This is a genomic window from Streptomyces sp. G7(2002) (assembly GCF_028870195.1).
Taxonomy (GTDB): Bacteria; Actinomycetota; Actinomycetes; order Streptomycetales; family Streptomycetaceae; genus Streptomyces; species Streptomyces nigrescens.
Genome location: NZ_CP102609.1, coordinates 8,587,048 through 8,700,078, shown reverse-complemented (window position 1 = coordinate 8,700,078; position 113,031 = coordinate 8,587,048). Strand labels below are relative to the sequence as shown.

Here is a 113,031-nt window from a genome sequence, read left to right as displayed (position 1 = left end):
CCGACCCGCGGCTGTGGGCCGACGACCGGCTGCATCTGAACGCCGAGGGGCACCGCCGGGTCGCGGAGGCCGTCTGGCAGGCACTCGGGCTGGCCGCCGAGTCGGACTGGGACGCGCCGCTGCCGGCCGCCGCACCGCCGGGCTGGGGTGCACGGCGCGCCGCGGATCTGCGGTTCGCGCGCGAGCATCTGGTGCCGTGGACGGTCCGCCGGCTCACCGGCCGGTCCTCGGGCGACGGCCGCCCGGCCAAGCGCCCCGAACTGCTGCCGTACGAGGACTGACACCCGGCGTCGCCGGGCTCCGGAGCCTCGGGCCTCGGCTTGGAGGAACCTACAGCCGGGACCGGGGCGCTGGCCTGCGCAAACCGCCAGTAGACTCTGACCACGTGACTGCTGTGTCTGCGAAGCCTCGCATCCCCAATGTCCTGGCCGGCCGCTACGCCTCCGCGGAGCTGGCCGTGCTGTGGTCCCCCGAATACAAGGTCAAGCTGGAGCGGAAGCTGTGGCTTGCCGTGCTGCGTGCACAGAAGGACCTGGGGGTGGAGGTCCCCGAGCAGGCGCTGGCCGACTACGAGCGGGTCCTGGACACCGTCGACCTGGCCTCCATCGCCGAGCGCGAGAAGGTCACCCGGCACGACGTCAAGGCCCGTATCGAGGAGTTCAACGCCCTCGCCGGCCATGAGCAGGTCCACAAGGGCATGACCTCCCGTGACCTGACGGAGAACGTCGAGCAGCTGCAGGTGCGGCTGTCGCTGGAGCTGATGCGGGACCGTACGGTCGCCGTGCTGGCGCGCCTGGGCTCGCTGGCCGCCCAGAATGCCGAGCTGGTCCTCGCGGGCCGCTCGCACAATGTCGCGGCGCAGGCCACGACGCTGGGCAAGCGCTTCGCGACCGCGGCGGACGAGCTGCTGGTCGCGTACGGCCGGGTGGAGGACCTGCTCACCCGCTACCCGCTGCGCGGTATCAAGGGCCCCGTCGGCACCGCCCAGGACATGCTCGACCTGCTGGGCGGGGACGCCGCCAAGCTCGCCGAGCTGGAGCAGCGGATCGCCGCGCACCTCGGCTTCGGCCAGGCCTTCACCTCCGTCGGCCAGGTCTACCCGCGCTCGCTCGACTACGACGTGGTGACCTCGCTGGTGCAGCTGGCCGCCGCCCCCTCCTCGCTGGCCAAGACCATCCGGCTGATGGCCGGGCACGAGCTGGTCACCGAGGGCTTCAAGCCCGGCCAGGTCGGCTCCTCGGCGATGCCGCACAAGATGAACACCCGCTCCTGCGAGCGCGTCAACGGCCTCATGGTGATCCTGCGCGGCTATGCCTCGATGGCCGGTGAGCTCTCCGGTGACCAGTGGAACGAGGGCGATGTGTCCTGCTCCGTGGTGCGCCGGGTCGCCCTGCCGGACTCCTTCTTCGCGCTGGACGGCCTGCTGGAGACGTTCCTGACCGTGCTCGACGAGTTCGGCGCCTTCCCCGCCGTCGTCGCCCGCGAGCTGGACCGCTATCTGCCGTTCCTCGCCACGACGAAGGTGCTGATGGGTGCCGTGCGCGCCGGTGTGGGCCGCGAGGAGGCGCACGAGGCGATCAAGGAGAACGCGGTCGCGTCGGCGCTGGCCATGCGGGAGCAGGGCGCGGAGCGCAACGAGCTGCTGGACAAGCTCGCCGCGGATGCGCGGATCCCGCTGGACAAGGCGCAGCTGGACGCCCTGATGGCGGACAAGCTCTCCTTCACCGGCGCGGCGGCCGACCAGGTGGCGGCCGTCGTCGCCCGGATCGAGGAGATCACCAAGCAGCACCCGGAGGCCGCGGCGTACACCCCCGGCTCGATCCTCTGACGCGAGGGCCCATGGGCTTCACCCCCGAAGAGCTGGCAGCCGCTCGCGACCGCGTCGTCCCGGACGTGGCCGCGAGCGGCCTGCGGGTGCTCTTCTGCGGCATCAACCCCGGGCTGATGACGGCGGCCACCGGCCACCACTTCGCCCGGCCCGGCAACCGCTTCTGGCCGGTTCTGCATGCCGCCGGTTTCACGCCGCGCCAGTTCCGGCCCGCCGAGCAGGAGGAGTTGCTCGCCCACGGCCTCGGCATCACCAATGTCGTGGCGCGGGCGACGGCCAAGGCCGACGAGCTGACCGCGCAGGAGTACCGCGAGGGCGGCCGGCTGCTGGCCGAGAAGGTGGCGCGGCTGCGCCCCCGCTGGCTCGCCGTCGCCGGTGTCACGGCGTACCGCGTCGCCTTCGACGACAAGAAGGCGGCGATCGGGCCGCAGCAGCGCATGCTGGGCGACACCCGCCTCTGGGCCCTGCCCAACCCCAGCGGTCTGAACGCCCATTGGACGGTGGCGGCCATGGCGGAGGAGTACGGACGGCTGCGCGCCGCGGCGTTCGCGGAGGACGACGGCGCATAAGGGCGGCGCATAAGGCCGTCCACCGTTCGGCCGGCCGTCATCTTGAAGGCATGTACATGGCTACCGGACGGTTCTACTCTGACGCCGCCCGTGCACTCCCCCACTCCCCACGGAGACTGCCGTGCCTGCCACGTCCGCGTCCCCTTCCGCCGCCGTGTCCCCCTCCTCCCACCGCATCCGCCGCTCACGCCGCCGCAAAGTCACCGCGCTCGCCGCGGCGTTCGGCCTGGCCACCGCCGGTCTCGGCATCTGGGCCGGCAACGGCTTCGGCGCCGAGCCCGCCGCGGCCGCCGTGCCCACCCCCGACCATGTGGTCGTGGTGGTCTTCGAGAACCACGCCTACAACCAGGTGATGGGCAGTTCCAGCGCCCCGTACATCAACTCCCTGGCCTCCGGCGGCGCCAGCCTGAAGGCCTCCTACGCCGAGACCCACCCCAGCCAGCCCAACTACTACGCCCTCTTCTCCGGCGACACCCAGGGGGTCACCGACGACAGCTGCGTCGACCCGGGGTTCAGCGACGCCCCCAACCTCGCCTCCGAGCTGACGGCGGCCGGCAAGTCCTGGGCGAGCTACAACGAGTCGCTGCCGTCCGAGGGCTCGACCACCTGCAAGAGCGGCAAGTACGCGCAGAAGCACAACCCGTGGTTCGGCTTCAGCAACGTCTCCACCGGCTCGGCGCACACCCTCGACGCGTTCCCCTCCGACTTCTCCAAGCTGCCCACCGTCTCGTTCGTCGTGCCGAACCTGTGCAGCGATATGCACGACTGCTCGGTCTCCACGGGTGACACCTGGCTGAAGAACCACCTCAAGAGCTACGCCGACTGGGCCAGGACCCACAACAGTCTGCTGCTGCTCACCTTCGACGAGGACAACCGGCTCAGCGGCAACCGCATCCCGACCGTGCTGTACGGCCAGCCCGTGCAGGCCGGTTCCACCTCGGACACCACCTACAACCACTACGACGTGCTGCGCACGCTTGAGGACATGTACGGCACCTCGCACGCGGGCCATTCCGCCGACGCCAAGGACATCAGCGGTATCTGGGCCGGCTGACCCGTGTATCTCGCAGACGGCCGCCCGGCCCCTCCCCCCTCCGTATCGCCGGGCGGCCGGCGCGACGGTCGCGGCCGGCGCGTCCGGGCCGCCGTTCCCTCCACGGTGCTGGTCCTGGGCGCCGTCAGCCTCATCACCGACATCTCCTCGGAGATGGTCACGGCCGTGCTCCCGCTGTACCTCGTCGCCGAACTCGGCCTGTCCCCCCTGGGGTTCGGGGTCCTGGACGGGGTGTACAACGGCGTGAGTGCGCTGGTCCGGCTGGTGGGCGGGCGGCTGTCGGACGGGGGCGGCGGGCGCGGGCACAAGGCGGTGGCCGCGGTGGGGTACGGGCTCTCCGCCCTCTGCAAGCCGCTGTTGCTGATGGTGCACACGCTGCCGCTGATCGGGGCGGTGCTGGCGGTGGACCGGACCGGCAAGGGGCTGCGGACCGCGCCGCGGGACGCGATGATCTCCCTGGCCGCCGAACCCGCCGCCCGGGGAAGGGCGTTCGGGGTGCACCGGGCGATGGACACCGCGGGCGCCCTGTGCGGCCCGCTGGTGGCGTTCGTGCTGCTGCGGGCGGCGGCGGAAGGCTATGACGCGGTGTTCACGGTCAGCTTCTGTGTCGCCGTACTGGGCGTGGTCGTCCTCCTGCTGTTCGTCCCGGGGCGCGCACTGCCCGCCGCGGAGGACACCACCGGACGGGCCCCGGCCGGGCCCCGGACGCCGGTGCGCGCCCTGCTGCGACGGCCGCAGGTACGCCGGCTGACCGCGTGCGCCGTGCTGCTCGGGCTGACCACCGTCAGCGACTCCTTCCTGTATCTCGCCCTGCAGCGGCGGCTGGACCTCCCGGCGGGGTGGTTTCCGCTGCTCCCGCTGGGCACCGCCGCGGCGTATCTGTCGCTGGCGGTACCGATGGGCGCGCTGGCCGACCGGATCGGCCGGCGGCGGCTGTTCCTGGCCGGGCATCTGGTGCTGCTCGGCGCCTACGGGCTGCTGCTGGCTCCCTTCGGCGGCGGCGCGGGGCTGGTCTGTGGCGTCCTCCTCCTGCACGGCGCGTTCTACGCGGCGACCGACGGAGTGCTGGCGGCCGCGACCGCCGACGCGGTGCCCGAGGACGCCCGCGGCAGCGGGCTGGCGGTGGTGCAGACCGGTCAGACGGCCGCCCGCTTCGTCTGCTCGCTCGCCTTCGGTGCCGCCTGGACCGCCTGGGGCGACCACACCGCCGTCCTCGCCGCGGCCGTCGGACTGGCCCTGGCCGCGGCCCTCAGCGCCCGGCTGCTGCGCCCGGCCGCACCGGCACCGGCCCCCAACTCCCCCTCGGAGCACACACCGTGACCCGCACCCCGATGAACCGCACCGCGCGCCTGCTCCTCCTGCTCGCCGCCGTTCTCGTACTCGGCGGGGTCGCCGTCGGCGCGACCCTGCACGCCGCCGGGCGCGCCGACCGGAAGGACCGCACGCAGGCCGGGGGCCCCGAGGTGGCCTCCGGGCCCGTACGCCTGGACGATCCGCGGCACGGTCTCTTCCGGAACATGGCCTGGGGTCCGCACCGCGACGAGATCACCGCCGTACCGGAAGGGCGGCTCACCGGCCCGCGCACCGCGTCCGGGGTCCACTGCCTGCGGTTCCACGCGGCCTCCGGAACCGGCATCTGCCTCCAGGCGGTCCACGGCGAACTCCGGGACACCTACCGCGCCGTCGTCCTGGACAACCGGCTGCGCGAACGGCGCCACTACGACCTGGCCGGGACCCCCACCCGCGCCCGGGTCTCCCCCAGCGGCCGCACCGTCGCCTGGACCGTCTTCGTCAGCGGTGACTCCTACGCGGGCACCGCCTTCTCCACCCGCACCTCCGTCGTCGACACCGGCGGCCGGCACCTGGACGCCAACCTGGAGACCTATGCGCTGACCGTCGACGGACACCGGGTCCGTGCCGTCGACATCAATGTCTGGGGCGTCACCTTCGCCGACGACACCCACTTCTACGCCACCGCCGCCACGGCCGGAAAGACCTACCTCGTCCGCGGCGACCGCAGCACCAGAACCCTCCGGGCCCTGCACCCCAACGTCGAATGCCCCTCCCTGTCCCCCGACGGCACCCGTATCGCCTACAAGAAGCGGATCGCGGACGCGGACCCCGACGCCCCCTGGCGGCTGTACGTCCTCGACCTGCGCACCCTGCGCGAGACCGCGACCGCCGAACACCGCAACATCGACGACCAGGCCGTCTGGCGCGACGGACACACCCTGGTCTACTCCCTGCCGGGCGACTACGGCTCCGATCTGTGGACCGTCCCCGCCGACGGCACCGGCACCCCGCACCGCCTCCTCTCCGCGGCGCTCGCGCCCGTCTTCTCCCGCTAGAGCGCCGCCCCTTCCCCCACCGCCACCAGCAACTGCATCGGCAGCTCGTACGCGCCCTGCCCCACCCCGACGCCGATCCAGCGGCCCTGCACCCGCCAGCCGTGCATCCGCGGGACGTATCCGCACAGGGTGTCCAGTGGCGGCCGGACCGGCAGGCCCCGCGCGGTCCGTTCCAAGTGATCGGCAAGATCAACTATTTCGGGCTCACCCCACCGTAAGGACAGTGCCCGCACCAGCGCCGTCAGCTCGGCCTCGAACTCCTCCGCGGCCTCCGCCACCTCGGTGAGGTCCGCGTCCCAGAACTCCCGGCTGACCCGCAGGCCGACTATGTGGAAGCCCGGACCGCTTTCGACCAGGGCGGAGCGGCCCGGAGCGGCGGGGAAGTCCCGGAGCCGCCATCGGTCGATGACGGTGAGATACGCGTCAGTGGTCATGCCGTCAGTAAACCGCCCGGGTCTGACAATTGACTCGCGCCCGGTCCCTCACACATCCCTGCGCAGCAGTGACCACAGCCCCGCTGCCGCGGCCAGCGCCGCCCAGCCTGCCATCACCGCGATCCCGGACCACGCCCCGAGCGCCCCCTCCGGCGCAAGGTGCAGAATCTGCTGCCCCGCCCGGTCCGGCAGGAACTGGCCCACCTTTCTGGTCGCGTCCAGTGAACCGAACAGCGGGCCGAGAGAGAGGAAGAGCGGGACGAGCAGGCTCAGGGTCCCGACCGGGCTGCGCAGCAGCGCGGCGACACCGGCGGAGAACACCGCGAGCAGCCCGAAGTAGAGCCCGCAGCCGACGGCGGACCGCACCACGCCCGGCGAGCCGACGCTCACACCCGCCTCTCCGAGCAGCGCCTGCCCGACGGTCACGGACGCGAAGCCGGCCACCAGCCCGACGGCCAGGGCAAGCCCGCCCACGGTGACGAGCTTGCCCGCGTACAGCAGTCCTCGGCGCGGCACGGCGGTCAGCGAGACCCGGACGGAGCCGCTGGACCACTCCCCCGCGACCGCGAGGACGCCGCAGATGATGGCCCCGAACTGGCCGATGTTGAGACCGAAGTAGGCATGGAAGACCGGGTCGAAGTGTGGATCCGATCCGTCATGGCTGCCGCAGACGAAGCAGGCGACCGCGAGGGTCACCACCAGGATGGCGGAGAGGCTGTACGACAGGGAACGCAGCGAGCGGATCTTCGTCCACTCGGAGCGGAGCACGGCGGCGAACGGCATGGCTTCAGACCTCCTGGGTCTTCGCAGTGGCGGAGACGAACTCGGCGGCGTCCGCGGTCAGCCGCAGATAGGCGTCTTCCAACGAGGGCGCCTCGTCGGCGAGTTCGAGGACCGGGATGCCCCGGCGGGCGGCGAGCGCGCCGACATCGGCGGGTTCGGCGCCCTCGACCAGCCAGCCGCCGGATCCGTCCGGTGCCGCAGCCCACCCGGCCCGGACGAGCTCGGCGTGCAGCCGGGACCCTTCCGACGTGCGCACCCGAACCCTGCGGTGGGTGTGCTGGCGCAGGAAGGTGTCCATGGCGGTGTCGGCAAGCAGCCGGCCGCGCCCCAGCACGATCAAGTGGTCGGCGGTCAGGGCGGTCTCGGTCATCAGATGGCTGGAGATCAGCACCGTACGGCCGTCGGCGGCGAGGCGCTTGAGGAGCGTACGGATCCAGATGATGCCCTCCGGGTCGAGCCCGTTGGCGGGCTCGTCCAGCATCAGCACGGCCGGGTCGCCGAGCAGCGCGGCCGCGATGCCGAGCCGCTGCCGCATGCCGAGCGAGAAGGTCCTGACCCGCTTGCCCGCCACCGCCGACAGCCCGGTCTCCTCCAGGACCTCCGCCACGCGCCGTACCGGGATGCGGTTGCTGTGGGCGAGGGCGAGGAGGTGGTCGCGGGCGCGCCGGGCCCCGTGGGCGGCGCCCGCGTCCAGCAGCGCCCCGACGTGCCGCAACGGGTTGTCCAGCGCGCGGAAGGCACGGCCGCCGACGGTGGCGGTTCCCGAGGTGGGGCGGTCCAGACCCACGACCATCCGCATGGTGGTGGACTTACCGGCGCCGTTGGGGCCGAGGAACCCGGTGACCCGCCCCGGTTCCACGCGGAAGGTGAGGTCGTCCACGGCTCGCACGGTTCCGTAGAGCTTCGTCAATCGCTGCACTTCGATGAAGTTCATACCGCAAGGCTGGCTGCCGTACCCGGCCTCTGACCTCCCCCGCCGTCGGGGAACGCCTCCCCCGGGCGGGGGAGGCCGCGGGCCGGTGGCCGCTGTCACGATGACGGGGTGCCCCTCTCGCTCTCCGCCGTTCTCCGCCCGCTCTTCCGAGCCGTCACCTACACCCGCTGGCTGCATCTGCTGATCGCCTCGGTGGCCGGGATGCTGACCGGCTTCCTGTACAACAAACCCTTCTTCGCGGGCGGATGGCTGACGTGGCTGTGGATGGCGGTGCTCCCCCTGCCACTGCTCTTGTTCGCCGCCCTGATACCGGTGGTCCGCCGCGTCGAGGGGCTCCAGGCCCAGCTGCTGCTGACTCCGGGCCCGCACGGCCTCGAAGCGCGTGCCGCGTCCGGTATCGCCACGACCCCGTCGGGCTCCTGGAGCGATCGTGGCCGTACGGCGCTGTGGCTGCTGCTGCGGCTCGAAGTGGGCGTCGCCCTCTCAGCCCTGACCGCTCAACTGCCCCTTGTGGCCGGGGCGTTCGCGATGGCTTCCGCAGGACGCCCCACGCACCTGAAGGGCCTGCCGGCGATCGAAGCGCCCCACTGGTGGTACGGGCTGCTCGCACCGCTTCCCCTCGTCCTGCTGGCGGCCGTCGCCGTCGGGGCGGGCTCACTGACGGCCGCCGCCGCACGGCTGCTGCTGGGCCCCTCGGCCGCCGAGCGGCTGACCGAACTGGAGGCCCGTACGGAGCGCATGCTGGAACACAACCGGCTGGCCCAGGAGCTGCACGATGCGATCGGCCACGCGCTGACCGTCACCGTGCTGCAGGCGGGCGCGGCCCGGACCGCCGGTTCGCCCGAGTTCACCGAGCGGGCGCTGGCCGCCATCGAGGACACCGGCCGCGAGGCGCTGGCCGATCTGGAGCGGGCGCTGCGGCTGCTGCGCCAGGACGCACCGGGCCCCGCCGGCCGGCCGGCGCTCACCGACACCGAGCGCCTGCTGGAGTCGGCACGGGCCGCGGGTGCGGACCTGCGCGCCGAGCTGAGCGGCCCCCTGGAAAGACTGCCGGGCCCCGTCTCCCGGGAGGGGTACCGCATGGTGCAGGAGGCCCTGACGAATGTGCTGCGGCACGCGGGCCCGGTGCCGGTGTCCGTACGGATAGCCGCCGACGCCGACGCACTGGAACTGGAGGTGCGCAATCCGCTGCCCGTCGCCTCCCCGGCCCCCGGCAGTGCCCACCGCGGCCGTGGTCTGCGCGGCATCCGCGAACGGGCCGCGCTGCTCGGCGGCGAGGCCGAGACCGGGCCGGACGGCGGCGAGTGGCGGGTGCGCGCCCGCCTCCCGCTGCGCCAACTACGCTGACCCCGTGCCGATTTCCGTACTCCTGGTCGACGACGAGCCGCTGGTCCGCGCGGGACTGCGTGCCATTCTGGAAGCGCAGACCGATATCGAGGTGGCGGGCGAGGCGGGCGACGGAGCGTCCGTCGTCCCGCTGGCGCGGAAGCTCCGGCCCGATGTGATCGCCATGGACGTACGGATGCCGCTCCTGGACGGCATCGAGGCGACCCGCGCGGTGCTGCGCTCGGTGCCCGGGCCGCCCCGGATCCTCGTCGTCACCACGTTCGAGGAGGACGAGTACGTCTACGAGGCGCTGCGCGCGGGCGCGGACGGCTTTCTGCTCAAGCGCTCCCGGCCTGCCGAGATCGTGCACGCGGTGCGGCTCGTTGCCGAGGGCGGCTCGCTGCTGCTCCCCGCGGCGCTGCGCACCATGGCGGCCGGCCGCCGCAACGACCGCGCCCGGGCCGACTTCGAGCGCGCTGCGCTCACCGCGCGGGAGCAGCAGGTGCTGCGGCTGATGTCCCGTGGGCTGTCGAACGCGGAGATCGCCGACGAGCTGGTCCTGGGGGCCGAGACCGTGAAGACGCATGTCAGCTCGGTGCTGGGGAAGCTCGGGGCCAGGGACCGCACCCAGGCGGTGATCGCCGCGTACGAGTCCGGGTTCGTCTCGCCCGGCTGACCGCGGCGAGCAGTTCCTCCGGGTCTCGCCGCCCCTCAGGTGACCGGCTACGATCCGCCACACACGCGAAGTGAGGGAGACGGACGTTGGGGCGGCTCACCGGCGGGGACCCGTCCCTGCTGCGACGGATCAACTCCGCGGTGGTGCTGCACGCGCTGCGCGCCGCGGACTCCCCCACGCTCACCGACCTCGTCCAGGTGACGGGGCTGTCCCGGCCCACGGTCGAGGGCGTGGTCGAGGGGCTCATCGAGACCGGGCTGGTGGTCGAGGTGCCCGCCGAGGAAGGTGCGGCGCGTCGCCAGGGGCGGCCGGCCCGCCGGTTCCGGTTCCGTACGGAAGCCGGCCATCTGCTGGGCATCGAGATCGGCCCGCACCGCGTCGCGGCCCTGCTGTCCGATCTGGGCGGACGGGTGCTGGACACCGCGCAGCGCCCCGTGGACGAGACCGCACCGGCCGACGAGCGGCTGGAGCGGGTCCGTGCCGTGGTGGCCGATCTGCTGCGCCGTACGGGCGTGCCCCGCAGTTCGCTGCGTGCCGTCGGGGCGGCCGGCCCCGGCATCGTGGAGTCGGACGGCACCGTCCGGCTGAGCACCGCGCTGCCGGGCTGGACGGGGCTGCCGCTGGGTGAGCGGCTGCGCCGGTCGTTCCGCTGCCCGGTGCTGGTCGAGAACGACGCGAACGCCGCCGCGGTGGCCGAGCACTGGCAGGGCGCGGCGACCGGCTCGGATGACATCGTTTTCGTACTGGCGGGGCTCAGTCCCGGTGCCGGCTCGCTGATCGGCGGACGGCTGCACCGCGGATTCGGCGGGGCCGCCGGGGAGATCGGTGCGCTGCATCTGCTCGGCCGCGAGGCGACACCGGAGAAGCTGCTGTCGACGACCGGAGAACCGCTGCATCCCCTGGACGAGGCGCAGGTGGCGGCGGTCTTCGCGGCCGCGCGCGACGGTGACACCCAGGCGCGGGAGGCGGTGGACCGCTTCATCCGGCGGCTGGTGCACGATGTCGCGGCACTGGTGCTGGCGCTGGACCCGGAGCTGGTGGTGATCGGCGGCTGGGCGGCGGGCCTGGCGGGCGTACTGGAGCCGCTGCGCGGGGAGTTGGCGCGCTACTGTCTGCGCCCGCCGCAGGTCGTCCTGTCGCAGCTCGGCGAGGCGGCGGTGGCCACCGGGGCACTGCGGCTGGCGCTCGACCACGTGGAGGGCGAACTCTTCGCGGTGGAGGGCACGGTGACGGGCCGTCGCGGAACCGCGGCGCGCTGACGGCCACTACTGAGCCGGGGCGTGCCCATACCCCTCCCACTGCTCCACGGCGCGACGACGGTCCCGCCAACTGCCCATGCTGCGACGACGGCCTCTCCCGCTGCCCCCTCGCCCGCCACCCCACGGCCCGGCAAACGGAACGGGCCCGCTCCGGAGCATGATCCGGAGCGGGCCCGTACGTTCGGCTGCCGGGCGGGCTCAGCCCGCGAGCAGGGCGACCGCGTCGCTCTCACCGAAGGTCAGACGGCAGGTGTCCGCACGGTAGGTGGAGACCGCGACGGCGGTGGTGCGGCCCCCCGAGACATAGCGCGTGGTGACGACCAAGACGGGCGCGCCGGGCAGCCGGTCCAGCTGCTTGGCGTCCTCCGCACGGGCCGAGCCGAGCTCGACGGTACGGTCCTGGCCCTCCAGCTCCAGCGACTGCAGCTCCTGCAGCACCGCATGGGCGCGCGCCGGGCCGTTCAGTACACCGGTCTCCTGGCAGCCCGGGACCACGGCCGCCGGGACGTACAGCAACTCGGCGGCGAGGGGCCGGCCCTGGGTGACCCGGCTGCGGCGGACGATGTGCACCCGGTCGCCGTCGGCCGTCTCCAGCAGGCGGGCCACCGCGGCGGGCACCGTATCGCTCTCGACGGAGTCGACCGGCTGCCAGTCGTCACCGGCGGCGCCGGGCCAGGTGTGCCGGGCGGGGGCGACGGCGACCCCGACGCGGGGCGGTGCGACCGTGGTCCCCACCCCGCGGCGGCGCTGGAGTCTGCCTTCCAGCTCCAGCTGTTCGAGCGCCTGCCGCAGCGTGGCCCGTGCGACGCCGAACCGCGCCGCCAGATCACGCTCGTTGGGCAGAATCTCGCCGACCGTGAACTCCGAGTCCAGCGCCTCGCTGAGCACGGTCTTGAGGTGCCAGTACTTCGGCTCCGGCACCGTTTCGAGCTGCGTGGTCCCCACCCTGTCCTCCGCACTGACCGTAACCGGGGCTGCTCCCCCATGGGACTCGGGCCGCGCGCGGCCGGCAGATCTGGGCCCGCTGCGCGCCCGATTATGAGCGCTTCTTTATTAAAGGTTGTTGCAGTATCCCGACGATATGGCCGCCCCCACCCTTGGTCAAGACCAATCCGGTATCCGTTTCGGACCGCCCGCACGCCCGGACGGGCCGCCCCGCCCGCGCCCTCCGCGGCGCCGCTCGGTACCGTTCCCGCCATGCTCGCGCTGCTGCACACCTCGCCCGTCCACGTCCCGGTCTTCGACGCGCTGCGGGACGCGGAGGCCCCCGGTCTGGCGGTGCATCACCTCGTCCGGCCCGAACTCCTCGACCGGGCAAGGGCGCAGGGCCCCGACGCCGTCTCTGCGGACGTCTCCGCCGTCCTCTCAGAGGCGGCCGGCCACGGTGCGCGGGCAGTGCTCTGTACCTGCTCGACGATCGGTTCGGTGGCGGAGGCGGCCGGCGCCGCGCTCGGCCTCCCCGTCCTCCGGGTGGACCGTCCGATGGCCGCGGCCGCCGTCGCCGCCGGCCCGCGGATCGCCGTGCTCGCCGCCCTGGAGAGCACCCTCGCCCCCACGGAAGACCTGATCGTCCAGGAGGCCCAACGGGCCGGCCGCGAGGTCAGGGTGCGTACGGTGCTGGTGCCGGACGCGTGGGAGCGCTTCGAGAGCGGCGACACCGAGGGCTATCTGTCGGCCATCGCCGCCGCGGCACGGGAGGTCCGGGACGCCGATGCGATCGTCCTGGCACAGGCCTCCATGGCGCCGGCCGCCGAGGGGCTCGACGGGGGCGTCCCGGTGCTGTCGAGTCCGCGGCTCGGGCTGCGGGCCGCCGCTCAGCCGGCGGCCAGCGACTCCAGCTTCTCGGGGTTGCGGACGATATAGACGGTCTGGATCTTGCCGTCCGCGATCCCGAGCTGGACGACGGAGTCCGGCACACCGTGGTCGTGCGCCAACAGCGCGATCCCGCCGTTGAGTTCGAGGACGGTGAACTCCAGGCCGGGCGGCACGGACCTGGTGACGCCGAAGAGGAAACGGGCGACCTTGTCCGCGGACTCGATGATCCGCAGCGGGGCCTTGGCCTTCCCCCCGCTGTCCCCGACCAGCCGGGCGTCCGCCGCCAGCAGGCTCAGCAGCCCGTCCAGATCGTCGCCGGCCGCCGCGGCCAGGAACCGCTCGGTCAGGTCCCGCTGCCGGTCCGGATCGACCTCGAAGCGCGGTTTGCCCTCCTCCACATGCCGCCGGGCCCGTCCCGCCAGTTGCCGGACCGCCGCCTCACTGCGGTCGAGGGTGGTGGCGATCTCCGCATATGGGTAGCCGAAGGCCTCACGCAGCACGAACACCGCGCGCTCCAGAGGGGAGAGCGACTCCAGGACGACGAGCACGGCGAGGGTGACCGATTCGGTGAACACCGCCCGCTCGGCGGTGTCCGGGGCGGTGCCGCCGACGTCGGTCCGCAGCGGCTCCGGCAGCCAGGGCCCCACATAGGACTCGCGCCGGGCCTGGACCTGGCGCAGCCGGTCGATGGCCAGCCGAGTGGTGATCCGTACAAGAAAGGCGCGCGGCTCACGGACCGCCGTGTGGTCCGCGCCCGCCCAGCGCAGCCAGGCGTCCTGCACCACGTCCTCGGCATCGGCCACCCGGCCGAGCATCCGGTAGGCCACCCCGAACAGCACGGAACGGTGGTCCTCGAAGACGTCGGTGACCTCGGTCGCGGAATCCTTCAGCACCCCTCCATCCCACCCGGCCGCCCCGGCCTTGTCCAGCGGAAACCACCCAGAGCGGCCGCGTGGGCGCGTGGTGTGCGGCACACTCGCCCTCATCCCGGCCGCCCCATACCACTCAGTAGCCCCAGCTGGCATCGTGTCAGCGCACGCTCCGCACCACCGAAAGCCCCGCACCCCCAGAGGAGTTCACCCATGGCCGCCCCGGTCTCCTTCGCCCGCATCACCCCCGCGGACCGGCCGCCGTTCACGGTCGCCTACGAGCGCAAGGGCGTGGGCGAACCCATCGTCCTGCTGCACGGCATCGGCCACCATCTCCAGGCCTGGCGCCCGGTGTGCGACATCCTTGCCGCCTCCCACGAGGTCATCGCGCTCGATCTGCCGGGGTTCGGTGCCTCCCCCGCGCTGCCCGGCGGCTCGTCCTACGACCTGGCGTCGGTCGTCCCGCTCCTCGCCGCGGCGTTCACCGGGCTCGGCGTCGACCGCCCGCATGTGGTGGGCAACTCGCTGGGCGGGCTGCTCGCACTGGAGCTGGGCCGCGCCCGCGCCGTGCGGTCGGTCACCGCGCTCTCGCCCGCGGGCTTCTGGACCCCGGCCGAGCGGCGTTACGCCTTCGGTCTGCTGCGCGGCATGTACGCCGGCGCGCAGGCGCTGCCCGAGCCGGTGGTGGAGTCGCTGGCCCGGACCGCCCTCGGCCGCGCCTCGCTGACCGGCACCATCTACGCCCACCCCGGCCGCCGTTCGGCCGAGGCCGTCGTGGCGGAGACCCGGGCGCTGCGCGAGGCACCCGGCTTCGCCCCGACACTGGCGGCCGGCCGCGCGGTGCGGTTCACCTCCGATGTGCCCGACGTCCCGGTGACGATCGCCTGGGGCAGCCGCGACCGGCTGCTCCTCCCCCGCCAGGGCGTACGCGCCAAGCACACCATTCCGGCCGCCCGGCTCGTGCGGCTGCCGGGCTGCGGACATGTGCCGATGAACGACGATCCGGCGCTGGTGGCGCGGGTCATCCTCGACACCGTGGGGTAGGGCGTATCGGCCCGCGGTGTCCTACGAGCCCGCGGTGTCCTACGAGTTGGACCGCTCCCGCCGCGACAGAACCAGCAGCGAGACAGGCGGGCGATGCGGAGATGAGCGGAACCGTTGGCCGGTATGCGGAGTCACCTTCCTGGGGGCCACCGTGCCGGCGCGGCGTATCAGGACCGTATGGGCCACGGCAGCGTCCTGGCGATCGGGCGGTGGTCTTGCGACCATGGCCCGGGTCCGCCGGTCGCAGGTCCCCGGACCCGTTCGGGCGAACGGTGCACCGTGGTCCGTGAACGGGCCGCTGTTCACCGTCCGTTCGGCTGCGGGGCACCGGACAGCGATACGAACGGGTCGGCAGTGAGGTCGGTCGAGGCATGGAGGTTGGAGATGGCGCAGGGATCCGGCGGGGGCTTCGGACGGCGGTCGCTGCTGCAGGGCGCGGCGGCGGGTTCGGTGGCGCTGGCACTGCCCACGCTCTCCTGTGCCGCGCCGGCACAGGCCCGCAGCGGGCGGCCGAGCGCCGACTGGGGTGTCCAGGTCGGCGATGTCACCACCTCGTCGGGCCTGGTGTGGGTGCGGTCCGACCGGCCGGCCCGGATGGTGGTGCAGACCGCGGCGACCGAGTCGTTCCGCGGCGCCCGGTCCTGGCGCGGCCCGGTGATCGGACCGGACACGGACTTCACCGGCCTGACTTCGCTGCACGGCCTGCCGTCCGGTGAGCAGATCCACTACCGGGTGCTGCTCGCCGACCCGGACGACCCGCGGCGCACCGGCGAGCCGGTCTCCGGAACGTTCCGTACGGCACCCACGGGGCGTCGTGCCGACCTCCGCTTCCACTGGTCCGGGGATCTGGCCGGGCAGGGCTGGGGCATCAATCCGGACCGCGGCGGCTACCGCATCTACGAGGACATGCGGCGCCGGAACCCGGACTTCTTCCTGTGCAGCGGCGACAACATCTACGCCGACAGCCCGATCCCCGAGCGGGTGACGCTGCCGGACGGCCGGGTCTGGCGGAATGTGACGACCGAGGAGAAGTCCAAGGTCGCCGAGACGCTCGCGGAGTTCCGGGGCGCGTTCCGCTACAACCTGCTCGACGACCATCTGCGCCGCTTCAACGCGCAGGTGCCGACGATCACGCAGTGGGACGACCACGAGGTGCACAACAACTGGTACCCGGGGCAGCTGCTCGACGACGACCGGTACACGGAGAAGGACACGGACGTGCTGTCCGCGCGGTCGCTGCGCGCCTTCAGCGAGTATTTCCCGATCCGTACGCTGCGGCCCGACCGGGGAGGCCGGGTCTATCGCGTGGTGCGTCACGGCCCGTTGCTCGATGTGTTCGTCCTGGACATGCGCCGTTACCGCAACGCCAATTCGCCGGGCCGGCAGACCGACGACCCGCAGGGCATCCTCGGGGCGGAGCAGCTGCGCTGGCTCAAGCGGGAGCTTTCCCGCTCGCAGGCGGTGTGGAAGGTGATCGCCTCCGATATGCCGCTGGGTCTGGTCGTCCCGGACGGCAAGACCGACTTCGAGGCGGTGGCACAGGGCGATCCGGGCGCTCCCCTGGGACGTGAACTGCAGATGGCCGAGCTGCTGCGGCACATCAAGCACGACCGGATCACCGGCACCGTCTGGCTCACGACGGACGTCCACTACACCTCGGCGCAGCACTACGCGCCGGAGCGGGCCGCGTTCAAGGACTTCGAGCCGTTCTGGGAGTTCGTGTCGGGGCCGCTCAACGCGGGCGGGTTCCAGGCTTTGAAGCTGGACGGAACCTTTGGGCCCGCGCAGCCGTTCATCAAGGCGCCGGACCGTGCCAACACCTCCCCAGCGGAGAGTCCGCAGTACTTCGGCGAGGTCGATATCGACGGGGGCAGCGGGGAGCTGACGGTGCGGCTTCGTCAGGAGGGCGGCCAGGTGTTGTTCAGCAAGGTGCTGCAACCGGGACGGGTAGGACAGTAGTGGCCAATGCGTCGATTGCGTCTTTTACCCGTCGGACACAATGTGTTGGCGATCAGGCAACACCTGTCCGCCAGGCTTGTGTGCATGACTGAAGCATCCTCTGCCCATTCCTCCCGCCGCCCCCACTGGCGGCGGGACATCGTCGAGCTGGCCGCCCTCTTCACGGCCGTGGCGGTGGCCGACGCCGTCGCCAACACCGTCGTGCACGGCCCGCGGGGCCCGGTGCTGCTGTGCTCCGCCGCGGTGGCACTCCTCGCCACGGCGGGCTTCCACGTCTGGTGGTCACGACGCCACGAAAACGCCCCGCCGCCGACCGATACCGGCGCCACGGCACCGTCCTCCGCCGGCCGGGCCCCTGGGGCCGACGGCCAGGAGACGGCGCTGTGGCGCATGCGGACCACGGTCCAGGACGAGCCCGGCAGCCTGGCCGCGCTGTGCACCGCGCTGGGTGCGCACCGGGTGGACATCCTCAGCCTGCAGACCCATCCGCTCTCCGACGGCACGGTCGACGAGTTCCTGCTGCGCGCGCCCGGCGCGCTGACGCCCGCCGAGCTGACCCGTACGGTGGCCGGCGCGGGCGGCACGCACAGCTGGCTGGAGCGCGCCGACGCACACGATCTCGTCGATGCGCCCACCCGGATGCTGGGGCTGGCCACCCGCACGGCCCTGGACTCCGCCGAACTCCCCCTGGCGCTACGGCAGTTGCTGGGGCGCTGCACCATCCATTCGGTGCCCGCGCGCTCGCTGCGCGGTCAGCCGCTCGCCGAGCAGGTCCCCACGGAGGGCGTGCTGGAGGAGCACCTCATGAAGTTCCGCGACCCCTCCGGGGGCTCCCTCACCATCGAAAGGCCGCAATTGCCGTTCACCCCCACCGAGTTCGCCCGGGTGCGCGCGCTGGTCGATCTGGACGCCCGGCTCGGCCAGCGGGTGCCGCCGCGCCGTGATGTGCTGACGCTGCCCGAGGGCAACGAGATCACCGTCCGCCGCGCCGACACCTCCGACCTGGCCGCGGCGCGGGAGATGCACGACCGCTGCTCCTCGAAGACCCTGGGGCTGCGCTACCACGGCCCGGTCGGCGACGCGGACCGCTATCTCGGCCATCTGCTCAGCCCGCGGTTCGGCCGCACCCTGGCCGTGGAGACCGCCTCCGGCCGGCTGGTGGCGCTGGGCCATCTGCTGTGGGACGGCGACGAGACCGAGGTCGCGCTGCTGGTCGAGGACGCCTGGCAGCAGCGCGGTATCGGCGCCGAGCTGCTGCGCCGGCTGGTGACGATGGCGGCCGAGGCGGGCTGCGAGAGCGTGTACGCGGTCACCCAGGCCTCGAACACCGGCATGGTGGCAGCGATGCGCGGCCTCCGGCTGCCGCTCGACTACCAGATCGAGGAAGGCACGCTGGTGATCACCGCCCGCCCGTCGGGCAGGCCCGCCGCACGGGAGCCGCAGGAGAGCATCCGCCTCCATGACGGCAGCGCGCGCCGCTGAGCGCCCCGGAGCCCCACCGGGCACCGAACCCTCCGGCCGGCCGGGCGTGCTGACGCCCGGCCGGCCACGGCACAACGCAAGGGCACCGTAAAGCGACAGGAACGTACGGCTCTTTGATGGTGACGCGACGGGGCGATCCGTACGAGGATGGCCGTATGTCCCACACCACTACTTCCGGGGGCGGCCCGCTGCCCCGTGAGGTCGCCGACGCCTATGTCGACGCCCTCGTCGACCTGGACCCGATCACCGGCACCTTCCTCGGCATCGCCGAGAGCTCCGGCAAGCTCCCCGACTTCTCTCCGACGGGCCAGGAAGCGGTGGCCCAGCTCGCCCGTACGACGCTGGAGAAGCTCAGCGAGGCCGAGGCCCGGCCGGGCGCGGACAGCGCCGCCGAGCAGATCTGTGCCCGGCTGCTGCGCGAGCGGCTGACCGCCGAGCTGGCGGTCCACGAGGCGGGCGAGGGCCTGCGCACGGTCAGCAACCTCAGCTCGCCGCTGCACCACGTCCGTGAGGTCTTCACGGTCACCCCCGCCGAGACCGACGAGGACTGGGCGGCGATCGGCCGTCGGCTGCGGGCCGTACCCGCCGCGCTGGAGGGCTACCGCGCCGCACTCGACGCCGGCCGCAAGCAGGGCCTGCCCGCTGGACCGCTCCAGGTCCGCACCGTCATCGGCCAGTTGGACGAGTGGATCGGCACGGACCGCAGCTGGTTCGCCGAGTTCACCGACCCGGGCCCGGACGCCCTGCGCGCCGAGCTGGCCGAGGCCGCCGGGGTGGCCACCGGCGCCCTGGTGGAGCTGCGCGACTGGTTCCGTGACACCTACGCCCCCGCCATCGAGGGCGCACCGGACGTGGTGGGCCGGGAGCGCTACACCCGCCTCGCCCGCTACTTCAACGGCGCCGACCTCGACGCGGACGAGGCGTACGCGTACGGCTGGTCCGAGTTCCACCGGCTGCTGGCCGAGATGGAGACCGAGGCCGAGAAGGTGCTGCCCGGGGCGAAGACGCCATGGGAGGCGCTGGCCTGGTGCGATGAGCACGGCGAGGCGGTCGAGGGCGTCGAGGAGACCCGCCAGTGGCTCCAGTCGCTCATGGACGAGGCCATTGAGGCACTGGACGGCACCCACTTCGAGCTGGCGGAGCGGGTGCGCCGGGTCGAGTCACGGATCGCCCCGCCCGGTGGCGCCGCCGCCCCGTACTACACCCAGCCGTCGCTGGACTTCTCCCGCCCCGGCCGGACCTGGCTGCCGACGATGGGCGAGACCCGCTTCCCGGCGTACGACCTGGTCTCCACCTGGTACCACGAGGGGGTGCCCGGCCATCACCTCCAGCTGGCGCAGTGGGCCCATGTCGCCGACTCGCTCTCCCGGTACCAGACGACGGTGGGCATCGTCAGCGCCAACGCCGAGGGCTGGGCGCTGTACGCCGAGCGGCTCATGGACGAACTGGGCTTCCTGACCAACGCCGAACGGCGCCTGGGCTACCTGGACGCGCAGATGATGCGGGCCGTCCGCGTCATCATCGACATCGGGATGCATCTGGAGCTGGAGATCCCCGCGGACTCGCCCTTCCACCCGGGTGAGCGCTGGACGCCGCAGCTGGCGCACGAGTTCTTCGCGCGGCACAGCAGCCGCCCGGCCGACTTCGTCGAGAGCGAGATCATCCGCTACCAGGGCATGGCCGGCCAGGCGATCGGCTACAAGCTCGGTGAGCGGGTGTGGCTGCAGGGCCGGGAGGCGGCCCGCGCCCGGCACGGCGCGGACTTCGACCTCAAGAGCTGGCACATGGCGGCGCTGTCGCAGGGGTCGCTGGGCCTGGACGATTTGCTGAGCGAGCTGTCGGCGCTCTGACCAGGTCTTGTGGGGGCGGCGGCCGGCCACGGCGCAATGCTGTTGTGGCCGGCCGCCGCCGTCCGTAGGGTCCGCTGACATGACGGTGGCTCTCGCGGCGGACCGGCCGCTCCTTCTGTTCCCCGCTGCCCCGCTGCGCCCCCGGCTGGGGGCACCTCCCGGCCGAAGGCTGCGGGCCGATCCGCACTTCGCGTCCGAGGCCGCCACCGCGCGGTCGGCCGGCGCGGCGACCGCGGTGCTGGACCACGAGGCGCTGCTCGCCGGGGACGCCGAAGGGGCGGTGTCAGGGGTCCCGCGCGAGGCCGGGCCGGTCTGGTACCGCGGCTGGATGCTGCCCGCCGACCGCTGTGCCGCGCTGGCCGCGGCGCTCACCGCGCGCGGCTGCCGGCTGCTGACCTCCCCCGAGGCGTATCGCACCGCCCATGAACTCCCCGGCTGGTACGACACCTTCCGCGCGCTCACCCCGCGCAGCGCCTGGCTGCCCTGCGCCCCGGGCAGGCCCCCGGAGCGGGCGGCACTGGCCCGGCTGGCCGCGGGGCTCGGCGAGCCGGGCAGGCGCCGGCCGCTGGTCGTCAAGGACTGGGTCAAGTCCCGTAAGCACGAGTGGGACGAGGCGGCCTACGTGCCGGACGCCCAGGACACCGAGCGGCTGTCTGCGGTCGTCGCCCGTTTCCTCGCCCTCCAGGAGGAGTTCCTGACCGGCGGTGTGGTGCTGCGGGCCTTCGAGGACTTCGCGGCGGTGGGTGAGGCGCGGGTCTGGTGGGTGGACGGTGAGCCGGTGCTGATCGGCCCGCATCCCGACACACCGGAGCTGCGACCCACTCCCGTCCTTGACCATGTGGCGCCTGCCGTACGGGAGTTGGGGCTGCGTTTCGTCACCACGGATCTTGCGCTGCGCACCGACGGCGTCTGGCGGGTGGTGGAGGTCGGCGACGGCCAGGTCAGCGGCCTGCCCGCCGGAACCGACCACCGGCCGCTGTTCGAGGCGCTGGTCACCGCGGGCGCCGGCTACCCGCTGACGCTCACGGCCGGCCGGGTGGCGCTGCGCGCCCTGCTGCCGGCCACCGCCGCCCGGGTCGCGGACGGAGATCCCGCGGGGTTCGACTGGATCGACGGCACACCGCCCGAGACCACGTCCGGCGGCGCCGGTATCGCCGTACGGGCCGCGGCGGCCGGCCACTACCGGCCCGGCTGGGGCGTCTTCGTGCTGACCGACACCACGACCGGTACGGCGCTGGGCAGCATCGGCTTCCACGGCCCGCCGGACGCCGACGGTTCCGTGGAGATCGGTTACGACCTCTCCCCCTCCGCGCGCGGCGCCGGCTGGGCGACCGACGCGGCGCGGCTGCTGACCGGCTGGGCCACGGCTCAGCCCGAGGTACGGACGGTGTGCGCCCTGACCGAGCCGGAGAACGTGCCGTCACAGCGGGTTCTGGAGCGGACCGGCTTCCGGTTCGTCGGAGAGCGCGAGGGTCTGCGCGCCTATGAGACCAGTGGGATGGATGGGGCCTGGGAGACTTCCCGGACGGGTGAGGCCGGGGAGACTTCCCGGACGGGTGAGGCCGGGGAGACTACCTGGACGGGTGAGGCCGGGGAGACTACCCGGACAGGTCAGACCGGTGAGTCCTCGGCCGTGGCCGGAGTCAACGCCGGAAGCCTCCCTCTGAGTTGATGACTTGACCGGTGATCCAGGCCGCCTCGTCGGTTGCCAGCCAGGCGATCAGGCGGGCCGGGTCGTCGGGCGCGCCCCACTGCCCGCCGGGGAAGCACCCGGCCACCCGCTCACGGAGCTCGCCGACCGCGTAACCGGTGTCCACGGGGCCCGGGTTGACGGTGTTCACGGTGACCCCGAGATCGGCGAACGTGGTGGCGAGACTGCGCGTCGCCGAGGCCAGCGCTCCCTTGGCCAGACCGTAGGCGATCTCCTCCGGCATCCCGCCGCCGAGGTCCTGGCCGGAAGTCATCATCACGATCCGCCCGCCCGGCAGCCCCGCGGGGCGGCGGCGGGCGTAGGCCTGAGCGAGGAGGATCACCGAGCGGGCGTCGACCGCCCAATGGGCATCGAGCATCGCCGCGTCGATGGCGTCCAGACTGCCGTCGCTGCCGCTGAGGGCATGGTTGGCGACGAGGATGTCCAGCCGGCCGCCGAGCGCCTCGGCGGCGGTGTCGAGGAGGCGGGCGGGGGCGTCGGGACGGGCCAGATCGGCCGGGCCGTGGGCCACCACCGCGCCGGGAACGGCGACTTCCCGTACCCCGTCGGCGACCGCGTCCGGACCGCCCGGGTCCGCGCCCCACGGCTGCCCGGCGTCGTGCGGCACATGATGGTGCAGGTAGACACCGGCCCCGTAGGCGGCCAGCCGCCGGGCGACGGCGTAACCGATGCCACGGCGTCGGCTCGCTCCGGTGACCAGGGCGGTACGGCCGAGAAGCGGCAGCGGGTCGCGGCCCGGTACGTCGGCCCCCGGGGCGGGCCGGGGACCTTCGGCGGAGCGGCTGTTGTCGTAGGTCATGACACCCCAGCATCGCGGCCGCCGGACCACGCGTCACATGCTTTTCATGGGGCCGAAGACTTACGGCGCTTCGACGATCCGGTGCCGGAGATGGTCGTAGGCCCAGGCGGCGAGGGTGGTCGGGGTGGTGGTCCGGACGGTGCGGCGCTGTTCGGGCACGAAGTTCTCGCGCAGGCCGGTCGACATTCCGAGCAGGCCCTCGACCATGCTGTCGGTCATGCCCACCTGGTGGAGCTGGGTGCGCATGGCGTCGTCGGTGATCTGTTCCACGCTGATCTGCCGCCCGGTGGCAGCGGTCAGGATGGTGCCGACCTGTCGCCAGGTGAGGTCGGCGGGCCCATGAACTGCTTGCACACAGCGTCCGGACCAGGTGGGCGACAGCAGACGGGTGGCGGCGACCTCAGCGATGTCGCGGGGCGCCACCCAGGCCATGGGGTGGTCGAGCGGAAGGATCACCTGGAGGGTGCCGGCGCGCAGGGCATCAACTTGAAGTTCGAGATTGGTGAAGAAGTAGCCGCAGCGGAGGTGGGTGACGTCGACGCCCAGGTCATCCAGAGCGGTCTCGGTGTGTGCCAGGCCGTCGATCTCACCGGCACCGTGACGTTTCTCGGCGCCGACGCTGCTCTGGAAAACGACCCGGCCGATCCGGTTCTCGGTGACGGCGCGGACCACGCTGCCGGTGGCACGGGCGTAATCGGCGAGGGGATCCGCACTGCCGGTGACCGGGTCCACCCAGAACAGTGCGTCAACATCTTCGGTGGCCGCCACCACGGCGTCGGCATCATATTGGTCGACCGGCACGGCATCCACCTCATCCCGGACGTCGGGGGCCAGCCGGCCGGGGTCGCGCAGCAGGACGCGCGGCCGGACCCCGGCGCGGACCAGTGTGGCGACGACATGCCGGCCGACATTGCCGGTCGGGGTGGTGACAGCGATCTGCACGGTTTCTTCCTCTCATCGGTGCCTCGTCCGCAGGCTAGGAGCCAAGGCGGCCTGAACCTGTCCTCCTCTCCTGGAAGGCTGACGGCATGGATCTCGACCCGACGATCAGGACCTTGACCTTGCTGACCCTGCTGCAGTCGGGGGGCGAGTGGACGGCCGCCGACCTGGCCGAACGGCTCGGCACCAGCGTCCGCACCGTACGACGCGACGCCCAGCGGCTACGCCGGCTCGGTTACACGGTCGAGGCCCGTCCGGGACCGGGCAGCGCCTATCGGCTGAGGCCCGGGGTCAAGGTCCCACCGTTGCTGTTCACCGCCGACGAGATCACCGCACTGGTGGCCGGGCTGCATCTGATCCGCGCCTGGCTCCCCGAGGACGCGGTCGCATCGAGCGCCTTGCTCAAGCTCGACCAGGTCCTGCCCCGCCCGCTGCGCCGCCGCGCAGCCGCGACCGACCTCGCGACGGAGGTGCTGCAGCAGCCCGGCGCCGTGGTCGCGGCAGCAACCGTCGGCGTGATCGCCGACGCGGTGGCCGAGGACGGCAGGCTCCGGTTCCGCTACACCGACCAGCACGGCCGGCCGTCAACCCGCCTGGTCGAGCCGTACCGCCACTTCCTGCGCGCCGGCCACTGGTACCTCGTGGCGTTCGATGTCGACCGGGACGACTGGCGCACCTTCCGTCTCGACCGGATCACCGACATCTCCCCGGTGGCGGGAGCCTTCCAGCCCCACGCGTTCCCTGATGTGTCCATCGAACGCTGGTTGACCACCGACTTCGGCCGCGCCCCTGCACGCTCACCCGGCTCATCCGCCGCGAAGCCCGATGTCGGCGAGGACGGCGAGCCGGGCGGCGAAGTACGTGGCGGCATGGGCCCCAGCAGGGAAGATCACCGGCATCCGCCTTGATCTGCCGGTGATTCCACTGCTGAACAGCGCAGATGACCTGCTCTTCCCCCCCCCGACGCCACCGACTGGCGCATCCTCGACGTCCTGCGGCGCCACGGCCGCATGGGCCATGCCGAGCCGGCGCGCGCCGTGCCGGAGATCCTGGAGGCCCACCACGTCACGGGCGACGACTGCCTTGTCCCCTTTGTCCTCAAGGACGCCGCCCGGTCCATGAAGCACCTGGAAGAGGTGTGCGGGCGGATCGGTGCGCTAGGCGCGGTGACCACCGGCGTCGTCTACTCCTCGCCGCTCGCCCGCCGCCCGGTGAGCCGGTGACCGGTCAGCCGGTGACCGGCGGCGCATGACCGGCGGCCCGTGACGGCCCCGTCCGGCGGGTTCAGCTCCGTACGCGGTGCCAGACGGTCGAGCCCGAGCGGTCCTTGACGACCTCCAGCTGGGCGGGGATCCGCGCCTTGAGGTCGGCGACATGGCTGACGATGCCGACGCTGCGGTCCCGTTCGCGCAGCGAGTCCAGGACGTCCAGTACCTCGTCCAGGGTCTGTTCGTCCAGGCTGCCGAAGCCCTCGTCGATGAAGAGGGTGTCCAGTCGCGTGCCGCCCGCCTCGTCGGTGACGACATCGGCGAGGCCGAGCGCCAGCGCGAGCGAGGCGAAGAAGGTCTCGCCGCCGGAGAGGCTGGAGGTGTCCCGCTCATGGCCGGTCCAGGCGTCGATGACATGCAGCCCCAGGCCGGAACGCCGGGCGCCGCCGGCCCGTTCGTCGGAGTGCACGAGGGTGTAGCGGCCGGCGGACATCCGGTGCAGCCGGGCACTGGCGGCGGCCGCGACCTGTTCGAGCCGGGCGGCGAGCACGTATGACTCCAGGCGCATCCGCCGCTCGTTCTCGCTGGACGTACCGGAGGCGAGTGCGGCGAGGCGGGCGATGCGGTCGTGGGCGGCGCGCAGCGGTGCCAGCGCACGGGCGTCGGCCTCGGCGCGGGCGGAGAGCCGGTCGAGCTCGGCGCAGCGTTCCCGGGCCGCGGCATGGGTGGCCGAGGCGGTGCGCAGCCGCGCTGCCGCGGCCTGGTGCGCGGCCTGTGCGGCGGCCGGGTCGGCGGGCGGCAGCGCCGCCGCGGCCGCAGTTTCGGGATCGGCCAACTCGGCCTCCACCGCGGCGGATTCGGCCTGCCATTCATCGAGCCGCCGCTGCAGGGCCCGCCATTCCTCGTCCCGTAGCAGCGCCTCCGCGGCGGCCTGCGGGGTGGCGAATCCGGCGCGGTAGGCGGCGTCGGACAGCCCGGCGTCGGCCTCCTTGAGCCGCTGGGCACAGGAGTTGGCCGTACGGGACGCCTCCGCCGCCGCTGCGAGCAGGGCCACCTGCCGCTCCAGCCGCGCGGCCCGGTCGGCGACGCTGGCGCAGTCGGCGCGCGCCCGGGTCAGCTCCTCTTCCAGGGCGGCCCGTTCGCGGTCCAGTGCCTCCCGGTGGGAGGTACGGGCAGCGGCCCGGCGCTCGGCCTGCTGCTGCTCGGCGCGGCGCCGCTCGTATTCGCGCTCGGCGCGCCCGAGCGCCTCACGGGCGGCATGGAGGTCGGCCCCCCGCGCATGGGCGCGGGCGTACTCGGCGCGCAACTCCTCCACCTGCGCGGCGAGTTCACCGGCCGGGGTGTCCCCCGCCGTGGCGGCCGCGGCGGCCAGCGCCTCCTTGGCCGACTGGCAGTGGGCCTCCGCCTGCCCGCGGGCCTCCTCGGCCTGCCGGTGTGCCGCCAGTGCGGCCTCCTCGGTCGCCCGGTCGACATGGCCCGCACCGGCCCGGGCCGGATGCGGGTGCTCCGTCGCGCCGCACACCGCGCAGGCCCGGCCGTCACGGAGTCCGTCCGCGAGCTCGGCGGCGATCCCGCGCAGCCGCCTGTCCTTGAGGTCGAGCCAGTGCTCGTGGGCTGCCGCTGACCGCTCCCTGGCGGCGAGCAACTCCGTTTCCGCCGACTGCACCTCACCGCTGAGCCGGTCGCGGCGACGGGCCGCTTCCCAGCGTTCGGCGGCCGGTTCGATCCGGGCGCCGAGCTGTTCGGCCCGGGTGGCGGCCTCCTGCGCCGTCTCGATGCGCTGCTGGTGGGCGCGCTGGGCGCCGTCCCATTCGGCGAGCCACTCGGCGGCGTCCAGCAGCGTCTGCTCGTCGGCACGCGCCTCGCGGTCGAGGACGGTTCGCTCCCGGCCGATGTCGGCGGCCCGCCGCTCGGCCCGCCGGGCCGCACCGAGCGATCCCAGGTCTTCCCGCAACTCCCTTTCCAGCGAGGCGAGTTGCTCGCTCTCCGTGTCGACGAGGTCCGGCGGCAGCGGGCTTCTGTGCTGCCGCTCGGCGCGCTGCGCGGCGTCCAGCTCACGCCAGGCGGCGTCGCGCAGGGCGAGCGCGGGCGCGACCTCCGCGGCCGCCCGGGCCCGCTCCAGCCTGTCGCGGGTGCGCTCGCGCTCCTCGGCGTGGGTCTCTAGCAGGGTGGCCCGGCGCCGGGCGTCGGTGTACCGCTGCTGGAGCCGGGCACGCTCACGGGCCGCTTCCCCTCGCCCGGCCGCCGTGTGCTCCGCGGCCTCGGCGGCGTGCAGCGCGGAGCGGGCGACCTCCAGTCGCTCCCGTGCGCTCACCCGGGCGACCGCGGCCCTGACCAGCACCGCATCCGCGAATCCCGGCTCGCCGGGGCCCGGTGCGGCCGGGTCCTCCGCGACGCCGCCACGGGCCGATACGGCCGGTCCGCCGGACTCCACGGCCCCGGCCTGGCCCGGCACGGTCGCCCGTTTCGTGACCGTCGCCGTCGCCCGGCCGCGCCCGCCGGCCGCGGCGGCACGTCCGCGGGCCGGTGCGCCCTGCGGCGTCGTCCCGGCCCGGTCCGGCGCCGGGACCGACGGATCGCTGAGATCGGCGCTCTCACCGGCCGCCTGCGCCATCCGGTGCGCCAGCGCCAGCAGCCGTTCGTCGCCGGCGGTGACGGTGTCCGCGGCGGCCTTGCGGCGTGCGGTCAACTGCTCTTCGAGCGCGGCGAACCGCCGGGTGTCGAAGAGCCGCCCCAGCAGCCGGGAGCGCGCCTCGGCATCGGCCCGCAGAAAGCGGGCGAAGTCGCCCTGCGGCAGCAGGACGACCTGGCAGAACTGCTCCTTGCTCATCCCGAGCAGTTGGCCGATCTCCTCACCGATCTCCTGATGCGAGCGGCTCAGCGCCTTCCAGCGACCGTCGCTGTCCGGCCCGTCGCCGTCCGCCGGTCCCCCGGCCCCGGCCCCGGCCGGTACGAACTCCCGCAGCCTGCTCTGCGCCTTCTCCTTCGTGGTGCCGCTGCCCCGCTTCTTGGGGCGCGGCTGCTCGGGCAGCCGGGTGATCTCCAACCGCCGTTCGCCCACGGTCAGTTCGAGGACCACCTCGGTGAGGGTCAGCGGGTCCGCCAGATCGCTGCGCAGCGCCTGGCCGCTCTGCCGCGCCCCGGGGACCGACCCGTACAGCGCAAAGCACACCGCGTCCAGCACCGAGGTCTTGCCCGCGCCCGTCGGACCGTGCAGCAGAAAGAGACCGTCCCGCGTCAGCCGGTCGAAGTCGATGGTCTGGGTGCCGCCGAACGGCCCGAAGGCGGTCAGGGAGAGCCGGTGCAGTCTCAACGCGCCACCTCGGCCGCCATGTCGTCGACGCGGACCTCGTCGATCGCCGAGCGCAGTTCGGCCCGCTCCTGCTCGTCGGCCGCGCGACCGGACCGTACGTGTTCCACGAAGTCCTCGGCGATCTCCTGGTCGCTGCGCCCGCGCAGCCGCTGCGCGTACGACGCCAGCGAGCGGGTGGGCCCCTCATCGGGGTCGAAGACCAGGCTGACGAGGTGCGGGAAGCGCTTGACCAGCCGGGCCATGGGCTCGTGCGGGCGGGCGGTGTCGGTGAGGGTCGCCTCGACCCAGGAGTCCTCGTGCCGGGCCTGTTCGGGGTCTTCCAGCAGCTGTTCCAGCCGTCCGCGGATACGGGCCAGCGGCCGCGGCACCGGGCAGTCCACCCGCTCCGCGTGCACGGCGCCGTCCGCGTCGAGATCGATGATCCAGGACGACTTGCGGTGATCGGCCTCGGAGAAGGAGTAGGCGAGCGGAGATCCGGAGTAGCGGACCCGCTCGGTGAGGGTCTGGCAGCCGTGCAGATGCCCGAGAGCGGCATAGTCCACCCCGTCGAACACGGCCACGGGCACCGAGGCGACCCCGCCGACGGTGATATCGCGCTCGCTGTCGCTGATCGCGCCGCCGGTGACAAAGGCATGCGCCAGCACCACGGAGCGCGTCCCCGCGGGCCGTCCGGCGAGGTCGGCCCGTACCCGGTCCATGGCCGCGCCGAGCACCTCCGCATGGTCGGCGCGCCGGGCCCCTAGGGTCTCGCGGACCATGGCGGGTTCGAGATACGGCAGCCCGTAGAGCGCCACCGGGCCATGGGCGTCGGCGAGCAGCACGGGGGTACCGCAGTCGGCGGGGTCGGTCCGGAGGTGGATGCCGGCCCGCTCCATCAGGCCGGAGCCGACGCCCAGCCGGCGGGCCGAGTCATGGTTGCCGGAGATCATCACGGTCGGGACACCGAGACCGGCGAGTCGGTGGAGGGCGTCGTCGAACAGCTCGACGGCGGCGAGCGGCGGCACGGCACGGTCATAGACATCGCCCGCGACCAGCACCGCGTCGATCTCCCGGGCACGCACCGTCTCGACGAGATGATCGAGGAACGCGCGCTGGGCGGAGAGCAGATTCACCCGGTGAAAGGACCGTCCCAGATGCCAGTCGGAGGTGTGCAGAAGTCTCACCCAGCCGCTCCGACCTGCATATTTCCCCTCCGAGAACCCACGAACCAGCACCGACCCGACGCGGTCCGGCGGCCGGCCCCCACCACGGTGGGCGCTGTCCGCACCCCGTCCCTTGCGGGCCTCATTCTTGCATCCGTGGCCGGGGCGGATGTCCGTGGACGACAGCTCCGGTCCGTGTCGCGGAGAGGGCGTGCCCTCACTCCTCCGACGCTTCCGCGACCCCGGCACCACGGCTACGCCATGCCCGCGTCACGGACCAGCAGCGCCATCTGGACCCGGTTGGAAAGGCCCAGTTTGGCGAGCGCGCGGCTGACATGGGCCTTCACCGTGCCTTCGCCCATGGCCAGTTCGCGTGCGATCTCGGCGTTGGACAGTCCTCGGGCCACGGCCCGGACCACCTCGCCCTCCCGGTCGGTCAGCACCGAGAGCCGCTGACGCGCCTCGGTGGCGCCCTCCGACGCCAGTCCCGCGAAGGTGTCGATCAGCCGTTTGGTGACCTTCGGCGTCAGCATGGCGCTGCCCTCGGCGACCGTACGGACGGCACCGGCCAGGTCCCTCGGGGAGGTGTCCTTGAGGAGGAAACCGGACGCGCCGTTGCGCAGGGCGGTGTGCACATAGTCATCGAGGTCGAAGGTCGTCAGCATGATCACCTTGGGGGCGTCGCCCGCACGCCGCAGCTCCTTGAGGGCGGTCAGCCCGTCCATGCCCGCCATCCTGACGTCCATCAGTACGACGTCGGGGCGGTGTTGGGCGGCCGCGGTGATCGCCGCGCTGCCGTCGCTCGCCTCGGCCACCACCTCGATGCCCTCGGCCGGTTCCAGGATCATGCGCAGGCCGGCCCGGACCAATGCCTCGTCGTCGACCAACAGGACTCGGATCACGCGCGTTCCTCCAGGGCGGGCAGGGACAGGGGAAAGCGGGCCGATACGGTGAATCCGCCGCCGTGGCGCGGCTGGGCCTCGAATTCCCCGTCGAGCAGTTCGACCCGTTCACGCAGGCCTACGAGTCCCGTGCCGCTGCCCGGCAGTGACTCCGCGGGAGCGCTCGGGGCCGTGTTGGACACGACGACTTCCAGATCCGCTGCGAGGTAGCGCACGACGACGTCGGCGTGGGCCGCACCGGCATGCTTGTGGACATTGGTGAGGGCCTCCTGCACGACGCGGTACGCGGCATGTTCCAGCAGGGTCGGCAGCCGTTGCGGGGTGCCCTCGTCGTGCCGCTCCACGGAGACTCCCGCGGCGCGCGACTGGTCGAGCAACCGATCGAGATCCACCAGGGTCGGCTGCGGTCCGAGACTGGGCCCGTCGCCGTCATTCGCGCTCTTGAGCACCCCGATGACTTCTCTGAGCTGCGTGAGCGCTTCTCTGCCCGTGGTGCGGATGAGCTCCGCCGCGGCGGCGGTCTCCTCGTCCTTGGCGTTGACCTCCAGCGCCCCCGCGTGCAGCACCATGAGCGACACCCGGTGCGCGACGACGTCGTGCATGTCCCGGGCGATACGGGCCCGTTCCTGTGCGCGCGCCTGCTCGGCGCGGGCGGTTTGCTCCCTCTCACGTTGTGCGGCGCGCTCCTCGATGCCGTCGATCACTTCGCGGCGGGCCCTGCTCCACAGGCCCAGGGCCGCGGGGAGCCAGACGAACAGCACCGCACCGCCGAGCGACGGAAGCAGTTCTTCCCGGGTCGGGCCCGGCACCCCGATGGCCACGCCCGTGGCCGTCGGCAGCAGGGCGACGGCGCCGGCACCGACGAGGTACCCGACGAGATTCCGCTGTCTGCGCGCGGTGAGGGCCGCCACGTACGACCCGACGCCCAGCGGTGCCCAGGCCGACAGCAGTATCCAGGCCACCACTCCGACGGTGATCACCGGCCACCGCCGGCGCGGGAGCATCAGGACGGCGGTCGCGGACACCACCGCGATCACCGCTGACAGCACATGGCCGGCCAGAGGCATCATGCCCAACTCGGCGAGCACATAGGGGACCGGGCGGGCATCGTGCGGCAGGAAGGCACTCGCCCCGACCGCGGCGGACAGCAAGGCGAGTCCCCAGCGGTCCATTGAGCGTCGCAGGCGCTGATGAAGCGCTCTTTCCCTACGTTGTGTCACGATTCGAGCCTAGTCGGTCACGGTCGGCCCGGCTTCTGCCGTTCGTCTGCCGTGGCTCCGACGAAAGTTGAGAGCGGTCTCCACTTAAGTCAGGGATATTTCTTGCCTTTTGGGAGACGTCCGGGGGTGGTTCGCGCTCACACACTTCCCTCCATGACACAGACAACAGCTGCCGTCCGGGCCACCGGGCTCGTCAAACGCTACGGATCGGGCGACTCCCGAGTGGTCGCGCTCGCGGGCGTCGATGTGGAGTTCCGGCGCGGTGAGTTCACCGCGATCATGGGGCCGTCCGGCTCCGGCAAATCGACGCTGATGCACTGCGTCGCGGGGCTCGACCAGGCCGACGAGGGCACGGTATGGATCGGGGACACCGAGTTGACCGGTCTGCGCGACACCGCGCTCACCCATCTGCGCCGTGACCGTGTGGGTTTCGTCTTCCAGGCTTTCAACCTTCTCCCTACGCTCACCGCCCTCGAAAACATCACGCTCCCCTTCGATCTGGCCGGTCGCAGGCACGACCAGGACACGGTGCGGAAGGTCATCGCAGCGCTGAATCTGCAGAGCCGGCTGCACCACCGTCCCAGCCAGCTGTCCGGCGGCCAGCAGCAGCGCGTGGCCTGCGCCCGGGCGCTGGTCACCCGGCCGGAGGTGGTGTTCGCCGACGAGCCGACCGGCGCACTGGATTCCTCCGCCTCCGCGGAACTGCTCGGTTTTCTGCGCCGCAGCGTCGACGCTCTCGGCCGGACGGTGGTGATGGTGACCCATGAGCCGACTGCCGCCGCCTACGCGGACCGGGTGCTTTTCCTCAAGGACGGCCATCTCGTGGGCGAACTGCGGGCGCCGGACGCCGGCAGCGTGCTGGAGTGCATGAAGTCCTTCGAGAAGGCAGCCGCCTGATGCTGAAGGCAATGCTGCGCGACCTGCTCGCGCACAAGGGCCGGGTGGTGATGACGCTCATCGCCATCGCGCTCGGTGTGACGGCGACGGTCGGAAGCTGGGTGGTGAGCGACTCCATCGCCACCACCCTCGCGGGCCAGGAAACCCGTCACGACGTAGGTGTCTCGGTGCAGAGCCCCGGGAAGGAATCGCTGCTCACGTCCGCGGACCGGGACCGGCTGGCCCGGACGCCCGGGGTCGGGCGCGCCGAGGGTGTGATCGTCGGCCGCGCCGGGCTGATCGGCCGTGGCCACAAGTTCGTCAGGACGACCACGGTCCTGGACCGGGCCGGCACGAACTGGAGCAGCGACAAGCGCTTCACCGTGGAGGCGGGCACGGCACCCACCGGTCCGGGCCAGGTCGCGCTCCACAAGGCCGATGCCGACTCCGCCGGCATCGCGGTGGGCGATACCGCACAGGTGCTGCTGTCCGACGGGCGCTCCGACACGGCCAGGGTGACGGCGCTGTTCACCTACCACCGTCTGGGTCCCAGGGCCACGACGGACACGAACGAGGCGTCCGACGCGGTGCCGGTGGTGGCCTACGACACGGCGACCGCCACGAAGTTGCTCGGCCCGCGCTTCCACCGCATCGAGCTGATCCCCGCCTCCGGTGCGAGCCCGGGCGCCCTCAAGGCCGCCGCGCAGAAGGGCGTATCCGACGAGTACCACGTCGAGACGGGCAGTGCACTGGCCCAGGCTGCCGTTCAGCAGTCGGACTCCGAGGCACAGGACCTCCGGATGACGATGCTGCCCTTCGCGGCGGTCGCGCTCCTGGTAGGCATGTTCGTCATCGCCAACACCTTCACCCTGCTGGTGAGCCGGCGGACCCGGCAGTTCGCGCTGCTGAGGGCCGTCGGTGCACGCAAGGGACAGGTCCGGGCCGGGATCGTCGTCGAGGCCGGTGTGCTCGGACTGGCCGGCGGCACCCTCGGCACACTCGCCGGTGTGGCGCTGGGCCCCTCGATGATCGCGGTGATGCGCCCGGAGGACGACGTCGACCTCACCGTCAGCCCGTTCGCCGTCCTGCTCGGATACGGGGTCGCTCTGCTGGTGACCGTCGTGGCCGCGTACCGCTCCGCGCGGCGGGCCGCGGCCGTCCCGCCGGTCGCCGCGCTCCGCACCGCCGAGACCGTCCCCCGCGAGACAAAGCGGACACGCCACTTCACCGGTCTCGGCTGCATCGTCACCGGCGTCGTGATGGTCGCCATGACGGCGGACCCCGGTACCTCCAACCTCGGGCGGATCGTCGGGCTCATGGGAGCGGTCCTCGGCGTCATCGGCATGATCGTGCTCGCGCCCTTCTTCGCCGAGGCGCTGCTCCGGCCGCTGATGCGCCTTCTCGGGGCGCGGTCGGGACCAGCGGTCCGTCTCGGTCTGCGCAACGCCGCGAGCGACCCACGACGGACCTCCGGAACGGCGACCGCCCTCACCGTCGGGCTGGCTCTGGTCTGCGCGTTCGCCACCCTCAGCGCTTCCTTCTCCGCGCTGATCGCCTCGACGACCCGGGCGAATGTGCCGCCCACGACCACGGTCCTGCAGTCCGCGGCCGGTGGCGAGTCCTCGCTCACCCCCGCTGAGGCGGACAAGGTCAGGAGGCTGCCCGGGGTCACCCAGGTGGCCGGAAGCCGCGATGTGCTGGTCGGCCTGGCCTACAAGGGCGGCAGGACCGAGCGCCGGATCTCCGCGATCGAGCCGTCGGGCCTGAAGGGCGTGCTCACCCCTCACCTCACCGCCGGGAGCCCCGACTTGCGACGCGGCGTGGTCATCTCACAGAACCAGGCGGACATGCTGGACCTGGGCATGAACGACAGGATCACACTGCATCTGGATGCCAGGACCTCCGTCACCCAGTCCGTGGTGGGGATCTACGACGCCACCGAACTGCAGGCCAGCATCTTCCTGGACGTCAGCAAGGCACCCGGCTCGCTGCGGAAGCAGATCACCACGCTGTACGCCTCCGGCCCCGACCCGGAAACGGCGCGCGACAGCATACGGGCGGCCTTCCGTGACCGCCCGGACGTCTCCGTCGGCAGTCGTGAGACCTTGGCCGAACAGGGCGTTGACCAGCAGTCACTGGCCTTCACCCTGATGTACGCGATGTTCGGCGTCGCGATCCTGATCGCTGTGTCCGGTGTCGTCAACACCTTGGTGCTCTCGGTCATGGAGCGCACCCGTGAGATCGGAGTGATCCGCGCGGTGGGCGCGACCCGGCTCCTGGTCCGCCGGACCATCAGGGTGGAGAGCATCGTGATCTCTCTCTTCGGTGCGCTGCTCGGGGTGATCGTCGGTGTCCCCGCGGGCGCCGTCATGCAACACGCCATGTTCGGGCAGCGGTTGGGGGACTTCTCGCTCCCCGCCGGAATCATCGGTCTGTCGCTGGCCGGTATCACCCTCGCGGCAGTGCTGGCCGCGATATGGCCGGCCCGCCGGGCCGCCCGTACGGACATGCTGGCGGCGATCGCCGGCGAGTAGCACCCGAGCGGGCCGACGGCGGACGGGTCGGCAAGCAATCGAGCGGCCGTAGGGGTGAAGCAGTGGGGGGAGGCGGGTGCGTGCCCCGAAGCTGGTGGTGGGGACATCAACAGCTCAGGTACGACGCAAGGATGCGCCACACCGGCGACATGCGGGCATCAGCCGGGGTCGGTGACCCCGACCGCCGTCCCCCCGGCTCCCTTCTCCCGCCCCTCTCCCCCGGCCCGCCCTCCGGTGTCCGGATCGGAGCCGTGCAGATACTCCTCCGTGATCCGCTTCGGCCCGAACGGCCACTCCTTCTCGTAACGGGCCCACACCAGAAAGGCCACGACGCCCGACCCGACCCACGCCAGCGACCATTCGATGGGATGTCTGCCGGGCGCGTTCCGGTCCGCATAGCCGTAGATCACCAGCCAGCCGATGAGCGCGACGACGCTCGGCAGCGGATAGAGCCACATCCGGTACGGCCGGTGCAGTCCCGGCTGCCGGCGGCGCAGCACGGTCACCGCCGCGACCTGGGCCAGTGCCTGCACGATCACCATGACGGTGGTCAGCAGCTGGATGATGGTGGCCAGGTCGGTGTGCCGTCCGAAGAGGAAGCCCGCGGCCATCACGGTCCCCATGGTGAGCAGGCCCAGTACGGGGAACCGGTGACGCGGGTGGAGCGTGCCGTACGGGCGGAAGAAGACCCGCTCACGGGCGGCGTCGTAGGGGACCCGGGATCCGCCGAGGAGGCCGGTGAAGACGGAGGCGACGGCGGTGATGAGAATGAGCACCGTGACGGTGCCGGCGGCGCCCTTGCCCCAGGCCCTCTCCAGCACGGCGGAGGCGACGGACGAGGAGGCCGTCGAATGCGGGTCGAGCATCTCCTGCCAGTTGACGATGCCCAGGGTGCCGATCTGCAGCAGCAGATAGATCGTCATGATGCCGAGGATCGCGAAGAGGATGGCACGCGGAATGGTGCGGCCGGGCTGTCTGATCTCGGCGCCCATGTAGGCGATGGTGTTGTAGCCCAGGTAGTCGTAGATGCCGATCGTCAGTCCGGCCGCGAAGCCGGTCCAGAAGTGACTGGACGTCAGCTCGAAGGCGTGCGCGGGGTAGGTGAAGGCGCGCTCCGGGCTGAAATGGGTGAAAGCGGCGACGATGACCAGCAGGACCGAGGTGATCATCACCGTCCAGAGGACGACGGTGAGCTTGGCGATGTTCTCCACCCGCCGCCACAGCAGCACGACGATGCCCACGGTGACGCCGATGCCTACCAGATCCCCCTGCCCCGAGGTCATGTCCGGCCACAGATAACCGAGGTACTGCACAAAGCCGATCACGCCCGTGGACATACCGAGCGGGATGAAGAGCATGGCCGTCCAGACGAACAGAAACGGCATCAGCTTGCCGGTGCGGTACTGGAACGCCTGCCGCAGATAGACATAACTGCCGCCGGCACCGGGCAGCGACGCACCCAACTCGGCCCAGATCAGCCCGTCGGCGAGCGCCAGGACCGCGCCCGCGAGGAAGCCGGTCACGGCCTGCGGCCCGCCGAACGCGGCGACCATCAGCGGAATGGTCACGAAGGGACCGATGCCACACATCTGGCTCATGTTGATGGCGGTGGCCTGGAACAAGCCGATGCGCCGGACGAATCCCACCCGCTCATCGAGGAGTTCAGGCATACGGCAGCCCTTCCCTTGCCGGCACACACACCGGTCAGCGGCCCGTTGTCACCGCGTCACAGGCTGACATGACCGGGGCATCGCCGCACCGGTCCGGACCGGACATTCCAGTGCGGTCGGCGCGCCCTCCACAGCCCGTCGCGGACGCCCCGATGGGGCCCACGTCAGCCCACCCGGCACCTAGCGGGCGTAGGCGGGGGCCGCGCCAGGGCCGGCCGGTCAGAGTTCCCCGTACGCCTCGCCGCCGAGCTCCAGCCGCGCCGTGCCGGCGGTGGTGTCCGCGAGCCAGGCGCGAAAGGCGTCCAGATCGGCCTCCGGCAGCCCGATCTCGATGCGTACGTCCGCCCCGTACGTCACCTCACGCACCGCCCGCCCCGTGGTGCGCAGATCGTTCTCCACCCGGCCCGCCCGCTGGTGGTCGACGGTGACCGTCACCAGCCGGAAGCGCTGCCGGGTGACCGTGCCCAGCACGTCCAGCGCCTCACCGACGACGCCTCCATACGCGCGGATGAGGCCGCCGGCACCAAGCTTGACCCCGCCGAAGTAGCGGGTGACGACGGCGACGACGTAGCGGACCTCGCGGCGCACCAGCATCTGCAGCATCGGGACGCCCGCGGTGCCGCCCGGCTCACCGTCGTCGCTCGCCTTCTGGATACCGCCGTCGGCGCCCAGGACGTAGGCGAAGCAGTGGTGGCGGGCAGTGGGGTGCTCCTTGCGGATGCGCGCGATGAAGTCCTGGGCCTCGGCCTCGGTCGCGACGGGCGCCAGCGCACAGAGGAAGCGGGACTTGTTGATCTCGATCTCGTGGACACCCTCGCGCGCGAGCGTGCGGTACTGCTCCTGCATCGGACCAGCCTATGCGGCCCGGTGACCCGCGGACACCGCCGGTGCCGCTGGCCCGCGCCGCGCTGAGGTGTCCGCCGTAAGGGCGCGGGGGTCCGCCGTACGGGCGCAGTGCGCACGGCCACGCGGCGTACCCACCCCGTCCGCACGGTGCGTCGGGGAGACGTCCGCGCTGCCCGTGGGCACTGTGAGGCCAGTGCGAGAGCCTCGTGTTTCCGGGGCCCCGCTCGTACATGTAGGAACGGCGGGTTTGCGGAGGGCTGCATGGAAGAGAGCACACAGTCGGCGATGACGGCGGGCGTTCCCGTGACGGGCGAGGAGATGCCCGAGCCCCCGCCGGAGGTCATCGAGGCGGCACGCACGGCGCCCGACCACTGGCTGGCCATGGTGGATCTGACCTGGCAGGGAGAGGGGCCGCCACCGCTCTGGGCGCTGATCGGCCAGTGGCGCTCGGGTCCGACGGGCGAGATCGAGGAGTGGCGGGACAACCCGGAGTACCGGCCCTCGCCCCAGATGCTGGACTGGTCCGAGCCGACGGATGCGGTGGACTGCGCACTGCAGCTCGCCGCGACCGGCTACGGGCCGGGGCAGGACGTCTCCGAGGCGCTGGCGCGCGCGGAGGTCTCCGTCCTGGTCACCGCGACCGGTACGCCGCTGGCGGCCGCCTCGCCCGAGGGCACCCCGGTGATCCCGGTCTACACCTCGCAGAGCTACCTCGAATCGGTGGGCCGGCTGCTGTACGACCGTCGGCCGGTCGCCGAACTCGTCGAGCAGCTGCCGCCGGGGCATGCCCTGTACCTCAACCCGACCGGACCCGTGAGCATGCTCGTGGACACCGAGGAGTTGCGCGCGGCGCTGGCCGGGGTGTCCGGGTCGGAGGCGCGGGAACCGGCCGCGCCCGTGGCGCCGCGTCCGGGGACCGGAGCCGGCGGGGCCGAGCCCGTCGGCAGCGGACGGGCGATCGGCAAGCCGGCCCGCGCCGCGAAGGGCAGCACCGTGGTCGGGGCCGGAATGGCCGGCAGCGGAATGGCCCGCGGCGCGAACTGAGCCGCCGCGCAGAGACCCGCCCCGCCCGTCTTCCCCTTCGGGCGGGGCGTCTGCCGTGCGACGCGGAACAGCTGCCGCACGCCCCGGACCGGCTGCCACGCGCCCCGCGGCAATGTCGTCTCCCGCGACGGGAATCTCCCGGTCACGCCATCCGTTGAGCGGCACAGGACCCTTCCATCCGCAGGAGGCAGTGCGTGTACGGCGACCCCAGCACGATCCGCAGGATCCTGACCGAGCTCGGCGACACCTGGGCCGTCGTGGGCCTGTCCAACAACGAGCAGCGCGCGGCACACGGCGTCGCGGAGGTGCTGCAGCGCTACGGCAAGCGGATCGTGCCGGTGCACCCGAAGGCCGAGAGCGTCCATGGCGAGCAGGGGTACCCCTCGCTCTCCGCGATCCCCTTCCCCGTCGATGTGGTCGACGTCTTCGTCAACAGCGACCTGGCGGGCCCGGTAGCCGACGAGGCCGTGTCGGTCGGCGCAAAGGCCGTCTGGTTCCAGCTGGGCGTCGTCAACGAGGCGGCCTGGAACCGGGTGCACGACTCCGGTCTCGACATGGTGATGGATCGCTGCCCGGCGATCGAAATACCTCGGTTGGGCTGAGCAGCGGGCTGAGTGCATCACCTGGCCTTCTTCCTTACTGTCACTCCATGGAATTCAACATCACGGCCGAGGAAGAGGCCCTCGTCCACGACATCGCTGACCGGCTCCGGGCCGGCGATTCCCCCACGGATGACGACCTGGCCGAGGAACTGGGCGACGAAGTCCGACCGCATCTCTCCTCCCTCGTGACCAAGGGGTGGCTGGTCGTCGACGCTCAACGGTCCCTGACGCTCTCCAGGATCGCTCGGGCGGCAATCTCCAGCGGCCGGGACCTTGGGGGTGCGCAGGCATGAGAAGGCCCCGTCCACGGGGCTCGCGAACGGGGCTTCGGGGGTGTTGCGTTACTCGGCCTTGCGGGACTCAGCGTCGGGAAAGACGAAGCCCCGCACAGGGGCCGTCTCCTCCGGATCCTCTTTCTGAGCCTCGCGGTAGGCAGCCACCAGGGCGGCGTACCGGCTATTGATCAACTCAGCCATGGGACCTCCAATCGACGCACCGAGTGTGGCAGACGTCCGTTACGGCTTGTCCCTGAACGGCGGCCGGGGCGCCGGCATGGGCTTGATGGGGCCGGTGTCCGACGCCGAGTGCTGACACTTCACTGAGACCGCGATGAGCTGATCACCCGTCGGGGCACCCCACAGCTCCTCATCGACGTCGTACCCGGCAATACGGATGGCGTCCTGCGTACGCACCAAGATCAGCGGGTCGTAGTTGTCCGGGTCGTAGCCGGGGTAGTGATGGACGAAGTCGCCCAGCGACGCGCACAGCTCCTCGTACACCTTCGTGTGGAGGATGAGCGCATGCCACCCTTCGTCAACGACGCGGGAGGGAGCCAGGGCGACGTCAGGCATCTTGGCGCAGGCAACGACGAACTTGAGTCCCTCGCTTGCGATGCGCTGTGCCATGCCCCCGTCCATGCCGGGATTGGCGTCCTGCACGGTCCCGACGACGCTCAGGAACGCTGCCGGGCTGATCAGATCGCTTACCGTTAACACGTGCGGCCTCTCTTCGAGTTGTGTCGTACGCCTGCCGTCTCCGACCGTGATCGCTGTCCAGGCATTCGGCCGGAGACGGCTCTTCTCTTCATTACGGCCCGCCCAGGGGGATGCCGACCAAAGCGAACCTGGGACGGACGTTCATGGGCGGTCGCCCGGCGACGTCGCTTGCTCCCGCCGGGACGCCTCTTTCCGGTTGTGGAGTAGCAGCTCCGTTGATGCGATCGCAGCCGCCGCGTAGTCCTGGCGTTCGCGCGCCTCGTCCCGCACCTTCACCCACGCTGTGCAGTCGGGGCAGTTCGGATCCGGCGTGGGCAGGTCTCCGTACGGCTCCGTCAGCTGCACCGGGGGCGTCTGAATCCCTCTCGGTTCGTTCATGTCTCCAATAAACGCCGCCACAGGGGACGTTGGTACGCCCATAGCCGGGACGGAGCGGCCTCTTCGGCCCTATCGTCCTGAGTGGCCCAAACGTCCCGGGGAGGAATCTTGAATACTGCGCTGCGAGACGCTATGGCGAGTGCCGGTGTGAGGCCCCGGCAGCTAGCACGTATGGTCGGGGTTGAACACAAGACCGTAGAACGATGGCTGAGCAACCCTGACCGGGCTCCCCGTGAATCCACTCAGGAGGACGCCGGCCGCGCGCTAGGAGTGGACCCCATGACTCTGTGGCCCAAGTCGGTGCGTTCTCACGTCAAAACGGGGCACGACCGCGAGATCATCGCGGCCTACCCTTTCCGCAGCGCCGCCCCCACGTCGCTGTGGGCGTCGCTCATCGATGGTGCATCCCAGAATCTGGCGTTCGCCGGCTATACGAACTACTTCCTGTGGCAGCAGCACCCCCGCCTGGGCGCGCGACTGAAGGCCAAGGCCGATGCCGGTGCCCGGATCCGCTTCCTCGTCGGCGACCCGGAGTCGGACGTCACACGCAAGCGGGAAGAAGTGGAGGGCGTTCCCCTCACGGTCAGCACGCGCATCAAGATCACGCTGGATGCACTGGAGAAGATGGGCGAGTGCCGTGGGGTCGAAGCGCGATTCAGCGATCAGCACATCGCGCTGTCCGTCTTTCAGTTCGATGATCAGATGCTTGTGACTCCGCACATCGCCTCGTTGCTCGGCGACGAGTCCCCCATGCTCCACCTCCGCCGACTCGAGGACGACGGGCTGTACGACCGGTTCGCCGGCCATGTGACGGCACTGTGGGAGAGCAGCCGACCAATAGAGCTGTAGTCCGCGAACGCCAGAACCCCCGCCGGATGATTCCCCCCCCGATGCACTGGATGATTCCGATGTCCCGGATGATTCCGATGCGCCGGACGGTTCCGATGAGGGCCCGGCCGTCACGGGTGACGTATTCAGCTAGGCGATGCCCAGCCCGTCCAGCACCGTCGCGCCCGGCAGTTCGGCCAGGGCCTTGCCGGGGACGATGAGTTTGCCGCGGCGGCTGCCGCTGCCGATCAGGGCGTACGGGGTGTCGACGACTGCGGCGTCCACCAGTAGCGGCCAGTCGGCGGGCAGGCCGATCGGGGTGATCCCGCCGTACTCCATCCCGCTGTCGCCGACCGCCTTGTCCATCGGTGCGAACGACGCCTTGCGAGCGCCCAGTTGGCGACGTACCACCCCGTTGACATCGACGCGGGTGTGCGAGAGGACGACACAGGCGGCCAGGGTGGTCTCGCCGCCGCGCTTGCCGGCCACCACCACGCAGTTCGCCGACTGCTCCAGGAGCCAGGGGCCGTAGCGCTCGACGAGCAGTGCGGTGTCCGCGATCGCCGGGTCCGTGTCGACATGGCGCAGCTCCTCGACGGGCACCGATCCGCGCCAGTCACGGATCGCGGCGACCACGGGCTCGGGCAGCAGGTCCAGGCACTCGACGGCGGGCCGGACATCGTCAAAAGCATCCATCGGCACGGGCATACCCGCCAAGCTAACAGTCGCGACCGCCCGGGCGGCGGGCCGTCTCAGCGGACGGGCGGGATGATCACCGACATGGTCATCTCGACCGGTTCCGCACCGTCGTTGCGGTAGCCGTGCGCGACCTTGGCCTCGAAGGTCGCCGAGGCGCCGGCGGGTACCTCGTGCTCCTCGCCGTCGACGACCAGCGTCAGCGTGCCGGCCCGGACATGCAGGAGTTCGACGGTCCCGGGCGGGTGCGGATCGGAGCTGCTGTTGTCGCCGGGCATCAGCCGCCAGTCCCACAGTTCGTACGGTCCGGGCGCCTCGGCGCCCACGAGGAGTGTGGTGAAGCTGCCGGCGTCGGTGGACCAGAGCCGGACCGCCTCCTCCGGGGCCACGATGCGTACCTGCGGGCCCTGCTCGTAGTCGAGGAGCGTGGTGATGCTGACGCCCAGCGCGTCGGCGATCTTGACAGTGGTCCCCACGCTCGGGTTCGTACGGGCCTGCTCGATCTGGATGATCATGCCGCGGCTGACGCCGGCGCGGGCCGCCAGGGCATCGAGGGTGAAGCCGCGCTCGGCGCGCCAGTGCTTGAGGTTGCGGGCGAGCGACTGCGTGAGCTGGTCGAGGTCCGTCACGGTCCGTCCAAGTCGAGGCCAATATATTCGATTCCCCAGTGCACTCTGCTGCACTACGGTGTGGTGTACTTCAGCGTCCGGTTCACTGTACTGCGAGGTTTCACCATGACAGCGGTCTTCGCCCTGGCCACCAGCCTTCTGTGGGGGCTCGCCGACTTCGGCGGGGGACTGCTCACCCGACGGCTGCAGGCGCTGACCGTGGTGGTCGTCTCGCAGACCCTGGCCGCCGTGGTGCTGGGCGCCATCGTGCTGGCCACCGGTGGCTGGCGGGAGGCCGGACCGCAGCTGTGGTTCGCGGTCGGAGCGGGCGTCGTGGGACCCACCGCCATGCTCTGCTTCTACCGCGCCCTGGCGCTCGGCCCGATGGGCGTGGTCTCCCCGCTCGCCTCGTTCGGCACCGTGCTCGTACCGCTCGGCGTCGGGATCGTGGCGGGCGAACGGCCGGGGCTGATGCAGGTCACCGGCATGCTGGTGGCCGTGATCGGCGTCGTGCTGGCCGGCGGCCCGCGGATCAGCGGCGCCTCCGTGGCCCGCCGGACGATCGTGCTGACACTGATCTCGGCGCTGGGCTTCGGCGCGGTGATGGCGCTGATCTCGGAAGCGTCGACGACCGTGACCGGGCTCTTTCTCGCCCTGTTCGTCCAGCGGCTGTGCAATGTCGCCGTCGGCGGCGCCGCGCTGTACGCATCGGTGCGGCGCGGCACTCCGGCACTGCCCGAGGGCGGACTCCCGGCCCTCCGGGACGCGCTGCCCGCACTCGGCTTCGTCGGTATCGCCGATGTCGCCGCGAACGGCACCTACGCCCTCGCCGCCCAGAGCGGGCCGGTCACCATGGCGGCGGTGCTCGCGTCCCTCTACCCCGTCGTCACCTCGCTCGCCGCACTCGGCATCCTCAAGGAGCGGCTGCGGGCGATCCAGACGGCCGGGGCCTCCCTTGCACTGGTCGGCTCGGCCCTGCTCGCCTCCGGCGGCTGACCGCGGCGGGCCGGCAGCAGGTACGACGCACCTGACACCGGCTCAGGACGTCTCGTACGCCTCCCCGGCCTCCTCCGCCTGCCATGCCTCCAGCGCGACCAGCTGCTCCGGGGTGACGCCCTCGGGGATCGGCACCGGCGCCGGTGTGCGCAGCGGCGGCTGCCAGCCCTGCCGGGGGTCCCAGCGGCGGACGATCCTGGCGGGCGCGCCGGCGACCACCGCGTGGTCGGGGACCTCACCGCGGACCACGGCACCGGCCGCGACCACCACGTTCCGGCCCAGCCGCGCCCCGGGCAGGATCACCGCGCCGGTCCCGATCCAGCCGCCGGGGCCGATGGCGACCGGGTCGCTGCGCGGCCACTGCTTGCCGACCGGCACCTCGGGGTCGTCATAGCTGTGGTTGGTGGTGGTGACATAGACGCCGGGGCCGAAGAAGCAGTCATCGCCGATCGTCAGCCGGACATCCGCGATCACATGGCTTCCGCGGCCCAGCACCACACCGTTTCCCAGCGTCAGGATCGGCTCCGGGCCGAGATCGAGGTCCGGCATCATGCCCGCCGTCATCGTCACGTCCTGGGCGATGATGCAGTGCTCCCCGAGCTCGATCCACGGGTCGCCGAAGACCGTGCCCTGCGGGAAGGCGAGCCGGGTGCCGGTGCCGATCCGGCGGAAGCGGTACGGTCCCGGCCGCTCGGCCGTCACGGCCGCGGCCTCGCGCACCCAGCGCGCGCCGCGGTGGACGACGCGCGATACGGCCCGGCGCCGCCAGGCCGCGACAGACGAGAACACGTTCTGGTTTATCGGCACTCGGACACCGTACTCAGCCTGCCCGGCGGCGGCTTGCGCGCCGGGCTGTGATCTTCGCCCCACCGGCGGCCGGCCCCGCCCGGTGCCGTGCCCGTCGTCTACGGTGCTGTTGGCGCGGCAGCAGAACGGTGAGGAGATCCAGGATGACGGAACGGGCATTGATTTCACCGGTGGGCGGTAAGGAACCGAGGGTCGATCAGAAGGCGTTCACCGCCCCGACGTCCGTCGTGCTCGGCGAGGTCACGATGGGTCCGGGAGCCAGCGTCTGGTACCACACGGTGCTGCGCGCGGACTGCGGCCCGATCGTGCTCGGCGCCGACAGCAACATCCAGGACAACTGCACGGTGCATGTGGATCCCGGCTTCCCGGTGACCGTCGGCGAGCGGGTCTCGGTCGGGCACAACGCGGTGCTGCACGGCTGCACCGTCGAGGACGATGTCCTGATCGGTATGGGTGCCACGGTGCTGAACGGGGCGCACATCGGCGAGGGCTCGCTGGTCGCCGCGCAGGCGCTGGTCCCCCAGGGCATGCAGGTTCCGCCCGGCTCGCTGGTCGCCGGGGTGCCGGCGAAGGTCAAGCGGCAGCTGACCGACGAGGAGCGCGAGACCATCAAGCTCAATGCCGTGATGTATCTGGAGCTGGCGGCACGGCACCGGGAGGACGTACCGGACGCCAAGGGCTGAGTCCGGACGCCGGCTGCGCGGCACAGGGTGCGATCGGACGGAGTCCGGCGGGTGCGGTGTGGTCCGGCACCGCACCCATTCCTGCGTCGCCTCCCCCTGGCGCCACGTCAGCCGAGCGGTTTCGGCCCGGCGGCCGCCAGCACCGTGGTCAGCAGCTCCGCGTCGAAAAGGGTGGCGTCCGCCAGGCGGTTGGCGCTCGCGTAGGCATTCATCATGACCTTGGCGGTCCGCAGGGCCGCCGGAGATCTGCGGACCAGCGGTCTGGTCCACCGCGCGATCACCTCGTCCAGTTCGTCCTCCGGAACGGCCTTGTGGAGCAGGTCGAGCTCGGCCGCCTTCGCCGCGTCGAAGCTCTCCCCGGTCAGGATCAGCTCGCGGATCCTGGCGGCTCCGCACTCGTTCAGCAGGCGTGGCAGCACGCCTCCCCAGGCGGGTGGCATGCCCAGGGCGAGCTCCGGCAGCCGGAAGCGGCAGCTGTGCGCACCGGCTCGCAGATCGCAGAACACCGCGAGCGCGATGCCCGCGCCGATCACTCCGCCGTGCAGCCGGGCGATGGTGACCGCGCTGGTGGCCGCGAGCGCTTCACACACCCGCCGCGCCTTGTTCCCCATGGCACGAAGGGCCGCTCCGGTGCCATCCGCGGCGAGGGACTCGGCGAACTCCCGGCGGTCTCCGCCCAGGCAGAAATCCGCTCCCGCACCGGAGAGGATCACCACCCGTATCTCGGGCCGGTCGTGCAACGCCCCCAGTACAGTCAGGAGTTCGTCGAGCATCGGCTCACAGAGCGCGTTACCGGTGTCCGGGCTGTTCAACTGGATGTTGAGCAAGGGGCCCTGGTGGGCGACAGCAAGGGTCTTGAAGTTATCGATCACGACGCTCTTCCTACCTCAACGCTGTCAGGACTCGGCCACGGGCAGCGTCATGAGCCGCCGGAAGGCCACCCGCGGCGCCCAGTCGGGGGTCCGGCACCGCAGGGCGGGGAACCGCCGCAGCACGCCGGTCAGCAGCGTCGTCGCTTCCAGTCGGGCCAGCGCGGCACCGAGGCAGTAGTGGATGCCGCCGCTGAAGCTGAGATGGGTGGCCTTGCGGCGGACGTCGAAGAGCCCGGGATCGGCGTGGTGCGCGGGATCGTGGTTGGCGGCGCCGACCATGAGGTGCACCATCTGGTCCTTCTCCACGGGGACGCCCGCGAGAGTGGTGTCCTCTCCGGCGATCCGGCTCACCACATGCGTCGGGGAGTCGTAGCGCAGGACCTCTTCGACGGCCCCCGGTATGTATTCCGGATACGCACGCAACCACCCTCTCTGACGGGGGTGTTCAGCGATCAGCCACACCATGGTGGACAGCAGGTTCGAGGTGGTCTCCAACGCCGCCAGAACCACGAACAGGGCGAGTCGGTAGACGGCCTCGTCCGCGGCATCCTGATGTGGTTCGAGTTCGTCCCAGGTCCTTATCCACGCCGAGATCGGGTCATCACCGGGAGCACGGCGGCGTTCCCGCACCAAGGCAATGAAATACTCACGCAGATTCCGGGTTGCGGCGTCCGACTTCGCAAGTTGACTCGCCGACGGCAGCAATTCCTGGGCGAATACCTGATCATGGGTGAGCGACCGCAGCAGCGCATAATCTGCGGTCGGCAAACCGAGCCACTCCCCTATCGTCAGCACCGGCAATTCTTCGCTGACAAGGGCACCGAAATCCGCCTCGCCGTCCTTCAGTCTTTCCGCGAGGCGGTCGAGCAACTCCTCGGTATTGCGCTCGACCGAATTCTTGATGTCCTCCATGGCATTGCGGCCGAACATACTGCCCATCGACCGCCTGGCCCGCGTGTGGTGCGGCGGATTGAGCCCGGGAAGCGTGCTGGCCATTTCCTGCGAAGACGACGCCATCCAGCGGGTCGCCTCGCCCTGCCTGGCCCGCCAGCCACTGTCCGGCACCAGCCATGACCTGTTGCGCAACACATGGTCACACAGGCCGAAAGAGGTCACCAGATGGCCGCCCCAAGGTGCCGGAACAATATCTCCCATCCTTCGGAGTTCCGTGTAGTAAGGCAGTGGATTCGCTTGGCCGTCCGGTGTGCGCAGGCGGGAGAAGAGCCTTATCACGGAGCGTCGGTCGACGGACGGAACCATTGGCGGGGCAACCGTGGCGGATTCCACTGCGAGGACTCCTTCATTCAATGCATCAAGCCAGGATGACCAACCCTGACTACCCCATGGATTGAAGGTTTATGCCCCGTGGAAAGCGAATTCCTGTCGCGAAAATCACACCTTCCACCAGGAGAGGAACGAGCTCCACCACTTACCCCGTTGTGCCCCATTCCCGTCACGTCCAGGGGTATTTTCCGCCATTTGACGGCCCGTTGCCGAAACGGGGGATGCGCGCCGCTCGGGGCGTACCGGGGTGAAGCGGGCGGGCAGGACTTCCAGCGCCCGGTGGAACGGGCCCGGCCGCCACGTCAGGCTTTCCGCGGGCAGGGCCAGTTCGATGTCCGGCAGGGTGTTGAGCAGTTTCTCGATGGCCAGGACGGATACCAGCAGGGCGGGATCCTTGGCGGGGCAGGCGTGCGGGCCCGCTCCCCAGGCGAGATGTGCCCGCTTGCTCAGCAGCTGACGGCCCGTCGAAAGATGCGGGTCGGTGTTGGCGGCCGCGAAACTGATGACCACGGGGTCACCGGCCGGCAGCTTGGCTCCCCCGAGCTCCACGTCGTGCACGGGGTAGTGCACACCGTAATTGGCTATCGGAGCGCTGTTCCACAGCACATCGTTGATGGCATCGTCGACCAGCAGTCCGGCCGCGTTCTGATCGCTCGCGTACTTCTCGTCGGTCAGCAGCAGCCGCAGCGCGCTGGCGATGATGTTCTGCGTGGGCTCCGTTCCCGCCGCGATGAGGGTGACGAGCTGATGGACCATCTCCTCGTCGGAGAGTCCGGAGGGGTGCTCCATCAGCCAGGAGGTGATGTCCTCGCCCGGCGACCGCCGTTTGAGTGCCACCAGCTCCAGCAGCGCTTCGGTGAGGACCTCGTTCGCCTTCTCCGCGTCGACCCCGTCAAAAATGCCGGATATGCCGAAGACCAGGCGGTCACCGATCTCGGCGGGGCAGCCGAAGAGGTCGTTGAAGACCAGCAGCGGCAGCAACTGGGCGTAATCGGCAACCAGATCCACGCGGCCGCGGCTGCTGAACTGGCTGATGAGGTAGGCGGCGACGCGGTCGACATGACGACTCAGCCGGTGAGTGTCCACGCGGCCGAGGCTGGCCGTGACCGACTGACGCAGCCTCATGTGTTCGGCACCGTCGGAGAACAGGCAATTCGGCCGGTACATCATCATCGGCAGCACGGGGCTGTCCAACGGCACGCGCCCCTCGTTCAGCGCACGCCAACGGCGGGAATCCCGCGCAAAGGTATCCGGATTCTGCAGCACATGGAGCGCCGCGGCGTAGTCCGTGACGAGTTCGGCCTCCACTCCGGGAGCGAGCTCGACCGGCGCGCTGGGTCCGTGCTGCCGCAGGGTCTCGTAGAAGGCCTCCGGAGCGGCGGCGAATTCAGCCCCGTGCAGGGGAGTCCGTTGGCCACCGGCGTGCGCGGGGCAGCCGGGCGGTGGGCTCTGGAATTCCGAGTGAGATTGCATGCCTGAACTCCTAGTTGAGGCGGGACTGGAGATATCGGACGAGCGCGATCAGTGAATCCGCCGAGGAACGTTGGTCCCGTGCGTCACAGCTCACCACTGGTGTCTCAGGAAGCAGGTCCAGTGCCTCCCGGATCTCGTCGAGCGAGTGCGCGGGCGTCCCGTCGAAGCGGTTCACGGCGATGGCGTAGGGGATTCCATAGTGTTCCACCAGGTCCATGACAGGGAAGGACTCGTCGAGCCGCTCGGGGTCGACCAGGACCAGCGCCCCGAGCGCACCCCGCGTCATGTCTTCCCACACCTGAACGAAGCGCTGCTGGCCGGGCGTTCCGAACAGATAGAGGACCAGCTTCTCGCTGAGTGTGAGCCGGCCGAAGTCCATGGCGACCGTGGTCGTGGTCTTGTTCGGCGCACCTTTCGGGTCGTCAATTCCGGCACCCGCCTGGGTCATTACCTCTTCGGTCCGCAGCGGCGGAATCTCGGACATGGTCCCGATGAATGTCGTCTTTCCCACGGCGAAGTGTCCGACCACGAGGATCTTTGCCGCGGTCTGCACTGAATTGCGCAGGTAAACGCCGTCATCCAAAGCGAGCCTGGAGCCCATTCAGCACCTCCTCTAGGATTTGCCGGTCGACAAGCTGAGCGCTAGGTATGGGCGCACGAGAGTAGAGAAACCCCTCCTGCGCGAGATCGGACACCAGAATCTTGACGACACCCACCGGCAGCTGGGTGTGCCCGGCTATCTCGGCGATCGAGAGAAATCCCCCCGAACACAGCTCCAGCAGGCTGAGCTTCTCCGGATCGAGGGGTTTCGTGCGAGGCGGATCCGCCTGCACGGTGACCAGGGTGATGAGTGAGAATTCATCGCCGTCAAGAAGATCGCGGCCGTTGGTGATGACGTACGGCCGTACTAATTCCGCTGCTTCGTGTTCCAGCTCCGGCTCGTCGTCGGTTGTCATGGCTGGATATCAGCCCTCTCTCGCGGCGGACTGGTCAGTGCCTTACCCAGCTGGCCCACCAGCTGTTGCATACGGAACGTAATCTCTGCCATGTCGACATCGGGCGACGCCGATACCGCGAGATAGGCGCCTTCACCGGCCGAGATAAGAAAGACCCAGCCATGGTCGAACTCGACCAGCGTCTGCCGCCATTGCGGCCGGTTGGCGGCCGCACCACCGTGGCAGAAATCGGCGACCGTACGGCTCAGCGACTGCATTCCGCTCATGGCGGCGGCGACGGTATCGGCGTGGTCCCGGCCGACTTCCTTCGAACGGGCCATGAGCAGACCGTCGGCGGAGACGAGGATGGCATGCTGCGCTTCGGGCAATTCCAGAGCACTGTCAAGCATCCACGACAGATCGTAGTTCACTGAACCTCAGGCCCTTCATTGCTTGCATTGGTGGAACGGCGGCCGGATTGCGTGCCGCGCTGGAATGCGCCCATGACGGACGCCGCCCTTGCGCTGTCGCGGGCCGGGGTTTCCGTGCTCTCGGATTCGGTCGGCGCATCGGTCGGCACAATGGAAATCGCACCGCGGCGGCGCCGCTTCGGCAGACCGCCGGCCGTCGTCTCGGGAACCGGGCGGGGGTCGGCCGGCTGCCCCAGGGGCGCCGGGCCGGGAGCCGGGTAGCCGGCCGCCGGGTATCCGGGAACGGGCGGATCCGGGGTTCCATAAGCCGGTTGACCAGGAGGGTTCTCAGGCGGCAACGGAGCGGACGCGGCCACGGCAGGACTCTCCTCGGGCTCGTGCAGAGACGTCAGTAGATCGTCGGGGAGCAGGACGACCGCGCGCACGCCACCGTAGGGAGAGGTGGAATCCACCGACACGCTGAATCCGTAGCGGGCGGCGAGCACACCCATGACGGTGAATCCGAACTGCGGCGGGTTACCGAGGCTGGAGACACTGGCCGAATTCTCGCTCGACAGCAGCTGGGCGGCTCGCGCCTTCTCCTCCTCGTTCATACCGACACCGGCGTCGTCGACGACGATGCAGACGCCCTTGGGCACCGGCCGGATATTGATCTCGATCATCGTTTCCGGTGCCGAATAGCTGGTGGCGTTGTCCAGCAGTTCGGCAAGCACCAGCGCCACCGGTTCCACGGCGCGGCTCACGATGGCGAAATTACTCTGCGACCGGATCTCGACGCGCGTGAAATGGCGAATACGGCCCTTCGCGCTGCGGACCACATCGTAGAGCGAGGCGTTGTTCCGCCGCCGGCCGAGCCAGCCGTCACAGAGCACGGCGATGGACTGGGCCCGCCGCGCGAACTGCGAATTCATGTGGTCGATGTCGAGCAGATCCTGAAGGATCTTGTGCTCGCCGTATGTCTCCTGCAGCTTGGAAATCGCCAGCTGCTGTTCACTCGCCAGACCCTGAAGGGTCCGCATGGCGGCCTTCAGCGTGGTCTTGGTGGCCTCTTCGGCCCGGTCCTTGGCCTCCTCGACGGCCTCCGTGTAGTGATCTTCAAGATTAGCGTAGTGCTGCTTGAGCTCGACCTTCTCTTTTCGAAGCTCCGTGATCTTCATTCTGCCGCGAATAATCGCGGTTGCGGCAACAGGGGTACCAGCGATCAATCCCCAGAACGCTGGATCCTGGAAGTATTGCGTCATAAGACTCTCTTCGGACGACGGAGCCACCAGGTGTCGTATGTCTGGCTGCGGCGTAGAGAATCATTCGCGGTCCCAGACATACGTATACGGCCGCGCACAGTCGCCTGCCAGAAAGCCATCGAAGGGCCGGCTAATGGCATAGTTCTCCCCGGGGTGGCGGTTTTCTTAGGCCAATGCGCGGAATTTCTTTCTTGCCTTAGCAGGTGACTACCCGGTTGGCAAGTGCGATGATCTTAGCATCACAGCAACACCCGTCGTCCAACGGCGATCTGAACAGTTGCTGCAACTGAAGCAGATTCAACAAAGGCCCCCTTTGGGGCCATTGGGCGTTGATGCCGGTCCTGGCGGCGCAACCGGACGGACCGCATCCTGACGGACCGTTGATGCACGGCCCCGCGACATAGCGAACGCAACGCGCAGGAGCGTCAGCAAAGATCAGCGATGTGGCGCGTCATGGACATAGGTGATCTCGCCGCCGCGGACCCGGACGACCCGCACGGTCATGTCCCGGTCGGTCCCCCGCAGGTAGTGGGCCGTACAGCGGGTCCGGGCCCCCTTGACGGCACGCAGGTCCTTCGCGCAGTCGACCGAGCGCGGTCCCCTGGGGATCACCGGCAGCGACAGATGGCCCGAGATCGAGCGGGCGACCTCGTCGCGCGGAACGGTGTCGGACACCCCGTCCACCTCGCTGGTCGTGTCCCGGTCCGTCAGCCACCGGCTGCCCGCCGTGAGGCTCCCTGCCAGCAGAGCCGTACCGGCCAGCACCAGGCCGACAGCTCGCAGATTCCGCACAGTTCTCCTTCCCATGGGCACACATCGGACACCGGCCGTGCCCACCGTGCCGGGTCACGGACAATTCTTGCCGGTGGCCCGGTTTCGGCAACAGGAGCCCCCCTGCGGTGCGTCCGGCCAGGCGACGGTGTGTCACACGGACGGTACGGGGCCCTGCATCTGCGCGCTGATCCAGTGCAGCGAGTCGGCCATCCGCTGGATGTAGGTGTGCCCGCTGTGCACGCCGTCCGGTATCTCGAAGAGCGTGGCGTGGACCGGCCCGCCGGTGTAGTCCCTGATGAAGCGCTTCACATCGGGCACCGCCGCCTCCCTGCTGCCGAGCTCGAAGGCGAGATGGACCGGCAGGCCGTTGCGGGCGGCCAGCTGCCGCGCCAGGTGGCGTGGGTCATTGGCGCGCATCTCGGCCGGATGGCCCTGCCACAGCGGTGAATCCGGCGCGGTATCAGGGCCGTTGACGACGGCCGCCTTGAACTTCTGCGGCTCCTTCAGGACGGCCTTCAGCGCGGCGAAGCCTCCCGACGAGGACCCCATGAAGGCCCAGCCGTCACGGCTGTCGTACGTACGGAAGTTGGCCCGCGCGAAGTCCGGTACGTCCTCGGTCAGCCAGGTGCCCATTTTGGGCTGCCCCGGGATGTCGCTGCCGTCGTAGTACGTCCTCCCCGGATTGAGCACCGGCATCACGACGATGAATGGCAGCGTCTTGCCCTGCCGCGACCACTCCGCGATCCGCTCCTCCAGCGCAAAGGCCTCCCCGGCCCAGTAGTTGAACGGATACCCGTAGGCGCCGGGCAGCGCGATCAGCACCGGGAAGCCGCTCTCCGCGTACCGCGCCTGGTGGTACTGGGGCGGCACCCAGGCCCATATGTCGCCGGTGAAACCGGACTTGCGGCCGTGCCACTTCGTCGTCACGACCCGGGTGCCGTCCTCCCCGGTCGTACGGAACGTGGTGAAGGACGAGCGCGGTCCGCGGGGCGGCACCACCCGGGGCTGTCCGTTGAGGGCGTCCGCGGCATGGGCCGGCAGCCGCGGCACGCTCGACGCGTCCACGAAGTCCCTGCCGTCGCCGCAACCGGCCAGCAGCCCCAGAGCCACCACACTCACCGCAGCGCGGACGCGCAGGCACTTCATCGGGACGTTCTCCTCGGTTACTTGGACCGGCCGCGGGCAGCCACGCTGCCACCGCGTCACCGGTCGAAAGACACCACTTTAAGATCGTCCGCAGCGCCCCCTACCCCGACCCCGGCCACGCTGACCTGGTGGTCCGTGCTCCCGGCTCCGCACGGAGACGTCCCTGCACGTCAAGTACACCGGCCGTGTTTCCCTCGTTCGATGAGGCCACGGGTTGTTTACCGGACGGTCGGTTCTGGCAAGGTTGGTTCCCAATTCCGAAGGGCGCGGCGCTGTGCCGTGGTTGGGGATGACCGATGACCGCGAGGGTCGACCGCCGGCCACTGCCCGGCGTAGTGGGACGGGCCGTTGAGCATGAGCTGGTGTCCGGGCTGCTGGGCAGCGCGCCACTCGTGACACTGACCGGACCCGCGGGAGTGGGCAAGAGCATGCTGGCCCACGCCGTTTTGGAGGAGCACACCGCCCGGCACGACGGCACGATCCTCCGGGTCGGCTGCTGGGACGGTCCGGCCGAGGGCGGGCTGCCGGCGACGCTGCTGCGGGCGGCACAGGCGGCGGACAGCGCCCGCCGGGACACCGCGACGGCCCTCGTCCGGCGGACCGCCCCGTCCTGCGTCGGCGAACCGGTGTGCGGCCGGACGGGGCGGACGGATACCCCAACAGGGCCTTCTCCGGCGGACGATACGGCGATTGCCGCGCTCGCCGCACACTGCCGGCAGTCTCGCGCGACCGTGCTGCTGGACGACTGCGACCCGCTGCGCGACGAGTGCGCACAGCTCGTGCGGCAACTGCTGCGGGCCGATCCGACGCTGCGCATCGTGGCGACCGCACGCGGTGCGCTCGGGCTGCCCGAGGAGCGGATCGTCGAGATCGCACCGCTTCCGGTGACGCTGGGCGAGGGGATCGCCGGGCCGGCCGTCGAGCTGCTGGCCGCACGAACTGGAGCCGCCACACCGGAGCTCCTGGTCGCCGTGTGCCAGGCGCTGGAGGGCTCGCCGCTGGCGATCGCGCTGGCCGCGCAGCAGCTGGACCGGATGTCGTTGCCGCAGCTCGCGGCGCAGGTGGGGTCGGACGGTCCGCTGTTCTGGTCCGGGCCGGCGGCGACCGTACGGCACACCTCGCTCTACGCCGCGCAGGCCGCGGGCTACGCCCTCTGCTCGCCCACCGACCGGCGGGTCTGGGCCAGGCTCTCGGTGCTGCCCGGCGATTTCGATCCCTGGCTCGCCGGTTGTGTCTGCACCAGCTGTGACGTTCCTGCGGCAGCGGTCGAGGGCGCGCTGGAACGGCTCCTCACCGCCTCGGTCATCGAGCGCGTACGGGACGCCGGCGGCGCGCAGGACGACACCGGGGCGGCGCTGCCACCGCGCTACCGACTCCCCCGCGCGGCCCGCGACTTCGGACGGACACAGCTGCGCGAGGCGGGCGAGGAGTCCGCGGCGCTGCGACGGTTCCGGCAGGCCTGTGCGGCGCTCGCGGCCGAGGCCCAGATCGCCTGGCAGGGACCGAATCAGCAGGTCGCCGTGCGCCTGGTGGAGGACGAACAGGCCAACCTCGACGCGGCGCTGACCCGGCCCCCGCAAGACGCGGAGGATGCGCTCGGCGCACTGGAGATCGCGGTGTCGCTGTGGTTCCACTGGGCGGCCTGTGGCTTCCGCCGCGAGGGGCGGGCGCATCTGGACCGGCTGCTGCTGCTCTCCCGGGACGACACCGCGCTGCGGGCCCGGGCGCTGTGGCTGGCCGGCTATCTCGCCGCGCAGGAGCATGCGCCCGGCGCCGCGGAGGCGCTGCTCGACCAGGCCTGGACGGCGGCCGTGATGCATGCGGACTCCGACGGGCTGGCCCGTATCGCGCATGCGCACGGCGTACTGGCGCTGTACCGCGGGGACACCGCGGCGGCGGTGGCCTGTCTGGAGGAGGCGGCCCGGCACCGCTCCAGGGATCCGTGGTTCGGGCCGGGGCCCGCCCACAGCTGGGCACTGCTCGCCGTCGCCCTGTCGTCGCTCGACGCGGAGCGGGCCCGGGCGGCGGCCCGTCGTGCCTGGGAGGCCCGGCACTCGGACGGCGATTTCTGGCTGTACTCGACGGTCCTCTATGCCTGTGCGGCGACCGAGCGCGTCCATGGGGAGCCGGCGGCGGCACTGCGGGCCTGCCGTACGGCACTGGCGGCCAAAGAGCTCATCGGTGACCCGCTGTTCATCGCCGGCGCCCACCACATGCTGGCCGGTCTGCGACATGAGGTGCGCGGCGGTGAGCCGCTGCCGGACCGTGACGAGGAGGACCCGTGGTGGCGGCCCGGCGGGCCGGACGTCCCGCCGCAGCCGTTCTTCTCACGCCTGCGGGCGGGGCCTTGAGGGCCGGGGCGGCCGGTGGCCGCCCCAATGGATAGCCACGCTGTGTGATGGACCGCTCGCGCTCGGGATGCGGGGGCGGCGGGCCGGTCGCATGCTGGGGATATGAAGCGTGCCCCCGTGATCGTGCATCCGCCCTGTACAGGCGGTCGCCGTGTGACGCTCTACGGACAGGATCTGGGACGAGCGCTGCGCCCTGGTGACGTGGCCGCGATCCTGCGCCGGGCCGGTTTCTGCACCACGACCTTCGTGTGGGACGACACCGGCCTCTTCGAATGGCGGGACGGCGGACCCGACGTCTGGCTGATGACCTGAGGCGGACATCGCGCCGCGACCGGCCCGAACGACCCTGACCTGTGGTCGAGTTACATAGCCCGTGAGCCCCAACCGCCCGCGTTCAGGGGCAGTTGGGGCTCACGGGTACACGCCGTATGAAGTGGCGCGCGGTCAGTCGACCGTCGCGACGACCGGGCTCTCCTCCACCTCGCGCGCGGCGGCGGCCTTCTTCGCCCGGTGCTTCATGAGGATGAAGGAGCCGACGCCGAACAGCAGGGCGGCGACCAGTCCGAGCCAGGAGAAGCGCTTGAGCCAGGACTCGGCGACGATGCCGACGCTGTAGATCAGCGCGGTCGTACCGCCGGCCCAGACGATGCCGCCGAGGACGTTGGCGATCAGGAACTTCCAGTACGGCATCTTCAGGACACCGGCGAGCGGTCCGGCGAAGATGCGCAGCAGTGCGACGAAACGGCCGAAGAAGACCGCCCACATACCCCACTTGTCGAACTTCGCCTCGGCCATCGCGACATGGTCGGGGCCGAAGTGCTTGGGGAACTTGCGGCCGGCCCACTGCAACAGGGGCTGGCCCCCCTTGCGTCCGATCAGATACCCGATGGAGTCACCGATGATCGCGCCGGCGGTGGCACAGGCACCCAGCACGTACGGATTGATGTGGTCCTGGGTCGCCGCGAGAATCGCCGCACTGACGAGGACGATCTCGCCGGGCAGCGGAATACCCAGGCTCTCCAGTCCGATGACCACCCCCACCAGGAGGTACACGCTCACGGCCGGTACCGACTCGAGCCACTCCTGGATGTGCAACGCCGATTCCTCCGCTGGTGTAGGGCCCCCGTGGGCGGCCGTGGCCGGCGTCCGTGACGTCGCGCCGGTCGATCCCCTGGCGCACCGCAGCGCGCCCGGGAAGCCTACTCGATCGGGCCGCCCGGAGACCGAATCCACGTGCGGTGTGCAACATCTGGCGCCCGGACGCGACGACGGCCCGCCGCGCGGTGCACGGCGGGCCATGAGAGCCCCACAGGGGAGCGGCTCACTTATTGGGGCGCAGGGTCCACACGATGCTCATCTCGCCGGTCACCGCACCGTCCTCGCGGGTGATGGCGATGTTCACGGGGAATTCCGGACGCTCTCCGGCGTCGAGCTCGGCGACGACCTCGGCCACCGGGCGGCCCAGCTCCGCGGTGGCGGTGACGGGCCCCATGGCGAGCTTCTTGTAGCCGATCTCGGCGCGCACCGCCAGGGGCACCGCGCGGCCGAGCTGGTCACCGAAGGCCGCCATCACGATGGCGCCGCTCGCCGACTCGGCGAGGGTGAACATCGCACCGGCGTGCGGACCGCCGACGTGGTTGTGGAAGTCCGGCTGGTCGGGCATGCGGACCACGGCGCGCTCGGCGGTGGTCTCGGCGAAGTCGAGGTTCAGGGTGCGGGCCATCGGCACGGATGCCGCCATCATTTCGCCGATCGACGGCAGGGTCTCGGAGGACATGAGGTCATGTTACCTAGCGGTAGCTTAGGTGGGAAGAGCCGGCCGCTTCATGGGCCGGCTCTTCGGCGGACGCCGGGCGATATCCCGGTGCCGCCCGTGCCCCGCCCGCCTTATCGTTGACGCCCATGTGGCCAGGACAGCAACACAGCGGAGACGGGCGGGTGATGTGCCCGGCACACCCCGTGCACCGGCCGGACGACCCGAGCCGGAAGCGGTCCGCCACGGCACCTTCCCGGCCGGTACGGTCGTGGTGAGGACCGTCCCCCCATGGGCGGGGCGCAACTATCTGCTGCTCACCGGCGCCACGGTGATCGCGAACCTCGGCAGCTCCGGCGCGCTGATCGCGACCGCCTTCGCGGTGCTCGCCGCCGGCGGCTCCGCCACCGATGTCGGCCTGGTCGCCGCCGCGCGGACGATCCCGCTGATCTTCTTCCTGCTGATCGGCGGCGCGGTCGCCGACCGGCTCCCCCGGCATCGCGTCATGGTCGCGGCGAACGCCCTCAGCTGTGTCTCCCAAGGCCTGTTCGCGCTGCTCGTACTGGCCGGGGAGCCACAGCTGTGGCAGATGGCGCTGCTGGCCGCGCTCGGCGGCACCGGGCAGGCGTTCTTCGCTCCGGCCTCCGAGGGCATGGTGCTCGCCAGCGTCTCCGGCGACCAGGCGGGACGCGCCTTCGCCGTGTACCGCATGGGCATGAACGGCGCGAACATCGGCGGCGCGGCGCTGGGCGGCGCGCTGGTCGCCGCGGTCGGGCCCGGCTGGGTGCTGGCCGTCGACTCCGCCGCCTTCGCCCTCGCGGCGGCGCTGCGCGCCTTCCTCGACGTCAGCGGGGTCCCCGAGCGGGCCCCCGGCGGCGGGATACTGCACGATCTGCGGGACGGCTGGCGGGAGGTCGCCTCCCGGCCCTGGCTGTGGGCGGTGGTGGTGCAGTTCTCCCTCGTCAACGCGGTGGTGTCGGCCGCCGAGGCCGTGTACGGGCCCCTGGTCGCCGAGCAGCATCTGGGCGGCCCCGGCCCCTGGGGGCTGGCGCTGGCCGCCTTCGGTGTGGGCACCGTGGGCGGCGCCCTGCTGATGGCCCGGGTCAGACCACGCCGGATGCTGCTGACCGGTGCGCTGTGTATCTTCCCGCTCGCCCTCCCGTCCGCCGCGCTCGCCGTTCCCCTGCCCGTGGCCGGACTCACGGCGATCATGTTCGGCACCGGCATCGCGGTCGAGGTCTTCGCGGTGATGTGGATGACGGCGCTGCACCAGGAGATCCCCGAGGAGAAGTTCTCCCGGGTCTCGTCCTACGACTGGCTCGGGTCGCTGGCCATGGTCCCGCCGGCCACCGCGCTGGCCGGCCCCGTACAGGACCTCATCGGGCGGACGGCCGCGCTGTGGGGCTGTTCGGCGGTGATCGTGCTGCTGACGGCGGCGGTGCTGTGCGTGCCCGATGTGCGGCGTCTGACGCGTCGTCCGAAGACGGAGCCGGCCGCCGGGGCACCGGCCTCCCCCGCCGCCGAGACGGCCGCACCGGACACCGCGGGAGCGGAGTGACCAGTCGCGGCGCCGCCACGCCGGAGCGGGCCGGGGTCAGCCCACGCTGAACGCGCCGTCCGGCGGCACCGGGGACGCCACCGCCTCGGCGTCGCGTACGGGTACCGCGTCCGCGATCAGCCGCCGCAGCGCCGTGCCGTGCTCGACCCGGGCCGGAAAGGCGTCGCCGGCCGTCCGCCGGGCCAGGGCGGCGACGGGGAGCGGCGCGCGCGAGGCGAGCAGCACGGCGTTGCCGAAGCGGCGGCCGCGCAGCACCGAGGGCTCGGCGATCAGTGCGAGATGCTCGAAGACCGTGGCGAAATTGGCGAGTTGGCCGCGCAGAAAGCCGAACGGCGCGCTGTCCGCGAGGTTCGCCGCATAGCAGCCGTCCGGCCGCAGCACCCGCGCGGCGGCCCGTGCGTACTCGACCGAGGTGAGCTGGGCCGGCACCCGCGACCCGCCGAAGACATCCGCCACGATGACATCGGCGCTGTCCTCCGGCGCCGCCTCCAGCGCCGTACGGGCGTCCTCGGCATGCACGGTGATCCCGCAGTCCTCGGGCAGCGGCAGCTGCTCCGTCACCAGGGCGAGCAGCCCGCGGTCGGCCTCGACGACGTCCTGCCGGGAGCGCGGACGGGTGGCGGCGAGGTAGCGCGGCAGGGTCAGCGCTCCGCCGCCCAGATGCAGCACGTCCAGCGGCTGCCCCGGTTCGGCCGCCTCGTCCAGGACGTGTGCCAGCCGGCGCACGTACTCGAACTCCAGATGCGCGGGCGCGTCGAGATCCACGTACGACTGCGGTGCGCCGTCCACGGTCAGCAGCCAGGCGCGGGGCCGGTCGACGTCGGGCAGCAGCTTGGCGGTGCCGCAGTCCACGGTCCGGGTGACGGGTATCGGCTCGGGTGCTTCGTCCACCGTCCCATTGTGCCGGTGCGGCCGCGGCGCCCCGGCCCCGGTCACCGCGGGTACCGGCCGGCCGGTCAGTCCGACCAGACCCGCCGGATCTCCGCCGCGTGCACGGCTGCCTGCCGGCGCCCCGCACGGGCCGCGTCCGCGCGCTTGGCGGGATCTAGGACATTACGGCCGAACGCCGACCTGGCCGCGCGGTCGGGGGTGATCACACACACCCGGGCGCCTCCGCGCACCAGCCGTTCGCCCTGCGCCCGCGGTCCGGCGATCGGCCCGCCGGAGGCCGCCATCGGCGCGACCACCACCACCCGGCCGTATCCGGAAGCCAGATCGGCGTTGGCGGTGGAGTGCACCCCGCCGTCGATCCAGCGGGTGCCGTCGATGGTGACCGGCGGATAGATGCCGGGGACCGCGCAGCTCGCGCCCACCGCGTCGAGCAGCCCCACCCCGCTCGTGTCGTCGAAGGCGGTCCGCTCGCCCGTCGCCGCGTCCACCGCCGTGACCACCAGCCGACGCGCCGGCCAGTCGGTCAGCCCCAGGGTCCGGGCGATCACCGTGCGCTGTTCCGCCTCGGTGACGGTACGGGCCGCGAGCGCCAGCTTCCCCATCCGTACGCCGAAGGAGACCGTGTCCCGCGAGCGCAGCGCGATGGCCGCGAACCGGGCCAGGGCGGCCGTGCCCATACGGGCGGCCGAGCGGGCCTCCGGTACGGCGAGCTGGCGTTCGTACATCTCCTCCAGGGGCAGCTGCCGGGAGGTGAGATGGGCGCCGACGATCGATCCGGCGGAGGTGCCGATGACGACATCGGCGTCGGTGAGGTCGATGCCCGCCTCGGCGAGACCGGCGAGCATGCCGATCTCCCAGCCGATTCCGGTGAGCCCGCCGCCGCCCAGGACCAGTGCCGTACCCGCCATGGGCTCTCCCTCTCGCCTCCCGGCCGACCGGCCGCCCCGTACGGCGGCCGGATCGCCCTCGTCATCCGTGGCGAGCAGTCTCGCACCCCGTTCGTCGCCGGGACAGCGGCCAGCTGCGCCCGGCACCTGGAAGAGGCGCCGGGCGCAGCCTGATGACCTGCGGTGTTTCAGTCCTCGACGGTGCGCACCGTGCCCGCGCCGACGGTCCGGCCGCCTTCCCGGATGGCGAAGCCCAGACCCCGCTCCAGCGGCACCTCCCGGCCCAGTTCGACCGACACCGTCACCGTCTCGCCGGGACGGGCGATGCCCCGCTCGCCGAGGTCGAGGTCGCCGACCACGTCCGCGGTGCGGAGGTAGAACTGCGGCCGGTAGCCGGTGGACAGCGGCGTCCGGCGGCCGCCCTCCTCGGTGGAGAGCACATACACCTCGGCGGTGAAGCGGCGCCGCGGTGTGACGCTGCCCGGCGCGGCGACGACATGCCCGCGGCGCACCTGGTCACGGTGCAGACCGCGCAGCAGCAGCGCGACATTGTCGCCCGCCTCGGCGGACTCCATGGGCTTGCCGAACGTCTCCAGCCCGGTGACCGTCGTCTCGGTCTCCGCGCCGATCACCGCGACCCGGTCGCCGACCCGCACCGTGCCGCGCTCGACGGCTCCGGTGACGACCGTGCCGCGCCCGGTGATGGTCAGCACGTTCTCCACCGGCAGCAGGAACGGCGCGTCGACATAGCGCTCGGGCGTCGGGACATAGGTGTCCACAGCGTCCAGCAGCGCCTCAATCGCCTGTGTCCAGCGCGGGTCGCCCTGCAGGGCACGCAGCCCCGAGACCCGGATGACGGGGACGTGATCCCCGTCATAGCCGTGCGCGCTGAGCAGTTCACGCACCTCCAGCTCCACCAGGTCGGTGAGCTCCGGGTCGCCGGCGTCGGCCTTGTTGAGGGCCACGACGATGTGCCGGACGCCCACCTGCTTGGCGAGCAGCACATGCTCGGCGGTCTGCGGCATGATCCCGTCGAGCGCGGAGACGACCAGGATCGCGCCGTCGAGCTGCGCGGCGCCGGTCACCATGTTCTTGATGAAGTCGGCGTGGCCGGGCATGTCGACATGGGCGTAGTGCCGGGTGCCGGTCTCGTACTCGACATGCGAGATGTTGATGGTGATGCCGCGGGCGGCCTCCTCCGGGGCCCGGTCGATCCGGTCGAACGGCACGAACGTCCCGCTCCCCCGGTCGCTGAGGACCTTGGTGATGGCCGCGGTCAGGGTGGTCTTGCCGTGGTCGACGTGGCCCATGGTGCCGATGTTCAGGTGCGGCTTGGTGCGCACATATGCCGTCTTGGGCATGGTGTTCTTCCTCGCAACAATGCGGTGAGAACGGCGACTTGGCGCCGTGGGGACCCCTGAACCCGGCCGACCCTCCCCCTGCGGGGTCCGCCGGAACGATCCGGAGAGGGTCAGCTTCGTGCGCCGTCGGTGGCCGCGGCGGTCGGGACGCCGGCTGCGGCGACAGCGGTGGCCGCTGCGGCCGAGGCGGCATCTGCGGGTGCGAAGACCGCTGCGGCGAGGGCCGCGAGGAGGTCGACGGCAGCCTTCGGCGCGTCCGCGACTGCGGACGGGAGCGCGAGGAAGGCGTGCCGGGACATGCGTCATATGCTGCCGGTCGGCCGCCCCGGCGTCGAACGATTTATCCGGCCTCCGGCGCGGCCCGGCGGCGGCACGGCGGCCCGCCTCATCCGGGACGTGGCATCGCCCGGCACACACGTCATCGGATGCACCGATCACCCCGTCCGGGGACTGGGCGATACGGCGACGCGCTCGGCCCGGGGGCGTGCGGGCCGGATGACGGCTTCTTGGCGCCGCTGTCGGTTACGCTCCCCGGATGTTCCCGCCCGCCGCAACGCCCGACGGCCTCGCCGCGCGCTGCACGCGTGTGCTGTTCTCCCCCTGGGCCCGGTTCGGGCTGCTGCTGACCCTGCTGGCCTGTGCCGCGGCCGCGACGCTGCTGTGGCAGCCGCAACACCTCCTCACCGGGGGCCGGCCCGGCCGGCTGTCCGGCCCGGCCGCCCTCCTGGTCTTCGCGCTGGCATACGGCGGGTGCACGACCGCGTTCGTGCCGCGCCCGGTCCTCAACCTCGCGGCGGGCGCCCTCTTCGGCAGCCAGGCCGGACTGGCCGCCGCCCTCGCCGGGACGGTTCTCGGCGCCGGGCTGGCGTTCGGGCTCGGCCGGCTCCTCGGGCAGGACGCCCTGCGACCGTTGCTGCGCGCCCGCTGGCTGACGGCCGCCGACCGGCAGTTGAGCGAGCACGGCTTCCGCTCGATGCTGGCCCTCCGGCTCTTCCCCGGCCTGCCGTTCTGCGCCACGAACTACTGCGCCGCGGTCTCCCGGATGGGCTGGTTCCCCTTCCTCCTCGCGACGGCGCTCGGCAGCATCCCGAACACCGCGGCGTATGCCGTCGCCGGCGCGCGTGCCTCGACGCCCACCTCCCCGGTCTTCCTCCTCGCCCTAGGCTTCATCGCCATCAGTGCTCTGGGCGCACTGGTGGTGGCCTGGCGCAAACGGAAGACGCTGCGCGGCCGCTGAACGCGGGTGGGGCGGGCGACGGATTCCGCAGCGGCCACAGCGGGCGGGCACGGTACGTCCAGGCCCCTTTGGCCGCCCGGACATCTTCGGACGTTACGCTGCCCGGGTCGGCGGTGATCCGCATCCGCCGCCACTGTCCGCTTTCTCCCGTCTCGCGCAGGTCAGCGCTTGATCACCCTTGGATAGCGTATTTTCCATGTCTTGGTTTGAATCTTTCGTCCTCGGACTTGTCCAAGGGCTGACCGAGTTCCTGCCCATCTCCTCCAGCGCGCATCTCCGTTTGACCGCGGCGTTCGCCGGCTGGCAGGACCCCGGTGCGGCCTTCACCGCCATCACGCAGATAGGCACCGAAGCGGCCGTCATCATCTACTTCCGCAAGGACATCGGGCGGATCATCTCGACGTGGTCCTGCTCCCTCTTCAACCGGGAGCTGCGGCACGATCATGACGCCCAGATGGGCTGGCTGGTGATCGTCGGCTCGATCCCGATCGGTGTGCTGGGCATCACACTCAAGGACGCCATCGAGGGCCCGTTCCGCGATCTGCGGCTGATCGCCACCACCCTCATCGTCATGGGTGTGGTCCTCGGCATCGCCGACCGGCTGGCCGCCCGCGACGAGACCGGCGGCCGGCACCGCGCCGCCAAGCAGCGCAAGACCCTCACCGACCTCAGCGTCAAGGACGGTCTCCTGTACGGCGTCTGCCAGGCCATGGCGCTCATCCCCGGCGTCTCCCGCTCCGGCGCCACGATCAGCGGCGGTCTGCTGATGGGCTACACCCGCGAATCCGCCGCCCGTTACTCCTTCCTCCTCGCCATCCCGGCAGTACTGGCCTCCGGCGTCTACGAGCTCAAGGACGCCGGCGAGGGACATGTCTCCTGGGGCCCCACCGTCTTCGCCACGGTCATCGCCTTCGTCGTCGGCTATGCAGTGATCGCATGGTTCATGAAGTTCATCTCCAACAAGTCCTTCATGCCCTTCGTCATCTACCGCATCCTCCTGGGCATAGCCCTGTTCGCCCTGGTCGCGGCGGGCACACTGACGCCGCACGCGGGCGAGACGGCGGGTTAGAACGGGCACGGACCTCCTCCGCCGCTGCCCCGCAGGAACCGTCAGCGATAACCGGTGTCGTCGGCGGGGAGGTCCCGGTCCTGGACCTCGACGAGGTAGCGCCAGCAGTCCGGCCGGGTGCCGTCGGTGTCGGTGAAGCCGTAGAGGGGGGCGAGTTGCCCGCTGGAGACGACCTTGCCCGTCCAGCGCGCGACGTCCGGGTCGGCGGCGAGCGCGACAACCGCCCGGGCGACATAGACCGGGGACTCGGCGATGCAGAAATGCGGCACGTTGACGGTCGCATCGCGCCAGTTGTCCTCGGTGACGCCGAAGGCCTCCAGCATCTTCTCCGAGCGCAGCCATCCGGGGGTCACGGCGACGGCGGAGGCACCGTGCGGCGCGAGTTCATGGCTCTGGGCCAGCGTCATCCGCTGCACCGCCGCCTTGACCAGGTCGTAGTAGAAGCCCTCGTGGTGGCGGTAGGCGGCGTTGTACTCCGCGGTCCCGTCGGTCATCTCGATCACCAGTCCGCCGGGGCGCCGGATGAGCAGCGGCAGCGCGTGATGGCTGGTGATCGCATGGGTGTCGATGCCCATGCGCAGCATCCGTAGCCCGCCGCTGAGGTCGTGCTCCCACAGGGTCGTGCCGAACTGGGCGTAAGTGTCGCCGCCGAAGATGTCGTTGACGAGGACATCCAGGCGGCCGTGGTCCCGGTCGATGCGCCGGACGAGGTCGCGGACCTGGTCGCTGTCGAGGTGGTCCACCCGCAGGGCCGTCCCGGTGCCCCCGGCCGCGGTGATCAGCTCACCGGTCTCCTCGATCGTCTCCGGCCGGTTGATCTCCGACCGTCCGGCGGTCCGGCTGCTGCGCCCGGTCGCGTACACGACGGCGCCCGCGCGGGCGAGTTCCACCGCGATCGCCCGCCCGGCCCCTCGTGTGGCGCCGGCCACCAGCGCCACCTTCCCCTCCAGCACTCCCCCTGGACCGTGCGGCGCGCCCGCCCCCGCTTCGTTCGTCGCCATGGCTGCGGCCTGCTCCCTTCTCCTCGTCCCCGCGCCGGGGAATCCGGGCGGGGACGCGCCGTCCCGGGCCGGGCCGATGACGGCCTGCGAGGCAGGGTACGTACGTATCGCAATCGAATCGGGCTCCGTCAGGAACCGAGGTGGTATCAGGAACTCAGGTGATATTGGGCCCAGGGCTGATGGGCGGGCGCGGGCTCCTCGTGCGAGGGCGCGAGGGTACCCCACGGGGCGAGAGCGCTGTCCCATTCGGAAGCCAGGGCGGCCATGTCCGGGACGGACTCCGTGGACGGCATCGAGCCGGTGTGCCAGGCGGACGCCATGGGGTGTCCCGAGGGCGCGGCGTTCCAGGAGGCCGTCTGCTGTGCGGGGATGGTGTATTCGGATTCATGCACATCGCCGGCGCCGCGCCGGTGGCGTCCCGCATGGGTTTCCGCCGGTCCCGGATAGAACCGCCCCTGGGCGGAGAGCTGTTGGGCCCGGGTGACCAGGCGGGTGAGGTCGAGCCCGAATTCAGCGGCAAGTTCCCGCAGATCCACCCCGGTCTGCCAACTGCCGATGAGCACCGCGTCCATCGCCGGGGACCAGGTCTGCTCGGACGCCCCCACGCCGCCGGTGGCCTCGCGGGTGGCGCCGGCGGGGCGCGTGCCGGCGGACGGGTTCTGGTGGGAATAATCGGCCGCGGGCTCCGGTGCCGGGATGGCCTCCTCGGACTCCCGGGACGCGGCGGGTGTGGCGGCCGCCAGCAATTCATCGGCGACGGCGCGGGCGTCCTCCTTGCCCACCGTCCGCCGGGCGATCCGCACTTCCCGCTCGTTCAAACCGAACAGACCGGCCACCGCGCCGGTACTGCCCACCGTCACCGCGAATGCCGCCAGAACCCGCGACCGGTCGGCCTGGGCCTCGTCAAGCCTGGCCTGCGCCTCGCGCACACGCTCGTCACCCAGGCAAAACGCTTCTGCCAGCACGGCGTTGCGGTCCCACAACTCTCTAGGATCCATACTCATTCAACGCCTCTTGCGCGCAGGTGTCCCGATCTGGCTCAGCAAAGCACCCCAAAGCACCCATCGAACCACCAGATGAAAATCGTCTTGGGTGCTTGGCTTCCGATGCGTCCGGACCCGATGCGACGTCATATGCCCTGGCCACAGGCCCGCGTGCCTCCGCAGCGCGGATTGTCAGTGCTGTGAGCTACTGTCCCGATCAGTCCATCTTCCGATTTCCAGGTGTTCATGGGGGGACCGTGGCTCACCGCTCCCGTATCTCGTCCCGCGTCGTCGGGGCGCTGCTGACCGGCGCCGTGCTGTGCGGCACGGCGGCCTGCACCGCGGACGGCTCGCCCGATGGCCGCTCCGGCGCGCCGGTTCGCCCCGACAAAACAACGGTGGCCGCGGTGCAGAAGGCCGTCAAGAAGGGCGCTGAGCTCAACTCACTGTCATATCGCGTCTCGGGCAAGGTCCCCGGGCAGGGGACCGTCAAGGGCACGGCGTCGTTCCGCCTCCGCCCGCGTGCCGCCGATATGCGGATGACGGCGTCCGGGGGCGCGCAGGAGGGCGAGTTCTCGGTGCGGCTCGTGGGGGACGCGGGGCATCTCGGCGGGGGCGGGCGGGCGGCTGCCCTGCTGGGCGGCAGGCACTGGCTCAAGTTCGCCTTGGAGGACACGGACGCCGGCGGTTTCGGGGGCATGCTGCGACAGGCCGACCAGGACCCGGCGGCGCAAGTGTCTTTGCTTTCCGAGTCCGATGACGTCAAGAAGGTCGGTGAGGAGACCGTCGACGGGGTGCGGACGACGCATTACGCCGGCGCGGTCGACGTGGCGGAGCCGGCGAAAGAGCGGGCCGAAAAGAGCCCGCTGGACGCCGGGCGCCGCACGAAGGTCGTCGAGCAGTACCAGCAGCTCGGGGTGAGCGAGCTGCACCTCGACCTCTGGGTCGGCCCCGGCGACCGCACGGTGAAGGTCCGGGAGCGTGCGCGGGCGGCCCAGGGGCCGTTGGACGTGACGATACGGTTCTTCGACGCCGACAAGCCGGTCACGGTCCAGGTGCCGCCCGCTTCCGACACGATGGATCTGGCCCAGAAGCTCAGGGAGGCGAGCAAGCGGCTCGGCTAGGAGCCGGTGTCGCGTCGTACGGGCTCGTCGAGGTGGGGCAGGCCGATCGGGTTGGGGAAGGGGAGGACATCGGCGGCCAGGATGCGCCGGACCACGGGCTCCAGGCCCTGCAGCAGCGCCTCGGTCTCCGCCTCGGGCAGCGCGCGCAGCAGCCGGCCGGCCAGCCGGTCGGTCGCCTTCTCGATGCGCTCCCGTTCCTGCCGGCCATGGCCGGTCGCGTCGCCGTGAGCGTCCACGAGGCCACGGGAGCGCAGCCGGTCCGTCGCGGCGGCCCACTCCTCCTCGCTCCAGCCGCGGTCCTCCCGCATGGTGTCCTTGGGTACGCGACCGGACGCGACGGCCAGGACCAATGCCTCGCATCCGTCCAAGCCCTCGTCGGCGAGCACGGCGTGGTGCGCATCGCCTCTGAACTCCCGGATGCTGGTGGTCAGTTGCCACAAGCGCTCGACGGGGTCGGCGTGATCGCACAGCGCGCGGTTGGCGGCGAACAGGGGCCGTGCGGTGGCCGGCGCATCGTCGACGATCGTCTGGAGCGGGGGCAGCAGCTCGGCCGCTGTGTGCTCCAGCTCGGGGTCGACCCGGCGCAGTGCGTGGGCCGCTCGGCTGCCGCGCTCGTCGAGCACATGCGCCGGGCCGACGATGCTCCAGGCCGCCGGCAGCGCACGGGCGACCATCCCCGGCGCGAAGACGCCGAGGATGGCCGTGGCCGGCGCGGGTTCCACGGCCCCCCAAGGGAGCGGTGCGCGAGGCGAAATACCCCATCCAGAAACCCTTGAGACCGAGATCCTTGCCCAGGTCGCGGCACCGCTCGTCGAAGTAGCAGACGGCATGCAGCGGCTCGGTCAACAGCCAAAGCGATCGTGCTTGCAGCTCCATGCACCGCACGCTACCGCCGCCCGACGTCCGGCGCAGCGCACCGGAACCGCGCACGGGAAAAGCGCACGGGAACGGCGCACCGGAACGCGAAGACCGCCCGTACCGACCCCGGCAGCGGGCAACGACCCGAATCGAGAGGCCCCACCGTGACCGACAACGCACAGATCATTGACCGCGCCCTCGGCCGTATCGTCGCGGGCTATGTCTTTCCGCAGCGCGCCGTGGAGATCGACCGGGCGATCCGCGCCCGGCTGGCAGCCGGCGAGTACGACGCACTGGACGGGACCGCGCTCTGTGCGGCGGTGACGGCGCATCTGCAGGAGGTCTGCCCGGACAAGCACCTCAGACTGCTGTGGCAGGAGGAGGCCCGGTCCACCGAGACGGAGGACGATGACGCGGGCCGGGCGGCCTTTCTCGCGCTGCTGCGGGAGCAGAACCAGGGCATCCGGCGCGTCGAACAGCTCGACGGCAATATCGGCTGTCTCGACATCCGGCGGATAGCCGACGCGGGGGAAGGCGCCCGTGCGATCGGCGCGGCCATGGAGCTGGTCGCGCAGACCCGCGCCCTGATTCTCGATCTGCGGGAGTGCCGGGGCGGCTCCCCCGAGGGTGCCGCGATGTGGTGCAGCTATTTCTTCCCCGACGACCAGGTGCACCTCAATGACATCTACGAGCGCTCCACCGACTCCACCCGGCAGTTCTGGACCCTGTCGCACCTGCCCGCGCCGCGCTATCTCGACCGTCCGGTGTATGTCCTCACCAGCGCGACCACGTTCTCGGGCGGCGAGGACGTGGCGTACACCCTGCAGGCGCTCGGGCGCGCCGAGCTGGTCGGTGAGACGACCCGGGGCGGGGCCCACCCCACTGGCCGGCATCCGGTGACGGAGCACATCACCGTCACCGTGCCGACGGCCCGGACCACCAATGCGGTCACGGGTACCAACTGGGAGGGCGTCGGGGTGCGGCCGGATCGTGCCGTGGCGGCCGGCAAGGCTCTCGAGATGGCGCATCAGGAGGCGATACGACGTCTGTCGTGACAGGGGCGGGAGTGGCACGGAGGGGTGGGGCCGGGCCCTGGCCGTCCGGCCGGGCCGTGGCGGTCCGCCGGTGGTTGCGCCGTCAGCCGTCGGTGCGGCCGCCGGCCCCGAAGCCCGACTGCCAGGCCCACAGGTGGGTGCAGTTGGGGCACTGGAGATGCAGCACACTGCCCTTGTTCGACAGCAGGTAGCGCCAGTGGTCGGCGCAGGTGCGGCCGGCGAGGCAGGTTCCGCAGCCCTGATGGTCCTGGCAGCTGGGGCAGGGGACCCAGGCCCGGCGGCCGATATCGGCGGTGGGGTCGAGCGGCAGCATGCTCAGGCCTGCCCGGAGGCCGGCAGCACCCCGGCGGCGACCAGCGCGTCGTACGTGGCCTGCTGCTCCGCGTCCAGGCCGGAGTAGAGGAGCCGGTACGCGTCCGCCTCACCCTCCATCACCGCGATGGGGTCCCAGGTGTCGCCCAGCGCCGCGAGCACTTCGGTCCGCCGCTGGGTTTCGTGCGCGGTGAGGTCGAATTCGAAGATCCGGTGTTCCGGTATCCGGGGTTCCGAGGTGTTGCGGTCGTTCATGGTGCGCGTCCCATGCCACTTGCGGATGATTCGGACGTGTCTATCAAGTGGGACGGCACTGAGGAAGCGTCAGGGGGTGAGGGCCGGAGCTACGGGCCGGCAGGCGCAAGGGGTGGTGGCGCAGCGTGAGGCAGTGAAACGCAAGAGAAGCGGGCAATTCGGAAATCACGCGGGGAATATTCTTTGCGTTATGCCCGATATGTTCAGTAATTCTGGGCGTGATGCAATTCATCCTTGCCGCGTCGGTCATCGGCCGGGCTGCCGGGGCCACCGGCCCTGTTGACGCGCCTCGCCGGCCGGGCCACGCTCGGGGCCCTCACCCCTCTCCCAGGAGGTATCCATGCTCCGACGTACGACGGCGACCGGGCTCGGCATTGTCATGCTCGCGGCGGGGGCCTTGGTGGGGGCGGCCGCCACCTCGTACGCCGCCGCTCCCGGCACCGCCGGAGCGGCTCCGCGGCCCGGGCCCGGGCTGTTCGCCAAGCTCACCCATGCCCAGGCCACCGCGAAGTTCCGGGCGGCCGGCATCAGCTGGTCTTCCAGTGGCGGCTGCTCGGACCGGAACAACCCCCGCTGCACCTCGTTCGACCAGATCAACTCGGCCACCGTGGACGGCGTGATCACGCTGAAGGGCGCCACCGGCTGTGCGATCAACCTGACCGGCGGCACCGAGACCGGCCATGCGAGCGGCACCTACAGCCACTGGAACGGCTACAAGGTCGACTTCAGCCTCTCCTCGTGCCTGACCAGCTACATCACCGGCACCTTCACCTCGATCGGCGGCTCCAAGTGGAAGTCCGGCAGTGGGAACGTCTACTACAAGGAGGGCGACCACTGGGATGTGACGTACTACAACTGCGGCGGCTGCCTGGCCGGCTAGGGGGTGCCGGGAACTCCGCCGCCCGGCCCGCCGCCCAGGCGCCGCACCGCGACCGCGGCGGCGTCATCGCCCAGCCGGCCGTTGGTGTGCGCCAGCAGGTCCGTGCGCAGCTGCCGTAGTACCTGCCGCGGACTGCAGTCGCTCCAGGCGGCGGCGCGCTCGACCAGCGGGTAGAAGGTGCCCTTGTCGTCCCGGGCCTCGCTCACCCCGTCCGTATAGAGCAGCAGCAGATCACCGGGCTCGAAGGGGAACCCCTCGACCTCGTAATCGGGGGCGCCGGGCAGCCCGCCGAGCCCGACCGGCAGCGCGGGCCACTCCGCCGACAGGGTGCGCACCCGCCCGTCACGCAGCAGAAGCGGGGGCGGGTGGCCACAGGTGATGGTCTGCACGACGGGCCAGCGGTCGGGGAGGTCCAGCAGAATCACGGTCGCGAAGGTCTCGTCGGTGTCGATGACGGGATCGGGGCCGGGGAGCGGAGTGGCGGGGACGGGGACGGAGACGGAGCCGACCTCCGAGGCGGAGCCGACCTCCGAGGCGGAGCCGTCCACCGCGTCCGTCCCGGTCCCGGTCTCGGTCGCGGCCACCGCGTCCGTCCCGGTCTCGGTCTCGGTCGCGGCCACCGCGTCCGCCCCGGTCCCGGTCTCGGTCGCGGCCACCGCGTCCGTCCCGGTCTCGGCCACCGCGTCCGCCCCAGCCCCGCCCGCCGCGTCCGTCCCGGCCCCAGGCCCCGGCGCGTTGTTCCACTGGCGGCTGTCCCAGCGGACGGCGCCGTCGAGGTGGATGGCCAGCCTGGGGAGGGTGGCCTCGCGGTGGGCGGCCGCGCGGAAGGCGCCGAGGATCAGGGCGGCATGGCTGTAGGCGGGCAGCCCCTTGCCCCGGACATCGCCGATGATCAGCCGGGTGCTGCTGGTGGTGCGTGCCACTGCGAACAGATCACCGCCCATCTCCGCCTCCTCCTCGGCCGCCAAGTACAGGGAGGCGATCTCCAGCGGGCCGCTGTGCACGGGCAGCGGCCGGAGCAGGACCTGCTGGGCCACCGCGGCCACCGAGCGGCTCTGCCTGAGCCGGCGCTCGTTGCGGTCCCGCACGACGGTGAAGAGCACGACCAGCGCGGAGACCACCACCAGCGCGGCGATCTGGGCCTCCAGGTTCTCGGTGAACAGCACATGGCGCGCGATGCCGATGAACACCTGGGCGGCCACCGCCAGCGCTCCGATCGCCGCCGTCAGACGGGGTCCGGCGAAGGCCGCGGTGAGCGCGGGAGCCGCAACGAGAAGGGGGCCCAGATGGATGTCGGGCGGTGCGAGGACATCGATCGTGCAGACCGCCACGATGATCCCGATCGGGATCAGCACCAGGACATGACTGAGTTCCCGTCGTTCCCGGAGATGCCTCAGCCGTGGAAGGGGCATGCCTCATGGTGACACCGGGATGAACGGAATGCCCGGATCACCCCCTTCACTCCGTCCGCTCCGCCGCCTCCTGCCGGATGGCCGCGATGAGCAGATCGAGCGCCGGCTCGACGGCCGAACCCCCCATGAGCGGCAGATGCTCCCGTACGCGGTGCAGGCTCGGGTAGTCCTCCGCGGGCAGGTTGCCGTACTCGTCCTGCCAGGCCTGTTCGTCCGCCGCGCGCTGGGCGGGAGCCAGCCTCAGGACGCCCGCGTCCACGGCCGCATGACCGAGGGCGGTGTCGACGAGGGTGTGGTAGTGCCGGACGGCGGTGGCGTCGTCGAAGCCGGCCCGGAGCAGCAGGCCGATCCCCGTGTCGACGGCGTGCTGCTCATGGGGCCGGCCGGTGACCCGGACGGTGCTGAACACGGCGATCTGCGGGTGACGCAGCGCGGAGCGGTACGCCCGCAGTGCGAGGTCGCGCAGATCGGCGGCCCAGTCGTCGCTGGGCGTGAAGCCGGCCATGGACTCGCCGATGAGCCGGTCGGCCAGCGCCAGCAGCAGATCCTCGGTGTTGCGGAAGTAGCGGTAGACGGCGGAGGGATCGGCGCCCAGCGCCGCGCCGAGTTTGCGCACGGTGAAGGCCTGCGCCCCCTGGGCGTCGATGAGTTCACATGCGGCGTCGACGATGAGATCGGCCGACAGGACCACGCCTGAGCTGGTCGGCCGGCGCCGCTTGCGCTCGACCGGGACGCGCTCGCTCTCCGCCACGCCGAACCCCTCCGCTTCGCTCCGCCCCGGCCCCCGGGCCTTATCGGAGCCAGTTAACCACCAGGTTACGTCAACACCGTTGACACAAGAATGAACGGCCTGTTTCATCGGCGGACATAGACGGACCGCCGCGGTGCCGCATCCCGCACCAACCCCCTCCGTACGACGCGGCCGTGCCCCGATCCCGGGCCCGGCCCGCGCCGCCCTGCCCCGCCCCGCCCGCACCTCCCGTTCCCCCAGGGCCGAGACCGGTCCGGCCCGCCGTCCAAGGAGTGAGTGCCATGCCTTCCGCAGTGCAGCAGGACCCCGGCCCGGCGAGAATGCGCCGCTCGCTGGGGGTGAAGGACGGGGTGGCGATCGCCGCGTCGAGCACCGCCGCGACCACCAGCATCGGCATCGGCATGGGCACCCTGGCCGCGTACGCCGGCCGGCAGACGCCCGCCCTGTTGCTGCTGGCCTTTGTGCCCATTCTCGGCATCGCGCTGTCGTACGCCCGGCTCAACCGCAGCGAACCGAACTGCGGCAGCGGCTACACCTGGGTGGGGCGGTCCATCGGCCCCTGGCCCGGATTCCTGACCGGCTGGGTGGTGCTGGTCGGTAACGTGATCTTCATGGCGTACACGGGGGCGGTGACCGGCTCCGTCGTGCTCCAGTTCCTCAACAAGCTGGGTCTGTACAGCGTGTGGGGGCTCCGGCTGGATCCGGCCTCGACCGGTATCAGCACCGCCGTGGGCCTGGTCGCGCTGGTCGTCGTCACCGTCACCGCCATCACGGGGGTGCGGGCCGCGACCCGGCTGCAGATGGGGCTGCTGATCTTCGAGTACGTGGTCCTGCTGGTCTTCTGCGGCTACGCGCTGTTCGTCGGTGACCAGCCGTTCTCGCTGTCCTGGCTCAACCCCTTGGAGATCGGCTCACCGCAGGCCGTGGCCCAGGGGATGGTGCTGGCGGTGTTCTTCTACTGGGGCTGGGACGCCGCGTTCAGTGTCAACGAGGAGACCCGCAGCTCCACCGACGCGGCCCGCGGCGGACTGATCGCGCTGGTGGTGATGATGGGTCTGTTCCTCGTCGGCTCGCTCGCCTTCCAGCGGGTGATGAGCACCGGGGAACTGATGCACAACGGACCGCAGGCGCTCACCTTCCTCGGCGCCCAACTGGCCCCGGAGCCCTGGGCCTCGCTGCCCCTGGCCGCCCTGATGTGCTCCGCCTTCGCCTCCCTCCAGTCGAGCGTCATCCCCACCGCCCGCGGTGCGCTGGCGATGGCCCGCGACCGGACGCTGGGCCCGGTGTGGCAGCGCGTGCACCCGCGCTACGGCTCCCCCGCCGTGGGCACCCTGCTGATCATGGCCCTCGCCGCGCTGCTCGCCGTGCTCGCGGTCGGCATCCCCAAGCTCAACGACATGATCCTCACGGCCGTCAACTCGATCGGCCTGACCGTGGCCCTCTACTACGGACTCACCGCGCTCGCCTGTGCGGTGCGCTTCCGCCACAGCCTGCGCGCCGGAGTGGTGCGCGCGCTCCGGGACGTGGTCGTTCCGGCGGCGAGCGCGCTGGCGCTGTTCGGGCTCGGCAGCTACCTCGTCTGGGACTACGCGACGATGAGCGACCACTTCGAGGCGAGCCCGGACAACGGCTGGTTCATGCTGCTGCTCCCCGCCCTCTTCATCCTTGCCGGCCTGGCGACCGCCGCCTGGGCCAAGTGGGTACGCCGCGCACCGTACTTCCGCACCGGCCGGGGGACGGACGCCGATGCGATCACGTTGCCGATGGACGGGGACGGCGGCCCGCTCCCGAGCCCCGTGGAGGGCTGACCCGCGCCCGATCCGACCCCCTCGCCTCACTCGCCCGAGCCCTTGCGGCCACCACACCCCACTCCCCACACCACTGGAGCAATCACCACATGGATCTCAGCACCACCCCGGACGCCCGCACCCCCGGCACCGCCGAGGGCGGCCCCGCGGACCTCGTCTTCCTCGCCGGTCCCGTGCACACCGTCGACTCCGCGCGCACCCGGGCGAGCGCGGTGGCGGTACGCGGCGACCGCATCCTCGCCGTCGGGCACGAGGAGGAGGTCCGCGCGCTGATCGGGCCCGCCACGGAGGTCGTCGATCTGCACGGCAAGCTGCTCATCCCCGGGTTCCAGGACGCACATGTCCATCCGGTCGGCGGCGGGCGGGAGTTGGCGCTGTGCGATCTGAGCGCTGCGGTCACCGCCGAGGCGTACCGCGAACTGATCAGCGCATACGCGGCCGCGCATCCGCAGACTCTCTGGATCACGGGCGGCGGCTGGTCCATGGAGGCGTTCCCCGGCGGGATGCCGACCCGCGAGTTCCTGGACGCGCTCGTCCCCGACCGCCCGGTGTTCCTCGTCAACCGCGATCACCACGGCGGCTGGGCCAACTCCTGCGCCCTGGAACGGGCCGGGCTCACCGAAAGTACGCCGGACCCGTCCGACGGGCGGATCGAGCGGGACGCCGACGGCCGGCCGACCGGCATGCTCCAGGAAGGCGCCATGCAGCTGGTGGCCGGCCTGATCCCGGACCCGACCGTCGCCGAGCAGACCGAGGGGCTGCTCCGGGCACAGCGCCTCCTCCACGGCTACGGAGTGACCGCCTGGCAGGACGCGATGCTGGGCTACGCCCCCGGAATGCCCGACGTCACCCCCGCGTATGTGGCCGCCCGGCGCGACGGGAAGCTCACCGCACGGGTGACCGGGGCGCTGTGGTGGGACCGGGCGCGCGGGGAGGAACAGATCCCCGAACTCATCGCCCGGCGCGCCGAGTTGACCGAGGGACGGCTGCGGGCGACCAGCGTCAAGATCATGCAGGACGGGATCGCCGAGAACCACACGGCCGCGATGCTCACCCCCTACCTCACCGCCTGCGGCTGTGCCTCCGACAACAGCGGCATCTCGTTCATCGACCCCGAGGCGCTGCGGAGCTACGTCACCCAGCTGGACGCGGAGGGCTTCCAGGTGCACTTCCACGCCCTGGGCGACCGGGCCGTGCGCGAGGCGCTGGACGCGGTCGAGGCGGCGCGGCGGACGAACGGCATGCGCGACACCCGGCCGCACCTGGCCCACCTCCAGGTCGTGCACCCCGAGGACGTACCGCGCTTCCGCCGGCTCGGCGCGACCGCGAACATCCAGGCGCTGTGGGCGGCCCACGAGCCGCAGATGGACGAGCTGACCATCCCCTTCCTGGGGCCCCGGCGCGCCGCCTGGCAGTACCCGTTCGGCGATCTGCTGCGCTCGGGCGCCACCCTGGCGGCGGGCAGCGACTGGCCGGTCAGCTCCCCCGACCCGATCGCCGCGCTGCATGTCGCGGTCAACCGCCGTGCGCCGGAGGACCCGCCGTCGGCGCCGGTCTTCCTGCCCGAGCAGCGCATCGACCTGGGTGCGGCGCTCGCCGCGTACACGGCCGGCAGCGCCTACGCCAACCACCTCGACGAGACCGGCACCATCCAGCCCGGCAAGCTGGCCGACCTGGTCGTGCTCGACCGCGATCCGTTCGACGGCCCCGACGAGGAGATCGCCGCGACCCGTGTGCTGCAGACGTTCGTCGGGGGACAGCGGGTGTACGCGGCCGATGACGCCTGAGAACGCGGCATAGCGTCTCACCCGTCGGCGCGGCCGGCCGGCATGTCCGGGCGGCCGCGCCTCCCGTTCCGGAGGCTCGCCGCGCCTCCCCTTCCGGAGGCTCAGGGGCGGGCCGGGCGCCGCACCACCGACCCGTCAGCCGCGCCCCGCCCGTGCCCGCTCCTCCAGGGCCGTCCGCCATCCCGGTGCCGTCACCCGCTCCCCCGGTTCGTCGGCCGGTGCGGCGCACCGCCGCCCCCCGTTGGCGAAGAAGTCCGCCAGCGGCAGCGTCGCCGCGCCGACCGTGACGGCGTCGGGGCCGAGCCTGCCGAGGTCGATGGTGACCCGGCCGGCGGGGTGTGCCAGGGAGTAGGCGGTGGCATGGGCGCGGACGGCGGGGAGGAGGTGCGGGCCGAGTTGGAGACCGGCCCAGCCGCCGATGAGGACACGTTCGGGGCTGAAGAGGTTGATCAGGTCGGAGATGCCCGCGCCGAGGTACTCCGCGGTCTCGTCGAGGACGGAGCGCGCGACCGGGTCGGCGTCCGGACCGCCGGCCGGTGGGTGGGCGGCGGCGACCAGCGCCGCGAGCGCCGTTTCCTCGTCGGCGTCCGGGGGCGGTTGGCCGCCCGCCTCCTGCCAGCGCTGCAGCAGCGCCTCGGATCCGGTGTAGGCCTCCAGGCAGCCCCGGGCACCGCAGCGGCAGCGGCGGCCGCCGACGCTGACCGTCAGATGGCCCCATTCACCGGCGCTGTCGCGTGCCCCGCCGTCGATGACGCCGTCGGTGACGAGGCAGGCGCCGACGCCCGACCCGAAGAGCACGATGGCCGCGTTCTCGGCGCCCCGGCCGCCGCCGAACCACATCTCGGCCTGGCCGAGGGCCTTGGCGCCGTTGCTGAGGAAGAAGCCCACACCGGGCGGGAGGGCGACGGTGTGGTGCAGCAGCTCCTCCAGCGGGACCGCGTCCCAGCCGATGGTCTGGCCGTGGACGACCGCGCCGCCGGGCCGGCTGCGGTCGAGGATGCCGGGGACGCCGACACCGACGCCGAGCAGCCGGCCGGGAGACGCCTCGCTCTCCCGCAGCACGGTCGCGATGCCGTCGGCGATATGGCGGACGATCAGGTCCACGTCGTAGCCGTGGTGCCGCAACGGGAGCTCCGCGCGGGCGAGTTCGCCCATGGCGAGGTCGAAGAGCTCCACTCTGACGCGGGTTTCCCCCACGTCCACACCGATCAGGCAGCCACTCCCCGGGGCCACCCGTAGCAGGGTGCGCGGCCGGCCGCCGTCGGACCCGACCACACCGGCCTCCTCCAGCAGTCCCTCCTCGACGAGTTCGGCGACCACATTGCTGACGGAGCCTGAACTGAGGCCCGTTGCGGGTCCGAGTTCCTGCCGGCTCATGGGACCGTCGGAATACAGCCGTTGCAGAACCGCGGTGCGATTGGCCCTGCGCAGGTCACGCACGGTCCGTTGGGTGCGTTCGGCCATCCGGTTCCCCTCCCTCCCGGCCGGCTGCCGGTGTTCGCTCTCTTGACGCGCCCTTCCCTCGGGCTTTAACTCACACCCTAAGTTAAGCCATGAGGCTGTTCAGGAAGTGAACATGGCCGGCCTTCGGACTCCTCAGAGAGAGGCGTATCCGTCATGCGCATACTCCGAGCCGCGACCGTCACCGCCACCGTTACCGCACTCGCCGTCGTGGCGGCCGGATGCGGCGGTGGGACGAGCTTCGACGACGGTGGCAGCGACGACTCCCCCAGGACGCTGACGTATTGGGCGTCCAACCAGGGGCCGAACGTCGAGGCGGACAAGAAGATCCTCGGCCCCGAGCTGAGGAAGTTCGAGCGGCAGACCGGGATCAAGGTCAAGCTGGAGGTCATCCCCTGGCCCGAGTTGCTCAACCGGATCCTGGCCGCCACCACGTCCGGCCAGGGCCCCGATGTGCTCAACATCGGCAACACCTGGTCCGCTTCGCTCCAGGCCACCGGGGCGCTGCTCCCCTGGGACCGGAAGAACCTCGACGCGATCGGCGGACGCGACCGGTTCCTGGCGCCGGCCCTGGAGGCGACGGGTGCGGCGGGCAAGGACCCGGCGGCGGTACCGCTGTACTCACTGGCCTACGCGCTCTACTACAACAAGCGGATGTTCCAGGAGGCCGGGATCAGCAAACCCCCGGCCACCTGGGACGAGTTGGTCGCGGACGGCAAGAGGATCTCCAAGGACGGCAAATGGGGCCTGGGCGCCGAGGGCGGCCAGCTGACCAACAACATCCACCAGGCCTTCGCCCTCGGCAAACAGCACGGCGCCGACTTCTTCGACAGGACCGGAAAGCCCACCTTCACCTCGGACGGCGCGGTCGCGGCGGTCAAGCAGTACATCGACTTCATGGCCAAGGACAAGATCATCGCCCCGGGCAACGCCGAGTACGGACAGAACCAGTCGCTCAGGGACTTCGCCACGGGCAGGACCGCGATGGTGCTGTGGCAGGCCGCGGCCACCACCTTCGCCGCCGACGGGATGAAGCCCGGCGACTGGGGCGTGGCCCCGGTCCCCGTCCCGTCCGGCACCCCCGGCACCGGCAGGCAGATCAACTCCATGCTCGCCGGCATCAACATCGCCGTCTTCAAGAACACCCACAATCTCCAGGGCGCGCGGAAGTTCGTGAAGTTCATGACGAGCGACACCGAACAGCGACTGCTCAACAAGACCTACGGCTCCATCCCGCCCGTCAAGGCCGCCCAGCAGGACCCGGCGTTCAACCGCCAGGACACCAGGGTGCTGCGCGAAACGCTCATCAGGAGCGCCGCGCCGCTCCCCCAGATCGCCGAGGAGTCACAGTTCGAGACGTCCGTCGGCACCGCCGTCAAGGACCTGTTCGCCGACGCGGCCGCCGGCCATCCGGTGACCACGGCATCGGTCAAGGCGCGGCTGGCCAAGGCCCAGCAGCAGATGGCGCAATGAGGGGCTTCACCAGGCTGCGCCGTGCCGGCCTGCCCTATCTGCTGCTGCTCCCCGCCCTGCTTCTGGAGCTGCTGGTCCACCTCGCCCCGATGGTCATCGGCATCGTGATGAGCTTCAAGGAACTGACCCAGCTCCACATCGCCCACTGGGGCACGGCCCCCTGGAAGGCACTGGGCAACTACCGCGTCACCGTGGACTTCGACGCCCCGGTCGGCGCCACACTGCTGCACTCGTTCGTCGTCACCTGTGCGTTCAGCCTGCTGACGGTGGGCCTGTGCTGGCTCCTCGGCACCGCGGCCGCGATCTTCCTGCAGGAGAACTTCCGGGGCCGCGGCCTGCTGCGGGCGGTCTTCCTCACCCCGTACGCGCTGCCGGTCTACGCCGCGGTCATCACCTGGGCCTTCCTCTTCCAGAGGGACAACGGCCTGGTCAATCATGTGCTGCACGACCAGCTGCAGCTCACCGGTGACCGGCCCTTCTGGCTGCTCGGCGACAACAGCTTCCTCGCACTGCTCGTGGTCTCCGTCTGGAAGACCTGGCCGTTCGCGTTCCTCGTCGTGATGGCCGCGCTGCAGAGCATCCCCAAGGACCTCTACGAGGCGGCGGCGCTCGACGGCGCGGGCATCGTGCGGCAGATCCGGCGGATCACCCTGCCGTCCTTACGGCCCATCAACCAGGTGCTGCTCCTGGTGCTCTTCCTGTGGAGCTTCAACGACTTCAACACGCCGTATGTGCTGTTCGGGAAGGCCGCCCCGGAGGCCGCGGATCTGCTCTCCATCCACATCTACCAGTCCTCCTTCGTCACCTGGAACTTCGGTACCGGCTCGGCCATGTCCGTCCTGCTGCTGCTCTTCCTGCTGGTGGTGACGGCCGGCTATCTGCTGGCCACCTCGCGCGGAAGGAAATCCGATGGCTAGCCCCGCTGCCCGCGCGCCCCGCACCGCCGGCCGCAGGCGCTCCCCCACCGCTCCGCCCCGCGCCTTCCTCTGGACCCGGCGGATCTTCCTCACCGCACTGACCGGCTTCGTACTGCTCCCGGTGTACGTGATGCTCAGCAGCTCGCTCAAACCCCTGGAGGACGTCTCCGGCGCCTTCCGCTGGCTGCCGAGCGAGCTGACCATCCGCCCGTACCTCGACATCTGGCACACGGTTCCGCTCGCCCGGTACTTCCTCAACTCGCTGATCGTGGCGGGCTCGGCCACCGTCTGCTCGGTGGTCGTGGCGGTCTTCGCCGCATACGCGGTGAGCCGCTACCGCTTCCGCGGCAAGCGGATCTTCACCGTCACGGTCCTGTCCACGCAGATGTTCCCGGGCATCCTCTTCCTGCTCCCGCTCTTCCTGATCTACGTCAACATCGGGAACACCACCGGTGTCGCCCTCTACGGCTCCCGCGGCGGGCTGGTGCTGACCTATCTGACGTTCTCCCTCCCCTTCTCCATCTGGATGCTGACCGGTTACTTCGCCTCGGTGCCGCGCGAGCTGGACGAGGCCGCGTACGTGGACGGCTGCGGTCCGCTCGGCGCGCTCTTCCGGGTCGTGGTTCCGGCCGCGCTCCCCGGAATCATCGCGGTCGCCGTGTACGCCTTCATGACGGCCTGGGGCGAGGTGCTGTTCGCCTCCGTCATGACCAACGACACCACCCGCACCCTCTCGGTCGGCCTGCAGGGCTACGCCACCCAGAACGACGTCTACTGGAACCAGGTGATGGCCGCTTCCCTGGTCGTCAGCGTCCCGGTGGTCGCCGGGTTTCTGCTGCTCCAGCGCTATCTGGTCGCCGGTCTCACCGCCGGAGCCGTCAAATGACCCCCGCCGAAAGGAACTCCGTGAGCGACCGGATCGACTTCGCCGCCCTGCCGGACGACTTCGCCTGGGGCGTGGCCACCTCGGCCTATCAGATCGAGGGAGCGGTCGCCGAGGACGGCCGCGCCCCCTCCATCTGGGACACCTACGCACACACCCCGGGCAGGATCGACAACGGCGACACCGGCGACCGGGCCTGCGACCACTACCACCGCTGGCGCGAGGACATCGGTCTGATGCGTCAACTGGGCGTCGGCGCCTACCGGTTCTCGATCGCCTGGCCGCGGATCCGGCCGGACGGTGACGGCCCGGTCAACGCCGCGGGACTGGCCTTCTACGACCGGCTCGTCGACGGGCTCCTCGAAGCGGGCATCGCCCCCTTCGCCACCCTCTACCACTGGGATCTGCCGCAGGCCCTCCAGGACCGCGGCGGCTGGCCCGCACGGGAGACGGCCGAGCACTTCGCGGCGTACGCCGGGGTCGTCGCCGGGAAGCTCGGCGACCGCGTCGCCCACTGGGCCACGCTCAACGAGCCGCTGTGCTCGGCCTGGATCGGCCATCTCGAAGGGCTGATGGCCCCCGGCCACACGGATCTCACGGCGGCGGTCCGCGCCTCGTACCATCTGCTGCTCGGGCACGGTCTGGCCGTCCAGGCGATCCGGGCCGCGGCGCCGGCCGCCCGGATCGGCATCGTCAACAATCTCAGCACCGTCGAGCCCGCCACCGGGTCCGAGGCCGATGCCGCAGCGGCCCGGCGGATGGACGGGCACACCAACCGCTGGTGGCTCGATCCGGTGCACGGCCGCGGCTTTCCGGCGGACATGCGCGAGGTGTACGGGGTAGAGCTGCCGGAGCGCGCCGGTGATCCGGAGACCATGGCGCAGCCGCTGGACTGGCTGGGGCTGAACTACTACTTCCCGGTCGTGGTCGCCGCCGAGCCTGCCGGCCCGCCGCCGTTCGCCCGCCCGGTGCGCCGGCCGCGGGTCCCCCGCACGGGCATGGACTGGGAAGTCGACGCGGACGGCATCGAGACCCTGCTGCTACGGCTGACCCGGGAGTACGGAGCGCGCACGCTCCATGTCACCGAGAACGGCTCCGCCTACCCGGACGTGCTCCGCCCCGACGGCACCGTCGCCGATCCCGAGCGCACCGAGTATCTGCACCGGCATATCGCCGCCTGCGCCCGCGCGGCCCGTAAGGGCGCCCCGCTCGCCGGATATTTCGCCTGGTCGCTGATGGACAACTTCGAGTGGGCCTACGGCTACGACAAGCGCTTCGGCCTGTTCCACGTCGACCGTGCGACACAGGCCCGCACCCTCAAGGACAGCGGCAGGCACTACGCCGAGCTGATCCGCAGCCATCCGCGCCGCGGCACCCCGCGTACGTCCTGAGCCGCACCCGTCCGGCGGACCGGCCCCCACAGACGCGGTCCGCCGGGCGCCGCGCCCCTACTCGATGACGAGCTCGACCTCGATGTTGCCGCGGGTGGCCTTGGAGTACGGGCAGTACTGGTGCGTGGCCTCGACCAGCTGCCGTCCGGTCTCGCCCGCGAGGGTCTCCGGCAGCTCCACCCGCATGACGACGGCCAGCCCGAAGCCGGTGTCGTCCTTGCCGATGGAGACCTCGGCGGTGACCGAGACGTCCTTGGTGTCGATCTTCATCTGCCGGCCGACATTGCCCATCGCGCTGGCGAAGCAGGCCGCATATCCGGCGGCGAAGAGCTGCTCCGGATTGGTGCCGGCGCCGTTGCCGCCGAGCTCGGGGGGCATGGCCAGGGCCAGGTCGATCTTGCCGTCGGAGCTGACGGCCCGGCCCTCGCGGCCATTGGCGGTGGCGACAGCGGTGTACAGCGCGTCCATCACGGTTCCCCTTCGATAGCGCGGCGGCCGTTCCCCGGCCGCCCGACGCCCATCACAGTCGCACACATCCAAATTGTGCGCAACCCAGTTGTGCACAACTAAATGACTCGGCGAGCTAACCTGGGTCCATGACCCCTGCGACCAGGCCTCCGGTACCCGACGCCGAACTGCTCCGCCTCGACCACCAGGTCTGCTTCTCCCTGCACGCCGCCTCACGCGCCTTCGGCGGCGTCTACCGCGACGCCCTCAAGGGCCTGGGCCTGACCTACCCCCAATACCTGGTCATGCTGGTCCTGTGGGAGCACGGCTCCCAGCCGGTCAAAACCATCGGCGAACAGCTCCGGCTGGACTCCGGCACCCTCTCCCCGCTGCTCAAACGCCTGGAGTCGGCCGGCCTGGTCCGCCGCGAACGGAGCACCGAGGACGAGCGGTCGGTCACCATCCACCTCACCCCCGCCGGCGACGAGCTGCGCGAGGCGGCCCTGCCGGTCCCCCGCAGGATGCTGGCCGCGACCGGCCTCACGCTCGAGGAACTGCGCACGCTCCAGGGCCTGTTGGGCCGGGTCACGAGCGCCCTCGACGAGGCCTGACCCCGGGCGGTTCCCGAGTCCGCCGACGTCCGCCCCGTACCTCTCGGCGGTCCGCGGCGTTACGTACGTAGGTGCTTTCCGCGGTGTCCGCAAGGCGAGGTGCGGACGCATTCTCCACCCTGGTCGCTCATCACCCCATTGAGCTACCAAGGTTGGGGAGTCATCGGTACAAAGGCGTATAAAGGGTGGTCAAACCAGCCGGAGCCGCCGGTGATATCCCGCCCACGACGCGGTTGGCAGCATCGCCTACGACAAGCGGAGGAGCGCCACGTGAATGCGGCAGAAGTTGTCAACACCTTGCTGGTCCAGCGATTCGGGGTTCCCCCGGCCGACATCACCGACGAGACGGCGCTGCGCAGCCTGCGCCTGGACTCCCTGGCACTGGAGGAGCTCCGCGTCCTCATCGAGGAGCGGCTGGACATCGACCTCGACGAGGTGTCGCTGACCCCGCGGAACACCGTGGGCCAGCTGGTGGCGGCCGTCGACGGCAACGTTCCGGCATGACGGCCCGCCAGGAGCCGTTCTCCGCGGCCGTAACAGGACTGGGGCTGGTGACCGCGGCGGGCGTGGGGGCGAAGGCCACCTGGCACTCCGTCACCCAGGAAACGGTGCCCGGCGGAGTGAGCCACCAGGAAGAACTCGCCGATCTGCCCTGCGACTTCATGTACACCATCCCGGATCTGGACACCACCGAGCTGCTCGGCGTGGCCACCCAGCGGCTGATGGACCGCTTCTCGCAGCTGGCGGTGATCGCCGCCCGCGAGGCCCTCGCCGATGCCGGGCTCGACCCGGAGTCCTGGGACAGCAGCCGGGTCGCGGTGGTCATCGGCTCCGCGCACGGCGGGCTGCCGTTCTACGACCAGCAGCATGTCGCGATGGCCGGGCGTGGCGCCCGCCGTGTCTCCCCCAAGCTCGCCCCGCTGACCGTCGTCAACAGTGCCGCCAGCAGCGTCTGCATGGACATCGGCGCGCAGGGCCCCAGCATGGGCGTGGCGACGGCCTGCTCCTCCGGCACGGTCGCCCTGGGCACCGCACACCAGCTGCTGCGCGCCGGGGTCTGCGATATCGCCCTCGCCGGCGGGGCGGAGTCGGTGCTGTCCCGGCTGCTGATCGCCAGCGCCTGCCAGATGAAGGCGGTCTCCACCCGCCGGGACGATCCGGCCGCGGCCTGCCGACCCTTCGACGCGGGCCGCGACGGCTTCGTGGTCGGCGAGGGCGCCGGGCTCCTGGTGCTGGAGCGGCCCGAGCACGCGAGCGCCCGCCGGGCACCCGTCCGCGCCCATATCCGCGGCTACGGCGCGTCGAGCGATGCCTACGCGGCGGTGGCCCCGGACCCCGAGGGCAACGGCATCGAGCGGGCGCTGCGGATCGCGCTGGCGGACGCGCAGGTGCAGGGCCGGGACGTCGGCCATGTCAACGCGCACGGCACCTCGACGGTCGTCAACGACCGCGTCGAGGCCACGGTGCTGCGGCGGGTCCTCGGCGATCACCCGCTGGTCACCTCGACCAAGGCGATGACCGGGCACGCGCTGGGCGCCGCCGGCGGGATCGAGACCGCGCTCACCGTGCTCGCCCTGGAACAGCAGCTGGTGCCGCCGACCGCCAACTTCGAGGTACCGGATCCGCGGATCCCGATCGACATCGTGCGCACGGAGGCCCGGCAGGCCGCGTTCGACTGCGCGGTCAAGACGTCGCTCGGCTTCGGCGGGCACAATGCCGCGCTCGTACTGACTCGCTAGACCCACCGCGCGCCCCTGCCGGCGCGCCCCGCCCGCCGGTGCCCCGAGAAGGAATCTGCCATGTCCGAGGAAATGATCCGCTCTTTGTCGGTGCACGGGGTGTCCTATTCCTACCGGCGGCTGCGGCAGCCGGAGCGGATCACCGAGCCCGTTCTGGTGCTGGGCGGCGCACTGCAGGGGATGTACGGCTGGCCGCAGATGGAAGATCACGTGGGGCCGGTGGCGGACGTGGTCACCGCCGATCTGCCGGGCATGGGCAGCGCCGACCCGCTCCCTCCGGGGCCGAGCATCGATGTCGTGTGCGCGGCGATCGAGCGCATCGTCGACGATCTGGAGGTCCCGCGGATCAACCTCTTCGGCTTCTCGTACGGGGCGGGTCTGGCCTACGGGTGCGCCCGGCGGTTCCCCGGCCGCATCGCGCGGCTCGCCCTCGGCGGGGTTCCGGCGCACATCAGCGACGCCCAGGTCGAGCTGTGGCGCCGGGCCTCCGATCATCTCGCGCAGGGCGACACCGAGGCCTTCGCCACCCTGGTCGCCCAGGGCCTGATGTGCCTCGACGACCGTCGGCACGTCGCCCGACGGAAGCTGGCGTACCGCTATGTCCGGCGCTCGATGCTGCATGCGGCCCGGAACTCCCGACACGCGGTCGACTCGCTGCGCCGCGGGATCTCGGACCGGCCGGACTTCTCCGGCGGCCTGACCGATGTCCCCACGCTCGTCTTCAGCGGTGAGCACGACACGGTGACCTCCCCGGCCCGGCAGCGGGACTTCGCGGCCACCATCCCGGGCAGCCGCTTTCTGACGATTCCCGATGCCGATCACTGGGTGGTGCTCGAACGCCCGCAGGAGGTGGCGGACTTGGCGGCGCGGTTCTTCACCGATGAACCGCTGAGCTCGGCGCCCTGCCTCGCGCCGGTGGTGCGCGAGGAGCCGTCGCCGGCCGATCCGGCATGTGTGTGAGCCCTGGACCTCGGCAACATTCCCTTGCAGCTATATAACCCAAGTGGCATTCTGAGGCCATGACCCTACCGTTCGACGTTCTCGCGGAGCCGAGCCGGCGCAAGATCCTCGACCTGCTGCTGGAGCGCCCGCGGCTGGTCGGCGAGCTCACGGAGCAGCTCGGGCTGAGCCAGCCCGGCACCTCCAAGCATCTCCGGGTGCTGCGCGAGGCCGGTCTCGTCCAGGTCCGGCAGGACGCCCAGCGCCGCTGGTACGAGCTGCGGCCCGAGCCCCTGGCCGAGCTGGACGCCTGGCTCGCGCATTACCGGCATCTGTGGACCGGTCGCCTGGACGCGTTGGAACGGCACCTCGACGCCATGGAGGACGACCCCCGATGAACCCGCACTCCGACACCCTCACCACCGCCGACGGCCGCACCGCGCTGCGCATGGAGCGCAGGCTCGCCCATCCGCCGGCGAAGGTCTGGTCGGCGATCACCGACCCGGCACACCTCGGGCAGTGGTTCCCCTCCGAGGTCACCGTGGAGCTCCACCCGGGCGGAGCGATGACCTTCGCCATGCCCGGGGTGAGCGGCATCGCCATGGCCGGTACGGTCACCGACGCCGAGGAGCCCCGGCTGTTCGCCTTCACCTGGGGCGAGGATCATCTGCGCTGGGAGATCACCCCGGACGGCGACGGCTCGCTGCTGGTTTTGGTGCACACCTTCGGCGACCGGTTCGGCGGCGCCAGCTTCGCCTCCGGCTGGCATCTGTGCCTCACCGCGCTGTCGCAGCTGCTCGACGGCGACTCGACCCACGTCGAGCGCGACGCGGGCGAGCTGCACGAGGCGTATCTGGAGCAGTTCGATCTCGGGCGCGGGGTGGTCGAGGACACCGCGGCGGGCCCTCGGGTCCGCTTCGAGCGCCAGCTCGTACGGCCTGCCGAGGCCGTCTGGGCGGCGCTGACCTCGGGAGACGAGCCTGCCGCGGGGGCGCCGGCGCCGGAGGGCTTCACCAGCCGGCAGGCGCCGGCCGGGCCCGTCACCGAGGTCACGGCCCCGTCGGTGCTCGCGTATCGCTGGCATCCGCAGGGCACGGTCCGCTGGGAGCTGGGCCAGGGCACCGGCCATGGCCCCCGTCTCGCCCTCACCCAGACCGGGCCGGAGGGCTTTGACACGGACGCCGCGCTGGATGCGTGGCACGACCGTATCGAGCAGCTCGCCGCGCGGCTGCTGGCGGACTGAATTACCGCTTCCCCCTTTACCGCCGCATTCTCGCGCCCCCTATGGAGCCCATGGGGGGCGCGCGCGATGGGAGCTCCCCGGCATTGCCGACCGGCCGGCGGCCCGTTGCGGAATTACCTCTTCACCGTGTGAGCCAGGCAACTCCGCGGCGCCGCGGAACGGAATGCGGCGTCCGTGCCGCGTGATGCCGGGCACGAGACGTACGTCACGTACGAGCATTCCTAGTCGATGCCCTTCCCGGCGCACACCGCGATTCACGGTATTTACAACGGACATCTCGCCCTATCTCACGAAGATAGGTAGTACAAGGCATCTTTGCCACCATCCTGGGCCCGCGCTAACCATGTTCCGGGTAGCACCGAGAACGAGTCCGCGATCTCAGCCGGAGCGGCGAAACGCGGCAATGACCCTCGGTCCTCACGCGCCAACCGAAGGCCGTTTCCCCCGCCACAAAGCTCTGGAAGAGGTCACATCCGCATGCCCAACTTCACCCTGCCCCGCCCCGCCCGCCTCACCCGCACGCACAAGGTCTCCGCAGCCCTGGTGGCCACCGCGGGCTGCGCCGCCGCCCTGGTGGCCACCGCGGCGCCGAGCGGCGCCGAGACCACCGCCGCCCACGCGCCGGCCGCGGTCAAGCCGGTCAGCGCCAACGGCCTGCCGATGACCGCGAAGGACCGGGCCGACGACGGCAAGCAGGCCCGTGCGGTCGCCTCGTCCGTCGCCGCCGGCCTCAAGGGGACCGCTGCCGAGAAGCAGAACCACGCGGCCGAGCAGACCGCCAACCGCTCCGTCGAGCGCAAGGCCCTCGTCGCGCCGAAGGCCGCCCCCAAGGCCCCCAAGGCCACCCCCAAGCGCTACGCGAACAACCTTGACGGCTGGATCCGTGAGTCGCTCGACATCATGAAGGCCAAGGGCATACCGGGCTCCTACGAGGGCCTGCACCGCAACATCATGCGGGAGTCCAGCGGCAACCCCAACGCCGTCAACAACTGGGACATCAACGCCATCAACGGCGTGCCCTCCAAGGGCCTGCTCCAGGTGATCCAGCCGACCTTCGACGCCTACCACGTCGCCGGCACCCCCCATAAGCTGACCGACCCGATCGCCAACATCACCGCCGCGGCCAACTACGCGGCCGACCGTTACGGCTCGATCGACAACGTCGACTCGGCCTACTGAGCCGGAGCGACACGACCGTCAGCACGGTCGGAGCAGACTGATACGGGTGCCGCCGTGCGGCCCCGAGCACAGCAACGGCAGTGGCCCTGCCCGCATTCCGCGGGCGGGGCCACTGCCGTTTTGCCGTGTGGCACCGGCGCCGGGCATCAAGCGCCCGGCGCCGCCGGTCAGTAGCGGTCGCGCCGGGGCAGGCCCTCGCCGAAGAGCACGTCGAGGACGTCGCCGGCGATGCGGAGTCCCTGCCGCTCCTTGGCCGTGAGCCGGTCCTGGTGACGGCCATCGACCGGTGCCGCGGCGGCAGCGCCGGTCGCGAGGAAGCCGGTGACCAGAAGACCGGTGAGAACAACGGAAATACGACGGAGCATCAGCATGTCCCTACGGTGAGTGGTGACGGTGTGCGGTGCCACCTTCCGCGGGCGGAGGTCCCGGAGTCATGCGACAGCTCCGGGCGCTGCTGCGAACGGACCAGCGGCACCGCCGTATTGCCGTAGTGGAGCTCTCACCAACGGCCGAGCCGGTCCGCTCTTCTCCTGCACCGCGCCGCCGTAATTGCCGGCCATGGCCGATAGTGAATCAGGGCACAATTGGCGCACTTTTGGCCCCGGCCACAGTACCCCTCACCACATTTGACGATTCCCCCACCGTCACATCGGGACGGCACCCGGATAAATCGGCTGCCGCCGGCGCCCGGACCGGTGCCGGAGAGCGCTAATTCGGCTGTGAGCCAGGCAACTTATAGAGGGGGGCCAAGCGGCCTTCGATGCCGTTATCGGGTGACCCGAGGCACGCGATGTACGTCACTTACGAAGCTGCTTAGTCGATAGCCATGCGCCCATTCCGGGCCAACACCGCCGGGGACGCTTATCCATTCGAAGATCAGGGTTTATCTCACGAAGATGAGTAGTACAGAGCACCATTGCCTCGATTCGGGACCGGCGTTAACCATGGATTCCGACGCACCGAGAGCGAGTTTGCGAATCACGCCCCAAGGCGATCGCAGCAAAGACCTCCGGTACGTAACGCGCCGCCAAAAAAGGCCGCCTCCCCGTCCCCAGTACCTGGAAGAGGTCACTCTGCATGCCTAGCTTCACCCTGCCCCGCGCTGCCCGTATCACCCGCATCACCCGTACCCACAAGGTCGCCGTGGCCGTTCTGGCCGCCGCGGGTGCCACCTCGGGCCTGGCCCTCACCTCGGCTCCGGACACCGCTCAGGCCGCTTCTGAGCACTCCCCCGCCGCGGTCAAGCCCGTCAGCGCGAAGGGCCAGCCGGCCAAGGCCGACGACGCCAAGACCGGCCGCCCGGTGACCGCCTCGGTCGCCGACCACGTGAAGGTCACCGCCGTGGAGAAGCAGCACAGCGCCCAGCAGGCCGCCAACCGCTCCGCCGAGCGCGAGGCCGTCAAGGACTACCCGAACAACCTGGACGGCTGGATCCGCGAGTCGCTGGACATCATGAAGGCCAAGGGCATCCCCGGCTCCTACGAGGGCCTGCACCGCAACATCATGCGGGAGTCCGCCGGTGACCCGAACGCCGTCAACGGCTGGGACGTCAACGCCGTCAACGGCACGCCCTCCAAGGGCCTGCTCCAGGTGATCCAGCCCACGTTCGACGCCTACCACGTGGCCGGTACCCCCGATAAGCTCACCGACCCGATCGCCAACATCACCGCCGCGGCCAACTACGCGGCCGACCGTTACGGCTCGATCGACAACGTCGACTCGGCCTACTGAGCCGATGCGGCCTAAGAGCCGTCATGGGCACCCGAGGCCGGCCCTGCCAGATGAGGCCAGGGACATGACGCATCACACGAGCGAGCCGGCAGGCTCGGCATAGAGCAGCTTGCGAAGCGGCGGAATGGCGCGTTCGCCGCTGCGCGGTGGAGCGGGTCCCGGCAGTGCCGGGGCCCGCTTCGCTCTGTCGTACGACCCGGAGGCCGGGCCGGGGGCGTGAGTGGCCGTTTCCGCCCGCCGGACGGGTGAGATGCAGGGCCGGTCGGCGGACTGACGGTCTGTTGGGCCATAGAGTCAGGCGGTTCTGCGTATATGTCTCTTATCGGCAGGATTCTGCTCAAAAGCTGCCGAACCTGACTCAACCGAAGGCCTTCGGAGGCATGCGATGCCCTTGCGCAGATCCGGTCCGGCCCGCCGTACAGTCCCCCTTGCGGCCGGAACTCTCGTTTCTCTTTTCTCCGTGCTCGCGCTGCCCCTCGCGCTGACCGGCTCCGCCACGGCGTCGGATGCCGAGAAGAGACCCGCCCACCCCGAACAGGACTGGATGGGTTCCACCATCATCGCCCACGAGGGCGGCGACCGGGCCGGCGGTGCCGAGCCGCGGGCGTCGGGTCACCGGGCCGTGGCCGGCGTCGATGTCTCCAGCCACAACGGCAAGGTCGGCTGGTCGTCACTGCGTAAGTCCGGGGTGCGGTTCGCGTACGTCAAGGCCTCCGAGGGGACCAGCTACACGAACCCGTACTTCGCGCAGCAGTACAGGGGCTCGTACGAATCCGGCATGATCCACGGCGCCTACCACTTCGCGCTGCCCGACCACTCCAGCGGCGGTTCCCAGGCGCGGTACTTCGCCGATCACGGCGGCGACTGGTCCAGGGACGGCAGGACACTGCCCGGCGCGCTCGACATGGAGTACAACCCCTACGGCGCGACCTGCTACGGGAAGAGCCACAAGGCGATGGTCAGGTGGATCCAGGACTTCGTGCGCACCTACCGGGAGGAGACCGGCCGTCACGCGGTCATCTACACCTCCACCAACTGGTGGAAGCGGTGCACCGGCAACTCCGGCAAGTTCGGCAGGACGAACCCGCTGTGGATCCCGCGCTACGGCTCGTCCGTGGGCTCGCTGCCGGCCGGCTGGCAGTACCACAGCATCTGGCAGCACACCTCCTCGGGCCACCGGGTCGGCGACCGTAACCGCTTCAACGGCTCGTACACCCGCCTCAAGGTTCTCGCGAACGGCCACTGACCCCACACGCAACGGCCGGTCCCCGGCGCGCCTGCTCCGGCGCCGGGGACCGGCCGTTTTTCCGTTCGCCCCCGCGGCCGCGGGCGTCGGCGGGAGGCCTTTTTGGACAACTCCTCCGGCACGGCGACGAATTCACGCCGCGGTACAACCATCCACGGCCGGCCGCTGTCCAACACTGCGAAATGTCCACGCGACGCACTTCACCCAACGGGGGGTATTCCATGAAGCGTTCTCGTGCCATCGCAGGATCCGCAGTGCTGGCCATGGCCGGTATCGCCACGATGGCGACGGCCACCACCGCGTCCGCCGCGCCCAAGGCCGCCGCGTACAACGGAGCCTGCGGAAGCGGCTACAGCGTAGTGAATTCCGTACCGGTCACCGGAAAGGGGACCGTGTACCTGACGTACAGCGCAAAGACCGGAAAGAACTGTGTCGTGACGGTGCGGAACAGCCCCGGTAAGCGGGTGTACATGTACACCTATCTCACGGCCACCGACGGCAGTTCGGACTGGGTTTACGACAGCGGTCAGTACACCTCCTACGCCGGCCCCGTCTACCTGCCCGGAAAGGGCATCTGTGTGGACTGGGGCGGCGCGATCGAGTCGGTCAGCGTCAGTGTTTCCGGCTCCAACTGCGGCCGGATGGCGGCCGGTGTGGTGACCCACCACTGATCGTCCTCGACGGCGGGTTCCCGGGCAGCGCCCGCCCGGGAGCCCGCCGTCGGCATATCGCGTGACACATCGCGCGCGTCAACCGGCGTGCCCGGCGGGCCACTTGACGACCGTCAGGGTCCGGCGCGGGCCGCTCGCTCCGGACGACTCCGGTGCTCGGCCGCCGCCGCGGCCGCGATGTTGCGTGCCATTCCGCCGAACACCGCGGCGTGGAAAGGGGAGATGGACCACCAGTAGGCATGGCCGGTCAGTCCGTGCGGGTGGAACAGGGCCCGCTGGCCGTAGAGCGTACGGCCGTGGGCATCACGGCCGACCGTCAGTTCCAGCCAGGCCAGGCCGGGGAGCCGCATCTCGGCGCGCAGCCGCAGCAGCCGGCCCGGCTCGACCTCCTCGACACGCCAGAAGTCGAGCGAGTCACCGACCCGCAGCCGGCCGGCGTCCCGACGGCCGCGGCGCAGCCCCACCCCGCCGATCAGCCGGTCCAGCCAGCCGCGCACCGCCCAGGCGAGCGGAAGGGAGTACCAGCCGTTGTCGCCGCCGATGCCCTCGACCACCCGCCACAACACCTCGGGCGGGGCGTCCACGGTCCGCTCCCGCCGGTCGGTGTAGAGGCTGCCACCGGCCCAGTCGGGGTCGGTCGGCAGCGGATCGCTCGGCGCTCCGGGCACCGCGGCATTGGACCAGTGGGTGGCGACCTCAGCGTCCCGTACCCGGCGCAGCGCCAGTTCCAGGGCCTCGTCGAAGGCGATGGGGTGGCCCGGCGGGTCCGGGTCGGGGACGTAGCGGGCGATGTCGTGCTCGTGGCAGACGACCTCGTGGCGCAGAGACTCGGCGAGCGGGCGGGCCAGGCCGGGCGGCACGGGGGTGACCAGCCCGATCCAGAGGCTGGACAGGCGCGGGGTGAGCATCGGCACGGGGAGGATCAGCCGTTCGGGCAGCCCGGCGACCCGTGCGTAGCGCTGCATCATGTCGCGGTAGGTGAGGATGTCGGGCCCGCCGATGTCGAAGGCCCGGCTGACGTCGTCGGGGAGGCGGGCGCAGCCCACCAGATAGCGCAGCACATCACGGACGGCGACCGGCTGGATGCGGGTGCCCACCCAGCTGGGGGTGACCATGACCGGCAGCCGCTCGGTGAGATAGCGCAGCATCTCGAACGAGGCCGAGCCGGAGCCGATGATGACGGCGGCGCGCAGTACGGCGGTGGGGACACCGGACTCCAGCAGGATCTCCGCGACCTCGGCCCGGGAGCGCAGGTGGGGCGAGAGCTCCTGCTCGGGGATGCCTTCGGGGGTGAGGCCGCCGAGGTAGACGATCCGGCGGACTCCGGCGACGCGGGCCTGCCGGGCGAAGATCTGCGCGGCCCGGCGGTCGGTGTCCTCGAACCGGCGGCCGCTGCCCAGGGCGTGCACCAGGTAGTAGGCGACCTCGACACCGGCCATCGCGGTACGGACCGAGTCCTCGTCGGTGACGTCGCCGCGCAGCACCTCCGTCCGCCCGGCCCAGGGGTGATCGCGCAGCTTCTCCGGTGCCCTGGCCAGTGCCCGTACGGCATATCCGGCCGCGAGCAGCTCGGGGACCAGACGGCCGCCGATGTAGCCGGTGGCGCCGGTGACCAGGGCACGCGGGCGTGCCGTGGGCTGCGAGGCATCGTCCGTGCCGGCCATGTGCGCGGCCTCCTCCGGCGGGTAGCAGCACGACCAGGCTGCCCGCCAAGTCTGTCACCGCTCCCCGCACCGGGCATCACGACGCGGGTCAGGTGACGCAGGTCAGGTCGTGTCCTGCCGGGCCTTCCGGATCAGGTCGACCTGTCGGAGCGGGCGGAGCTTCTTGTCCGGGTCGAGCTGCCAGCCGTGCTCCGCGGCGACGTCCAGCAGTCCGCGTGCGCCGATGCCCCGGTAGGTGCGGAAGCGGAAGAAGGCCTTGCTGTCCGTGGGCTTCTTCCGGCCGAGGTGCTCGCCGATCCGGGCGCGGTAGAACTCGGGGTCACCGGCACGCTCGTGCCGCAGCTCGCTGCAGGTGACCCACCACCGGGGGCGGAAGGGGAACGGGTCGAGGGCCCGGTCCAGCGCGCGTTCCATATGGCCCCACGGTCAGCCGGGCGGGGGCATTGCGGTGCTCTCCCGTGCCTCCAGGTGCGGCAGTTCGCCCTGGACGGTCCGCAGCGGGCCGCCGTCGAGGACCGCGAGGAGTTCCTGGGCGGCGAGCCTGCCGAAGCCGGGGGTGTCGCGGACGAGTGCGGTGAGCCGGGGGTGGGTGACCCGGCACAGCGCCGAGTCGTCCCAGGCCACGATCGACAGCGCGCCCGGCACGGGGATACCGCGCTCGGCGGCGACCGAAGCGCCCGCTACGGCCATCACATCGTTGTCGTAGACGATCGCCGTCGGGGGCCGCGCGGCGTCCAGGAGACGGCGGGTGGCCTCGGCCCCCTCGGCGTCGGAGTAGTCGGTGGTCACCGAGTGGACCTGGCGCCGGTCGAGGCCCCGCCGGTCCGCTTCGGTGCGCAGCGACTGGATCCGGCGTGCGGTGTGGGCGAGGCCGGGCAGCCCGGCGATATGCACGATCCGGCGGTGTCCGAGGCCGTAGAGGTGGTCCAGGATCCGTGCCATGGCCTTGGCGTCGTCGGCCCAGACGGTGGAGAGCAGCGGGTGGGGCGGGGTGGCGGCCGGTTCGGTGGCGGACGGTTCGGCGGTGGCCGGTTCGGTGGCGGACGGCTCCCCGGCGGACGGCTCCGCGGGGTCCGGCCCGGGGGCGGCCGGGCCGCCGACGACGACGGCAGGCAGGCCGAGTGCGGCGAGCAGCTCCGGGCGCGGGTCGTCGGTGCGCGGGTCGACCACGAGGACGCCGTCCACCCGGCGTTCGGCCCACCAGCGGCGGTAGAGCGCGCACTCGGTGTCGAGGTCCTCGACGACCTGGAAGAGGAGCGCGATCTGCCGCGCGGAGAGCACTTCCTGGATGCCGGAGACCAGTTGCAGGAAGAAGGACTCCACGCCCAGGGTCTGTGCGGGCCGGGCGAGCACCAGCCCCATGGCGCCGGCGCGTTCACCGGACAGGGCGCGGGCGGCGCTGTTGGCCTGCCAGCCGAGTTCCTCCGCGACGCGGCGTACCCGGGCGCGGGTGTCCTGGGAGACGCCCGGCCGGTCGTTGAGCGCGAACGAGACGGCGCTCTCCGACACCCCGGCACGGCGGGCGATGTCCTTGATCGTCGGCCGGCGGGCCGGCTTACGCCGGGCCGCCTCACCGGGCGCTGTCATGGCGGGCTCTCCCTCGTACTGAACCGCATTAGTGCGCCTCAGTCTGATCAGCGTGAAGTGGCCTGTCAAACGCTGTCCGGCTGCCCTTGACCAGGACAATTCACCGCTCGGCCGGGGAAGTTGACCGACAGGGTGTTGACACCTACTAAAACGCATTAGTAGCGTCTGCCGCATCGTCGCCCGAGGACTCGCGCAATCACCGGCACAATGGCCAGCACAATGACCGGAAAGGCCGCCGCTTCATCTCCTGCTGCCGTAAAGCAATCGGAATTCCGGCCGGTCGCGATGATTTTCCTGGTGTCCGGTCCGAGCAAAGGAGCCGCCAGCCATGCGTATATCCCGCCGCCGAGCAGCCGCCACCACCGCCGCCCTGGTCACCTCGGCGCTCGCCCTGACCGCATGCGGTTCCTCGGAGGAAGCCGGCGGATCGGACAGCGCCTCGGGGAAGGTCGAGGGCCGGGTCACCTTTCAGACCTGGAACCTCAAGGCCAATTTCAAGAAATACTTCGAGGGGGTGATCGCGGACTTCGAGAATAAATACCCGGACGCCGAGGTCAGATGGGTGGATCAGCCGGCCGAGGGGTATCCGGAAAAGCTGAGCGCGGACGCCGCCGGCGGCACGCTGCCCGATGTCGTCAATGTCTCGCCGGATCTCGCGTATCCGCTGGCCAAGGCCGGGCTGGCGCTCGATCTGGAAAAGACCGCCGGAAAATACCGTGGCGAGTATCTCGACGGGGCCTGGGAGAGTCATCGGATGCCGGGAATGACGGGCGTCTATGCCTTCCCCTGGTATCTGAACACCGGGCCGATGTTCTACAACAAGGAGCTCTTCACCAAGGCCGGGCTCGATCCGGAGCGGCCGCCGACGTCGTACGACCAGCTCTTCAAGGACGCCGTGACCATGGCGCGCAAGAGCGACCGGAAGATCGCGATGCTCGCCGGCACCCCGTCGATCGAGGACTTCGGACGCTATGGTGTGCGGCTGATGAACGCCCGGGGCACGGAGTTCACCTTCAACGAGCCCAAGGGCGTCGAGCTGCTGAAGCACTACAAGGAGCTGTATGCGGCCGGGGCGCTGGACTCACAGGCGCTCACCGCACAGGCCGAGTCCGCGGGGCGCAAGTTCCAGCAGCAGTCGGTGGCCATGAATCCGGGCAGCGCGCTCGACCTGGAGAACTTCAAGAAGGAGGCACCGGGCCTCTACCGGCACATCGGCATCACGGACGCGGTCAACAACACCGGGAAGGCCAATATGTACGTCCAGGGCCTGATGGTGAATGCGCAGAGCAAGGTCAAGCCGGCGGCGGTGGCGTTCGCGCACTTCGTCACCGGCAAGAAGAACCAGATGGCCTTCGCCAAGAAGGTCACGATCTTCCCCAGCACCAAGGGCTCGCTGGACGATCCGTACTTCACCAAGGAGGACGGCACCGATGCGACCCGGGTGCGGGTGGCCTCGGCCAAGTCGCTGAAGACGGCGGTGAATTACACCCCGGTACTGCTCAGTGACCAGATGAAGACCGTGCTGCGCAATGCGGTCGCCAAGGCCGTACAGGGAAAGCAGTCTCCCCGGGCGGCACTGGACGGCGCGGTCGCCGAGTGCAATCGCCTGCTCAAGACCGCCTGAGACCGGGGTATTTCGTGAAGACCGGAATGACACCGGGCGAGCGGTTCACAGTGGCCGAGGCACCGGCCGTCGCTCCCCCGCCGGCCCCGGCGCGGCGGCCCGCCCGAGGCACGCGTACACAGCTGCCGTCCAGTCCCTGGCTCTTTCTGGCTCCCGGCCTGCTGATCGTCGCCGCATTCAGCCTGTATCCGTTCCTGAGCACGGTGGCGCATTCGTTCACCGATGCGCGCACCCTCACCGCGGGGCAGTTCGTCGGCGGCGCCAATTACCGGGAGCTGATCCATGACGCCATGTTCTGGACGGGGCTGCGCAACAGCCTGCTGTACGTCCTCGGGGTCGTACCGCTCCTGGTGATGCTGCCGCTGCTGCTGGCGATGCTGGTGCAGCGGCACCTTCCCGGGATCACCTTCTTCCGGGCCGCGTTCTACACGCCGGTGGTCGCCTCCGTCGTGGTGGTCGGGCTGATCTGGGTGTGGCTGCTGGACGACCGGGGACTGATCAATGCGCTGCTGGAGGGCCTGGGCTTCGGCAAGGTCGGCTTTCTCAGCGATCCATGGCTGCTGCTGCTCAGCGCGATGGCGGTCACGGTCTGGAAGGGCCTCGGCTACTACATGATCATTTATCTGGCGGCGCTGGCCAACGTCCCCCGGGAACTGCACGAGGCCTGCGCGGTGGACGGAGCGGGGGCGGTGCGCCGCTTCCTGACCGTCACCGTCCCCGCGGTGCGCTCCACGATGGTGCTGGTGGCCGCGCTGTCCTCGGTCGCGGCCTTCAAGGTGTTCTCCGAGGTCTATCTGATGGCCGGTCCGACCGGCGGCCCCGGCGGGGAGGACACCACCTTGGTGATGCTCGTCCAGCAGGTCGGCACCGGACTCAGCGGCCGGGTCGGCTATGCCTCGGCGCTGTCCGTCGTGGTCTTCGTCCTCACGCTCGGGCTGATGCTGCTGGTGCTGCGGGCCAACCGGAAGGAGGACGCATGAGCGCCGCCGTGCAGGGGGAGCCGGACCGCCGGGCCGGGTGGGAGCGCGCCGGGCGCCGGATACGGCGGTGGCAGCTGCTGCTCCGCTATCTGCTGCTGCTCGCCGTGCTGGCACTGACCATCGGGCCGTTCCTGTGGCAGCTGTCCACCTCCCTCAAGGGCCCCGGCGAGGACATCTACCGCTATCCCCCGAGCCTGCTGCCGCACCGGTTCACGCTGGACAACTACGCCGGCGTCGCCGAGACCATCCCCGTCTGGGACTTCGCGCTGAACTCCCTCAAGGTGGCCGTCACCAATGTGCTCACCAACTGCGCGGGGGCAGCGCTCGCGGGCTATGCGCTGGCCCGGATGCGCTTCACCGGCCGGAAGAGCGCGCTGGTCGTGTTCATCATGGCGATGCTGGTGCCGGTCGAGAGCATCATGATCGCCCAGTTCGTCACGATGCGGGAGCTGCAGCTGAACAACACCCTGCTCGGGGTGGTGCTGCCCGGCTGTATCGGCGCCATGAACGTGCTGCTGATGCGCAATGCCTTCGCGGCCCTGCCCTACGAGGTCGAGGAGGCCGCGTTCGTCGACGGCGCCAACGCCTGGCAGCGGTTCGTACGGATCGCGCTGCCGTCGGTCCGGGGCACCCTCGCGGTGGTCGCGATCTTCGCGTTCATGGGGGCCTGGGACGACTTTCTGTGGCCGCTGATCGTGCTGAGCGACCAGTCGAAGTTCACCCTGACCATCGGGCTGAACTTTCTGCACGGCACCTTCGCGGACAACCAGCGGCTGGTCGCGGCGGGCACCGTCATCGCCGTGCTCCCGCTGATCGTGCTGTTCGCGTGTCTGCAGCGCTCCTTCTTCCGCGGCGTCGGCGAGGGCGCCGTCAAGGGCTGACCGCCCTCCCCGTATCCCCGCCCCCATACCCACAGGAGCCCCATGCGCTTCGGTGTCAACTACACGCCCACCCACGGCTGGTTCCACCACTGGCTGGACTTCGACCTGGATTCCGTACGCGCCGACCTCGACTCCATCGCCGGTCTGGGCCTGGACCACATCCGGGTCTTCCCTCTCTGGCCGCTGTTCCAGCCCAACCGCACCCTGATCCGGCCGCGCGCCGTGGAACAGCTGGTGCAGCTCGCGGACGCCGCGGCCGAACGCGGCCTCGATGTGAATGTCGACGGACTGCAGGGCCATCTGTCGAGCTTCGACTTCCTGCCCGCCTGGACGCAGACCTGGCACCGCCGCAACCTCTTCACCGACCCCGAGGTGCGCTCCGGCCAGGAGGAGTATCTGCGGACGCTGGCCGCCGCGCTCGCCGACCGGCCCAACTTCCTCGGAATGACGCTCGGCAACGAGATCAACCAGTTCTCGGACCGGCCGCACCCGGACCCCGACCGCATCACGGACGAGCAGGCCGCGGCCTGGCTGGAGCGGATGCTGGCGGCGTGCGAGCGGGGCGCGCCGGGCCGGATGCATCTGCACGCCGCCTACGACGCGGCCTGGTACCAGGACGGGCACCCCTTCACCCCGGCGCACGCCGCCCGGCTGGGCGCCGTCACGGCCGTGCACTCCTGGGTCTTCAACGGCACCGCACAGCGGCACGGTCCGACGGGCACCGCCACCGAGCACCACGCCGCCTACCTCATCGAGCTGTCCAAGGCCTGGGCCACGGACCCGCACCGCCCGGTCTGGCTCCAGGAGGTCGGCGCGCCCGCCCCGCACATCCCCGAGGACCGCGCGGCGCGGTTCACCGAGGCCACCGTCACCGCCGCACTGGACTGCCCGGACCTCTGGGGCGTCACCTGGTGGTGTTCGCACGATGTGCCGCGGTCGCTCGCGGACTTCCCCGAGCTGGAGTACGGGCTGGGGCTGCTCGGCAACGACCGTACGGTCAAGCCGGCGGGGCGGGCCCTCGCGGCGCTGGTCGCGGAGTGGCGGGGCCGCACGCACCGGCCGCCGGTCCGCAGCACCGCGCTGACCGTCGACGCCGGCGGGGCCGAGGCCGCGCCCCGCCGCTCGGTGTGCGCCCCCGGCGGCCCGGTCTTCGAGGCCTGGGCCGAGCTCACCGCCCAGGGGGTCCGGCCCACCCTCGTACTGTCCGAACTCGCCGCCGACAGTGCACATTTGACGTCGCGTGGCATCACCGAGGTCTGCACACCCGATGACGTCGGCCGCGCCCCGCGCCGGCCGTCACCGGCCGTCCCCCACCGGAGGAGCAGCTCATGAACCGGCAACCGTTCCCCGTCTCCCGCCGCCGGGTGCTGCTGGCCGGGGCAGGCACCGCGGCCGCGCTGCTCGGTGCGTCCCCCGGGGGCGGCACCGCTGCGGCCGCCGGCCGGCCCCGGGCAGCCGCGGACTCCTTGCAGCCGTACGCCTCGTACTGGTTCCCCGACTCGCTGCCGTCGGGCACCCCCGGGGACGGCATCACCTGGCGGAGTCTGGCCGCCTGGACGCCCGGCGCCGACCGGGATCTGGCGTTCAACACCGCGACCGTGCCGCTCGCCGAGCGGTTCACACCGGTCCCGGCGAACAGCACGGCCCGCGCCGGGCAGGCCCGGATCAGTGCGCTCGCGGCCTTCGACCACACCGCGGGCAACCCGTCGCAGGGCTCGGCGACCGCGGACCACTATGCGCCGACCCACTGGGCGTACCTCGATGAGCTGGTCTTCTGGGGCGGCTCGTCCGGCGAGGGCCTGATCCTGGCGCCGAACGCCCCGGTCGTCGACGCCGCCCACCGCAATGGTGTCCCCGTGCTCGGCACGGTCTTCCTCCCGCCGGTCGCCTACGGCGGGCAGCTGCGCTGGACCCGCGATCTGGTGCGGCGGGACGCGGCGGGGCGCTTCCCGCTCGCCGCGAAGCTGGTGCAGGTCGCGCGGGTGTACGGCTTCGACGGCTGGTTCCTCAACGCGGAGACCGGCGGTGGCGATGCCGCGCTGGCCGGCGAGATGCAGGCGTTCCTGCGGGCCCTTCGCGCCGCGGGCGCCGGGCACGGTCTGCGGATCACCTGGTACGACGCGATGAATCGGACCGGGCAGGTCGGCTGGCAGGGCGCACTCGACGAGCTCAATCAGCCGTTCTTCCAGGACGACGCCGGGCCGGTCGCCGACTCGATGTTCGTGGACTTCCGGTGGAGCGCCGGGCGGCTGGCGGACTCCGGGCGGCTGGCGGAGGAACTGGGCCGCAGCCGCTATGAGTTGTGGGCCGGGGTCGATGTCGAATCGGCGGGCTGGGACAGCGGCACGGACTGGGAGGCGATCCTCCCCACCGGGCGCGACCACGTCGTCTCGTACGGCTTCTACCGCCCCGAGTGGACCCTCAGCCATCTGCCCGCGGGGCGTACGCCCGGCCAGTTCCATGCCGCGGACGACCGCTTCTGGTCCGGCGAGGGCCTGGATCCGACCCGGCCGGGCGGCACGGGCGGCGGCTGGCGGGCGCCGGCCTCCGCCGTCGCCGACCGCTCGACGCTCACCTCACTGCCCTTCGCCACCACCTTCAACACGGGGCACGGACTGCGCTGGTACGAGAACGGTGCGGCCACCTCCGGCACCCCCTGGAACCACCTCGGGCTCCAGGACCGGCTGCCGCCGAGACGCTGGGCGGTGCGCACGGCGGGCCCACGCCCGGATGTGTCCTTCGACTTCGCCGACGCCTGGCGCGGCGGCAGCAGTCTGCTGGTGCGGGGCGCCCTCGACCGGCCGGCCACCCTGGAGCTGTTCCCCGCCCGGCTGCCGGCCGGCGCCGCCACGGTCCTCGACCTCACCCATCGCACCGACCCGTCGTCGGGGCCGGTGACCGTCGAGGTGGCGGTCGCCCTGCGCGATGCCCCCGCGCCGGGCGAGCCCGCTCCGTACGTCCATCTGCCGGCCGGGACCCTCCAGCCGGGCGAGGGCTGGCGCACCGTCTCCCTGCGGCTCGGCGCCCTCGGCACCGGGACCCTGCATGCCCTGGGGGTGCGGCTGACCGGCCGTGGTGGCGCCGCGGTGGCCTGGCGGCTGGGGGCGCTCGCGGTCCGCGACGGCACCGCGTCCCCGGCCGCGCCCAGCGGGCTGACGGTCACCGGGACCGCCTCCTCGGACGGGGCGACCGCGGTGCGGCTGAGCTGGCGGCGCGCCCCGGGCCCGGTGCGCCACTACGAGTTGTATCGCCAACTGCCGGACGGACGCTGGGAGTTCCTCGGGGGCACCTGCGGCACGGCGTACTACGTGGCGGGCCTGCGGCGCGCGGGGGACGAGCCGGCCGCCCGGCTCGAAGTACGCGCGGTGCACGAACTGTTCACCGTCTCGAAGCCGTCGAAGGTCCAGCTGCCCTGGTGAGTCCCGGCGGTGACCGCCGCCCTCCCCCCCCTCTCAACGCTACGGAGCCCTCTCCCATGCATGACGACCGTGCACTGACCGAAGCCCGCCTCAAGCGCGTCCTGGAGGAGCGCATCCGGCCCGCCCTGTATCCGGAAGCGGTTCCCCTGGAGGTCGCGGCGTGGGTCGCGCCGGGCGAGCCGGGGCCGGTGGCAGAAGGTCTGGCCGCCACGCATACGCCGGTGGCGGTGGGTGACGCCTGGGGCGCGCCCTGGGGAACGACATGGTTCAAGGTCTGCGGTGAGGTGCCCCGCGAATGGGCCGGCCGCACCGTGGAGGCGGTGCTCGACCTGGGCTTCGACGAGCGGATGCCGGGCTTCCAGTGCGAGGCGCTGGTCCATCTGCCCGACGGCACCCCGGTCAAGGCGGTCAATCCGAGGAACCAGTGGGTGCGGGTGGGTGCCCCGGTGCGCGGCGGTGAACGCGTCGAGTGGCATCTGGAGGCCGCGTCCAACCCCGTCATCCTCGATGTCCACCCGTTCCGGCCGACGCCGTTGGGCGACCGGAAGACGGCGGGCAGCGCAGCGCAGTACCGGCTGGCGCGGATGGATCTGGCGGTGTTCGACACCGAGGTGTGGGAGCTGATCCAGGATCTGGAGGTGCTGGGTGAGCTGATGGCGGAGCTCGCGGTGGACAGCCCCCGGCGCTGGGAGCTGCTGCGGGCGGCGGGCCGGGCGCTGGACGCGGTCGATCTGCAGGACGTCAACGGGACGGCGACGGCGGCCCGTTCGGCACTGCGGGAGGTGCTCTCGGCACCCGCCGGTGCCTCCGCGCACCGGATCAGCGCGGTGGGGCATGCGCATATCGATTCGGCGTGGCTGTGGCCGCTGCGCGAGACGGTGCGGAAGGTGGCCCGTACGACGTCGAACATGACGGCGCTGCTGGAGGACGAGCCGGAGTTCGTCTTCGCGATGTCGCAGGCGCAGCAGTACGCCTGGATCAAGGAGCACCGGCCCGAGGTCTACGCCAAGGTCAAGAAGGCGGTCGCGGAGGGGCGGTTCGTTCCGGCGGGCGGTATGTGGGTGGAGTCGGACACCAATATGCCCGGATCGGAGGCGATGGCCCGGCAGTTCGTGCACGGTAAGCGGTTCTTCCTGGAGGAGTTCGGCATCGAGAACGAGGAGGCGTGGCTGCCGGACACCTTCGGTTTCGCCGCGGGGCTGCCGCAGATCATCAGGGCGGCGGGGTCGAAGTGGCTGCTGACGCAGAAGATCTCCTGGAGCCAGATCAATGCCTTTCCGCATCACACCTTCCGCTGGGAGGGCATCGACGGCACCCGGATCTTCACCCATTTCCCGCCGGTGGACACCTACAACTGCCAGATGGCGGCCAGCGAAATCGCCCATGCGGCACGGAACTTCAAGGACAAGGGGGTGGCCAGGCACTCGCTCGCGCCGACCGGCTGGGGCGACGGTGGCGGGGGCACCACCCGCGAGATGATCGCCAAGGCGCGGCGACTGCGCGATCTGGACGGTTCGCCGACGGTCGAGTGGGAGCGGCCCGCGGATTTCTTCGCGAAGGCGGAGGCGGAGTACCCCCAGGCGCCGGTGTGGGTGGGCGAACTGTATCTGGAGCTGCATCGCGGGACCCTCACCAGCCAGGCGGGGACCAAGCGCGGCAACCGGCGCAGCGAACAGCTGCTGCGGGAGGCCGAGCTCTGGTCGGCCACGGCGGCCGTCCTGGCGCACCATCCCTATCCGTACGAGGAGTTGGACCGGATCTGGAAGACGGTGCTGCTCCACCAGTTCCATGACATCCTGCCCGGTTCCTCCATCGCCTGGGTGCATCGCGAGGCGGCCCGGACCTATGCGGCGGTCGCCGCCGAGCTGGAGGACATCGTCGCCGCCGCGCTGGCCGCACTGACCGGCCGCGGCGGCACGGAGCTGACGGTGAACTCGGCGCCGCACACCCGCGGCGGTGTCGCGGCGGGTGCCGTGGGACCCGCGGTGAGCGAGGGGCCCGAGGTGTCCGCCGTGCCCCGCGACGGCGGCGGGTTCACCCTCACCAACGGTCTGCTGCGGGTCGGCATCGACGGCCGCGGCCTGGTGGTCTCCGTGTACGACCTGGTGGCCGGCCGCGAAACGGTGGCGCCCGGCGGGGCGGCGAATCTGCTGCAGCTCCATCCGGATTTCCCGAACATGTGGGACGCCTGGGACGTGGACGCCTTCTACCGCAATGTCGTCACCGATCTGACGGACGCGGACGAGGTCGTGCTCGGCGAGGTGTCCCGGGAGGCGGCGACGGTACGCGTCACCCGGACGTTCGGCGCCTCACGGGTGGTGCAGTCGCTGACGCTGGCGCGCGGGCAGCGGCGGCTGGACCTGGGCACCGAGGTCGACTGGCACGAGACCGAGAAGTTCCTCAAGGCCGCCTTCCCGCTGGATCTGCATGCCGAGCGCTATGCGGCCGAGACCCAGTTCGGCCACTTCCACCGGCCCACCCACACCAACACCAGCTGGGAGGCAGCCAAGTTCGAGGCATGCGCCCACCGGTTCGTTCACCTGGAGGAGCCGGGCTGGGGCGTCGCGCTGGTCAATGACGCGACTTACGGGCATGACGTCACCCGTACCGTCCGGGAGACCGGCGACCGTGGCACCACCACGACCGTCCGGGTCTCCCTGCTGCGCGCCCCGCGGTTCCCCGACCCGGAGACCGACCAGGGCGTACACCGCTTCCGCCATGCGCTCGTGCCGGGCGCCGCCATCGGGGACGCGGTACGCGAGGGGCATCGGCTCAACCTGCCCGAGCGCCGGATCACCGGCGCCACGGCGGTGCCGCCCCTGGTCACGGCCGACAATGACGCCACGGTGATCACCGCGGTCAAACTCGCCGACGATGCGATCGGCGATGTGATCGTCCGCCTCCACGAGGCACACGGCGGGCGGGCCGTCACCACCCTCACCACCGGCTTCGACCCGGTCGGTGCCGTCACCACCGATCTGCTCGAACGCCCCACCGATGACGGCCCGGCGATCGAGCGGCAGGGGAACACCCTGCGGATGCGGCTGCGCCCGTTCCAGATCGTGACGGTGCGGCTGACCCGGGCGGACGGCCGGTAGCGGCCGGACAGGGGGGAGAGCCCCGGGGCGTGGGTTACGCCCGGGGCCCGCCCCATCTCGGCCGGGCGTCCCGGCGCAGTTCCGGTCGCCGCTCGCGTCCGGAGCCGCGCCCGGGGCCGCCGCCCCATTCCTGGCCGCGGCCCGTGTCATGGCCGTACGGCGCCTCGTGGTCCGGATCCCGGCTCGGGTCCAGGCCCAGCATGTCCATCAACAACGACAGATCGTCCGCGTTCCGCGCATGGCCGGCCAGCGCCTTCCTGGCGAGCCGTCGTTCCTCGTCACACGGCCCGGCGCGCGGGGCGGGATCATCGGCACTGCGGTGTTCATCGCTCACCGCTGCATTCTCGGCCGGACCACGGGACCCTGCCCGTCGAGCGGGCCGGGGACCGCCCGGTGGAAAACGCCGGGCCGGCACTGCTCCATACGGGTGGGACGAGCCCCGCGGGGCGGCTCACGGCAAGGGAACCTCCGCCACCCCTTTTCCCTCTTTATGAGCACTTGCACGTGATCACTCAGCCGCGGAGCCTCCCTTGAAACGCCCCTACGCCGTCGCGCTCGCCCTCGCGCTCGCCGCCTCCTCCTCGCTGCTCGCCGGCTGCTCGGACGCCGGAAAGCCGGTCGACTTCAACGCCGGCGGAAAGGGCGACGGCGCCGCGCGGGCCAGGCCCGTCGATGACGACACCCTGATGCCGACCGGCCCGAAGAGCGACTTCCGGATCACCCGGACACTGGACGACGGCACCCATATAGCGCGGGCGACGCTGCGGGGCCAGAAATCCGGAGTCACCGGAAGCGTCTGGGTCTGGGCTCCGAAGGAATACGGGGACCCGAAATACGCCAAGAGCGGATTTCCGGTGCTGATAGCCCTGCCGGGCGGTCTGGGCAGCCCCAAGGAACCGGGCGGGGTCACGAACTACTGGGTCGGCGGCGACATCGAGCTGCAGGAGAACCTCACCCAGTGGACCGCGGAGGGCAAGAGCCTGCCGTTCATCGTGGTGATGCCGATGCTGAACCCGGACACCCGGTACCACGACGCCAGCGACATACCCGGCAGCCAGAAGATGGGGACCTGGCTGACGGAGGACGTCGTCCAGCTGACCCGGGCCAATTTCCGGACCTTCAAGTCGCGTGACGGCTGGGCCTTCATGGGGTCGTCCTCGGGCGGCTTCGCCGGCCTGAAGTCGGTGCTGAAGCACCCGGACAAGTTCAAGGCGGCGATAGCCAGCGGCCCGGACATGGCGCCGGATTCGCCGTTGTGGGCGGGCCACCAGGCGGAGAAGAACGCCAACGACCCGGAGAAGCTCGCCCAGCGCCTGCTGCAGAAGGGCGGTCCGGACGTCTATCTCGCCTTCCAGGCCGGCTCCAGCGAGCCCGCCGCGGTCACCGCCCCCATACAGCGCTTCCGGCAGGCGTACGGCAAGGGCCCGATCCACACCTCTCTCCAGATCATCCCCGGCGGCCGGCACAACGCCTGGGACTACCAGAAGGGCATGGCCGCCGGTTCGATCAAGTTCATCAGCGACCGGATGAAGGCACCGGTCGCGAGCGGCTCCTGAAGCGGGCGCCACTGCGGCCGGGGCGTGCGGCGGCGCCTCTGGCGCGCGGATGCAGATCGCGTGGGAGAGGACGATGCTGGAGTCGTGGGGGACCTTCGTGAGGAGGACGCATCATGTCCATGATGGACAAGATCAAGAGCATGCTGAAGGGCCACGAGAGCCAGACGGAAAAGGGCATCGACAAGACCGGCGACATGGCCGACGAGAAGACCCAGGGCAAGTACAAGGGCCAGGTCGACACCGGCCAGGAGAAGCTCAGGGACGAGTTCGGCGGCGGGCAGGGCCCGGACCAGCCACCGCGGCCCTGAACCGGCGGCCCACCCGGCGGTCACCCCCGCCGTTGCGCCGTTGCGCTGAACGGATGATCACTGTGTAGTCCGCCCGGCCGACCCCTGACGACCCCTGACGTCCTGATGCCGGACGATCCGCGGCGACCGCCGCCCGTGAGGCCGGCGGCACGCTGCCGTGAAATGCGGCCGACCGGGTGAGGCCGGGGCCGCGCACCACACGACGGTGCCCGCCCCGGGGGTCGGGAGCGGGCACCGAGGGGCGAGTGCGCCGGGCCTACGCCAGCCGGATCTTCTCCGCCTGGGGGCCCTTGTGCCCCTGGGTGACCTCGAAGGTCACCTTCTGGCCCTCCTGCAGCTCACGGAAGCCCGTGGCGTCGATGTTCGAGTAGTGCGCGAAGACGTCGGCGCCGCCGCCGTCCTGGGCGATAAAGCCGAAGCCTTTCTCCGAGTTGAACCACTTCACCGTGCCGGAAGCCATGTCCGTCTCCTTCGTTCAATGGGCTCGAATCGGCTTCCGCGTTGCTGCGGAACCCGGAGGTGATCGCCCTGGTCCGGAGACGCGCTACACAGCAAGGACGCCCGTGAAGGCGACACGGGCGTCCGGCACTTCGGAACCACGACAGCTGATCAGGACGCTACACCGAGCAACGCCCGGCAGGCCGCACAACCGTGGCTGACGCGTCGCCCTTCACCGGGCAAGGCCATCCGGCGTCCTCCGTATCCCTGACCGATCGGATGCATGTACGAGGGCCGGCGGCGCGGGGACGGCCTCAGGCGGACTCGGACCCGCCGCCCGGGCTCGCGCGCACGGTGCGCCGGCGCCGCCACAGAACGGTGCCGAGCCCGGCGACGGCGATGATCCCGACGGCTCCGGCCGCGGACAGGAACCACCAGTTCCGGGTGAGCCGCGCGCCGTCCGGCTGCGCCGCGACCCCGGCCTTGTGCAGCGGCACCGGTCGCGGCCGGTGGGCGACGGGCTGCGTTTCACCGGTGCGCTCAACGGGCTCCACGGTGGGGAGCACTCCTACGGCCGCGGCCCGGGGAGCCGCCTCGAATCCCCAGTCCAGCAGGTCGCGGGTCTCCTCGTAGACGGCGTTCCGGCCGCCGGACCGCGGATTCATGAGGGTGACCAGCAAGGTGCGGCCGTCGCGCCGGGCTGCGGCGATCAGGGTGTTTCCGGCGTGGGTCGTGTAGCCGTTCTTCACCCCGATCAGTCCGTCGTACGGCCTGACGCCGCGTGAGCCGACCAGCAGCCGGTTGGTGTTCTGGAGGGTGAACGCGTCCGGGCCGCCGTCCTGCGGGAGCTCGGCCCGTTTCGTCGAGGCGAAGTGGGCGAAGTCCGGGTCGGTCAGCCCGGCCTGCCCGAAGAGCGACAGGTCGTAGGCGGACGAGACCTGTCCCGGAGTGTCGAAACCGTCCGCGGACTCCACCCGGGTGTCGCGCGCGCCGAGGCGGCGCGCCGTCTCCTGCATATCGTCGATGGTCTTGCGCCAGCCGCCGTTCATGCTGGCCAGGGTGTGTACGGCATCGCTGCCCGAGCTGAGGAAGACGCCGTGCCACAGGTCGGCGACCTGGTAGGGCATGTCCTCCTTGAGGCCGGCGAGGGAGCTGCCCGACTCGATCCCGGCCAGGTCCTCCAGGGAGACGGTGTGCACCGCCCCCTGGGAGAACTTCGGCAGCACCGTCAGGGCGAAGAGCGTCTTGAGCGTGCTGGCGGGTGGCAGTGGCCGGTGGGCGTCCTTGGCCGCGAGGACCTTGCCGTCGGTCAGGTCCGTCACCATCCATGACAGGGCGGAGACCTCCGGCGGCTCGGGCACGTCCGGCCGGGGCAGGAACTGCACTCCGCGCCGGTCCAGCCGGCTTTCGAAGTCGGCCGGTTCGGCCGGTCCGGCTGGTCCGGCCGCGTGTGCCCCGGCCCGCAGATTGTCGATGCCATGCGGGCCATCGGCGGCTGCCGGACCGGGCACGGCCCACAGACTCGCGGCACAAACGGTGGCGGCGGTAACGACTCTGACGGGGGCCCAACTCACGCTCGACATGTGGCCCACGCTAAAAACGACCGCGGCCGGGCGCCGGTTGGCCTACGCCATCCGATGCGCGGGCACCCCGACTGCCGTACGTGGTGGGCCGGGCCCGGCGGACTGACCGCCGGGCCCGGCCGGTAAGGGCTACCAGATCTCGCCGACCCACTCGGGGTGGTCGATGAACGGGTTCCTGTTGTGCTGATACTTGTCGAATATCACCTGGTTGCGGTGCTTTTCGAAGGTGTCCGGCGGGTCCTCCTGGCTCCACTGCTTCAGCACGGAGAGCCGGCCGATATGCGGCTGGGATCCGTTGTCGACGTTGTCGTTGGGTTCCAGATCGGGGAATCCGTCGCCGCCGTCGTAGCGGACGGCCATGTAGAGGATCATGCGGGCGACATCGCCCTTGACCGCGTCACGGGGCTCGAAGGAGTCGTCGTCGGTGGAGTTGCCGGGCGCCTCGTCGACCTTCGTCCCGCCGTTGTCGAAGTCCTTGTTGCCGCGAATGCTGTTGACGGACACATCCTCCGGGCGCAGATGGTGGATGTCGGTGCCGGGGCCCGTGTCGGTGCCGAAGTCACCGTGGGACTTCGCCCAGACGTGCTCACGGTTCCAGTCGTCCGGGTTGCCGCCGTTGGAGTTCTTGCTCTGTGAGCGGCCGGTGTACAGCAGGATGACGTTCTCGCTGTTGTCCGGGTCCTGGTCGGTTTCCTTGAGGGCGTCCCAGACCTGGGAATACGTCAGCTTTCCGGTCTGGGTGCTGCTGATGATGCGGTGCAGCGAATCCTTGAGCGCCTGGCCGGTCTTGCCTTCGGCGTCCTTGTAGTACGTGTCGTCATACGACGTGTCGTCAGCCGCGCCGGCGGACAGAGATGAGTGCGCGGCGGCGGAGGCGACAGCGGCACGGTGCGGTGCGGCCGTGGTGGCCGTCGCACTCGCCGGAATCTGTACGGCCACCGCGGTCAATACCGTGCCGGCGGCGATGGCCAGCGCGATACGGGCGCGACGGGTCACGCGAGTGTTGTCCACGAAGGGTGTCCTCTCCCCGAATTGTGGCACCGAGTAGTGAAAATGTGGGGCACGACCGGCGCCGGCCGTTGGGAGCGGCCGCTGGCAGCTTTCCATCGCGGTAATCACCACAGTGTGAACATCAGGGAAGAGTTATGTGTCCACCCCGTGGCAATCACCGAATTCCCCCGAAATTGCCCGTCCGGCCGCCGATCCTCCGTCAGGAGCGCGCCGCACAGACCACTTTCGGTTCGGAAGCCGCGGAAATCGCGGGTTCCGGGTGATCCGTGACGGGTGCGAAGGGTTCGGGCGCCGTCGGAGAGCGGCGCAGCAGGTCGGGCACCAGCGTGCCGACCCCGATGACGGCCAGCGCGGCACCGAGCCACAACGGGCCGCGCAGCCCGAAGGAGTTGATGGCCATTCCGCCGCCCGAGGAACCCACGATGACGCCGAGGGTGATGAAGGAGGAATGCACGGTGTTCACCAAGGGCCGTGCATTTCCGGTCCGTTGAACACGGGTGACCATCGCCGGATTCATGGTGACCCCGACCAGGCCGATTCCCGTCATCAGCGCCACGGCCGGCACAGGGAGGTGGGCGAAGACGGCGAATCCGGCGAGGAAGAGGAAATTGAGCGACAGGCCGACGAGTTGGACACCCACCGTGTACCGGTCCGCCAGTCGTCCGACGACGGTGTTGCCGATAACGGTGGCCGCGCCGTATCCGACGAGCAGCAGCGGAACGGCGCCGGCGGCGAATCCGGTAACCTCGGTGAGAATCGGGTGGAAATAGCTGAATGCGGAGAACGTCGCACCGATGATCAGAGTGCTGGTGGACAGCACCAGCCACAACCGGGGATTCCGGAAGACCACCAGTTCCTGCCGGACACCCCCGCCGCCCTCCGCACGGCCCAGCCGGGGAATTCCGGCGAAAGTGGCCAGCGCGGCGAGAACCGTGATCCCCGAAATGACCCAGAACGCCATCCGCCAGCCGAAATGTTCACCGACGAGCGTGGACAGCGGAAGCCCCAGAAGCGTGCCGAGCATCAGTCCGTTCATGACCAGCGCGATGGCACGGCCACGGACCTCCGGCCGGGCCAGTTGCACACAGAGCGACAGGGCGACACCGAAGAACGCCTGCGAGGCGACGCCGGTGACGATCCGCGCCATCAGCATGACCCCGTAGTCCGGCGCGAGGGCGGCCAGCACATTGCCCGCCAGAAATATGCCGAACAGGGCCATCAGCGCCGTCTTCTGGCGGAGCTTCAGCACGGCGACGGTCAGGAACGGCCCGCCGGCCGCCATGGCCACGGCGAACGCGGTGATGAGGAAGCCGATCTGCGGGATGCTCACCCCCAGCCCCACCGCCATCTGCGGCATCAGCCCGGCCACCACGAACTCGCTGGTCACCATGGCAAAGATCCCCATGGCCAGCACATATACGGCGCGCGGCACGGTCAGCCCTCCCCTGCACACAAGGACACCCGCACTCCGACCCCGACCCCGGCCGGCTCACCCGTCCGGCCCCTCACTCCGCAACACTCCATGTCGCCCCTCACCTTTCACAACCGATCGTTCCAATACCTGGGCAGGCAAAGGTCCGGGCACCCAGGAATGACCCACCGGGCCGGGCCTGCGCCACGCCCACGCCGAGGACTCTACCCACATTGGACTGATCGTTCCAAAACTTTGGACGCCGGGCCCGGGGCCGAAGTGGCGGGCCCGTGCGTGGCGTTCAGCTGCGCGGCTTGTCCCACACCAGCGAATAGCGCCACAGCAGATGGCGGCGGAAGCGACTGCCCGGCAAACAGCCCCGTGCGGCGCGCCGGACCTCACCCCACGCCATGGCCGGGTCCTGGACCGGCATCTCCGGCGGCCCGGACTTGCCGCCGTGACGCCGGGCGAGGAACCGGGCCGTGGGAACACCCGCTCCGCTGACGAGCCAGTCAAGCGGCGTCCGGTTCCTGGCCAGCCCGACGAGGACGAGCCGGCCGCCGGGGGCGAGCAGACCGGCCATCCGGTGGACCGCTGCGGTGAAGTCCAGGTGGTGGACGACGGCCACGGCGGTGAGGAAGTCGAAGCCGCCGGACGCCGCCCCGGCCGGCGTCATGAAGTCCGCCTCGACGAAGGCGGCGTTCGGCACCTGCGCACTGCGCTCGCGGGCCAGCCGGACCATCGCGGCCGAACGGTCCACCCCCGTCACCTCGCGGATCCGCCCCGCCAGTTTGCGGACCAGCAGCCCGTCACCGCATCCGATGTCCAGCGCCCGGCCACAGCCGTCGGGCACGGCGTCGAGCACCAGTCGGTGGTAGTGCACATTGTGGTTCCAGTACGGGTGCTGCGCGGCGTCAGGGTGAGGCATCCGGCCACCGTAACGAGGCGGAGGGCGCGGCTTGGGCTCATCGGGTGAACCCGCGCTCCCTGCGCAACCGAACCGGTGCCGCCCGGCTTCCGAAGA

General features: G+C 71.1%; 109 protein-coding genes and 1 pseudogene (1 of these 110 only partly in view). 57 read left to right on the top strand and 53 right to left on the bottom strand.

Features of this window, described 5'->3' with window-relative positions:
* The 6 genes from NUT86_RS37425 to NUT86_RS37400 form a co-directional block, all read left to right on the top strand.
* A protein-coding gene (locus NUT86_RS37425) for an SGNH/GDSL hydrolase family protein (RefSeq protein WP_274739851.1) crosses the window boundary here: on the top strand, positions 1-281 show its final stretch. Its footprint begins 520 nt before the window's first position; the window shows 281 of its 801 coding nt (coding positions 521-801); its start codon lies beyond the left edge, outside the window; its stop codon occupies positions 279-281.
* A gap of 113 nt (positions 282-394) precedes the next feature.
* Positions 395-1,828, top strand: a complete 1,434-nt coding sequence (purB, locus tag NUT86_RS37420) for an adenylosuccinate lyase (RefSeq protein WP_159488768.1) — start codon at positions 395-397, stop codon at positions 1,826-1,828.
* Positions 1,829-1,839: 11 nt separating this feature from the next.
* The gene (gene mug, locus NUT86_RS37415; RefSeq protein ID WP_262041210.1) at positions 1,840-2,397 is read left to right on the top strand and encodes a G/U mismatch-specific DNA glycosylase; all 558 of its coding nucleotides are present in this window, start codon (positions 1,840-1,842) and stop codon (positions 2,395-2,397) included.
* Positions 2,398-2,572: 175 nt separating this feature from the next.
* Positions 2,573-3,451: an alkaline phosphatase family protein gene (locus NUT86_RS37410; protein WP_446750848.1), complete on the top strand. Its 879-nt coding sequence runs from the start codon at positions 2,573-2,575 to the stop codon at positions 3,449-3,451.
* Between the two features lie 3 nt (positions 3,452-3,454).
* A complete protein-coding gene (locus NUT86_RS37405) occupies positions 3,455-4,771 on the top strand; it encodes an MFS transporter (protein ID WP_266441304.1) in 1,317 nt (438 codons plus the stop codon).
* 11 nt (positions 4,772-4,782) lie between these two features.
* The gene (locus tag NUT86_RS37400) at positions 4,783-5,799 is read left to right on the top strand and encodes a TolB family protein (RefSeq protein WP_274740740.1); all 1,017 of its coding nucleotides are present in this window, start codon (positions 4,783-4,785) and stop codon (positions 5,797-5,799) included.
* On the opposite strand, the gene NUT86_RS37395 is transcribed toward NUT86_RS37400, so the two are convergent.
* Genes NUT86_RS37395 through NUT86_RS37385 form a run of 3 tightly spaced genes read right to left on the bottom strand, consistent with a single transcriptional unit; the run spans position 5,796 to position 7,950 of the window.
* The gene (locus NUT86_RS37395) at positions 5,796-6,233 is read right to left on the bottom strand and encodes a hypothetical protein (RefSeq protein WP_274739849.1); all 438 of its coding nucleotides are present in this window, start codon (positions 6,231-6,233) and stop codon (positions 5,796-5,798) included. The two genes, NUT86_RS37400 and NUT86_RS37395, sit on opposite strands and share 4 nt — an antisense overlap.
* Before the next feature lie 48 nt (positions 6,234-6,281).
* Positions 6,282-7,016, bottom strand: a complete 735-nt coding sequence (locus NUT86_RS37390; RefSeq protein WP_274739847.1) for an ABC transporter permease subunit — start codon at positions 7,014-7,016, stop codon at positions 6,282-6,284.
* A 4-nt stretch (positions 7,017-7,020) separates the two neighbouring features.
* Positions 7,021-7,950 carry an ATP-binding cassette domain-containing protein gene (locus tag NUT86_RS37385; RefSeq protein ID WP_159484406.1) on the bottom strand — a complete coding sequence of 310 codons (930 nt, stop codon included), beginning with the start codon at positions 7,948-7,950 and terminating at the stop codon, positions 7,021-7,023.
* Between the two features lie 108 nt (positions 7,951-8,058).
* Here NUT86_RS37385 and NUT86_RS37380 point away from each other — a divergent pair, with 108 nt between their 5' ends.
* The 3 genes from NUT86_RS37380 (at position 8,059) to NUT86_RS37370 (ending at position 11,211) form a co-directional block, all read left to right on the top strand.
* Entirely contained in the window at positions 8,059-9,297 is a 1,239-nt protein-coding gene (locus NUT86_RS37380; RefSeq protein WP_274739844.1) for a sensor histidine kinase, read from the top strand.
* 4 nt (positions 9,298-9,301) lie between these two features.
* The gene (locus NUT86_RS37375) at positions 9,302-9,952 is read left to right on the top strand and encodes a response regulator (RefSeq protein WP_159484410.1); all 651 of its coding nucleotides are present in this window, start codon (positions 9,302-9,304) and stop codon (positions 9,950-9,952) included.
* An 86-nt stretch (positions 9,953-10,038) separates the two neighbouring features.
* Positions 10,039-11,211 (top strand): ROK family transcriptional regulator, encoded by a 1,173-nt coding sequence (locus NUT86_RS37370; protein WP_274739843.1) that lies wholly within the window; start codon positions 10,039-10,041, stop codon positions 11,209-11,211.
* A 198-nt stretch (positions 11,212-11,409) separates the two neighbouring features.
* Here NUT86_RS37370 and NUT86_RS37365 read toward each other — a convergent pair whose 3' ends face one another.
* Positions 11,410-12,156, bottom strand: a complete 747-nt coding sequence (locus NUT86_RS37365) for a GntR family transcriptional regulator (RefSeq protein WP_266441290.1) — start codon at positions 12,154-12,156, stop codon at positions 11,410-11,412.
* A 252-nt stretch (positions 12,157-12,408) separates the two neighbouring features.
* Between NUT86_RS37365 and NUT86_RS37360 the strand changes: the two genes are divergently transcribed.
* The gene (locus NUT86_RS37360) at positions 12,409-13,074 is read left to right on the top strand and encodes an aspartate/glutamate racemase family protein (protein ID WP_274739839.1); all 666 of its coding nucleotides are present in this window, start codon (positions 12,409-12,411) and stop codon (positions 13,072-13,074) included.
* On the opposite strand, the gene NUT86_RS37355 is transcribed toward NUT86_RS37360, so the two are convergent.
* The gene (locus NUT86_RS37355; RefSeq protein ID WP_159484417.1) at positions 13,026-13,919 is read right to left on the bottom strand and encodes an RNA polymerase sigma-70 factor; all 894 of its coding nucleotides are present in this window, start codon (positions 13,917-13,919) and stop codon (positions 13,026-13,028) included. The genes NUT86_RS37360 and NUT86_RS37355 overlap by 49 nt on opposite strands.
* Before the next feature lie 189 nt (positions 13,920-14,108).
* On the opposite strand from NUT86_RS37355, the gene NUT86_RS37350 reads away from it, so the two are divergent.
* The 5 genes from NUT86_RS37350 (at position 14,109) to NUT86_RS40530 (ending at position 21,902) form a co-directional block, all read left to right on the top strand.
* A complete protein-coding gene (locus NUT86_RS37350; protein ID WP_274739836.1) occupies positions 14,109-14,939 on the top strand; it encodes an alpha/beta fold hydrolase in 831 nt (276 codons plus the stop codon).
* A 384-nt stretch (positions 14,940-15,323) separates the two neighbouring features.
* Positions 15,324-16,898: an alkaline phosphatase D family protein gene (locus NUT86_RS37345; protein WP_018092542.1), complete on the top strand. Its 1,575-nt coding sequence runs from the start codon at positions 15,324-15,326 to the stop codon at positions 16,896-16,898.
* Between the two features lie 84 nt (positions 16,899-16,982).
* The gene (locus NUT86_RS37340; RefSeq protein ID WP_018092541.1) at positions 16,983-18,380 is read left to right on the top strand and encodes a GNAT family N-acetyltransferase; all 1,398 of its coding nucleotides are present in this window, start codon (positions 16,983-16,985) and stop codon (positions 18,378-18,380) included.
* A 155-nt stretch (positions 18,381-18,535) separates the two neighbouring features.
* Complete coding sequence (locus NUT86_RS37335; protein ID WP_274739833.1) at positions 18,536-20,230, top strand: DUF885 domain-containing protein; 1,695 nt, start codon at positions 18,536-18,538, stop codon at positions 20,228-20,230.
* Positions 20,231-20,309: 79 nt separating this feature from the next.
* Positions 20,310-21,902, top strand: a complete 1,593-nt coding sequence (locus NUT86_RS40530) for a GNAT family N-acetyltransferase (RefSeq protein ID WP_342456273.1) — start codon at positions 20,310-20,312, stop codon at positions 21,900-21,902.
* Here NUT86_RS40530 and NUT86_RS37320 read toward each other — a convergent pair.
* Entirely contained in the window at positions 21,874-22,740 is an 867-nt protein-coding gene (locus tag NUT86_RS37320) for an SDR family oxidoreductase (RefSeq protein WP_174876296.1), read from the bottom strand. The two genes, NUT86_RS40530 and NUT86_RS37320, sit on opposite strands and share 29 nt — an antisense overlap.
* Positions 22,741-22,800: 60 nt before the next feature.
* Positions 22,801-23,682, bottom strand: coding sequence for an NmrA family NAD(P)-binding protein (locus tag NUT86_RS37315; protein WP_274739830.1), 882 nt, complete (start codon positions 23,680-23,682; stop codon positions 22,801-22,803).
* A gap of 86 nt (positions 23,683-23,768) precedes the next feature.
* Here NUT86_RS37315 and NUT86_RS37310 point away from each other — a divergent pair, with 86 nt between their 5' ends.
* Both NUT86_RS37310 and NUT86_RS37305 read left to right on the top strand, forming a co-directional pair.
* A complete protein-coding gene (locus NUT86_RS37310) occupies positions 23,769-24,587 on the top strand; it encodes a helix-turn-helix transcriptional regulator (protein WP_274739829.1) in 819 nt (272 codons plus the stop codon).
* A 72-nt stretch (positions 24,588-24,659) separates the two neighbouring features.
* Complete coding sequence (locus NUT86_RS37305) at positions 24,660-24,902, top strand: Lrp/AsnC ligand binding domain-containing protein (RefSeq protein WP_274740738.1); 243 nt, start codon at positions 24,660-24,662, stop codon at positions 24,900-24,902.
* 61 nt (positions 24,903-24,963) lie between these two features.
* Here NUT86_RS37305 and NUT86_RS37300 read toward each other — a convergent pair whose 3' ends face one another.
* From NUT86_RS37300 to NUT86_RS37285, 4 genes are all read right to left on the bottom strand, one after another.
* The gene (locus NUT86_RS37300; RefSeq protein WP_274739827.1) at positions 24,964-28,200 is read right to left on the bottom strand and encodes an AAA family ATPase; all 3,237 of its coding nucleotides are present in this window, start codon (positions 28,198-28,200) and stop codon (positions 24,964-24,966) included.
* Entirely contained in the window at positions 28,197-29,363 is a 1,167-nt protein-coding gene (locus tag NUT86_RS37295) for an exonuclease SbcCD subunit D (RefSeq protein ID WP_274739826.1), read from the bottom strand. Before NUT86_RS37295 ends, NUT86_RS37300 begins: the two co-directional genes overlap by 4 nt.
* A 233-nt stretch (positions 29,364-29,596) precedes the next feature.
* On the bottom strand, positions 29,597-30,244 hold the full coding sequence (locus NUT86_RS37290) for a response regulator (protein WP_159484433.1): 648 nt from the start codon (positions 30,242-30,244) through the stop codon (positions 29,597-29,599).
* Positions 30,241-31,416 carry a sensor histidine kinase gene (locus NUT86_RS37285; protein WP_274739824.1) on the bottom strand — a complete coding sequence of 392 codons (1,176 nt, stop codon included), beginning with the start codon at positions 31,414-31,416 and terminating at the stop codon, positions 30,241-30,243. The genes NUT86_RS37290 and NUT86_RS37285 overlap by 4 nt, the downstream gene beginning before the upstream one ends.
* Before the next feature lie 201 nt (positions 31,417-31,617).
* On the opposite strand from NUT86_RS37285, the gene NUT86_RS37280 reads away from it, so the two are divergent.
* Both NUT86_RS37280 and NUT86_RS37275 read left to right on the top strand, forming a co-directional pair.
* On the top strand, positions 31,618-32,361 hold the full coding sequence (locus tag NUT86_RS37280) for an ABC transporter ATP-binding protein (protein ID WP_274739823.1): 744 nt from the start codon (positions 31,618-31,620) through the stop codon (positions 32,359-32,361).
* The gene (locus NUT86_RS37275; RefSeq protein WP_274739821.1) at positions 32,361-34,874 is read left to right on the top strand and encodes an ABC transporter permease; all 2,514 of its coding nucleotides are present in this window, start codon (positions 32,361-32,363) and stop codon (positions 34,872-34,874) included. Before NUT86_RS37280 ends, NUT86_RS37275 begins: the two co-directional genes overlap by 1 nt.
* 158 nt (positions 34,875-35,032) lie before the next feature.
* On the opposite strand, the gene NUT86_RS37270 is transcribed toward NUT86_RS37275, so the two are convergent.
* Together NUT86_RS37270 and NUT86_RS37265 are read right to left on the bottom strand one after the other, a co-directional pair.
* Positions 35,033-36,544, bottom strand: coding sequence for an APC family permease (locus NUT86_RS37270; RefSeq protein WP_274739819.1), 1,512 nt, complete (start codon positions 36,542-36,544; stop codon positions 35,033-35,035).
* Between the two features lie 219 nt (positions 36,545-36,763).
* The gene (locus tag NUT86_RS37265; RefSeq protein ID WP_093639036.1) at positions 36,764-37,390 is read right to left on the bottom strand and encodes a YigZ family protein; all 627 of its coding nucleotides are present in this window, start codon (positions 37,388-37,390) and stop codon (positions 36,764-36,766) included.
* A gap of 261 nt (positions 37,391-37,651) precedes the next feature.
* On the opposite strand from NUT86_RS37265, the gene NUT86_RS37260 reads away from it, so the two are divergent.
* The 3 genes from NUT86_RS37260 to NUT86_RS37250 all read left to right on the top strand — a co-directional run bounded on the left by NUT86_RS37260 (position 37,652) and on the right by NUT86_RS37250 (position 39,329).
* A complete protein-coding gene (locus NUT86_RS37260; protein ID WP_208679723.1) occupies positions 37,652-38,434 on the top strand; it encodes a type VII secretion system-associated protein in 783 nt (260 codons plus the stop codon).
* A gap of 194 nt (positions 38,435-38,628) precedes the next feature.
* On the top strand, positions 38,629-39,036 hold the full coding sequence (locus tag NUT86_RS37255; protein WP_109895072.1) for a CoA-binding protein: 408 nt from the start codon (positions 38,629-38,631) through the stop codon (positions 39,034-39,036).
* Between the two features lie 47 nt (positions 39,037-39,083).
* Complete coding sequence (locus NUT86_RS37250; RefSeq protein WP_274739815.1) at positions 39,084-39,329, top strand: hypothetical protein; 246 nt, start codon at positions 39,084-39,086, stop codon at positions 39,327-39,329.
* Positions 39,330-39,377: 48 nt separating this feature from the next.
* Here the strand turns inward: NUT86_RS37250 and NUT86_RS37245 are convergent, their stop codons facing one another.
* Together NUT86_RS37245 and NUT86_RS37240 are read right to left on the bottom strand one after the other, a co-directional pair.
* Positions 39,378-39,512 carry a hypothetical protein gene (locus NUT86_RS37245; RefSeq protein ID WP_018092511.1) on the bottom strand — a complete coding sequence of 45 codons (135 nt, stop codon included), beginning with the start codon at positions 39,510-39,512 and terminating at the stop codon, positions 39,378-39,380.
* 39 nt (positions 39,513-39,551) lie between these two features.
* A complete protein-coding gene (locus tag NUT86_RS37240) occupies positions 39,552-40,031 on the bottom strand; it encodes a glycine-rich domain-containing protein (protein WP_274739812.1) in 480 nt (159 codons plus the stop codon).
* Between the two features lie 657 nt (positions 40,032-40,688).
* Here NUT86_RS37240 and NUT86_RS37235 point away from each other — a divergent pair.
* Positions 40,689-41,258 (top strand): hypothetical protein, encoded by a 570-nt coding sequence (locus NUT86_RS37235; RefSeq protein WP_274739810.1) that lies wholly within the window; start codon positions 40,689-40,691, stop codon positions 41,256-41,258.
* Positions 41,259-41,387: 129 nt separating this feature from the next.
* Here the strand turns inward: NUT86_RS37235 and NUT86_RS37230 are convergent, their stop codons facing one another.
* Both NUT86_RS37230 and NUT86_RS37225 read right to left on the bottom strand, forming a co-directional pair.
* Positions 41,388-41,945, bottom strand: a complete 558-nt coding sequence (locus NUT86_RS37230) for a YbaK/EbsC family protein (RefSeq protein WP_159484447.1) — start codon at positions 41,943-41,945, stop codon at positions 41,388-41,390.
* 44 nt (positions 41,946-41,989) lie between these two features.
* A complete protein-coding gene (locus tag NUT86_RS37225) occupies positions 41,990-42,562 on the bottom strand; it encodes a helix-turn-helix domain-containing protein (RefSeq protein ID WP_109895066.1) in 573 nt (190 codons plus the stop codon).
* A gap of 105 nt (positions 42,563-42,667) precedes the next feature.
* Between NUT86_RS37225 and NUT86_RS37220 the strand changes: the two genes are divergently transcribed.
* Entirely contained in the window at positions 42,668-43,537 is an 870-nt protein-coding gene (locus tag NUT86_RS37220; protein WP_266448418.1) for a DMT family transporter, read from the top strand.
* 42 nt (positions 43,538-43,579) lie between these two features.
* Here NUT86_RS37220 and NUT86_RS37215 read toward each other — a convergent pair whose 3' ends face one another.
* On the bottom strand, positions 43,580-44,344 hold the full coding sequence (locus tag NUT86_RS37215) for an acyltransferase (protein ID WP_159484453.1): 765 nt from the start codon (positions 44,342-44,344) through the stop codon (positions 43,580-43,582).
* A 143-nt stretch (positions 44,345-44,487) separates the two neighbouring features.
* Here NUT86_RS37215 and NUT86_RS37210 point away from each other — a divergent pair, with 143 nt between their 5' ends.
* Entirely contained in the window at positions 44,488-45,027 is a 540-nt protein-coding gene (locus NUT86_RS37210; RefSeq protein ID WP_159484455.1) for a gamma carbonic anhydrase family protein, read from the top strand.
* A gap of 107 nt (positions 45,028-45,134) precedes the next feature.
* Here the strand turns inward: NUT86_RS37210 and NUT86_RS37205 are convergent, their stop codons facing one another.
* The 9 genes from NUT86_RS37205 to NUT86_RS37165 form a co-directional block, all read right to left on the bottom strand.
* The gene (locus tag NUT86_RS37205) at positions 45,135-45,899 is read right to left on the bottom strand and encodes an enoyl-CoA hydratase/isomerase family protein (RefSeq protein ID WP_159484457.1); all 765 of its coding nucleotides are present in this window, start codon (positions 45,897-45,899) and stop codon (positions 45,135-45,137) included.
* 24 nt (positions 45,900-45,923) lie between these two features.
* Positions 45,924-47,159 (bottom strand): cytochrome P450, encoded by a 1,236-nt coding sequence (locus NUT86_RS37200; RefSeq protein WP_274740737.1) that lies wholly within the window; start codon positions 47,157-47,159, stop codon positions 45,924-45,926.
* 132 nt (positions 47,160-47,291) lie between these two features.
* Entirely contained in the window at positions 47,292-48,656 is a 1,365-nt protein-coding gene (locus NUT86_RS37195) for a cytochrome P450 (protein ID WP_159484459.1), read from the bottom strand.
* A gap of 10 nt (positions 48,657-48,666) precedes the next feature.
* Complete coding sequence (locus NUT86_RS37190; RefSeq protein WP_026170135.1) at positions 48,667-49,257, bottom strand: GTP-binding protein; 591 nt, start codon at positions 49,255-49,257, stop codon at positions 48,667-48,669.
* The gene (locus NUT86_RS37185; RefSeq protein ID WP_018092499.1) at positions 49,232-49,612 is read right to left on the bottom strand and encodes a DUF742 domain-containing protein; all 381 of its coding nucleotides are present in this window, start codon (positions 49,610-49,612) and stop codon (positions 49,232-49,234) included. Before NUT86_RS37185 ends, NUT86_RS37190 begins: the two co-directional genes overlap by 26 nt.
* Positions 49,609-50,022 carry a roadblock/LC7 domain-containing protein gene (locus tag NUT86_RS37180; protein WP_018092498.1) on the bottom strand — a complete coding sequence of 138 codons (414 nt, stop codon included), beginning with the start codon at positions 50,020-50,022 and terminating at the stop codon, positions 49,609-49,611. The genes NUT86_RS37185 and NUT86_RS37180 overlap by 4 nt, the downstream gene beginning before the upstream one ends.
* Positions 50,019-51,263 (bottom strand): ATP-binding protein, encoded by a 1,245-nt coding sequence (locus NUT86_RS37175; protein ID WP_026170134.1) that lies wholly within the window; start codon positions 51,261-51,263, stop codon positions 50,019-50,021. Before NUT86_RS37175 ends, NUT86_RS37180 begins: the two co-directional genes overlap by 4 nt.
* A 435-nt stretch (positions 51,264-51,698) precedes the next feature.
* The gene (locus NUT86_RS37170) at positions 51,699-52,055 is read right to left on the bottom strand and encodes a DUF4333 domain-containing protein (protein WP_018092496.1); all 357 of its coding nucleotides are present in this window, start codon (positions 52,053-52,055) and stop codon (positions 51,699-51,701) included.
* Between the two features lie 132 nt (positions 52,056-52,187).
* Positions 52,188-53,183 carry an alpha/beta hydrolase gene (locus NUT86_RS37165; protein WP_109895056.1) on the bottom strand — a complete coding sequence of 332 codons (996 nt, stop codon included), beginning with the start codon at positions 53,181-53,183 and terminating at the stop codon, positions 52,188-52,190.
* A gap of 296 nt (positions 53,184-53,479) precedes the next feature.
* Between NUT86_RS37165 and NUT86_RS37160 the strand changes: the two genes are divergently transcribed.
* Together NUT86_RS37160 and NUT86_RS37155 are read left to right on the top strand one after the other, a co-directional pair.
* On the top strand, positions 53,480-55,534 hold the full coding sequence (locus NUT86_RS37160; RefSeq protein ID WP_274739801.1) for an ATP-binding protein: 2,055 nt from the start codon (positions 53,480-53,482) through the stop codon (positions 55,532-55,534).
* 102 nt (positions 55,535-55,636) lie between these two features.
* Positions 55,637-55,846, top strand: coding sequence for a hypothetical protein (locus NUT86_RS37155; protein WP_167540486.1), 210 nt, complete (start codon positions 55,637-55,639; stop codon positions 55,844-55,846).
* A gap of 132 nt (positions 55,847-55,978) precedes the next feature.
* Here NUT86_RS37155 and NUT86_RS37150 read toward each other — a convergent pair whose 3' ends face one another.
* Together NUT86_RS37150 and NUT86_RS37145 are read right to left on the bottom strand one after the other, a co-directional pair.
* The gene (locus NUT86_RS37150; RefSeq protein WP_018092492.1) at positions 55,979-56,629 is read right to left on the bottom strand and encodes a DedA family protein; all 651 of its coding nucleotides are present in this window, start codon (positions 56,627-56,629) and stop codon (positions 55,979-55,981) included.
* Between the two features lie 226 nt (positions 56,630-56,855).
* Positions 56,856-57,311 carry a DUF4442 domain-containing protein gene (locus NUT86_RS37145; protein ID WP_018092491.1) on the bottom strand — a complete coding sequence of 152 codons (456 nt, stop codon included), beginning with the start codon at positions 57,309-57,311 and terminating at the stop codon, positions 56,856-56,858.
* A gap of 166 nt (positions 57,312-57,477) precedes the next feature.
* Here NUT86_RS37145 and NUT86_RS37140 point away from each other — a divergent pair, with 166 nt between their 5' ends.
* A complete protein-coding gene (locus NUT86_RS37140) occupies positions 57,478-58,845 on the top strand; it encodes an MFS transporter (RefSeq protein WP_446750806.1) in 1,368 nt (455 codons plus the stop codon).
* A gap of 36 nt (positions 58,846-58,881) precedes the next feature.
* On the opposite strand, the gene NUT86_RS37135 is transcribed toward NUT86_RS37140, so the two are convergent.
* From NUT86_RS37135 to NUT86_RS37120, 4 genes are all read right to left on the bottom strand, one after another.
* On the bottom strand, positions 58,882-59,736 hold the full coding sequence (locus NUT86_RS37135) for a spermidine synthase (RefSeq protein ID WP_274739797.1): 855 nt from the start codon (positions 59,734-59,736) through the stop codon (positions 58,882-58,884).
* Positions 59,737-59,801: 65 nt separating this feature from the next.
* Complete coding sequence (locus NUT86_RS37130; RefSeq protein WP_159484469.1) at positions 59,802-60,644, bottom strand: patatin-like phospholipase family protein; 843 nt, start codon at positions 60,642-60,644, stop codon at positions 59,802-59,804.
* 167 nt (positions 60,645-60,811) lie between these two features.
* Complete coding sequence (gene tuf, locus NUT86_RS37125) at positions 60,812-61,984, bottom strand: elongation factor Tu (RefSeq protein WP_109895044.1); 1,173 nt, start codon at positions 61,982-61,984, stop codon at positions 60,812-60,814.
* Positions 61,985-62,094: 110 nt separating this feature from the next.
* Entirely contained in the window at positions 62,095-62,283 is a 189-nt protein-coding gene (locus NUT86_RS37120) for a hypothetical protein (protein ID WP_018092486.1), read from the bottom strand.
* A 236-nt stretch (positions 62,284-62,519) separates the two neighbouring features.
* Between NUT86_RS37120 and NUT86_RS37115 the strand changes: the two genes are divergently transcribed.
* Complete coding sequence (locus tag NUT86_RS37115; RefSeq protein WP_274739793.1) at positions 62,520-63,221, top strand: TVP38/TMEM64 family protein; 702 nt, start codon at positions 62,520-62,522, stop codon at positions 63,219-63,221.
* A 196-nt stretch (positions 63,222-63,417) separates the two neighbouring features.
* Positions 63,418-64,290 carry an undecaprenyl-diphosphate phosphatase gene (locus tag NUT86_RS37110; protein WP_274739791.1) on the top strand — a complete coding sequence of 291 codons (873 nt, stop codon included), beginning with the start codon at positions 63,418-63,420 and terminating at the stop codon, positions 64,288-64,290.
* 41 nt (positions 64,291-64,331) lie between these two features.
* Here NUT86_RS37110 and NUT86_RS37105 read toward each other — a convergent pair whose 3' ends face one another.
* On the bottom strand, positions 64,332-65,291 hold the full coding sequence (locus NUT86_RS37105) for an SDR family oxidoreductase (RefSeq protein ID WP_159484485.1): 960 nt from the start codon (positions 65,289-65,291) through the stop codon (positions 64,332-64,334).
* 146 nt (positions 65,292-65,437) lie between these two features.
* On the bottom strand, positions 65,438-66,295 hold the full coding sequence (locus tag NUT86_RS37100) for a hypothetical protein (RefSeq protein WP_274739789.1): 858 nt from the start codon (positions 66,293-66,295) through the stop codon (positions 65,438-65,440).
* A 236-nt stretch (positions 66,296-66,531) separates the two neighbouring features.
* On the opposite strand from NUT86_RS37100, the gene NUT86_RS37095 reads away from it, so the two are divergent.
* Positions 66,532-67,398 (top strand): hypothetical protein, encoded by an 867-nt coding sequence (locus tag NUT86_RS37095; protein WP_274739787.1) that lies wholly within the window; start codon positions 66,532-66,534, stop codon positions 67,396-67,398.
* Here the strand turns inward: NUT86_RS37095 and NUT86_RS37090 are convergent.
* Positions 67,395-68,120 (bottom strand): SCO6745 family protein, encoded by a 726-nt coding sequence (locus NUT86_RS37090; RefSeq protein ID WP_274739785.1) that lies wholly within the window; start codon positions 68,118-68,120, stop codon positions 67,395-67,397. The two genes, NUT86_RS37095 and NUT86_RS37090, sit on opposite strands and share 4 nt — an antisense overlap.
* Before the next feature lie 73 nt (positions 68,121-68,193).
* Positions 68,194-68,274: pseudogene (locus NUT86_RS40765) on the bottom strand (hypothetical protein); the annotation flags it as partial.
* Between the two features lie 146 nt (positions 68,275-68,420).
* Between NUT86_RS40765 and NUT86_RS37085 the strand changes: the two are divergent.
* A complete protein-coding gene (locus NUT86_RS37085; RefSeq protein ID WP_266448456.1) occupies positions 68,421-69,311 on the top strand; it encodes a S41 family peptidase in 891 nt (296 codons plus the stop codon).
* A gap of 82 nt (positions 69,312-69,393) precedes the next feature.
* Here the strand turns inward: NUT86_RS37085 and NUT86_RS37080 are convergent, their stop codons facing one another.
* Positions 69,394-69,624 carry a hypothetical protein gene (locus tag NUT86_RS37080; RefSeq protein WP_018092478.1) on the bottom strand — a complete coding sequence of 77 codons (231 nt, stop codon included), beginning with the start codon at positions 69,622-69,624 and terminating at the stop codon, positions 69,394-69,396.
* Between the two features lie 2 nt (positions 69,625-69,626).
* Positions 69,627-69,878: a DUF6400 family protein gene (locus NUT86_RS37075; RefSeq protein ID WP_093639104.1), complete on the bottom strand. Its 252-nt coding sequence runs from the start codon at positions 69,876-69,878 to the stop codon at positions 69,627-69,629.
* Between the two features lie 340 nt (positions 69,879-70,218).
* Here NUT86_RS37075 and NUT86_RS37070 point away from each other — a divergent pair, with 340 nt between their 5' ends.
* Positions 70,219-70,758, top strand: coding sequence for a hypothetical protein (locus tag NUT86_RS37070; protein ID WP_159484493.1), 540 nt, complete (start codon positions 70,219-70,221; stop codon positions 70,756-70,758).
* Here the strand turns inward: NUT86_RS37070 and NUT86_RS37065 are convergent.
* Positions 70,755-72,113, bottom strand: a complete 1,359-nt coding sequence (locus NUT86_RS37065) for a PP2C family protein-serine/threonine phosphatase (protein WP_274740735.1) — start codon at positions 72,111-72,113, stop codon at positions 70,755-70,757. The genes NUT86_RS37070 and NUT86_RS37065 overlap by 4 nt on opposite strands.
* A 103-nt stretch (positions 72,114-72,216) precedes the next feature.
* Complete coding sequence (locus tag NUT86_RS37060; protein WP_159484495.1) at positions 72,217-72,921, bottom strand: TetR/AcrR family transcriptional regulator; 705 nt, start codon at positions 72,919-72,921, stop codon at positions 72,217-72,219.
* A 281-nt stretch (positions 72,922-73,202) separates the two neighbouring features.
* On the opposite strand from NUT86_RS37060, the gene NUT86_RS37055 reads away from it, so the two are divergent.
* Positions 73,203-74,729 (top strand): APC family permease, encoded by a 1,527-nt coding sequence (locus NUT86_RS37055; RefSeq protein WP_262042914.1) that lies wholly within the window; start codon positions 73,203-73,205, stop codon positions 74,727-74,729.
* 89 nt (positions 74,730-74,818) lie between these two features.
* Positions 74,819-76,516, top strand: a complete 1,698-nt coding sequence (locus NUT86_RS37050) for an amidohydrolase (RefSeq protein WP_274739780.1) — start codon at positions 74,819-74,821, stop codon at positions 76,514-76,516.
* A gap of 135 nt (positions 76,517-76,651) precedes the next feature.
* Here NUT86_RS37050 and NUT86_RS37045 read toward each other — a convergent pair whose 3' ends face one another.
* Positions 76,652-77,980, bottom strand: a complete 1,329-nt coding sequence (locus NUT86_RS37045; RefSeq protein WP_266448475.1) for an ROK family transcriptional regulator — start codon at positions 77,978-77,980, stop codon at positions 76,652-76,654.
* 153 nt (positions 77,981-78,133) lie between these two features.
* Between NUT86_RS37045 and NUT86_RS37040 the strand changes: the two genes are divergently transcribed.
* From NUT86_RS37040 to NUT86_RS37025, 4 genes are read left to right on the top strand one after another with little or no spacing between them, the layout of a single operon-like run.
* On the top strand, positions 78,134-79,450 hold the full coding sequence (locus NUT86_RS37040) for an ABC transporter substrate-binding protein (protein WP_018092470.1): 1,317 nt from the start codon (positions 78,134-78,136) through the stop codon (positions 79,448-79,450).
* Complete coding sequence (locus NUT86_RS37035) at positions 79,447-80,367, top strand: carbohydrate ABC transporter permease (protein WP_274739777.1); 921 nt, start codon at positions 79,447-79,449, stop codon at positions 80,365-80,367. Before NUT86_RS37040 ends, NUT86_RS37035 begins: the two co-directional genes overlap by 4 nt.
* The gene (locus NUT86_RS37030; RefSeq protein ID WP_018092468.1) at positions 80,360-81,253 is read left to right on the top strand and encodes a carbohydrate ABC transporter permease; all 894 of its coding nucleotides are present in this window, start codon (positions 80,360-80,362) and stop codon (positions 81,251-81,253) included. The genes NUT86_RS37035 and NUT86_RS37030 overlap by 8 nt, the downstream gene beginning before the upstream one ends.
* Positions 81,250-82,641: a GH1 family beta-glucosidase gene (locus tag NUT86_RS37025; protein WP_274739774.1), complete on the top strand. Its 1,392-nt coding sequence runs from the start codon at positions 81,250-81,252 to the stop codon at positions 82,639-82,641. Before NUT86_RS37030 ends, NUT86_RS37025 begins: the two co-directional genes overlap by 4 nt.
* Positions 82,642-82,698: 57 nt before the next feature.
* On the opposite strand, the gene NUT86_RS37020 is transcribed toward NUT86_RS37025, so the two are convergent.
* Entirely contained in the window at positions 82,699-83,109 is a 411-nt protein-coding gene (locus NUT86_RS37020) for an organic hydroperoxide resistance protein (RefSeq protein WP_018092466.1), read from the bottom strand.
* 128 nt (positions 83,110-83,237) lie between these two features.
* Here NUT86_RS37020 and NUT86_RS37015 point away from each other — a divergent pair, with 128 nt between their 5' ends.
* The 7 genes from NUT86_RS37015 to NUT86_RS36985 all read left to right on the top strand — a co-directional run bounded on the left by NUT86_RS37015 (position 83,238) and on the right by NUT86_RS36985 (position 88,799).
* Positions 83,238-83,699 carry a MarR family winged helix-turn-helix transcriptional regulator gene (locus NUT86_RS37015; protein ID WP_148588503.1) on the top strand — a complete coding sequence of 154 codons (462 nt, stop codon included), beginning with the start codon at positions 83,238-83,240 and terminating at the stop codon, positions 83,697-83,699.
* A 270-nt stretch (positions 83,700-83,969) separates the two neighbouring features.
* A complete protein-coding gene (locus NUT86_RS37010; protein ID WP_018092464.1) occupies positions 83,970-84,203 on the top strand; it encodes an acyl carrier protein in 234 nt (77 codons plus the stop codon).
* Positions 84,200-85,438, top strand: a complete 1,239-nt coding sequence (locus NUT86_RS37005) for a beta-ketoacyl-[acyl-carrier-protein] synthase family protein (RefSeq protein WP_026170128.1) — start codon at positions 84,200-84,202, stop codon at positions 85,436-85,438. The genes NUT86_RS37010 and NUT86_RS37005 overlap by 4 nt, the downstream gene beginning before the upstream one ends.
* Before the next feature lie 60 nt (positions 85,439-85,498).
* The gene (locus tag NUT86_RS37000; protein WP_018092462.1) at positions 85,499-86,398 is read left to right on the top strand and encodes an alpha/beta fold hydrolase; all 900 of its coding nucleotides are present in this window, start codon (positions 85,499-85,501) and stop codon (positions 86,396-86,398) included.
* 59 nt (positions 86,399-86,457) lie between these two features.
* Positions 86,458-86,775: an ArsR/SmtB family transcription factor gene (locus tag NUT86_RS36995; RefSeq protein WP_159484511.1), complete on the top strand. Its 318-nt coding sequence runs from the start codon at positions 86,458-86,460 to the stop codon at positions 86,773-86,775.
* Positions 86,772-87,620 (top strand): SRPBCC family protein, encoded by an 849-nt coding sequence (locus NUT86_RS36990; protein WP_274739768.1) that lies wholly within the window; start codon positions 86,772-86,774, stop codon positions 87,618-87,620. Before NUT86_RS36995 ends, NUT86_RS36990 begins: the two co-directional genes overlap by 4 nt.
* A 477-nt stretch (positions 87,621-88,097) precedes the next feature.
* Positions 88,098-88,799, top strand: coding sequence for a transglycosylase SLT domain-containing protein (locus tag NUT86_RS36985; protein ID WP_274739766.1), 702 nt, complete (start codon positions 88,098-88,100; stop codon positions 88,797-88,799).
* Positions 88,800-88,966: 167 nt separating this feature from the next.
* On the opposite strand, the gene NUT86_RS36980 is transcribed toward NUT86_RS36985, so the two are convergent.
* Complete coding sequence (locus tag NUT86_RS36980; RefSeq protein WP_262041754.1) at positions 88,967-89,170, bottom strand: hypothetical protein; 204 nt, start codon at positions 89,168-89,170, stop codon at positions 88,967-88,969.
* Positions 89,171-89,876: 706 nt separating this feature from the next.
* Between NUT86_RS36980 and NUT86_RS36975 the strand changes: the two genes are divergently transcribed.
* From NUT86_RS36975 to NUT86_RS36965, 3 genes are all read left to right on the top strand, one after another.
* Entirely contained in the window at positions 89,877-90,530 is a 654-nt protein-coding gene (locus tag NUT86_RS36975) for a transglycosylase SLT domain-containing protein (protein ID WP_018092458.1), read from the top strand.
* Between the two features lie 385 nt (positions 90,531-90,915).
* Entirely contained in the window at positions 90,916-91,776 is an 861-nt protein-coding gene (locus NUT86_RS36970; RefSeq protein ID WP_159484517.1) for a lysozyme, read from the top strand.
* A 221-nt stretch (positions 91,777-91,997) separates the two neighbouring features.
* On the top strand, positions 91,998-92,447 hold the full coding sequence (locus NUT86_RS36965) for a hypothetical protein (RefSeq protein ID WP_026170126.1): 450 nt from the start codon (positions 91,998-92,000) through the stop codon (positions 92,445-92,447).
* Between the two features lie 113 nt (positions 92,448-92,560).
* Here NUT86_RS36965 and NUT86_RS36960 read toward each other — a convergent pair whose 3' ends face one another.
* From NUT86_RS36960 to NUT86_RS36950, 3 genes are all read right to left on the bottom strand, one after another.
* Complete coding sequence (locus NUT86_RS36960; RefSeq protein WP_274739762.1) at positions 92,561-94,111, bottom strand: SDR family oxidoreductase; 1,551 nt, start codon at positions 94,109-94,111, stop codon at positions 92,561-92,563.
* Between the two features lie 102 nt (positions 94,112-94,213).
* Complete coding sequence (locus NUT86_RS36955; RefSeq protein ID WP_159484521.1) at positions 94,214-94,525, bottom strand: hypothetical protein; 312 nt, start codon at positions 94,523-94,525, stop codon at positions 94,214-94,216.
* Between the two features lie 12 nt (positions 94,526-94,537).
* Positions 94,538-95,698, bottom strand: a complete 1,161-nt coding sequence (locus NUT86_RS36950; RefSeq protein ID WP_274739760.1) for a LacI family DNA-binding transcriptional regulator — start codon at positions 95,696-95,698, stop codon at positions 94,538-94,540.
* A gap of 328 nt (positions 95,699-96,026) precedes the next feature.
* On the opposite strand from NUT86_RS36950, the gene NUT86_RS36945 reads away from it, so the two are divergent.
* The 6 genes from NUT86_RS36945 to NUT86_RS36920 are packed head-to-tail and all read left to right on the top strand — an operon-like array spanning position 96,027 to position 105,700.
* Positions 96,027-97,322 carry an ABC transporter substrate-binding protein gene (locus tag NUT86_RS36945; RefSeq protein WP_274739758.1) on the top strand — a complete coding sequence of 432 codons (1,296 nt, stop codon included), beginning with the start codon at positions 96,027-96,029 and terminating at the stop codon, positions 97,320-97,322.
* Between the two features lie 26 nt (positions 97,323-97,348).
* A complete protein-coding gene (locus NUT86_RS36940; protein WP_446750847.1) occupies positions 97,349-98,302 on the top strand; it encodes a carbohydrate ABC transporter permease in 954 nt (317 codons plus the stop codon).
* Entirely contained in the window at positions 98,299-99,183 is an 885-nt protein-coding gene (locus NUT86_RS36935) for a carbohydrate ABC transporter permease (RefSeq protein ID WP_274739754.1), read from the top strand. The genes NUT86_RS36940 and NUT86_RS36935 overlap by 4 nt, the downstream gene beginning before the upstream one ends.
* Before the next feature lie 42 nt (positions 99,184-99,225).
* Positions 99,226-100,515 (top strand): glycoside hydrolase 5 family protein, encoded by a 1,290-nt coding sequence (locus tag NUT86_RS36930; protein WP_274739752.1) that lies wholly within the window; start codon positions 99,226-99,228, stop codon positions 100,513-100,515.
* Positions 100,512-102,602 carry an endo-beta-N-acetylglucosaminidase gene (locus NUT86_RS36925; protein ID WP_274739750.1) on the top strand — a complete coding sequence of 697 codons (2,091 nt, stop codon included), beginning with the start codon at positions 100,512-100,514 and terminating at the stop codon, positions 102,600-102,602. The genes NUT86_RS36930 and NUT86_RS36925 overlap by 4 nt, the downstream gene beginning before the upstream one ends.
* 56 nt (positions 102,603-102,658) lie before the next feature.
* Entirely contained in the window at positions 102,659-105,700 is a 3,042-nt protein-coding gene (locus NUT86_RS36920; protein ID WP_274739748.1) for an alpha-mannosidase, read from the top strand.
* A gap of 34 nt (positions 105,701-105,734) precedes the next feature.
* Here the strand turns inward: NUT86_RS36920 and NUT86_RS36915 are convergent, their stop codons facing one another.
* Positions 105,735-106,034, bottom strand: a complete 300-nt coding sequence (locus tag NUT86_RS36915; protein ID WP_018092446.1) for a hypothetical protein — start codon at positions 106,032-106,034, stop codon at positions 105,735-105,737.
* Positions 106,035-106,230: 196 nt separating this feature from the next.
* Here NUT86_RS36915 and NUT86_RS36910 point away from each other — a divergent pair, with 196 nt between their 5' ends.
* Positions 106,231-107,256, top strand: a complete 1,026-nt coding sequence (locus NUT86_RS36910) for an alpha/beta hydrolase (protein WP_018092445.1) — start codon at positions 106,231-106,233, stop codon at positions 107,254-107,256.
* A gap of 113 nt (positions 107,257-107,369) precedes the next feature.
* Entirely contained in the window at positions 107,370-107,564 is a 195-nt protein-coding gene (locus tag NUT86_RS36905) for an antitoxin (RefSeq protein ID WP_018092444.1), read from the top strand.
* A 256-nt stretch (positions 107,565-107,820) separates the two neighbouring features.
* Here the strand turns inward: NUT86_RS36905 and NUT86_RS36900 are convergent, their stop codons facing one another.
* The 5 genes from NUT86_RS36900 to NUT86_RS36880 form a co-directional block, all read right to left on the bottom strand.
* Positions 107,821-108,024 carry a cold-shock protein gene (locus NUT86_RS36900; protein WP_006601696.1) on the bottom strand — a complete coding sequence of 68 codons (204 nt, stop codon included), beginning with the start codon at positions 108,022-108,024 and terminating at the stop codon, positions 107,821-107,823.
* Positions 108,025-108,316: 292 nt separating this feature from the next.
* Positions 108,317-109,513 carry a D-alanyl-D-alanine carboxypeptidase family protein gene (locus NUT86_RS36895; protein ID WP_159484535.1) on the bottom strand — a complete coding sequence of 399 codons (1,197 nt, stop codon included), beginning with the start codon at positions 109,511-109,513 and terminating at the stop codon, positions 108,317-108,319.
* Between the two features lie 201 nt (positions 109,514-109,714).
* The gene (locus NUT86_RS36890) at positions 109,715-110,596 is read right to left on the bottom strand and encodes an endonuclease I family protein (RefSeq protein ID WP_018092442.1); all 882 of its coding nucleotides are present in this window, start codon (positions 110,594-110,596) and stop codon (positions 109,715-109,717) included.
* 199 nt (positions 110,597-110,795) lie between these two features.
* Positions 110,796-112,028 (bottom strand): MFS transporter, encoded by a 1,233-nt coding sequence (locus tag NUT86_RS36885; protein WP_274739742.1) that lies wholly within the window; start codon positions 112,026-112,028, stop codon positions 110,796-110,798.
* 280 nt (positions 112,029-112,308) lie between these two features.
* Positions 112,309-112,935, bottom strand: coding sequence for a class I SAM-dependent methyltransferase (locus NUT86_RS36880; RefSeq protein WP_274739740.1), 627 nt, complete (start codon positions 112,933-112,935; stop codon positions 112,309-112,311).
* Positions 112,936-113,031: the final 96 nt, after the last annotated feature.

Bases quoted from the DNA above. Each gene is read 5' to 3' on its own strand.
- mug (WP_262041210.1), top strand. From the start codon at position 1,840: ATGGGCTTCACCCCCGAAGAGCTGGCAGCCGCTCGCGACCGCGTCGTC.
- NUT86_RS37400 (WP_274740740.1), top strand. From the start codon at position 4,783: ATGAACCGCACCGCGCGCCTGCTCCTCCTGCTCGCCGCCGTTCTCGTA.
- NUT86_RS37395 (WP_274739849.1), bottom strand. From the start codon at position 6,233: ATGACCACTGACGCGTATCTCACCGTCATCGACCGATGGCGGCTCCGG.
- NUT86_RS37390 (WP_274739847.1), bottom strand. From the start codon at position 7,016: ATGCCGTTCGCCGCCGTGCTCCGCTCCGAGTGGACGAAGATCCGCTCG.
- NUT86_RS37385 (WP_159484406.1), bottom strand. From the start codon at position 7,950: ATGAACTTCATCGAAGTGCAGCGATTGACGAAGCTCTACGGAACCGTG.
- NUT86_RS37360 (WP_274739839.1), top strand. From the start codon at position 12,409: ATGCTCGCGCTGCTGCACACCTCGCCCGTCCACGTCCCGGTCTTCGAC.
- NUT86_RS37350 (WP_274739836.1), top strand. From the start codon at position 14,109: ATGGCCGCCCCGGTCTCCTTCGCCCGCATCACCCCCGCGGACCGGCCG.
- NUT86_RS37345 (WP_018092542.1), top strand. From the start codon at position 15,324: ATGGCGCAGGGATCCGGCGGGGGCTTCGGACGGCGGTCGCTGCTGCAG.
- NUT86_RS37340 (WP_018092541.1), top strand. From the start codon at position 16,983: ATGACTGAAGCATCCTCTGCCCATTCCTCCCGCCGCCCCCACTGGCGG.
- NUT86_RS37335 (WP_274739833.1), top strand. From the start codon at position 18,536: ATGTCCCACACCACTACTTCCGGGGGCGGCCCGCTGCCCCGTGAGGTC.
- NUT86_RS40530 (WP_342456273.1), top strand. From the start codon at position 20,310: ATGACGGTGGCTCTCGCGGCGGACCGGCCGCTCCTTCTGTTCCCCGCT.
- NUT86_RS37320 (WP_174876296.1), bottom strand. From the start codon at position 22,740: ATGACCTACGACAACAGCCGCTCCGCCGAAGGTCCCCGGCCCGCCCCG.
- NUT86_RS37310 (WP_274739829.1), top strand. From the start codon at position 23,769: ATGGATCTCGACCCGACGATCAGGACCTTGACCTTGCTGACCCTGCTG.
- NUT86_RS37285 (WP_274739824.1), bottom strand. From the start codon at position 31,416: ATGGACCGCTGGGGACTCGCCTTGCTGTCCGCCGCGGTCGGGGCGAGT.
- NUT86_RS37280 (WP_274739823.1), top strand. From the start codon at position 31,618: ATGACACAGACAACAGCTGCCGTCCGGGCCACCGGGCTCGTCAAACGC.
- NUT86_RS37275 (WP_274739821.1), top strand. From the start codon at position 32,361: ATGCTGAAGGCAATGCTGCGCGACCTGCTCGCGCACAAGGGCCGGGTG.
- NUT86_RS37270 (WP_274739819.1), bottom strand. From the start codon at position 36,544: ATGCCTGAACTCCTCGATGAGCGGGTGGGATTCGTCCGGCGCATCGGC.
- NUT86_RS37265 (WP_093639036.1), bottom strand. From the start codon at position 37,390: ATGCAGGAGCAGTACCGCACGCTCGCGCGCGAGGGTGTCCACGAGATC.
- NUT86_RS37260 (WP_208679723.1), top strand. From the start codon at position 37,652: ATGGAAGAGAGCACACAGTCGGCGATGACGGCGGGCGTTCCCGTGACG.
- NUT86_RS37250 (WP_274739815.1), top strand. From the start codon at position 39,084: ATGGAATTCAACATCACGGCCGAGGAAGAGGCCCTCGTCCACGACATC.
- NUT86_RS37245 (WP_018092511.1), bottom strand. From the start codon at position 39,512: ATGGCTGAGTTGATCAATAGCCGGTACGCCGCCCTGGTGGCTGCCTAC.
- NUT86_RS37235 (WP_274739810.1), top strand. From the start codon at position 40,689: ATGACTCTGTGGCCCAAGTCGGTGCGTTCTCACGTCAAAACGGGGCAC.
- NUT86_RS37230 (WP_159484447.1), bottom strand. From the start codon at position 41,945: ATGCCCGTGCCGATGGATGCTTTTGACGATGTCCGGCCCGCCGTCGAG.
- NUT86_RS37220 (WP_266448418.1), top strand. From the start codon at position 42,668: ATGACAGCGGTCTTCGCCCTGGCCACCAGCCTTCTGTGGGGGCTCGCC.
- NUT86_RS37210 (WP_159484455.1), top strand. From the start codon at position 44,488: ATGACGGAACGGGCATTGATTTCACCGGTGGGCGGTAAGGAACCGAGG.
- NUT86_RS37200 (WP_274740737.1), bottom strand. From the start codon at position 47,159: ATGGTTCCGTCCGTCGACCGACGCTCCGTGATAAGGCTCTTCTCCCGC.
- NUT86_RS37195 (WP_159484459.1), bottom strand. From the start codon at position 48,656: ATGCAATCTCACTCGGAATTCCAGAGCCCACCGCCCGGCTGCCCCGCG.
- NUT86_RS37190 (WP_026170135.1), bottom strand. From the start codon at position 49,257: ATGGGCTCCAGGCTCGCTTTGGATGACGGCGTTTACCTGCGCAATTCA.
- NUT86_RS37185 (WP_018092499.1), bottom strand. From the start codon at position 49,612: ATGACAACCGACGACGAGCCGGAGCTGGAACACGAAGCAGCGGAATTA.
- NUT86_RS37175 (WP_026170134.1), bottom strand. From the start codon at position 51,263: ATGACGCAATACTTCCAGGATCCAGCGTTCTGGGGATTGATCGCTGGT.
- NUT86_RS37165 (WP_109895056.1), bottom strand. From the start codon at position 53,183: ATGAAGTGCCTGCGCGTCCGCGCTGCGGTGAGTGTGGTGGCTCTGGGG.
- NUT86_RS37160 (WP_274739801.1), top strand. From the start codon at position 53,480: ATGACCGCGAGGGTCGACCGCCGGCCACTGCCCGGCGTAGTGGGACGG.
- NUT86_RS37155 (WP_167540486.1), top strand. From the start codon at position 55,637: ATGAAGCGTGCCCCCGTGATCGTGCATCCGCCCTGTACAGGCGGTCGC.
- NUT86_RS37145 (WP_018092491.1), bottom strand. From the start codon at position 57,311: ATGTCCTCCGAGACCCTGCCGTCGATCGGCGAAATGATGGCGGCATCC.
- NUT86_RS37130 (WP_159484469.1), bottom strand. From the start codon at position 60,644: ATGGCGGGTACGGCACTGGTCCTGGGCGGCGGCGGGCTCACCGGAATC.
- tuf (WP_109895044.1), bottom strand. From the start codon at position 61,984: ATGCCCAAGACGGCATATGTGCGCACCAAGCCGCACCTGAACATCGGC.
- NUT86_RS37120 (WP_018092486.1), bottom strand. From the start codon at position 62,283: ATGTCCCGGCACGCCTTCCTCGCGCTCCCGTCCGCAGTCGCGGACGCG.
- NUT86_RS37115 (WP_274739793.1), top strand. From the start codon at position 62,520: ATGTTCCCGCCCGCCGCAACGCCCGACGGCCTCGCCGCGCGCTGCACG.
- NUT86_RS37110 (WP_274739791.1), top strand. From the start codon at position 63,418: ATGTCTTGGTTTGAATCTTTCGTCCTCGGACTTGTCCAAGGGCTGACC.
- NUT86_RS37105 (WP_159484485.1), bottom strand. From the start codon at position 65,291: ATGGCGACGAACGAAGCGGGGGCGGGCGCGCCGCACGGTCCAGGGGGA.
- NUT86_RS37100 (WP_274739789.1), bottom strand. From the start codon at position 66,295: ATGAGTATGGATCCTAGAGAGTTGTGGGACCGCAACGCCGTGCTGGCA.
- NUT86_RS37080 (WP_018092478.1), bottom strand. From the start codon at position 69,624: ATGCTGCCGCTCGACCCCACCGCCGATATCGGCCGCCGGGCCTGGGTC.
- NUT86_RS37075 (WP_093639104.1), bottom strand. From the start codon at position 69,878: ATGAACGACCGCAACACCTCGGAACCCCGGATACCGGAACACCGGATC.
- NUT86_RS37070 (WP_159484493.1), top strand. From the start codon at position 70,219: ATGCTCCGACGTACGACGGCGACCGGGCTCGGCATTGTCATGCTCGCG.
- NUT86_RS37055 (WP_262042914.1), top strand. From the start codon at position 73,203: ATGCCTTCCGCAGTGCAGCAGGACCCCGGCCCGGCGAGAATGCGCCGC.
- NUT86_RS37050 (WP_274739780.1), top strand. From the start codon at position 74,819: ATGGATCTCAGCACCACCCCGGACGCCCGCACCCCCGGCACCGCCGAG.
- NUT86_RS37045 (WP_266448475.1), bottom strand. From the start codon at position 77,980: ATGGCCGAACGCACCCAACGGACCGTGCGTGACCTGCGCAGGGCCAAT.
- NUT86_RS37040 (WP_018092470.1), top strand. From the start codon at position 78,134: ATGCGCATACTCCGAGCCGCGACCGTCACCGCCACCGTTACCGCACTC.
- NUT86_RS37035 (WP_274739777.1), top strand. From the start codon at position 79,447: ATGAGGGGCTTCACCAGGCTGCGCCGTGCCGGCCTGCCCTATCTGCTG.
- NUT86_RS37030 (WP_018092468.1), top strand. From the start codon at position 80,360: ATGGCTAGCCCCGCTGCCCGCGCGCCCCGCACCGCCGGCCGCAGGCGC.
- NUT86_RS37025 (WP_274739774.1), top strand. From the start codon at position 81,250: ATGACCCCCGCCGAAAGGAACTCCGTGAGCGACCGGATCGACTTCGCC.
- NUT86_RS37020 (WP_018092466.1), bottom strand. From the start codon at position 83,109: ATGGACGCGCTGTACACCGCTGTCGCCACCGCCAATGGCCGCGAGGGC.
- NUT86_RS37015 (WP_148588503.1), top strand. From the start codon at position 83,238: ATGACCCCTGCGACCAGGCCTCCGGTACCCGACGCCGAACTGCTCCGC.
- NUT86_RS37005 (WP_026170128.1), top strand. From the start codon at position 84,200: ATGACGGCCCGCCAGGAGCCGTTCTCCGCGGCCGTAACAGGACTGGGG.
- NUT86_RS37000 (WP_018092462.1), top strand. From the start codon at position 85,499: ATGTCCGAGGAAATGATCCGCTCTTTGTCGGTGCACGGGGTGTCCTAT.
- NUT86_RS36995 (WP_159484511.1), top strand. From the start codon at position 86,458: ATGACCCTACCGTTCGACGTTCTCGCGGAGCCGAGCCGGCGCAAGATC.
- NUT86_RS36990 (WP_274739768.1), top strand. From the start codon at position 86,772: ATGAACCCGCACTCCGACACCCTCACCACCGCCGACGGCCGCACCGCG.
- NUT86_RS36985 (WP_274739766.1), top strand. From the start codon at position 88,098: ATGCCCAACTTCACCCTGCCCCGCCCCGCCCGCCTCACCCGCACGCAC.
- NUT86_RS36980 (WP_262041754.1), bottom strand. From the start codon at position 89,170: ATGCTGATGCTCCGTCGTATTTCCGTTGTTCTCACCGGTCTTCTGGTC.
- NUT86_RS36975 (WP_018092458.1), top strand. From the start codon at position 89,877: ATGCCTAGCTTCACCCTGCCCCGCGCTGCCCGTATCACCCGCATCACC.
- NUT86_RS36970 (WP_159484517.1), top strand. From the start codon at position 90,916: ATGCCCTTGCGCAGATCCGGTCCGGCCCGCCGTACAGTCCCCCTTGCG.
- NUT86_RS36965 (WP_026170126.1), top strand. From the start codon at position 91,998: ATGAAGCGTTCTCGTGCCATCGCAGGATCCGCAGTGCTGGCCATGGCC.
- NUT86_RS36960 (WP_274739762.1), bottom strand. From the start codon at position 94,111: ATGGCCGGCACGGACGATGCCTCGCAGCCCACGGCACGCCCGCGTGCC.
- NUT86_RS36955 (WP_159484521.1), bottom strand. From the start codon at position 94,525: ATGGAACGCGCGCTGGACCGGGCCCTCGACCCGTTCCCCTTCCGCCCC.
- NUT86_RS36950 (WP_274739760.1), bottom strand. From the start codon at position 95,698: ATGACAGCGCCCGGTGAGGCGGCCCGGCGTAAGCCGGCCCGCCGGCCG.
- NUT86_RS36945 (WP_274739758.1), top strand. From the start codon at position 96,027: ATGCGTATATCCCGCCGCCGAGCAGCCGCCACCACCGCCGCCCTGGTC.
- NUT86_RS36940 (WP_446750847.1), top strand. From the start codon at position 97,349: ATGACACCGGGCGAGCGGTTCACAGTGGCCGAGGCACCGGCCGTCGCT.
- NUT86_RS36935 (WP_274739754.1), top strand. From the start codon at position 98,299: ATGAGCGCCGCCGTGCAGGGGGAGCCGGACCGCCGGGCCGGGTGGGAG.
- NUT86_RS36930 (WP_274739752.1), top strand. From the start codon at position 99,226: ATGCGCTTCGGTGTCAACTACACGCCCACCCACGGCTGGTTCCACCAC.
- NUT86_RS36925 (WP_274739750.1), top strand. From the start codon at position 100,512: ATGAACCGGCAACCGTTCCCCGTCTCCCGCCGCCGGGTGCTGCTGGCC.
- NUT86_RS36920 (WP_274739748.1), top strand. From the start codon at position 102,659: ATGCATGACGACCGTGCACTGACCGAAGCCCGCCTCAAGCGCGTCCTG.
- NUT86_RS36905 (WP_018092444.1), top strand. From the start codon at position 107,370: ATGTCCATGATGGACAAGATCAAGAGCATGCTGAAGGGCCACGAGAGC.
- NUT86_RS36900 (WP_006601696.1), bottom strand. From the start codon at position 108,024: ATGGCTTCCGGCACGGTGAAGTGGTTCAACTCGGAGAAAGGCTTCGGC.
- NUT86_RS36880 (WP_274739740.1), bottom strand. From the start codon at position 112,935: ATGCCTCACCCTGACGCCGCGCAGCACCCGTACTGGAACCACAATGTG.